84 protein-coding genes and 1 tRNA gene (1 of these 85 running past the window's edge) are annotated in these 115343 nt (G+C 59.3%); 29 read left to right on the top strand and 56 right to left on the bottom strand.

Annotated features, from left to right (window positions below):
* Positions 1-1095, top strand: partial view of a sigma-54-dependent transcriptional regulator gene (locus tag FGA82_RS20075; protein WP_141128434.1) — the 3' portion only. The gene continues 234 nt to the left of window position 1, outside the view; the window shows 1095 of its 1329 coding nt (coding positions 235-1329); its start codon lies off the left edge, out of view; the stop codon is at positions 1093-1095.
* Positions 1095-1433: a GlpM family protein gene (locus FGA82_RS20070; protein WP_141128433.1), complete on the top strand. Its 339-nt coding sequence runs from the start codon at positions 1095-1097 to the stop codon at positions 1431-1433. Before FGA82_RS20075 ends, FGA82_RS20070 begins: the two co-directional genes overlap by 1 nt.
* Before the next feature lie 196 nt (positions 1434-1629).
* Here the strand turns inward: FGA82_RS20070 and FGA82_RS20065 are convergent, their stop codons facing one another.
* Together FGA82_RS20065 and FGA82_RS20055 are read right to left on the bottom strand one after the other, a co-directional pair.
* Entirely contained in the window at positions 1630-2295 is a 666-nt protein-coding gene (locus FGA82_RS20065) for a DsbA family oxidoreductase (RefSeq protein WP_141128432.1), read from the bottom strand.
* 176 nt (positions 2296-2471) lie between these two features.
* The gene (locus FGA82_RS20055) at positions 2472-3506 is read right to left on the bottom strand and encodes an alpha/beta fold hydrolase (protein WP_141128430.1); all 1035 of its coding nucleotides are present in this window, start codon (positions 3504-3506) and stop codon (positions 2472-2474) included.
* A 217-nt stretch (positions 3507-3723) separates the two neighbouring features.
* On the opposite strand from FGA82_RS20055, the gene FGA82_RS20050 reads away from it, so the two are divergent.
* Both FGA82_RS20050 and metR read left to right on the top strand, forming a co-directional pair.
* Positions 3724-9279 (top strand): dermonecrotic toxin domain-containing protein, encoded by a 5556-nt coding sequence (locus tag FGA82_RS20050; protein WP_141128429.1) that lies wholly within the window; start codon positions 3724-3726, stop codon positions 9277-9279.
* Positions 9280-9428: 149 nt separating this feature from the next.
* Entirely contained in the window at positions 9429-10346 is a 918-nt protein-coding gene (gene metR, locus FGA82_RS20045) for a transcriptional regulator MetR (protein WP_007916739.1), read from the top strand.
* 108 nt (positions 10347-10454) lie between these two features.
* Here metR and FGA82_RS20035 read toward each other — a convergent pair whose 3' ends face one another.
* The 5 genes from FGA82_RS20035 to FGA82_RS20015 all read right to left on the bottom strand — a co-directional run bounded on the left by FGA82_RS20035 (position 10455) and on the right by FGA82_RS20015 (position 14434).
* Positions 10455-10952, bottom strand: a complete 498-nt coding sequence (locus FGA82_RS20035; RefSeq protein WP_141128481.1) for a GNAT family N-acetyltransferase — start codon at positions 10950-10952, stop codon at positions 10455-10457.
* A 2-nt stretch (positions 10953-10954) separates the two neighbouring features.
* Positions 10955-11593: a LysE family translocator gene (locus FGA82_RS20030; RefSeq protein WP_122598878.1), complete on the bottom strand. Its 639-nt coding sequence runs from the start codon at positions 11591-11593 to the stop codon at positions 10955-10957.
* A 23-nt stretch (positions 11594-11616) separates the two neighbouring features.
* Positions 11617-12036, bottom strand: coding sequence for an NUDIX hydrolase (locus FGA82_RS20025; protein ID WP_141128428.1), 420 nt, complete (start codon positions 12034-12036; stop codon positions 11617-11619).
* A 68-nt stretch (positions 12037-12104) separates the two neighbouring features.
* Positions 12105-13430 (bottom strand): APC family permease, encoded by a 1326-nt coding sequence (locus tag FGA82_RS20020; protein ID WP_141128427.1) that lies wholly within the window; start codon positions 13428-13430, stop codon positions 12105-12107.
* Between the two features lie 188 nt (positions 13431-13618).
* Complete coding sequence (locus tag FGA82_RS20015; RefSeq protein ID WP_141128426.1) at positions 13619-14434, bottom strand: carbon-nitrogen hydrolase family protein; 816 nt, start codon at positions 14432-14434, stop codon at positions 13619-13621.
* Positions 14435-14559: 125 nt separating this feature from the next.
* On the opposite strand from FGA82_RS20015, the gene FGA82_RS20010 reads away from it, so the two are divergent.
* Both FGA82_RS20010 and FGA82_RS20005 read left to right on the top strand, forming a co-directional pair.
* Positions 14560-15360 (top strand): helix-turn-helix transcriptional regulator, encoded by an 801-nt coding sequence (locus FGA82_RS20010; RefSeq protein WP_141128425.1) that lies wholly within the window; start codon positions 14560-14562, stop codon positions 15358-15360.
* A gap of 158 nt (positions 15361-15518) precedes the next feature.
* A complete protein-coding gene (locus tag FGA82_RS20005; protein WP_064118965.1) occupies positions 15519-17138 on the top strand; it encodes an FMN-binding glutamate synthase family protein in 1620 nt (539 codons plus the stop codon).
* A 36-nt stretch (positions 17139-17174) separates the two neighbouring features.
* On the opposite strand, the gene FGA82_RS20000 is transcribed toward FGA82_RS20005, so the two are convergent.
* The 3 genes from FGA82_RS20000 to FGA82_RS19990 all read right to left on the bottom strand — a co-directional run bounded on the left by FGA82_RS20000 (position 17175) and on the right by FGA82_RS19990 (position 22648).
* Complete coding sequence (locus FGA82_RS20000; protein ID WP_141128480.1) at positions 17175-17537, bottom strand: polysaccharide synthesis protein GtrA; 363 nt, start codon at positions 17535-17537, stop codon at positions 17175-17177.
* A gap of 211 nt (positions 17538-17748) precedes the next feature.
* Positions 17749-19170, bottom strand: coding sequence for an amino acid permease (locus FGA82_RS19995; RefSeq protein WP_141128424.1), 1422 nt, complete (start codon positions 19168-19170; stop codon positions 17749-17751).
* A 337-nt stretch (positions 19171-19507) separates the two neighbouring features.
* A complete protein-coding gene (locus FGA82_RS19990; protein WP_141128423.1) occupies positions 19508-22648 on the bottom strand; it encodes a dermonecrotic toxin domain-containing protein in 3141 nt (1046 codons plus the stop codon).
* A gap of 303 nt (positions 22649-22951) precedes the next feature.
* On the opposite strand from FGA82_RS19990, the gene FGA82_RS19985 reads away from it, so the two are divergent.
* Both FGA82_RS19985 and FGA82_RS19980 read left to right on the top strand, forming a co-directional pair.
* The gene (locus FGA82_RS19985; protein ID WP_141128422.1) at positions 22952-26095 is read left to right on the top strand and encodes a transglycosylase domain-containing protein; all 3144 of its coding nucleotides are present in this window, start codon (positions 22952-22954) and stop codon (positions 26093-26095) included.
* Positions 26096-26287: 192 nt separating this feature from the next.
* On the top strand, positions 26288-31402 hold the full coding sequence (locus tag FGA82_RS19980) for a dermonecrotic toxin domain-containing protein (protein ID WP_141128421.1): 5115 nt from the start codon (positions 26288-26290) through the stop codon (positions 31400-31402).
* A gap of 57 nt (positions 31403-31459) precedes the next feature.
* Here the strand turns inward: FGA82_RS19980 and FGA82_RS19975 are convergent, their stop codons facing one another.
* From FGA82_RS19975 to FGA82_RS19950, 6 genes are all read right to left on the bottom strand, one after another.
* Positions 31460-32683: a hypothetical protein gene (locus FGA82_RS19975; RefSeq protein ID WP_141128420.1), complete on the bottom strand. Its 1224-nt coding sequence runs from the start codon at positions 32681-32683 to the stop codon at positions 31460-31462.
* 39 nt (positions 32684-32722) lie between these two features.
* The gene (locus tag FGA82_RS19970; protein ID WP_249384266.1) at positions 32723-33226 is read right to left on the bottom strand and encodes a CS1 type fimbrial major subunit; all 504 of its coding nucleotides are present in this window, start codon (positions 33224-33226) and stop codon (positions 32723-32725) included.
* A gap of 33 nt (positions 33227-33259) precedes the next feature.
* Positions 33260-34003, bottom strand: a complete 744-nt coding sequence (locus FGA82_RS19965; RefSeq protein WP_141128418.1) for a molecular chaperone — start codon at positions 34001-34003, stop codon at positions 33260-33262.
* Positions 34004-34047: 44 nt separating this feature from the next.
* A complete protein-coding gene (locus FGA82_RS19960; RefSeq protein WP_141128417.1) occupies positions 34048-35262 on the bottom strand; it encodes a hypothetical protein in 1215 nt (404 codons plus the stop codon).
* 4 nt (positions 35263-35266) lie between these two features.
* Entirely contained in the window at positions 35267-37789 is a 2523-nt protein-coding gene (locus FGA82_RS19955; protein ID WP_141128416.1) for a TcfC E-set like domain-containing protein, read from the bottom strand.
* Positions 37790-37899: 110 nt separating this feature from the next.
* The gene (locus tag FGA82_RS19950) at positions 37900-38385 is read right to left on the bottom strand and encodes a CS1 type fimbrial major subunit (RefSeq protein WP_141128415.1); all 486 of its coding nucleotides are present in this window, start codon (positions 38383-38385) and stop codon (positions 37900-37902) included.
* A 509-nt stretch (positions 38386-38894) separates the two neighbouring features.
* Between FGA82_RS19950 and FGA82_RS19945 the strand changes: the two genes are divergently transcribed.
* Both FGA82_RS19945 and FGA82_RS19940 read left to right on the top strand, forming a co-directional pair.
* Positions 38895-39470, top strand: coding sequence for a PadR family transcriptional regulator (locus tag FGA82_RS19945; protein ID WP_141128414.1), 576 nt, complete (start codon positions 38895-38897; stop codon positions 39468-39470).
* The gene (locus FGA82_RS19940; protein WP_141128413.1) at positions 39467-40252 is read left to right on the top strand and encodes a siderophore-interacting protein; all 786 of its coding nucleotides are present in this window, start codon (positions 39467-39469) and stop codon (positions 40250-40252) included. The genes FGA82_RS19945 and FGA82_RS19940 overlap by 4 nt, the downstream gene beginning before the upstream one ends.
* Before the next feature lie 99 nt (positions 40253-40351).
* Here FGA82_RS19940 and FGA82_RS19935 read toward each other — a convergent pair whose 3' ends face one another.
* Together FGA82_RS19935 and FGA82_RS19930 are read right to left on the bottom strand one after the other, a co-directional pair.
* Positions 40352-40993: a Pr6Pr family membrane protein gene (locus FGA82_RS19935; RefSeq protein WP_141128412.1), complete on the bottom strand. Its 642-nt coding sequence runs from the start codon at positions 40991-40993 to the stop codon at positions 40352-40354.
* A 1-nt stretch (position 40994) separates the two neighbouring features.
* The gene (locus FGA82_RS19930) at positions 40995-41225 is read right to left on the bottom strand and encodes a VF530 family DNA-binding protein (protein ID WP_007916799.1); all 231 of its coding nucleotides are present in this window, start codon (positions 41223-41225) and stop codon (positions 40995-40997) included.
* Positions 41226-41558: 333 nt separating this feature from the next.
* Between FGA82_RS19930 and FGA82_RS19925 the strand changes: the two genes are divergently transcribed.
* The 9 genes from FGA82_RS19925 to cmoB all read left to right on the top strand — a co-directional run bounded on the left by FGA82_RS19925 (position 41559) and on the right by cmoB (position 59051).
* On the top strand, positions 41559-42920 hold the full coding sequence (locus tag FGA82_RS19925) for a carbohydrate porin (RefSeq protein ID WP_141128411.1): 1362 nt from the start codon (positions 41559-41561) through the stop codon (positions 42918-42920).
* Between the two features lie 218 nt (positions 42921-43138).
* Complete coding sequence (locus FGA82_RS19920; protein WP_141128410.1) at positions 43139-45550, top strand: glucose/quinate/shikimate family membrane-bound PQQ-dependent dehydrogenase; 2412 nt, start codon at positions 43139-43141, stop codon at positions 45548-45550.
* A 545-nt stretch (positions 45551-46095) separates the two neighbouring features.
* Complete coding sequence (locus tag FGA82_RS19910; RefSeq protein ID WP_141128408.1) at positions 46096-46470, top strand: DUF6124 family protein; 375 nt, start codon at positions 46096-46098, stop codon at positions 46468-46470.
* A 209-nt stretch (positions 46471-46679) separates the two neighbouring features.
* Entirely contained in the window at positions 46680-52406 is a 5727-nt protein-coding gene (locus FGA82_RS19905; protein ID WP_141128407.1) for a membrane-targeted effector domain-containing toxin, read from the top strand.
* A 1031-nt stretch (positions 52407-53437) separates the two neighbouring features.
* Positions 53438-55855, top strand: coding sequence for an endopeptidase La (gene lon, locus FGA82_RS19895; RefSeq protein WP_141128405.1), 2418 nt, complete (start codon positions 53438-53440; stop codon positions 55853-55855).
* Between the two features lie 264 nt (positions 55856-56119).
* Positions 56120-56512, top strand: a complete 393-nt coding sequence (locus FGA82_RS19890; protein WP_007916811.1) for a protease inhibitor I42 family protein — start codon at positions 56120-56122, stop codon at positions 56510-56512.
* 2 nt (positions 56513-56514) lie between these two features.
* Complete coding sequence (locus FGA82_RS19885) at positions 56515-57153, top strand: lysoplasmalogenase (protein ID WP_171057314.1); 639 nt, start codon at positions 56515-56517, stop codon at positions 57151-57153.
* 165 nt (positions 57154-57318) lie between these two features.
* Positions 57319-58098 carry a carboxy-S-adenosyl-L-methionine synthase CmoA gene (gene cmoA, locus FGA82_RS19880; protein WP_171057315.1) on the top strand — a complete coding sequence of 260 codons (780 nt, stop codon included), beginning with the start codon at positions 57319-57321 and terminating at the stop codon, positions 58096-58098.
* Positions 58095-59051, top strand: a complete 957-nt coding sequence (cmoB, locus tag FGA82_RS19875; protein WP_122599061.1) for a tRNA 5-methoxyuridine(34)/uridine 5-oxyacetic acid(34) synthase CmoB — start codon at positions 58095-58097, stop codon at positions 59049-59051. The genes cmoA and cmoB overlap by 4 nt, the downstream gene beginning before the upstream one ends.
* 181 nt (positions 59052-59232) lie before the next feature.
* On the opposite strand, the gene tadA is transcribed toward cmoB, so the two are convergent.
* From tadA to treP, 7 genes are all read right to left on the bottom strand, one after another.
* Positions 59233-59733 carry a tRNA adenosine(34) deaminase TadA gene (gene tadA / locus FGA82_RS19870; RefSeq protein ID WP_141128403.1) on the bottom strand — a complete coding sequence of 167 codons (501 nt, stop codon included), beginning with the start codon at positions 59731-59733 and terminating at the stop codon, positions 59233-59235.
* Positions 59733-61109, bottom strand: a complete 1377-nt coding sequence (locus FGA82_RS19865) for a multicopper oxidase family protein (RefSeq protein WP_141128402.1) — start codon at positions 61107-61109, stop codon at positions 59733-59735. The genes tadA and FGA82_RS19865 overlap by 1 nt, the downstream gene beginning before the upstream one ends.
* A gap of 116 nt (positions 61110-61225) precedes the next feature.
* The gene (locus tag FGA82_RS19860) at positions 61226-61516 is read right to left on the bottom strand and encodes a PTS transporter subunit EIIB (protein ID WP_141128401.1); all 291 of its coding nucleotides are present in this window, start codon (positions 61514-61516) and stop codon (positions 61226-61228) included.
* A 2-nt stretch (positions 61517-61518) separates the two neighbouring features.
* The gene (gene ptsP / locus FGA82_RS19855; protein WP_141128400.1) at positions 61519-64047 is read right to left on the bottom strand and encodes a phosphoenolpyruvate--protein phosphotransferase; all 2529 of its coding nucleotides are present in this window, start codon (positions 64045-64047) and stop codon (positions 61519-61521) included.
* Between the two features lie 62 nt (positions 64048-64109).
* A complete protein-coding gene (locus FGA82_RS19850) occupies positions 64110-65333 on the bottom strand; it encodes a maltoporin (protein WP_141128399.1) in 1224 nt (407 codons plus the stop codon).
* 107 nt (positions 65334-65440) lie between these two features.
* Positions 65441-67090 carry an alpha,alpha-phosphotrehalase gene (gene treC / locus FGA82_RS19845; RefSeq protein WP_141128398.1) on the bottom strand — a complete coding sequence of 550 codons (1650 nt, stop codon included), beginning with the start codon at positions 67088-67090 and terminating at the stop codon, positions 65441-65443.
* Between the two features lie 117 nt (positions 67091-67207).
* Positions 67208-68650 (bottom strand): PTS system trehalose-specific EIIBC component, encoded by a 1443-nt coding sequence (treP, locus tag FGA82_RS19840; protein ID WP_141128397.1) that lies wholly within the window; start codon positions 68648-68650, stop codon positions 67208-67210.
* A 235-nt stretch (positions 68651-68885) separates the two neighbouring features.
* Between treP and treR the strand changes: the two genes are divergently transcribed.
* From treR to FGA82_RS19820, 4 genes are all read left to right on the top strand, one after another.
* Positions 68886-69590 (top strand): trehalose operon repressor, encoded by a 705-nt coding sequence (treR, locus tag FGA82_RS19835; protein WP_034156275.1) that lies wholly within the window; start codon positions 68886-68888, stop codon positions 69588-69590.
* Positions 69591-69691: 101 nt separating this feature from the next.
* Positions 69692-72778 carry a membrane-targeted effector domain-containing toxin gene (locus tag FGA82_RS19830; RefSeq protein ID WP_141128396.1) on the top strand — a complete coding sequence of 1029 codons (3087 nt, stop codon included), beginning with the start codon at positions 69692-69694 and terminating at the stop codon, positions 72776-72778.
* 248 nt (positions 72779-73026) lie between these two features.
* Positions 73027-75099, top strand: a complete 2073-nt coding sequence (locus FGA82_RS19825; RefSeq protein WP_141128395.1) for a TerD family protein — start codon at positions 73027-73029, stop codon at positions 75097-75099.
* A 157-nt stretch (positions 75100-75256) separates the two neighbouring features.
* Positions 75257-78394, top strand: coding sequence for a membrane-targeted effector domain-containing toxin (locus FGA82_RS19820; protein ID WP_141128394.1), 3138 nt, complete (start codon positions 75257-75259; stop codon positions 78392-78394).
* Between the two features lie 75 nt (positions 78395-78469).
* On the opposite strand, the gene guaA is transcribed toward FGA82_RS19820, so the two are convergent.
* The 4 genes from guaA to FGA82_RS19800 all read right to left on the bottom strand — a co-directional run bounded on the left by guaA (position 78470) and on the right by FGA82_RS19800 (position 83239).
* Positions 78470-80047 (bottom strand): glutamine-hydrolyzing GMP synthase, encoded by a 1578-nt coding sequence (guaA, locus tag FGA82_RS19815; RefSeq protein WP_093430638.1) that lies wholly within the window; start codon positions 80045-80047, stop codon positions 78470-78472.
* A 125-nt stretch (positions 80048-80172) separates the two neighbouring features.
* A complete protein-coding gene (gene guaB, locus FGA82_RS19810; RefSeq protein ID WP_034156270.1) occupies positions 80173-81642 on the bottom strand; it encodes an IMP dehydrogenase in 1470 nt (489 codons plus the stop codon).
* A gap of 116 nt (positions 81643-81758) precedes the next feature.
* On the bottom strand, positions 81759-82307 hold the full coding sequence (locus tag FGA82_RS19805; protein ID WP_141128393.1) for a sugar ABC transporter ATPase: 549 nt from the start codon (positions 82305-82307) through the stop codon (positions 81759-81761).
* A 164-nt stretch (positions 82308-82471) separates the two neighbouring features.
* Positions 82472-83239: a sulfite exporter TauE/SafE family protein gene (locus FGA82_RS19800; protein WP_141128392.1), complete on the bottom strand. Its 768-nt coding sequence runs from the start codon at positions 83237-83239 to the stop codon at positions 82472-82474.
* Between the two features lie 100 nt (positions 83240-83339).
* Here FGA82_RS19800 and FGA82_RS19795 point away from each other — a divergent pair, with 100 nt between their 5' ends.
* From FGA82_RS19795 to leuA, 4 genes are all read left to right on the top strand, one after another.
* Positions 83340-84227, top strand: a complete 888-nt coding sequence (locus FGA82_RS19795) for a LysR family transcriptional regulator (protein ID WP_141128391.1) — start codon at positions 83340-83342, stop codon at positions 84225-84227.
* A gap of 132 nt (positions 84228-84359) precedes the next feature.
* The gene (gene xseA / locus FGA82_RS19790; RefSeq protein ID WP_141128390.1) at positions 84360-85739 is read left to right on the top strand and encodes an exodeoxyribonuclease VII large subunit; all 1380 of its coding nucleotides are present in this window, start codon (positions 84360-84362) and stop codon (positions 85737-85739) included.
* 3 nt (positions 85740-85742) lie between these two features.
* On the top strand, positions 85743-86564 hold the full coding sequence (locus FGA82_RS19785) for a peptidoglycan DD-metalloendopeptidase family protein (RefSeq protein ID WP_141128389.1): 822 nt from the start codon (positions 85743-85745) through the stop codon (positions 86562-86564).
* Positions 86565-87028: 464 nt separating this feature from the next.
* Positions 87029-88708, top strand: coding sequence for a 2-isopropylmalate synthase (gene leuA, locus FGA82_RS19775; protein ID WP_008082522.1), 1680 nt, complete (start codon positions 87029-87031; stop codon positions 88706-88708).
* 170 nt (positions 88709-88878) lie between these two features.
* On the opposite strand, the gene FGA82_RS19770 is transcribed toward leuA, so the two are convergent.
* From FGA82_RS19770 to trmJ, 21 genes are all read right to left on the bottom strand, one after another.
* On the bottom strand, positions 88879-89670 hold the full coding sequence (locus FGA82_RS19770) for an amidohydrolase (protein ID WP_141128388.1): 792 nt from the start codon (positions 89668-89670) through the stop codon (positions 88879-88881).
* The gene (locus tag FGA82_RS19765) at positions 89658-90806 is read right to left on the bottom strand and encodes a pyridoxal phosphate-dependent aminotransferase (RefSeq protein ID WP_141128387.1); all 1149 of its coding nucleotides are present in this window, start codon (positions 90804-90806) and stop codon (positions 89658-89660) included. The genes FGA82_RS19770 and FGA82_RS19765 overlap by 13 nt, the downstream gene beginning before the upstream one ends.
* A gap of 146 nt (positions 90807-90952) precedes the next feature.
* Positions 90953-92422, bottom strand: coding sequence for a ribosome biogenesis GTPase Der (gene der, locus FGA82_RS19760; RefSeq protein WP_064118932.1), 1470 nt, complete (start codon positions 92420-92422; stop codon positions 90953-90955).
* A gap of 136 nt (positions 92423-92558) precedes the next feature.
* On the bottom strand, positions 92559-93710 hold the full coding sequence (gene bamB / locus FGA82_RS19755; protein ID WP_141128386.1) for an outer membrane protein assembly factor BamB: 1152 nt from the start codon (positions 93708-93710) through the stop codon (positions 92559-92561).
* Positions 93703-94344, bottom strand: coding sequence for a YfgM family protein (locus FGA82_RS19750; protein WP_122599078.1), 642 nt, complete (start codon positions 94342-94344; stop codon positions 93703-93705). Before FGA82_RS19750 ends, bamB begins: the two co-directional genes overlap by 8 nt.
* A gap of 41 nt (positions 94345-94385) precedes the next feature.
* Positions 94386-95675 (bottom strand): histidine--tRNA ligase, encoded by a 1290-nt coding sequence (hisS, locus tag FGA82_RS19745; protein ID WP_141128385.1) that lies wholly within the window; start codon positions 95673-95675, stop codon positions 94386-94388.
* Positions 95676-95712: 37 nt separating this feature from the next.
* Positions 95713-96822, bottom strand: coding sequence for a flavodoxin-dependent (E)-4-hydroxy-3-methylbut-2-enyl-diphosphate synthase (gene ispG / locus FGA82_RS19740; protein ID WP_003227888.1), 1110 nt, complete (start codon positions 96820-96822; stop codon positions 95713-95715).
* Between the two features lie 3 nt (positions 96823-96825).
* The gene (locus tag FGA82_RS19735; RefSeq protein WP_141128384.1) at positions 96826-97869 is read right to left on the bottom strand and encodes a RodZ domain-containing protein; all 1044 of its coding nucleotides are present in this window, start codon (positions 97867-97869) and stop codon (positions 96826-96828) included.
* A complete protein-coding gene (pilW, locus tag FGA82_RS19730; protein WP_141128383.1) occupies positions 97869-98627 on the bottom strand; it encodes a type IV pilus biogenesis/stability protein PilW in 759 nt (252 codons plus the stop codon). Before pilW ends, FGA82_RS19735 begins: the two co-directional genes overlap by 1 nt.
* Before the next feature lie 12 nt (positions 98628-98639).
* A complete protein-coding gene (gene rlmN / locus FGA82_RS19725) occupies positions 98640-99788 on the bottom strand; it encodes a 23S rRNA (adenine(2503)-C(2))-methyltransferase RlmN (RefSeq protein WP_016984373.1) in 1149 nt (382 codons plus the stop codon).
* A 28-nt stretch (positions 99789-99816) separates the two neighbouring features.
* A complete protein-coding gene (gene ndk, locus FGA82_RS19720) occupies positions 99817-100242 on the bottom strand; it encodes a nucleoside-diphosphate kinase (RefSeq protein ID WP_007916882.1) in 426 nt (141 codons plus the stop codon).
* A gap of 88 nt (positions 100243-100330) precedes the next feature.
* Positions 100331-100531 (bottom strand): Fe-S cluster assembly protein IscX, encoded by a 201-nt coding sequence (gene iscX / locus FGA82_RS19715; RefSeq protein WP_038362961.1) that lies wholly within the window; start codon positions 100529-100531, stop codon positions 100331-100333.
* A 14-nt stretch (positions 100532-100545) separates the two neighbouring features.
* The gene (gene fdx, locus FGA82_RS19710) at positions 100546-100887 is read right to left on the bottom strand and encodes an ISC system 2Fe-2S type ferredoxin (RefSeq protein WP_007916885.1); all 342 of its coding nucleotides are present in this window, start codon (positions 100885-100887) and stop codon (positions 100546-100548) included.
* Complete coding sequence (gene hscA / locus FGA82_RS19705; protein WP_141128382.1) at positions 100887-102752, bottom strand: Fe-S protein assembly chaperone HscA; 1866 nt, start codon at positions 102750-102752, stop codon at positions 100887-100889. Before hscA ends, fdx begins: the two co-directional genes overlap by 1 nt.
* Positions 102753-102803: 51 nt before the next feature.
* A complete protein-coding gene (gene hscB, locus FGA82_RS19700) occupies positions 102804-103325 on the bottom strand; it encodes a co-chaperone HscB (RefSeq protein ID WP_007916889.1) in 522 nt (173 codons plus the stop codon).
* 8 nt (positions 103326-103333) lie between these two features.
* A complete protein-coding gene (iscA, locus tag FGA82_RS19695; RefSeq protein WP_003227904.1) occupies positions 103334-103657 on the bottom strand; it encodes an iron-sulfur cluster assembly protein IscA in 324 nt (107 codons plus the stop codon).
* Between the two features lie 34 nt (positions 103658-103691).
* Positions 103692-104078 carry a Fe-S cluster assembly scaffold IscU gene (gene iscU / locus FGA82_RS19690; RefSeq protein WP_007916892.1) on the bottom strand — a complete coding sequence of 129 codons (387 nt, stop codon included), beginning with the start codon at positions 104076-104078 and terminating at the stop codon, positions 103692-103694.
* Positions 104079-104180: 102 nt separating this feature from the next.
* Positions 104181-105395: an IscS subfamily cysteine desulfurase gene (locus FGA82_RS19685; RefSeq protein ID WP_141128381.1), complete on the bottom strand. Its 1215-nt coding sequence runs from the start codon at positions 105393-105395 to the stop codon at positions 104181-104183.
* A gap of 47 nt (positions 105396-105442) precedes the next feature.
* Entirely contained in the window at positions 105443-105934 is a 492-nt protein-coding gene (gene iscR, locus FGA82_RS19680; protein ID WP_003227911.1) for a Fe-S cluster assembly transcriptional regulator IscR, read from the bottom strand.
* A 247-nt stretch (positions 105935-106181) separates the two neighbouring features.
* Positions 106182-106958 carry a serine O-acetyltransferase gene (cysE, locus tag FGA82_RS19675; RefSeq protein ID WP_007916901.1) on the bottom strand — a complete coding sequence of 259 codons (777 nt, stop codon included), beginning with the start codon at positions 106956-106958 and terminating at the stop codon, positions 106182-106184.
* 3 nt (positions 106959-106961) lie between these two features.
* Entirely contained in the window at positions 106962-107732 is a 771-nt protein-coding gene (gene trmJ, locus FGA82_RS19670; protein WP_108226533.1) for a tRNA (cytosine(32)/uridine(32)-2'-O)-methyltransferase TrmJ, read from the bottom strand.
* Between the two features lie 145 nt (positions 107733-107877).
* Here trmJ and suhB point away from each other — a divergent pair, with 145 nt between their 5' ends.
* Positions 107878-108696 (top strand): type III secretion system regulator SuhB, encoded by an 819-nt coding sequence (gene suhB / locus FGA82_RS19665; RefSeq protein WP_034156254.1) that lies wholly within the window; start codon positions 107878-107880, stop codon positions 108694-108696.
* A 240-nt stretch (positions 108697-108936) separates the two neighbouring features.
* Here the strand turns inward: suhB and FGA82_RS19655 are convergent, their stop codons facing one another.
* From FGA82_RS19655 to queA, 6 genes are all read right to left on the bottom strand, one after another.
* A complete protein-coding gene (locus FGA82_RS19655) occupies positions 108937-109485 on the bottom strand; it encodes a glycine zipper 2TM domain-containing protein (protein WP_007956693.1) in 549 nt (182 codons plus the stop codon).
* A gap of 121 nt (positions 109486-109606) precedes the next feature.
* The gene (gene secF, locus FGA82_RS19650; protein ID WP_141128379.1) at positions 109607-110521 is read right to left on the bottom strand and encodes a protein translocase subunit SecF; all 915 of its coding nucleotides are present in this window, start codon (positions 110519-110521) and stop codon (positions 109607-109609) included.
* Positions 110522-110530: 9 nt separating this feature from the next.
* Positions 110531-112399 (bottom strand): protein translocase subunit SecD, encoded by a 1869-nt coding sequence (gene secD / locus FGA82_RS19645; protein ID WP_141128378.1) that lies wholly within the window; start codon positions 112397-112399, stop codon positions 110531-110533.
* A gap of 64 nt (positions 112400-112463) precedes the next feature.
* Positions 112464-112802 carry a preprotein translocase subunit YajC gene (gene yajC, locus FGA82_RS19640; RefSeq protein WP_003227923.1) on the bottom strand — a complete coding sequence of 113 codons (339 nt, stop codon included), beginning with the start codon at positions 112800-112802 and terminating at the stop codon, positions 112464-112466.
* A gap of 43 nt (positions 112803-112845) precedes the next feature.
* Positions 112846-113961, bottom strand: coding sequence for a tRNA guanosine(34) transglycosylase Tgt (gene tgt, locus FGA82_RS19635; RefSeq protein WP_162130185.1), 1116 nt, complete (start codon positions 113959-113961; stop codon positions 112846-112848).
* A gap of 14 nt (positions 113962-113975) precedes the next feature.
* Positions 113976-115040, bottom strand: a complete 1065-nt coding sequence (gene queA / locus FGA82_RS19630; RefSeq protein WP_007916915.1) for a tRNA preQ1(34) S-adenosylmethionine ribosyltransferase-isomerase QueA — start codon at positions 115038-115040, stop codon at positions 113976-113978.
* Between the two features lie 107 nt (positions 115041-115147).
* Between queA and FGA82_RS19625 the strand changes: the two genes are divergently transcribed.
* Positions 115148-115232 (top strand) — tRNA-Leu (locus tag FGA82_RS19625).
* Positions 115233-115343 lie beyond the last annotated feature (111 nt).

Below are 115343 nucleotides of genomic sequence, written 5' to 3'. Positions count from 1 at the left end.
GTGGTGTTGATCACCGGCCACGGCGACATTTCCATGGCCGTCGGCGCGATGCAGAAAGGCGCCTACGACTTCATGGAAAAACCGTTCTCGCCGGAACGTCTGGTGGATGTCGCACGACGAGCGCTGGAGCAACGCAGCCTCGCCCGCGAAGTGTCATCGCTGCGTCGGCAACTGGCCGAGCGCGATTCCCTCGAGGGGCGGATCATCGGCCGCTCGCCGGCCATGCAAAACCTGCGCGAATTGATCGCCAACGTCGCCGACACCTCGGCCAACGTGTTGATCGAGGGCGAGACCGGCACCGGTAAGGAGCTGGTCGCGCGTTGCCTGCACGACTTCAGTCGGCGCCACAGCAAGCAATTCGTCGCGCTGAACTGCGGTGGTCTGCCGGAAAACCTTTTCGAAAGTGAAATCTTCGGCCACGAGGCCAACGCGTTTACGGGCGCTGGCAAGCGTCGCATCGGCAAGATCGAACACGCCGACGGCGGCACATTGTTCCTCGACGAAGTGGAAAGCATGCCGCTGCCCTTGCAGATCAAACTGCTGCGCGTATTGCAGGAACGCACCCTCGAACGTCTCGGCTCGAACCAGAGCGTGGCGGTGGATTGCCGGGTGATCGCGGCGACCAAATCCGACCTCGACGAAGCGAGCAAGGCCGGCGAGTTCCGCAGCGACTTGTACTACCGCCTCAACGTGGTGACGCTGGAACTGCCGCCATTGCGCGAGCGCCGCGAAGACATCCTGCAACTGTTCGAACACTTCACCCAGCAGTCGGCCCTGCGCTTTGATCGCGCGCTGCCGGAGCTGGACAACCAGACCCTGTCGAACCTGATGAGTCACGACTGGCCGGGCAACGTGCGTGAACTGCGCAACGTCGCCGAACGCTTCGCCCTCGGTCTGCCGGCGTTCAAGAAGTCGGGGGCCAACAGTGGCGGACAAGGGCTGGCGTTTGCCGAAGCGGTGGAAGCGTTCGAGCGCAACCTGCTCAGCGATGCCCTGCAACGCAGCGGCGGCAACCTGACTCAGGCGAGTCTGGAATTGGGTATGGCCAAGACCACGCTGTTCGACAAAGTAAAGAAGTACGGGTTGAGCCACTGATGGATCTGTTTTTCAAAGCCCTGTTGGGCGCAGCGGTAGTACTGATCATCGCGGCGCTGTCGAAAACCAGAAACTATTACATTGCCGGGTTGGTGCCGCTGTTCCCGACGTTCGCGCTGATTGCGCATTACATCGTTGGCAAGGGGCGTTCGGTTGAGGATCTGAAGACCACGATCGTGTTTGGCATGTGGTCAATCATTCCGTACTTCATTTATCTGGCGACGTTGTACGTGATGGTGGATCGGCTGCGGCTGGAGGCTTCGCTGGCCGTGGCGGCGGTGGCGTGGTTGATGGCTGCTACGGTGTTGGTGACGGTTTGGGTGCGCCTGCACAGCTGACCCTCACCCCAGCCCTCTCCCAGAGGGAGAGGGGGCCGACCGAGGTGTCTTGCGTCTGACATTGACCTGAAAGATCCAGTTGATTATGGATTCGGTACAGCACGTTCAGGTCGGCGTACAACTCCAGCATCCCCCAATCAGTCCCCTCTCCCTCTGGGAGAGGGTTAGGGTGAGGGGCTTTTGGCTCCTACCGATATCAGCTGACCGTCCCGCCCTTGGACTCAGCCATAATCTGCCGAATCGCCCCGACAAACGTCTCCACCGGCTGCCCGCCAGTCACCGCGTACTGCCCGTTGAACACCACGGTCGGCACCGAACTCACCCCGCGTTGCAGCCACAGCTGTTCTTCTTCACGCACTTCATCGGCAAACTCGTCAGACGCCAGAACAGCCTCGGCCCGCTGGCGATCCAGCCCGACGCTTTCAGCAATCAGCACAAGCTGGCGATGATCCGACGGATTGCCGCCATCGCTGAAGTACGTCTTGAACAGCGCCTCTTTCAAAGCCAACTGCTCCCCTTCAAGCCCGGCCCAATACAACAAGCGGTGCGCATCGAAAGTGTTGTAGATACGGCTGTTGCCATCAGTGCGAAACGCGAACCCGAGTTCAGCGCCACGGGCACGGATGGCTTCACGATTTTTCTGCGATTGTTCGGGAGTAGAGCCGTATTTTTCGTGGATGTGCTCGGCAATGTTCTGCCCTTCGGCACTCATTTTCGGATTCAGCTCGAACGGCTGGAAACGGATCTCGGCCTGCACTTCGTTGCGCAGGATTTCCAGCGCTTCCAGCAAGCCATACAAACCGACAACGCACCATGGGCAGGAGACGTCGCTGACAAAATCGATTTTCAGAGCAGAACTCATCACACACCTCGCAGGGGAAAATCGTGCGGGAAAGTTTGCACGATACACCGGGGCTGGGTTTTGTAGTGACTGTAACGCCCCCTTCGCGAGCAAGCTCGCTCCCACAGGGGTACGCATTCCAAATGTGGGAGCGAGCTTGCTCGCGAAGGGGCCATAACAACACCGTCCACTTTTGGTTACAGCAGATTCCCGCCCACCACCGGCTCGATCTGCGCCCAGTGCGAGGTGTCTTCACGATGCGCCTGCAGATACGGCAGCACCGCCGCCAGCAACGGCTCCTTGAACGCCTCTTGAAAGCGATGCGCCAATCCCGGAATCAGCTTCAACTGACTGCCACGAATATGCGCCGCCAGATGCACGCCGTGCATCACCGGCAACAACGGGTCCGCCGTGCCATGCACCACCAGCGTCGGCACGCGCAATTGGTTGAGTAACGCCACCCGACTCGGCTCGGCGAGGATCGCCATGATCTGCCGCTTCACGCCTTCGGGGTTGAACGCCCGGTCATACGACAGCGCCGCCTGATGCAGCAAGGCCTGCCGATCATCCGTCACCGCCGGGCTGCCCAGCGCCGCCAACAGATCCGCCTGTTGCTCCAGCGCCACCTGACGATTCGGTGCGCCGCGACGCGACAACAACTGCACCAGCGCGGCACTCGGAGCCGGCAATCCTTCAGCGCCAGAGCTGGTCATGATCAACGTCAGACTTTCGACCCGCTGCGGCGCCATCGCAGCCATGTGCTGGGCGATCATCCCGCCCATGCTCGCGCCCAGCACGTGGAATTGCTCAACATGCAAAGCGTCCATCAAACCCAGCGCGTCGTCCGCCATGTCCGTCAGGCTGTACGGCGCCGCCACCGGCAGACCGAGCTTGTAGCGCAGCACTTCAAAGGTCAGATTGGCTTCAGCCGGCGCCTGACGCCAGGTCGACAGGCCGACATCGCGGTTGTCGTAGCGGATCACCCGAAAGCCCTGCTGGCACAGCGCAACGACCACTTCGTCCGGCCAGTGGATCAACTGTCCACCCAGGCCCATGACCAGCAACAACGCCGGATCCGATGCGCGACCAATGCTCTGGTAAGCCAGGCTCACCTGCGACAGATCGACGTGTTCGGTCGGCACATTCACATCGCAACGCGCCGCCGCCCATGACGACGATCCGAAAAAAATCGCGACCAACAAAGCCGCGACAGAAAGAAAACCCTTAGCCATGAAAAACACCGAAACGCAGAACCCCAGTAGAGCGCGAGTCTGATGAAGTTTGTACAAGCGCGCTGCCACAGTTCCATGACAGTTTGATGAAGAGTGCCGAGCGGTCATGGGCGTCTGTTGCAAACAATATCTATGTACCGCCATCGCCTTGCGCGATTTCTCTTCAATGACCCGCTCAGGGACGGATTTCCCGCCCCGCCATGCGAGTCATGCCCCCATGCCCGATCGCCTTGTTCTGGATGAACTCCCCGCCCCCTCACCATTGCCCGAGACCGTCGAGCACCTGCCGAAAACGATCGATGACAGCCTGTTGCAGCAGGCCAGCCATCGCTGGCGCGCCAGCCGTGAGGGTTTGCGCGAATTGTTTGCCGCCAGCCCTGCCCTGCGCGGCAGCGTCAATGAGCTGCTGCGACACCAGCTGCAACTGGATGGCGAAACAACCGGATTGCGCTTCGCCGCCACCGATGACGAGCCGGAACATATCGTCAGCCTTACCGATGCCTGTGCCTTCGTCGTTCAACAGCCGACGCTGGAAACCGATCTGGATCAGCGTTGTGAGCTCACAGGTATCGGCGCCGATCATCCGCTGTACGCACTGAAACCCCGGCAACTCCTTGAGAAGCTCAAATCGCTCGATCCACGCAAAAGCCACGAGGCTCGCTGGACAGCCTTTTGGCAAGCGCGCGCACCACGCACGCCTGTGTCACGGAGTAGCCGCGCCACGCAGCTCTATCGTGCGCACTTCGAAGCCACCGCGCATTCGGCCCACGCCAACCGCGTCATCAGCGCCGCACAACTCAAAACGCTACAACAAATTATCGATTCGGGTGCTAGTGCATTGACAGTCGAGGGTCAAGCCATCCACACGGAAAAACTGGCACTGGTGTTGAGCAACGACAGCAAAGTCAAACTCCCCGGTGCGTGGGTCGTCAGCGTCGGCGATCCGGCCACGGCGGCGCCATTGCTTTATCTGCCCTGCAACGCCGCGTCGATCCAGGCCTTCAACACACGCGCAGAGATGCAAATCTGGCTGACCCGTCAGGTACAGATACCCACGGGACTGCCCAAGGAAATCCGGCGCATCGACTACAGCGCGGCGCTCGACCCGATGGTCACCGGGGCGAGCGACCTGTTCGCCGACCGACACCACGCGCAGCTCGATGCCTTGAGCAACACCAATAAAGGCAAGCCCGGGATCCGCGAGCACGGTGCGCAATCGCTGGTCCATGTCGACCTGATCGATCATCAGCGCAGCAGCGCGATCATTGTGGCGGCCCCGCCAAAACCGCTCGCGCCCGGCAGCGATAGCCAGACGGATGAGAAACCGCTGTTCGGCAGCCTGTCGGCCGGCATTCCACTGGCGGTACGACAAGCGGCGCTCAAACGTGAACGCGATGCGCTCGAACGCTTGCAGGACAACGACGGTGACGGCTCTGGATATCGAGAGTGCAAGGACGCCCTCGAAGCGCTGGAGACAGCCGAACAAGCCGGCGAGACCGCCGCCACATTGCTGCTTTACCGCGACAGTGCCCTCGACGCGAGCGCTTTCAACACAGCGTTCACGGCCCTTCGTCAGGCGCACCAGGACGGCTTGTACGCCGAAGGCAGACTGCAAGCGGCGCTGGGCCAACTCGACAGTGCCGAACACGATCTGCTCAAGGCCGTCCTGGACAGCCCCGTCGCGGCTGAACGCGACGCTGATTTCACGGCGGCCAGCCTGACGCTGTCGCGGACCGAAACCAAGGAAGGGATCCGTACGACGCAGAGCGAACCACTCAAGGGCGCGCTGCTCATCGGACGGCAAGCTGCCCTCTCTGACAGGGCAGCGACTTCCAGCCTCATGCTCTACTGGCCGGGCACCGGCGGTGGCCTGCAACGCTTTGCCGATCGCCGGACACTGGAGCGCGAAGTATTCAGGATTCTGGACCACGACAGCGACGTGACCGTGCAACTGAGCCCGCTCACCACAGACCCACTGCATCATTGCCTCAATGAGCTGGTGACCGACTTCGAAGCAAAAGCCGCACCTCTGCGCGGCAAACCCGAACAGGCTGACGCGCTGGAAATTCTGCGTCAGGACTACCTCGCCCATGTGCAGGTTCCGGTTCACGCCGCCAGAAGCCTGACCTTTGCTCACCTGCAAGAGCAGGAACGCAGCGGTACTCTTGCCGGCCATCTGCCGGACTGGCTGATCAAGCTCAAGGAGCACGAGCGTAACGGGCTCAAACAGAACATCGAGGCGTACATCGCGGCAATGCGCGAAAGCCACGCGCTCATGACCCTCGCGCTGGAACCCCGTGACGACTTCACCCGCCGCCACCTGCACGCCCGACTGCGCAAGGACTTTTCCCTTGAAGGCCACTTCTCCATCCAGGTCGAACTGCCCGACTCGACCAAGACCGAACAGGTTCCCGAGTCGGGGCCTGGTGGCGTCAGGAAGACCACGACCATTGTGCCCAGCAAAGCCCGCAGCAAAATGTCGCTGGAAGACCTGGCCCAGCTCAATATCGACAACGTCCATTCAGTGCTCAATGACTCACTCTCGCAGCGTCTGATTTTCCTGAGGCTGGAGGTCACCGCGACGCTGAAAAAGGATCGCACTCGCCTGCTCAACGGCATCAACCTGACCTACCTGCGCAAAGTCCTGCCGGAACTCGACCTGCCCAAAGCCTATGAACAGAAAATCCACGATGCCTTCAGGGGCGCCACCAGCGAGTCGGAATTCGTCAAACAACACCGCCGGGAAAGCCTGATCGAGCCTTGGCGCCTGATGCTGAAAATCCAAAGCGAAAATGCGCGCCTGCAAAAACACCTCAGCCCTGATGAAGCCGCGCTGCTGAACATCGCCATCGATGCCAACACCACCGAGGCGTGGCAAGCCAACGGCAAGCGCCTGGTTCTGTTGCCGGTGTCGCTGAAAGTCGGCGGCAGGGACACCCCCGGCGAAGGCCCGGTGACCCTGTCCGGCGTCAGCCTGATCGAAGAGCAGATCAGCGGCGTCACTCTGTTGTACCTGCCAGACAGCCACGACGGGCAGTTTTTCCGCCGTTACGACACGCTCGAAGCGGCGCGCAAAGGGCTGTTCGCGTTGTGCGGGAGTGACAAGAGGATCGAGTACCTGGCGAACAGGGCTTTGCAGGGCAATGTCCGGGCCCATATCAACCGTATCGGTCAGGCCGTGGAAAAAAACTTCGATGCCATCATCGAAGTCGGGGTGAGCTGGCCCGCGACTACTTCGTTCGCCGCGCACCTGCTCGACGCACACATGGGACGCTTGATCGAAGCCCATCGCGGTACCTCGCGCTCCAACGATGAGCTGTTCTTCGAGCGCTACACCCTGAAAGGCCCGCGCGCCTTCAACTACATAAAAATGGCCTTGGGCATGGTGCCCTTCGTCGGCAGTGTGCTGGCGCTTTATCAGGCCTGGACGGCTGCGAATCAGGCCGTCGTCGCGTTCTTGCGTGGCGACGTGGCTGACGGTCTGGCGGAAATCGAGTCCATGCTGCTGTCGTTGATCGACGCCCTCATGGATCTGCTTCCGGGCGAAGCGGTGGCCTCGACGCTCTCGCGGACGACACGCGCATTGACACAGGCTCGGCAGCTCCACGCGGTGCTCGGCAATGTGGCGGCGCTGCACGGCAAGTCGCAGCGTCAAGCCAGGCATGTGCTGACGCGCTTCAAGGATTACGAATATGAAAAGCCTATTTCTCTGGCCAGCATCGAGCCTGCCAGCCACGGCCTCTATCGCGGGATTTACCGGCACGCCGACGGCGACTTCGTTGAACGTCAGGGTCGCCTCTACCAAGTGGAGCTGAGCCGGGATTCGCGCAGCTGGCGCCTGTCTGGCAACTCGCGAAAAACCTACAAGCAGCCGATCGCACTGGATGAAAGCGGACGATGGGACACTTGGTTCGGCGTCTATGGCACAGCCCTTGAAGGTGGCGTATCGGGGGGTGGCAATGTCGGCGGGCGGATGGTCGACACACTCGACCCTTACTGGCCGCCAGCGATTCGGCAGCGCCTGCCGCGCTGGCTGGTGGATCGGGAGTTTCGCCGCCACCATCGGCTGACCGCTGCGGCTGACGACCTGGCTGACCGACTACAGGTCAGAGGCGCCAAAAGCGACCGGGTGATCAACGCCTATCGCGAAGCCCCGGTCGCCGAACGCCCGCCCATGTGGCCGGCTGTCGAAGCCGCTTGCGTTGGCGATATTCAGTTGGCCAAACAGCGTTATCAGACCTTGAGCGAGCTGATTGAGCTGACCCATGGCAGAAAGCGCAGGGAGGCTGCTGACATGCAAAGCAAGACCGCATGGCTATTGAGTGATCGCTATCGGCGACGCGCTGTTCACACATCGCACAGTGTGCATGCCATGACATTGAAGGTCAGGGAACTGAAGCAGGCACACAACGCTCTGCCACCCGGCACAGTGACCCGGCGCCTGGAAATCATCGAAGAGATACGCGTGCTGCGCGTCGAGATCGTGAAAAAGCTCGACCATATGGAAGCGCTCAAGGAGCAGGTCAATCACTGGTATGAACGTATTCTCGCGAAAGACCGGCCGAAAATCTCCGCGCTCGTCGACAACCTCAATACCCATCAAAGCGATGCAATCTTGCTGTACCTGAGAACGTCCCAGCGCCTGGAAATCGTCAAGAAAGCCGGCAATCCGGACGATGCGTCGTGGCGCTATCTGCGAGAACTGGCAGAGCCCCTGCGCAATACCATCGATCGCGCCCTGTACCGTCAGTACGATCTGCCGAACATTCAGAGTACAAACGCACAACGTAACCGCATTCTTCAGGAAAGCGTCGACGCCTGCGTCGAGTTTCGCCGCGAGATGACTTTCTGGACCGCCAGTTACCCACAATTCTTTCATCTGGAGGTGGTCGAGCCATTGCTCGAAGGCGTTGACCGACTGGCGGATCGAGCCCGTGCCGGAATCAACAGACCAGCGGCGCCAACACTCGCAGGGCGACCGCTGCAGCGAATATTCCTCACGCAAGACAATCAACTGCGCCATGGCGTGGAGCAATGGGATAACGCCACTCAGACGCGTCGATATCGATGCACGGGGCCTGGAGGCCATGAGGAAATCTGGGAACAAGGCGCCGATGGCGTCATGCGCCTGACCAACCCGCCAATCAGAATAAACCGTCCGCCCGCCGGGCTGAGTCTGCCCACCCTGGTTACCGAGGCACAGCAGCGTCTGGATAACCTCGCCACTTACCGCGCCACGGTTCAGAGAAACGCCGACGCGGGCATGCTCCCGGTCAACCTGCAACACATGATGGACAGTCAGGCGGGGGAACTGAACACCCGCGCCGACGCGATCGCGGCCAAGTCTGCCGAGCATCCGATGATTCAGCAATTGCGTGATCGGGCGGGTGAACTGATCGTCGAAGGTCGTACCCTGCGCTCCCAACGTTCATTGACCAGTCAAAGGCCTACCGACGGCATGCTGGATGACCTCATCGCTCAGAATGCGGTGGAAATCCGCCGAATCAGTCCGATCCAGCGACTGGCCGACTATCAAGGCCGCCCCAACTACCTGCAGGAATATGAGATCTGGAACCTCACGCGCGAGCCTGCGCAATTGCTCTGGTATGTGCACTTCCATTACCGCTCGGCTAACCGGCCATTTCGCCAGTTCGAAAGGGCCCACCTGAAACTGCCAGAACATCGCTTGCTGACTCACGCTGACGAGCCGACCTTGCTCGATTCCAGAATCACCGGACAGTCGATTGTTCTCGGGCATTTCGAAGCACTCTGAGAATGAGCAGCGTCTGCCCCACGGAGAACTGCTGAGCCACAATCTGGCAGTTCTCCAGCAAAACCAGGCACCGCTGTCGACAGCCCGGCAAACATGAGACAAACTCACCGCTTTCGTGTTTATCACAAGTTTTCCTCATGGAGCCATCGGTGCTTGAAATCCGCCACCTGAAAACCCTGCACGCCTTGCGCGAAGCCGACAGCCTGGTCGATGCCGCCGACCGTTTGCACCTGACGCAGTCAGCACTGTCCCACCAGTTCAAGGAGCTTGAAGAACGGCTGGGCATGGCGCTTTTTGTGCGCAAGACCAAACCGGTGCGTTTCACCAGCGCCGGCTTGCGCCTGCTGCAACTGGCCGACGCGACCCTGCCGCTGCTGCGCGCGGCTGAACGGGACATCGGCCGTCTGGCCGGTGGCACCGCCGGGCGTTTGCATATGGCCATTGAGTGCCACAGTTGCTTTCAGTGGCTGATGCCGACCATCGACCAGTTCCGCGATGCCTGGCCAGAAGTCGAACTCGACCTCGCTTCGGGTTTCGCCTTCGCCCCGCTGCCGGCGCTGGCGCGTGGTGATCTGGATCTGGTGGTGACGTCTGATCCATTGGAAATCGCTGGCATCACCTATGTGCCGCTGTTCACTTATGAAGCCATGCTTGCCGTGGCCAATCAGCATGCATTGGCGAGCAAACCGTACATCGTCCCCGAAGACTTGCTGACGGAAACGCTGATCACCTACCCGGTGGAACGCGACCGCCTCGACATCTTCACGCGTTTCCTGGAACCGGCCGACATCGAGCCAGCACAGGTGCGCACTTCAGAGCTGACAGTGATGATGATGCAGCTGGTCGCCAGCGGCCGAGGCGTCTGCGGCATGCCGCACTGGGCGCTGCACGAGTACAGCTCGCGCGGATATGTGAAGGGTAAGCGGCTGGGGGAAAAGGGTTTGTTCGCGACGCTGTACGCGGCGATTCGCACCGACATGCTCGATGCCCCGTACATGCGTGATTTTCTGCTGACGGCCAAGGACACCTCGTTCTCGACGCTGGACGGCGTCAGCGCGGTGCGCTGAACCCTGTGGGAGCGAGCTTGCTCGCGAAGGCGTCGGGTCAGTCAATCTGGTTGTTGAATGTTCTACCGCATTCGCGAGCAAGCTCGCTCCCACAAGGGCGGGGTGATATCAGATCTCGCGCCACATGTGGATCTTGTCGAAGTAGTCTTCGCCCACCCGCACTGCCAGCGGTTCGAGGCCGAACTGGATGAAGCCGCAGCGCTGATAGAGATTGAACGCGGCGTCATTGCCGGCGGTGACGGTGAGCTGGATGACTTTCAGTTCGGGGTGGTTTTGCGTTTCGGCAATCGCTGCTTGCACCAGTTCATGACCCAAACCGTGCTGACGAAAATCCGCCGAAACATACATGCCGAACAGCGTGGCCTTATGCCGGGCCTTTTCGCGCGGCTCGAAGGCCAGCCCGACAATCCCGGCCAGCGTGCCGGCTTCAAACGCGCCAAGTACCACGTCGAGTTTGCTGGTCAGGCGTGCTTCCCACCAACTCAACGGCATCACCGCACGCTCACGTACGCTGGAAGTGAACGCCTGCGGATGACGATCGTAGGCTTCGAGCATCAGCTCTCGGTAAGCCAGAGCGTGGCTGGCGTCCAGCCGTTCGATCGACATGCTCATGCCGTCCTTCTTTGCTCAAGCATCAGCCGCACAGCGAGGCCGCCGAGGACGAACCCCATGAAATAACGCTGCAGCACCAGCCACGTCGGGTTACGCACGAACCACGACGCAATGCCCGCCGCGAACAACGCGATCAGCAAGTTGACGCAGAAACTGACACTGATCTGGGTCAGGCCGAGCACGATGCTTTGGGTGAACACCGAGCCATGCTCAGGGGTGATGAACTGCGGGAACACCGAAAGGTAGAACACCGCAATTTTCGGGTTCAGGGCGCTGGTGAGAAAGCCCATGGTGATCAGCTTGCGCGACGAATCCGCCGGCAATTGCTGCGCTTCGAACGGCGAGCGCGCACCGGGTTTCAGCGCTTGCCAGGCCAGCCACAGCAGGTACAGCGCACCGGCCCATTTCAGCACTTCGTAAGCCATCGGCACTGCAAGAAACACAGCGGTCAGACCGGCTGCCGCCGCGAACAGATGCACAAAGAACCCCGCCACCACGCCAAGCAACGACGTGACCCCGGCCTTGCGTCCCTGACAGATCGAACGCGAGATCAGGTAGATCATGTTCGGCCCCGGCGTCAGTACCATCAGCAACGCGGCGGCGGCGAAGATCAGCAGGTCTTGCAGCGGGATCATGGCAAAGTCCTTTGCGAGAATGATCAGGCGATGGCCGTCAATGATTGGCGATAAAACGGCAGGATCAGGTCGCGTGTCAATGGCGCCAGCTCGACTGCTGGATCAGTGGTCGGATCGACCCAGATCACCTCTTCGATTTCCGCCGCCGGAGTGACTTCACCATCGATCGTCAGTTGAAAGATTTCGGCCCGTACAACAAATCCCGGCTCGTTGGCCGCGGGGGCGGAAAACTGCCCCAGAAATGCAGCCTGCGTCAGGTCGATTTGCAAGCCCAACTCCTCTTCCAGCTCACGCGCCAGCGCGTGCACCGGCAACTCATGCGCTTCGATCTTGCCGCCCGGCTGCATGAACGCCGTGGTCCCGCGTTTGCGCACCAGCAAAGTCTGCCCTTGAGGGTTAAGCAACAGCGCAGCGGCAATATCAATAGTGGAAGAAGTCGACATACGAAAAATCCTTGGCGCAAAAGCGCCAAGGATCACATGTCGGTCAACGGTGTGCCAAGCCGCAAGGCTCAGGTCGCTTCCTGGAAATCCATCTCCGGCGGCTGCCGGCGGAAGCCACCGGTGAGCACCGCCAGATAAACCACACCCACCGCCAGCCAGCTCAGGCCCAGGTAAACCGCCAGGTGATCGAGGCTGACCATCAGCCACAAATCCGCGACCAGACCAATAAACGGGAAGAGCAAAAACAGCACCGCCTCACGCGGGCCTCTTTTCTCGCCGCCGATCCAGTAATGGAAAATCACCGAGAGGTTGACCAGGCTGAAAGCCAGGAACGCGCCGAAGTTGATGAACGACGTCGAGGTGGTCACATCGAGTTTCAGCGCCAGCAACGCCACCACGGCGCAGAGCAGGATGCTGTTGACCGGCGTGCCGAAGCGCGTGTGCAAGGTGCCGAAGAACGACTTGGGCAGGACGCCGTCGCGGCCCATGGCAAACAGCAAGCGCGAGCCGCTGGCCTGCGCCGACAGCCCCGAGGCGAACTGGCCGACAATCAAGCCAATCAGAAAGATCGACACAAACAGATCTCCGCCGATGTTGCGGGCGATTTCATAGGCCGCCGAATCGACGCTGTCGAACTGGTACGACGGGTGCGCGATCTGCACAAAGTATGAAACGCCGACGAAGATCAGCCCGCCGATCAAGGTAATCAACATGATCGCCCGCGGGATGGTGCGGCGTGGGTCGCGGGTCTCTTCGGTCAGGGTGCTGACCGCGTCGAAGCCGAGGAACGAATAGCAGGCAATTGCCGCGCCGCTCATGATCAGCGGCATGTGCATGTCGCCGTTGAAGAACGGTTTGATCGACCACAATGGCGTGCTCGCATCGCCACCGATGTAGTGCACGCACAGCGCGACGAAAGCGATCAGTACGAGGAATTGCACCAGCATCAGCAAAGCATTGATGCCGTTGGCCAGTTTCAGGCCAATGATATTGATTGCGCTGGTGATGCCGATGAACGCCAGCACCCAGATCCATTGCGGGATCGACGGGAACGCGGAAGCCAGATACGCCGCGCCGATCAGCCAGATCGCCATCGGCAAAAACAGGTAATCGAGCAGCACGGCCCAACCGGCGATGAAACCGAGTTTGGGGCTGATCGCCTTGCGCACGTAACTGTAAGCGGAACCGGCGACGGGGAACGCGGCGGCCATGCGCCCGTAGCTCATCGCGGTGAAGAACATCGCGATCAGTGCCGCCAGATAGGCGGCGGGGACCATGCCGGCGGTGGATTGAGCGAGGATGCCGAAGGTGCCGAGGACAATGATCGGCGTCATGTAGGCGATGCCGAACAGCACCACCGACCCTAATGAAAGGGTGCGTTGCAAACGAGCCATGGGCGACTTACTCCGAATTTTATTGGATTTATGGCAGAGCCGGATTCGGCGAATGTTTCGGGTGTGGCTGATCGTTCCCACGCTCTGCGTGGGAATGCCTCAATGGACGCTCTGCGTCCGCTCTTGGGACGCGGAGCGTCCCGGGCTGCATTCCCACGCAGAGCGTGGGAACGATCGGGTACAGCGGGTCAAGGAATCAGCAACTCTCGCAGTCCAGAAGCGTGCTCCAGCACCTCCCCCGGCAACTTCAAACGCTGATCATCCAGATAGCGGTAATCCCTGCGCGCAATCTCCAGTTGAGCGAAATCCAGCTCAACGCTGAACGTCCCTTCTTCGCGCCCGGCCTCGAACAACAGCGCACCCAGCGGATCGACGAGCGCACTGCCACCGGCAAACATCAAACCGTCGTCCCCCGCTTCCACGCGATTGACCATCAGCGCAAACGCCTGATTCTCCTGGGCCCGGGCCATGATCGCGGTGCGGTGGGTCGGCGCGTACGGATCCATGTTGCCGTTGGTCACGATGAGCAACTCGGCACCCAGTTGCGCCAAGGCACGGGCCGACTCCGGAAACTCGATGTCGTAGCAAATCAGCAAGCCAACGCGCACACCGTTCCACTCGCACGTGGCGTAGCGGTCGCCGGCCTCGAACACACCGCGATCCGACGCCCACAAATGCGTCTTGCGGTATTTCAGGGCGATACCTTCAGGGGTGATCAGCAGCGTGGTGTTGTAGAAACGACCGTTGTCGTTCTCGGCCATGCCGATCACCACGGCGATGTTGCGTTCGCGCACGGCGGCCAACACCGCACTGACGGTCGGGCCGTCCAGCGCCTCGGCGGTTTGCGCCACGGTCTCGGCCGTCGGGAAGCCCATCAGGTGGGTTTCCGGGAACACGATCAGTTGCGTGTCGGCAGCACACGCGGCGATCGCTGCAAGCGCGCGTTCGAGGTTGTATGCCGTGGCATTGTCACGGCCCGCCAGTTGGGCGAGTTCGACTTTCATGGGGATTCCTTGTTATGAGCGTCGGGCGCTGAAAGATTGCCCGGTGGCTGTCTGTGGGCCAGTATGCGCAGCATGCGAGCGGCCAGGGAATTACGCGGCCGGGGTAACCCGATAGGGGTAGATCGATGGCACTTTCGTTTGACGACATCACTTGGCACCGCGCCGTCGGGCAACTCATCGATGCGCTCGACAAGCCGAATTTCTGGGCACAACTGGTGCGACTGCTCGACCAGTACGTGCCGTTCGATAGCTGGGTGGCGCTGCTGTTCAGCGCCGATCAGCACCCGCAAGTTTTCGCCGAATGCCCGGGCGCAGACGGCAACCCTGACCCGTTGTTTCAGGACTATCTGCGCGGTCTGTACCTGCTTGACCCGTTCTACATCGCCTGCCGCGAGCAAACGCGCACCGGTCTGTATCGCTTGTCCGAGGTCGCGCCGGAGCATTTCGAACTGACCGAGTATTACCAGCGATACTTTCGTCTGAATGTCGTGGCGGACGAAATCCAGTTCAATTGTCAGCTCGAAGGCGATCGCACGTTGTGTCTGTCACTGGGCAGTGAAAAACGTTTCACTGGCGAACAGATCGCCTTGCTGTCATTGATCCAGCCTTGGGTGCTGGGCCTGCTGCGTCAACGACTGCCCTATGAGATCAACGAAACCGTGGCCCTCGCCGCCGCTCCTGTCCGGGCAGACTGGCGGGTGCAACTGGAGGCCTCGGTGCAGCAACTCAAGGGCGCGCAATTGACCGCCCGGGAACTGGATGTCGGGCGCTTGATGCTCAGCGGTTGCTCCAGTAAAGAAATCGCCCGTAAGCTGGAAATCTCCGTAGAAACCGTGAAAGTCCATAAGAAACACATGTACAGCAAGCTGGGGATCAAATCCCAGTCAGAGCTGTTTTCGATTTTTCTTCAGGCGCAAAACGCCTGAAACAGCGCGATTTACGCTTTTTTGTGGGAGCGAGCTTGCTCGCGAAGGGGCCATCACATCCAACATTCATGTTGGCTGACCCACCGTATTCGCGAGCAAGCTCGCTCCCACAAGGAACTGCGGCGCTGATTATTCCGAGTCCGAACCAAGGAAACCGTATGAGCCTGTCCCTCCTGAGCCGCTACGCCTTCTTTGCCGTCTGCGTGATTTTCACCCTCGCCAGCCTGCCTTTCCTCGAACATGACTGGCTGTGGCCGATCACTGCCGTTACCGGCGTACTGAGCCTGATCGGTCTGTTCGACCTGCTGCAAAGCCCGCACGCGGTGCGTCGCAATTACCCGATCCTCGGCAACATCCGCTATCTGGTCGAAGGCATCCGCCCGGAGATCCGCCAGTACCTGCTGGAGTCCGACAGCGACGCCCTGCCCTTCTCCCGTGCGCAACGTTCGCTGGTCTATTCGCGGGCGAAAAACGAAACCGCCGACAAACCGTTCGGCACGCTGATCGACGTTTATCAATCGGGTTTCGAATTCATCGGCCACTCGATGCGCCCGGCGCCGTTGAGCGACCCGAGCAGTTTCCGCGTCACCGTCGGCGGCCCGCAGTGCAGCCAGCCGTACTCGGCGTCGGTGTTCAACATCTCGGCGATGAGCTTCGGCTCGCTCAGCGCCAACGCCATTCGCGCGCTGAACCAAGGCGCGAAACTCGGCAACTTCGCCCACGACACCGGTGAAGGCAGCATCAGCCCGTATCACCGCGAACATGGCGGCGACCTGACCTGGGAACTGGGCAGCGGTTACTTCGGTTGCCGCACCAGCGACGGCCGCTTTGATCCGGAACGCTTCGCCACTCAAGCGCAGAATCCGCAAGTGCGGATGATCGAAATCAAGATGAGCCAGGGCGCCAAACCTGGCCACGGCGGGATCCTGCCCAAACACAAGGTCACCAAGGAAATCGCTGAGACTCGCGGCATCATGATGGGCGAGGACTGCGTGTCGCCATCACGCCACAGCGCGTTTTCCACGCCCATCGAAATGATGCAGTTCATCCAGCAACTGCGTGAACTGTCCGGCGGCAAACCGGTGGGCTTCAAGTTCTGTCTCGGCCATCCGTGGGAGTTCATGGGCATCGCCAAAGCCATGCTGGAAACCGGCATCCTCCCGGACTTCATCGTCGTCGATGGCAAGGAAGGCGGCACCGGCGCCGCACCGGTCGAGTTCACCGACCACATCGGCGTGCCGATGCGCGAAGGCCTGCTGTTCGTGCACAACACGTTGGTGGGTCTGAACCTGCGCGACAAGATCAAACTCGGCGCCAGCGGCAAGATCGTCAGCGCCTTCGACATCGCCAGCGTGCTGGCCATCGGCGCCGACTGGGCCAACTCCGCACGCGGCTTCATGTTCGCCATCGGCTGCATCCAGTCGCAAAGCTGCCACACCAACAAATGCCCGACCGGCGTCGCCACTCAGGATGCTCTGCGTCAGCGCGCACTGGTGGTGCCGGACAAGGCACAACGCGTCTTCAACTTCCACCGCAATACCTTGAAGGCTTTGGCGGAAATGCTCGCAGCGGCCGGCCTTGAACATCCATCACAGCTGTCGGCCAAGCATTTGGTGCGGCGTATGTCGGCGACCGAGATCAAACTGTTCTCGCAGTTGCATGTGTTCCTGAAACCGGGGGAATTGCTCACCGGCGAAGTGAACGGCGAGTTCTATTCGCGGATGTGGCAGATGGCGCGGGCGGACAGTTTTGAGCCGCAAGAAGTCGCGGCCGCGTAACGGCCAATGCGCCAGTCTGCGCAACGGACTGGCGCGTTACTGCTGATTTTGGCGCAACAAGACAACCCGGAAATACAGGTAGCCCGCCAATAGATTGAGCAGCGTGAAAGACGCCACGGTGACCAATCCATGCCAGTGCTGCGCATCGGCAAGCAAACCGATGGCAAAACTCACCCCGCCCATCCCGCCGATAAACAATAGATAACCAAGCACCGACGTATTGCGCTCGAAGGTATACAGCACATTCACGTAAAACGAGAACGCCGCGGCCACGCAAAACGCGGCGAAATTACTGGCAGCCTGCGTCAGCCCCGCGGCGGTGCACAGGACAAAAAATATTTGCCAGTGAATCAGTCCATCGGCGAGGCCGATCACAGTCAATGCAGAGAATCCTTTCATCTCGGTTCCTTGCCAAAGCCGTTTTTGGCGAACAGCCAACCTAGGTCATCACGCGCTGGCGGTCTACTGTCAGAAATTACAGGTCAAGGGTCAATTACGACGAATGGTCAGCACTTCACCCCATGGCGGTTATGTATCGCCGGGCTACGACAGTGCCAACAAAAAAGCCCCGATCTCGCGACCGGGGCTTTGCTTTTTCAGCTTATGTAACTTACGAAGCCGAACGCGCCGCCACTTGCGATACGTTGCGCGGTTGCAACTTGAACACGTAGAACAACACGGTCAGCAGCACCAGGAACGCCGGGCCCACATACAGCGCTACGCGGGTGTCGGGGAAGTACGCCATCAGGCCGACCACCAGCACCAGGAATGCCAGCGCAAAGTACGAGCTGACCGGGTACAGCCACATCTTGTACTTGAGGCCGGCACGTTCGCTGGCGCTCAGACCTTGGCGGAATTTCAGTTGCGCCAGCAGGATCATCACCCAAGTCCAGATCGCGCCGAAGGTGGCAATCGAGGTCACCCAGACGAAGACTTTCTCCGGCACCAGATAGTTGAGCATTACGCCCAAGAGCAACACCGCAATCGACAGCAACAGCGCACGACGCGGCACACCGTTATTCGAGGTCTTGGCAAAACCGGCCGGCGCCTGGCCATTCTGCGCCAGGCTGTAGAGCATGCGCCCGGTGCTGAAGATGCCACCGTTGCACGACGACAACGCTGCGGTGATTACCACGAAGTTGATGATGCCGGCGGCGGTCTTGATACCCAGACGTTCGAAGGTCATCACGAACGGGCTGCCTTGAGTGCCGATTTCGTTCCACGGGTAGATCGACAGAATCACGAACAGCGCGCCGACGTAGAACAGCAGAATCCGCCAGAACACCGAGCCGATCGCATCGGGAATGGTCTTCTGCGGGTTCTTCGCTTCACCGGCGGTCAGGCCGATCATCTCGACACCGAGGTAGGCGAACATGACCATTTGCAGGGACATCAGCACGCCGGTCACGCCGTTGGGCATGAAGCCGCCGTGGGCCCACAGGTTGGAAATGCCCAGTGCCACGCCGTCATTGCCGAAACCGAAAGCGATGATACCGACGCCGCCGATGACCATGGCGATGATCGTGACGATCTTGATCAGGGCAAACCAGAACTCGAATTCACCGAAGGCCTTTACCGCGATCAGGTTGATCGAACCCATGCTGATCAACGCCGCGAGGGCCCAGATCCAGCGCGGCACATCGGGAAACCAGATGCCCATGTACACGGCCACCGCGGTGATTTCCGCGACGCAGGTCACCAGCCACAGGAACCAGTAGTTCCAGCCAGTGAGGAAGCCTGCCAAAGGACCGAGATAGTCTTGTGCGTAGCGGCTGAACGATCCGGCGACCGGGTTGTGCACGGCCATCTCGCCGAGGGCGCGCATGATCACCAGGATCGCCAGACCACCGAGAATGTAGGACAGCATGATCGCCGGGCCGGCCATTTCGATGGCCTTGGCCGAACCTAAAAACAGACCGACGCCGATACAGGCACCGAGCGCCATCAGGCGAATATGCCTTTCGCCGAGTTCGCGTTTGAGCGGACCGCCCTGAGCGGTGTCGCCGTGAGGCAGGTGATTGCCAACGGGCATAGGGGTGCAACCTCGTCTTGTTATTGGATATGACCACCGAGTGTCGAAGCGTCGGCCGATAAGCCTTGGCGTGCATGAAACCGCGCCTGCTTCGTGGGCAGACGCGTCTTGCAGGGCAACCTGAAAGATCAGCGGGGCGTCAGTATAAAAACCTTGATGCAGGTCTTTTCACTCTATAAACCACAAGATTCAGCGGGAGTTGTCGCGAAACGCTCAGCAGACCCAGCGGATCAACTGGCCAGCGTAGGAAAACTCGCCACCGAAAATGGCGGCGAGTATTGCACAAGGAGGGTGCAGCGTCTTTTCTTCGTGCGCTTTTTACCGAAGGCGTCGGGCGTTACGCCGCGTTGCCTTGTCGCGTTAGGGAGGCCACCGCAGTCACGCTTTTGGACCCCGTTGCGATGACTTTCTCACCGGAATACACCTTGACCTGTCGGGTGCTTCCCTCGAACCAACCCGCCTCCTTTCGGGAATAGGAAGCCATCTCCGGTGCACCGCGCTGCGACTGATAATGAAGCACCCACTCCTGCGCAACCCGGTCGTATTTCATGTAGGCAAATGCCGTCAGGACCATGTAGGCATTGCCTTGGTCATCGTTCAGCAAACCGTATTCCGGAAACTCCATAGCGGTGCTCAGCCCCCACCCATGCTCATGGGCAGGCAAATCATTGTATTGAGCCGCTTCGCGGCCAGCCTCGACATGACGCACACGTAAAACAGTCTCACTCATTTGATCCACGACCCATGAGCATCCACCGAAGGTGGGTGTGAAAACATGATCGGGTTCGCCCCATCCCGGATGCACAGGAATATCCACGTAGCCTCCCTGAGGCGCCCAGTACCCGTGCACGGCATCGTTCTGGCCGGGCAACTCGCCTGCCGCCAGATCGATAAACTTGATGGCATTGAACTCCCCTTGCGACGTCGAGGCGTGGGTCAAACGCTCCATCGCAAACATCATTTTCCCGCCGCCTGGCTTGTAATTGATCTGCGAAGCAATATCGAACGGGTGTGTAGCCGTGGAATATTGCGCGGTTTGCGGATTGAACAGCCCGCCATTTATCGAAACATTGGCAAACTCCGGTGCCGACAGCGCCGCGTGGATATTGGTGGGTCTGACGGAAAACGGGACGAGCTTGAATTCCCCCCAATCGTAGGACAGATGCCGTACGTCCTTGAGCGTCACGACCTCAAGGCGCGGCTCCCACAGGCCATTGGGCAAAGGCTCGCGGTGGAAAGGCGGGCGCACCCAGACCGGCCTGCCCGAGGCGCCTGGCGGCGCTTCGCTGATGAGGTCCGGCGCAGTAAACTCATCGGTGACATTGCCGCCGAACAACGACTGCGGTTGCCACTGATCCGGCGCGACTTGCCGGTATCGGCGAGGCGCAAGTTCGTTGAAACCGGAATCGACGAGGATGACGTCGACGACCTGCGCATTGAGGGTGAAATCATTCTTGACGCGATACACCGCGACCTTGCCTCGCTCGTCAATGTTACGAATATAACGGCGTTGCCCGTCGGCGCTTTGCAAGATGCCTTTGCCTGCCGGGCTGAGGCGGGCCACTTCGACAGGCCTCACGGCAGAGCGCCGAAATGCCCTGTTACTGAAACCGGCCGGCGTCGGTGCGACCGATGTCGAAGGGCGCGCCAGTGCAGGCTGCCACTCGCCCGCGCCGTCCTGCTCAACGATCGGCTGGTAAGCCTGCGGCTTGCTCGGGTGAGCAATTCTTGATTGACCGGTGGCCGGTTCGATGACTTTCTCGAAGACGCCATCCTCGACCCTGACAAAGTGTTTGCCAGCTATCTCGAATTGATTTTGTGGATCCGGCTTCAAGTCCGCCAAGGACACTTCGCTTCGATAAGGTGCGAGGTCAGGCTTCCACAAACGCTTCTGCCCACCGGGCGTTTCAATCGGCGTGAACTCCGAATGTATGCCGGCCAACAACGGCAGCGTCGCGACACCCATGCCGATACTTTCCAGCACGTCGGTAATGTGCTCCCAGCCGGCTTCCTTATCCCCCTTGCTGAGTTCTTCAAGCCCTTCCAGCACTTCGTCCATCAACTGCACCGCCGAAACACCGAGCATGACCATTCCCAACGGCGGCACGGCAAAAGACAGCACATTCAGTGCGGCCAGGCCGACCTCAAGGGATATCGCGAGCAACGATTGTTCATCGCGTGCATCGGCATCGGCGTTGGAGACAGCGGCATCGCGAGCGTCGCGGAAAATCCGCTGGTTGAATTCCCGGTGCAATGTTGTCCAGATGTCATAGTGCTGGACCCAGGGATCGCCCGATGGGTCCAACACCCGCAGTTGCAGAAGAAAATCGGGGTCATGCTTTTGCCGACGGGCCTCATGATCCCAGAGCCGTGGTTTGCCTGACGCAGTCGGCACCTCTTCGGTAAAGCTGTAGAAGAACGTCGAACGATCCTTGTAGCGCATGAAACGGCTGAAAAATTGTTGATAGGTCGTTGGGGCCTTGGGCGACTCATCGTCAGCGCGACGCACGAATTGTTCGATCAATCGGGCCTTGAGCTCCGTCAGTGTCGCGTAGTGCTTTACGGGATGATCAGGATCGTCGGGAATGTACGCGATGAAATCGTTTTTGGCGTAACCGTCAACGGTCGGCAGCAAGTCGTCGAGAATGCTTTCATCGTCCGGATCGGCGATCTCGAAAATGATACAGCTGTGCACTGGCAACTCATTGAAGCTCAAACTGCGATACCACAGTGGCTTACCGTCAACATGGACAAGTTTCTCGCCACGAATATTCGACATCAACGCGTCGAAATGCGTTTGGCGAATATCACGCTTGCATAACGCGATGTAACTTGCGGCTTTCAATGCCGCTTTCTGATAATCCACGAACAGTCCATTCAGTGTTTCCCGTGCGTTGCCATCATCCCAGTCAAGTGCCCTATTCAAATGTGCCTGATATTGTTTCCCGAGGTCGAGCGCCCGGCATAACTCAACGAACTCGTGAACATCAAGCCCGACATTGTCGACCCTGCCTGGTGCTGTTATGTAGCAATCCGGTTTGAAAAAAAACATCGTCTTTTTTTCCGCCGAATGGTTATGCAGCGCAGCATCAAGCAGCGTAGAGGGTTGAACTTGTGACGTATGAAAGTCGCTTTTCCCAGACAGATCCACCCGTACCCGGGTAACGTCCAGATCCAGGCCAAACCTCGCCTTGATGGCTTTCGTCAGCACGGGGGCGGCAAACTCATGGGGTGTTTCTACTGCGGCCATGGCGTTATTCAGCACGGTGTGCGCGGTGACACTTTGTTCCATCAAGGACCGTGCTTTGTCACGTTGCTCCAGCGAGGCCTTTTTCAGCCACTGAGGAACATCGGCATCAAAACCCTTGAACATCTCCAGGTTTTCTTTTGACATATTCAACAGCGGCAAAGGCGTTGCAGCCTTAACAACATCTCTATGCTCGGCCATGCTGAAAAGCTGATTTCGAGACTCAATCATGACTTCATCCTTGATAATTAAAGTTGAGGCGCGAGTTAACCTCAAAGTATTCAACAGACAAAGCCCCTGAGTACTACCGAATTTTAGCAATTTCCACTTATACAAATAACCGACCGAATAAAACTGCACACTTAACGTATTTGAAATACGGGCTCTCAAAGAGCACTGTTACTCGAACGGCTCTTGACGGACCTCGTTCTGGCTTGGCGCCCCACGCGCGGCCGCACATTTTTTTCACCATCGCCAACCACCGTCTAAGCTTCAGACAAGTCCGATCAATCTGCGTGAATGGATCAATCGACTATGGGCGCTTTGTGGCAAACCGATTCGAGTAAAGCCGTGGTTCCGACTGAACGTGTGGATGAAGCGCCTGACCCTGGAAAACCACGCCGTCATCGGCATGGCTGGAAGGCTTTCTGGTTGTTGCTGGTGATTATCGCGATTGTGCTGGGGCTGGCCGCGTCCAAGGAAATGCGCACCTCGCGTTTTCAGTCGCGGGAGCTCAGCCAGTACGCTGCTTCGCTGACCTACACCCTCGAACCCGGCCCCAGTGAAGCGATACGGTATCCGGGCAATGGGCCGTTCGATCTGCGCCTGGGTTACAGCTCCCTCGATGAATTCCTGCCGCGCCTGCTCAAACGCAACTATGTCGTTACCGAGCAGACGCGTTTTTCGCCGGCGCTGCTCAGCTACACCGACAAAGGCCTGTTCGTGCCATATTCGGAGAAGATTCAAGCCGGCTTATCGATCACCGATTGCCGCGCCGCGCCGCTGTACAAGTACAACTATCCGCAACAACTGTACGCCGATTTCGCAGCCATTCCGCCGATGGTGGTCAGCAGCCTGTTGTTCATCGAAAACCGTTTCCTGCTCGACCCGAAACAACCCTTGGCCAACCCGGCGGTTGACTGGCCGCGCTTCGGCATGGCGGCATGGTCGCAAGTGGCGAAATTGCTGCACCTGCCCGGCCAGTCGGCGGGCGGCAGTACGCTGGCCACGCAATTGGAAAAGTACCGGCATTCACCGGATGGCCTGACGGTGTCCGGCGCCGAGAAGCTGCGGCAGATGATGTCCGCCAGCGTGCGCGCCTATCAGCCCGGACCGCAAACCCTGGGAGCACGGCAGAATATCGTGCGCGATTACCTCAACAGCGTGCCGCTCTCGGCAGTGCCGGGGCATGGTGAAGTGCATGGCATGGCGGAAGGGTTGCGCGTCTGGTACGGCAGCGACTTCAACAAGGCCAACGAACAACTGAACAGTCCGGCCACCGATCCGAAAACCATGGCCGACAAAGGCCTGGCCCTGCGCGAGATGCTCTCGTTGATGATCGCCCAGCGCCGCCCCTCGTATTATCTGACCAAGGGCCGCGAGGAACTCACTGATCTCACCGACAGCCATTTGCGCCTGCTCAAACAGAACGCTGTGATCGATAGCGCATTGGCCGATGCCGCCCTCGCGAGCAAAGTCAGCTACCGCGACTGGCAGACCCAGCCGACCCTCCAGCCCATCGAAACCAACAAGGGCATCAGCGCCGCCCGCAGTCGTCTGGCGAGCATGCTCAACCGGCCGCTGTACGACCTCGACCGCCTCGACCTCTCGGCCACCAGCACCCTGCAGGGCGACCTGCAAACCCAGGCCACCGCGTACCTGAAAAAACTCGCTGACCCGGCCTATGCCGCTGAAATCGGCCTGCTCGGCGAACGCTTGCTGACGCCCACCAGCACCACGCAAGTGCGCTACAGCTTCACCCTCTTCGAGCTGACCCCGGACGGTTCCCGCGTGCGCGTGCAGACCGACAGCACCGACCAGCCGTTCGACATCAACGAAGGCAGCAAGCTCGAACTCGGCTCAACCGCGAAAATGCGTGTGCTCACCACTTACCTGCAAATCATCGCCGAACTGCACGACAAGTACGGCGCCATGAGCGTGCCGGAACTGAAAAAAGTCGACGTCCCCGATCAGGATCGCTTGAGCCAATGGGTGATCGATTACCTGATCCAGAACAAGGATCACGACCTGTCGAAGATGCTCGGCGCAGCACTGGATCGCAAGTATTCGGCCAGCCCCGGCGAGGCATTTTTCACCGGTGGCGGTTTGCACGTGTTCCACAACTTCCGCAACGAAGACAACGGCCGCATGCCGACCCTGCGCGATGCCCTGCGCGAGTCGATCAACCTGCCGTTCATTCGGCTAATGCGCGATCTGGTGCGTTACACCACCTACTCCGGCCCCAACAACAGTGCCGAATTACTCAAGGATGATCGTGACCCACGCCGCCAGGAATACCTGGCCAACTTCGCCGACCGCGAAGGCACCTCGTTTCAGCTCAAGTTCTGGAAAAAGTACAAGAACAAAGACACTCAGGCGCGCCTAGACACCTTCCTCGACAGCATGCGCCCGACGCCGATCCGCATGGCCGCCGTGCATCGCTACCTGCTGCCCGATGCCAGTCAGGCAGACTTCAACACGTTCGTGCGCTCACACCTCAAAGGCGCCAAGCTCACGGAAAAACTCACCGATGATCGCCTGATCCGGCTTTACGATTCCTACGGTCCCGGCAGTTACGATTTGCCCGATCAAGGCTTCATCGCCAAGGTGCACCCGCTGGACTTGTGGATGATGGGCTATCTGTTGAACCACCCGGACGCGACCTTCAGCGAGATCGTCAAGGCCAGCCATTTCGAACGTCAGGAAGTCTACAGCTGGCTGTTCAAGAGCAAGCACAAGGGCGCCCGCGACAGTCGTATTCGCACCATGCTCGAGATCGAGGCGTTTCTCGATATTCACCAGCGCTGGCAGAAAGTCGGTTATCCGTTCGACCATCTGGTGCCGTCGCTGGCCACCGCGATTGGCAGCTCCGGGGATCGCCCCGCCGCACTCGCCGAATTGATCGGGACCATCCTCAATGACGGCGTGCGCATGCCGACACTGCGCATCGACAGCCTGCATTTCGCCGCCGGCACCCCGTACGAAACGCAACTGGTCAACGACCCGCATGTCGGCAAACGGGTGATGCCATCCGAAGTCGCCACGGCCATGCGCGAGGCATTGTCGCAAGTGGTCGACGCCGGTACGGCAAAACGTGTTTCCGGCAGTTTCAAACTGGCGGATGGCAGCCCACTGGCCATGGGTGGCAAAACCGGGACCGGCGACAACCGCATCGAGGCCATCGGTTCGGGGGGACGCATCCTCAGTTCGAAGTCGATCAACCGTACGGCGACCTTCGTGTTCTACATCGGCGATCACCATTTCGGCACCCTCACCGCGTTCGTGCCGGGGCGCTCGGCAGAGAACTTCAAGTTCACCTCGGCCCTGCCCGTGCAGGTGCTCAAGGGCATGGCGCCGATTCTCACGCCGTATCTGCAACCGGGCAGCGACTCGCAATGCAAGCCGATGCAGACTGCCAGCGTGGCGATGCTTGAAGCGCCCCTCCCTACAGCGAGGTAACAATTCGTGTCAGGCTTTTCTGCATCAGGGTGACGTTTTTTCGCTGTAGCGGGTGGTACTTATGTATTTTTCAGATTCGAATTTTCGTCGGGTTCGCCCGCCGCAGTGCCGTTTGCCTCCCGATCTTTGAACTTTTGTTTTGCCCCGCCGTGAGTAGGCTGATCATTCCTCAACAATCAAGGATGATTGGCCATGACACTCCCTTCCCTGCCCGTCGCAATCACGGAAAAAGGGCAGCATTACGACTTCATCAAGGCAAACGTCAACGACGCGTTCAAGGGCGCCACCGTCAACCGGGCCCAGGCGCTGGCAGCCACGCCACTGGAGATCCAGCCCTGGTTTACCACGGCTCCCGCCGCGTATCTGGACAAGCTCGCCGCCGTCAACCTCACGGCCTGGAACTCGCAGAATCAGGTTGATCATCTGCTGGCCAGAACCGATCTCTACGCTTTCGCCGAACCCTTGCTCAACGCGAAAATCAGAGAACGTCATGGCATCGAGCCTGACCTCAAAACCACTTACCTGCGTCTGTACATTCCCGCCGAACAACCCTGGTACAACATCAACGTTTACAAGGGCGCCGTTACGCGCACAGTGTCGTTGCTCGACGCCGCACTGCATAACTTCGCCAGCAGTGAAACGGTCGGGTACGGTTCGGACTACATCAGCAAACCCGACGAGCGCGGCCTGTTCGATGTGCTGGCGATCAAACAGCAAATGCCCATCAGCGAGTTCCAGGCGTTGTGCCGTGATCTGGACATCGGCGGGCAATACAAAAGGCATCTGGAACGCTATCTGCTGCCCGGCGAACCCGTCGCCGAAAGCGTTCTGCAGCACAAGGTCAACACCAGCCAGAAAGACGCCCTCGCCGTCGCCGCGCACCTGGCCCTGATCAAGGACGAGATCCCTTACGACGCCTACAAAATGGTGCTCAACCTGACCGAGGGCAAATCGCCGTTGCTGCTCAACGGCCACTCGATCCGTTGCAGCGATCTGAAACTGCTCGGCACCCGGCTGACCGGTGTGTTGCTGTTATTGCACGGCACCCGGGACAGTCGGGGCGTGCGCCGCCTGATCGTCTACATCCCGCATGATCCGGATCACCCGCTCAAGGAATACGACTCGCTCAAGGCGTTCAGGGATGAACTGACACGACAGCTGCGTGAGGACAAACTCTGCGCCTCGACCGGCCAGACCTACCGTCAGTTCTTCAGCCAGTTTGTCGACCAGCAGCAACGCGGGCACTTTTTTGCTGAACTCAGACAACGCCTGTTCATCGTCAGGTATACCCCCCGCGAGGACGGCACCGATCAGCGCCCACCCTGGAACGAGGTGGCCGTGGAGAACCCCAATCTGGAGTTCAAGAACCAGCCCTTGCAAGGCGATTACTGGCGCCATGCCTACCAGCAGAAACTCAACAAGATTCTCAACGATGCCCGGGAAATCGCCGTCTCCACCGCCGACACCGACAGCAAGGCGCGCTGGGCGTGGTGGGACAATTTCAAGAAGATCTTTTCGGATATTTTCAATGCGGCGCTGTTGATCGCCACACCGTTCGTGCCGGGCTTGGGCGAAGTGATGATGGCGTACACCGCCTATCAATTGACCACTGATGTCATCGAAGGCGTGGTCGATCTCGCCGAAGGCTTGTGGCAGGAAGCCGCCGGGCACGTGATCAGCGTGGTCAGCGACGCCATTCAACTGGCGACGTTCGCAGCGGGCGCGCAGATTGGCGAGGTCTTCAAGGTCAAGCTGTCGACGCTGGTCGACAACATGAAAGCGGTCAGGCTGCCGGATGGCCAAGCCAGTCTGTGGTATCCGGATCTGGCCCCCTATGCACGCCAGGAGCTGACCCTCTCCGCCGATTCGAAACCCGACTCGCAGGGTTTGCATGACTACGGCAAGGAAAAGATCCTGTCGCTGGAGGGTCAGTTGTACAGCGTCGAAAAAGCCTCATCCGCCGCGCACTCCAAAACCCACCACATCAAACACCCGAACCGCACCAACGCTTACCGCCCGAAGATCGAACACAACGGCCACGGCGCCTGGCTGCATGAAGCGGAAACCCCAAAAGACTGGACGGATGCCACATTGATGCGCCGACTGGGCCACCGTGCCGAACGGTTCTCCCCCACGGAGCTGGAGCAGATCCGCATCAGCAGCGGCACCGATCACGACATGCTGCGCCAGATGCATGTGCAAAACAGCCCGCCGCCACCGCTGCTGGCCGACACGCTCAAACGCGCCAGCGCTTACGACGATGTGCGTGTGGCCACCACCGACATCCGTGAAGGCCGGCCGATCGACCCGCAAGCGGTGTGGCTGGAACCGCTGCTGACCGGCTTGCCGGGCTGGCCTTCCAGCAAAGCGCTGGAGGTTTACGCCGATGCCAGCCTGACCGGCTATTCGCACAAGTATGGCAACCCGCAGGCCGCGCCCGCGGCGACCTTGAGCATCAGCCTCGCTGACCTCAACGCCGGCAGACTGCCGGAGCGCGTGCTGGATTTTCTCGCCGAGGACGATCTCAAGCAGTTGCTCGGCAGCGATGTCGCCCGTAACGAACGCGTCAGCGCACTGCGCAGTCGCCTCGCGGACGCTGTCGATGAGCGCCGCAGTGCCGTGGCCGACCGCATGTACCAGGCCACCGAACAATCCGGCAAAGTCGATTTGCGCGTGGTCAGGCGGACCTTCCCGGAACTGCCACTGCCGCTGGCGGAAAAACTTGTGGCGCAGGCCTCACCCGCTGAGCTGCAGCGTATCGCTGATGAAAACCGCCTGCCATTGCGCCTCAAGACCCAGGCCCGCGAGCTGAATTTCGAAGCCACTGCCGTGCGCGCCTACGACGGTTTTTACCGCGACGAATCGATGACCGCCGACACCGAACGGCTCGCGCTCAACACCTTGCGCGTGCAGACCGGCACCTTCGGCGATCTGCGTATCGAAGTCCGCGACGGCAGCTATGACGGGCCATTGCGTTGCAGCGCTGGCCCCGAGGACCCGACCAGCGTCAGGCGGCTGATCCGTGACGAGCATGGCCGCTACGAAGTGCTCGACGCCAACAACCGTTCGCTGCACGCCGCCAGCGACTTCTACGAAGCGATTCTGCAGGCCGTCCCGGCCGAAACGCTGTCGAGCGTTGGCTATCAGCGGGGTCAGGGGCGCGCGCTCAAACTGTGGATCATGGAGCAATCGGCCGAACCTGCCGAGCGTCGAGCCGTACTGGCCGAGCCGCCGATTCGAGTGGTGGCGAGTATCGAAACCGAAACGCTGGTGCGTGGCTGGCCACGGTTTCTTCGTGGGTCAACGCCGGAGGAGCGGATCAAGGATCTCTATCCAACAATGGAGCAGAGGGAAGTGACCGCATTCCTCGAAGCGTTGACACGCAAGGGCGAACCGGGGGAAGCCATCGAACGCCTTGAAGCAGAACGCGAGGAACTTCGTATTGAGCTGAGGCGCTGGACTGAGGACTATTCCTCCCATGATCCCGAGACAGGTGCCTCGCACCCGTCATACGACTACATGCACAACGGCGGACTATTCATCAGGCAGGCACTGTCCAGATGCTTTGATCGCGAGAGCGAAATTTTCGGCGCGCGCAGCGTCCATCCCGAACAAGGCTACACGCTGGACCTGTCTTCCGAACTCATGGGGTATGACGTCGAACGCTGGTGGATTGACCTGATCAAGCGTCCAAAAATGAAGAAATACTTTGATCGCATCACTGCCCTGAAACTTGACCGGGCGCGCCTGTCGCCAGACCCGAGCGCACTGCTCAGCAGCTTCTCTGACCTTCGCCAATTGAGCGCCCGCCAGTGCGGTTTAAAAGAAGTACCGTCGATCACTGGGCTGATGCGCCAACTCAAGGATCTGGATCTGGCTGATAACCGTATCGAATTGACCGCCGAGTCCCGCCAGCAACTCAGCGCCCTGGAACAATTGCGGACGCTGAATCTGAACGGCAATCCGCTGAGCCTGCCACCGGATGTCGGGCGAATGGATCACTTGACTGCACTGCACTTGGCCAAGACCCGGATCAACACCTGGCCCGAGGGTTTGTTCAATATCGGCGAGGTCGCCAAACAACGCTCACGAAGCTTTATGCTGGACATGCGCGAGGCGCCCATCAACAGCTTGCCCGAAGTGACTTCCGGCTCCAGTCAGGCATTTATTCTCAGCCGTGCTCGTTTGGATACATCACGATTATCCAATGAGGATCGGCTGCGATTGGGCAAGTACCGTGAATCCACAGGCTTGAGTCTGGTGCAGGACTATTTTCCGGCGGCCGAAAACGAAATCAGTCACTGGCAGTTGTTCCCCCGGGAATCCATCGACTTCAGCCCGTCAGGATCGCTCAGCAAGTACCGCAACGAGTCCTGGCATGACCTGATGGCCGAACCTGATTCAAGCGGGTTTTTCAGCGTGATTCGCAAGCAACGCGAGAGCGCCGACTACCAGACGGATCAGGGCCGCAGACGCCTGACCCAGCGGGTCTGGGAAATGGTCGACGCCGCCGCGATCGACTCGGCACTGCGCGAAAAGCTGTTCGAGCAGATTGTGTCACCACAAGACTGCGAGGATCTCGGTGCTCAACTGTTCAACTCACTGGGTATCAAAGTACTGGTATCCAAGGCCCACAACGAATCGACTTCCCCCAGCCAGTTGGAGGACAGCCTCGTACGCCTGGCACGCAGCGCATCGCGACTGAACCGGGTCACCGATGAAGCCCGAGTCGAGTACAAAAACCAGGAACTGCAAAACCTCATAGACCCGCGCAAACCCGCACCGGATGAAGTGGAAGTTCATTTGGCATACGAAACAGCACTGGCCGGGCGACTGGACCTGCCCTGGCAGTCCGAGGGCATGGTTTACCGGCCTCGTGCAGGGGTCGATGCGGACAAAATCGATATTGCCTACCGGATGATCGTCAAGCGTGAACAAGGCGACGGGATGATCAACGGGATGATCGACCTCTACTACGAAAACTTCTGGGAAGAGCATTTACGGAGTACCCACCCGGACGAATATCAAACCAATGATATTTTTTTCGCGGAGAAACCAGGGTTGCTCGAAGACTTGCGCAAGGCGCAGGCGCAATGGGCCAACGCCACACCCGAGACACCGCTGAAGGAGTTGCAGCGGAATCTGGAAAAGCTTGCCGATCAATTGGGCGCATCCCACAAGGACGTGTTCAGCGGCGACCCCATGAGCGAAAAAACGTATCAACGACTGAGCGATAAAATCGCTTACGAGCGCAACGACCTGTCCAGAAAACTGACCCGTGAAGCCCTGGCCAAGGCAGGCCTCTGACGGCGACTGTTGGCCACTCGATCAGCCCCGCCATCGGCTGACCGAGTGGCACCGCGCCTAACCCGCTTCAGAATCCCAGATCACCGTGATATTGCCGCGATAGGGTTTGTCCGTGGCATTTTTGATCAGCCAGTCGGTGTCCTGCTCGCCGATCTCGAAGTGCAAGGTGCCCGGCTTGCGGTCGATGTAATGACCGGGCTGGAAGGCGCCGGAAGATTCACGCCCCAACAGTTTGCGCCGTACCGGTTGGCCAGCGCTGTCGGTCAGGCCATTGGGCAGACTGACACTGACGGCCACCGGCCCGGCGACCCCCGACTCACGATCCATGATGGCGCAGCCCGAGCCCAAGCCTGGAGAGTGCTCGCATTCGAGCTTCATGGTGAATTTCGACGACGCCGAGATATGGAAGATCTGATCGCGAAAAAGCCGCACAGGCTTGCGTCCACTGTCGAGCCAGCGCTGCCAGCCACCTTGAGGTTGCAGCGCAATGTGATTGCCCCCGGGCGGAATATCCACTTTCAGGGTGTGCTGCACATCCAGCACGAAATCCAGGGTCAGGCTGCTGTCATCCGGTTCGAACAGTTTGCCCATATCGAAATCGGCGCCGGGTCCCAGGCTATATGCCATTGAGCCGGTATAGCGCCCCGATGACATGTTCAACGGGTCGGGGGTTCGCAGCTCGTAGGCAAAATCCAGTTTGTCGAAATACATCGACGGAATATGGAAGGCCGGCACCTTGACACAGTGAGTTTCTTCAGGAGTTTTCCAGAAAAACCGGAAATACTCCTCGCCATACTCACCGACGCCGCTGTAGCGACACGGGGCAGGAATTCCATGAACCCAGGTGTCTGTGGTCCATAGCCGCCGATGGCCTTCAAGGGCGTTGCTGCCGCCTGCCAACTGCTTGGCTGGAACGCTGAGGACATACCTGGAACCCATGCCGCTGATGCGCACTTCCAGCGTGTGCGTTTCCTGGGTCTGTTCGTTGGTCACCGTCAGGCGTCGCCAATTGGCCGGTGCCTTGACAGCCGCCCAGTCAAAGATCCCCACATAACGGGTGGAGTTGAAACGAATGGGCAACTCGATGCTGAACATCTGATAGCCGTTGCATTCCGCCGGATACGACGCGCAATAACCACTGTTCGGCGTTTTGTTGATGAAGGCATTCTTGTTTGGCTTGGAAGGGTCCGGTTGAAACAGCGCGCGGATTTCCTGATTGATCCCATGCGCCTCAGAAATGCTGAACGCTGCCAGCCATGCCAGCCAAATGTACCTTTTCATTATTCGTCCTGCCTCTGATGAGCCTGATCTGTGTTGTTTTCATTGCGCCCCCGGTGCCCGCGCGTTGAACAGCAACACCACGTTGCCGTTGTAATCCCCTGAGCGATAACCGCCGGCGGGTTCAATCGGTTCGATCTTCAACGCCACGCGTTTACCGGTGGCGGCCTCTTCCTGCGAGAGCACCTGACGCGGGATGATGTGCGAGCTCAATTCGACGCCATTGAAGGTGACCTGCAGCTCGATGATTTCGCCGGGGCGGCCATTTTCCAGGAACGGCTCGGCCCCCAGGCGAGCCTCGATTGCGCTGCTGTCATGACGCACATCGAAATTTTTCTCGAGACCGCCGAGGGTGGCGCGCGGGTAATCCCACGCCAGTCGTTGCGGGCGGTGGATCCAGTCCGGCTCGGCCGGGATGATGTAGAACGGGCGACTGGGAATGGTCAGGGACACTTCGAAGGTGTGTTCTTCGCGCGCGGCCCACGCCCCGGCGCCGACCAGCGCGGTAGCGGCCAGCAATGCGCCGGCGATGGATTGCTTGATCATGTGGGTTACCCGATGCGTCATTGGAAAACCGGCCTAGCGACTGGCGATCTTCATGGTTTTCTTCTCGCTGCCTTCGATCAGGAAGAAGCGGTATTCGCGACCTTTCTCTTTATCGAAAGCAAAGCTCTTGCCCGCCAGCACATGGTGCTTGGTGGTGGCGCCGCAATCGGTTTCCTTGGCCAGCGAACAGCTTTTGAATTCGTCGACGATGATCACCGTGTTGCCGTCGTTGCGTAGCTCGTAACGGCTGTCAGTGTCATTGACGACCGTGGCGAAGCGGGCATCCCTGGGCCGCACGAAAAAGATCGTGCCGAAGCCGGTCATCACGTTGACGCCGGCCGTCAGGGACTTCTTGTAGTCGTCGCGCTCTTCACTGCTGACGACAAAATCGTCTTCCTGTTCCGGCACCACGGGTACGAAACGCACACGGAAATAGCGTTCACGATCACGCACGCCCATGTACAACAACCGCGTGCCCTGCATGCCCTGAGCCGGCACGATCAGCCGTGCGGGGCTGGCCATCAGGCCATTGCGCGAGGCGCCGTCGGCGGCATTTTCGACGGGAATTTCCTGCGGAGCGCCATCAGCGCCGTAGACAATTTCCAGCACATTGATCTTGACGAACGCGGTGGCGTCGCCGCTGTTGAATACCCGTTTGAGGTAGGTACTTTTGTCGGCATCGAGATAGTCGTACACGGTGCCGACATTGATCTGCGGGCCGGCCTGCGCCGTCAGGCAAAACACGCTGAGCAGGCTCAGCAGAAAACCACGGTTCATTGTCTTCAACTCCCTGAAATGTGCAGAAGGCCAGACACGGACGGTCATGCTTCCGAGTCCCAGATAATGGTGATGTTGCCGCGCAGCCGGTCGTTCAAGCCGGGGCGCAGGAGAAAGTCGATGGCAAACGGAGTCATGTTGAAGTGCAGCGTGCCGGGTTTGCGATCCACGTACAGGCTGGGCTGAAACGGCCCTTCCCATTCGTCGTGGCGCAAGGGCAGACGGGCGACATTGCCACCGCCGGCGCCGGTAATGCCCGGCGGCAGCGACAGGCCGACCTCAACCTCGGTGGTATTGCCCTGCGCACTGCCAAGCTTGCAGGCCGTGCCGCCGGTGGAGTTGCACAGCATCTTGACCTTGAAGCGCGACGACGCTGACAAGTAGAACAACTGATCGCGGAAAATCCGCGTCGGCTTGCGCCCGCTGTCGATCCAGCGCGACCACCCACCTTCCGGCTCCAGTGACACCTGGCTGCCACCCGGTGGCAGATCGACCTTGAGGGTGTGCTGCACGTCGAGTACGAAGTCCAGGGTCAGGTTGGCGTCGTCCGGTTGCATCAACGGCCCCAGATCGAAATCGCCGCCATTGCCAAGGCTGTAAGCCATGGAACCGGTGTAGAGACCAGAGGACATGCCCAGTGGATTAGGCGTACGCAATTCGTAAGCGAAGTCGAGCGTGTCGAAATAAATGGACGGAATGGGGTATGCGTTTCTCTTGGTACAGAATGCCTCCACGGGGGTTTTCCAGAAAAACCGGTAACTGGCAGGGCCGAATGCCCCCACGCCGCTGTACTGACAGGGAGCAGGCGCATAGACCCAACTGCTGGTGGTCCAGAGTTTCTGATGGCCTTCAAGAAGGTCACTTACACCAACCAACTCGTTGGCGGGGTGGCTCAGAACGAAATTCGAACCGATACCGGTGATGCGCACTTCTACACTCTCCGTTTCCTGCGTATCCGCATTGGTCACTGTCAATCGTCGCCAATTGGCGGGCACCTTTATCGGCACGACCTCACCTTGATAGAGCGCGCGCGTGGAACTGAAACGAACCGGCAACTGAATGCTGAACATCGCGTTATCCGCACATTGGTCTGGATAATTAGCGCAATACCCACTGTTCGGGGTCTTGTTGACGAACACGTTCTTGCTCGGCTGCGAAGGGTCCGGCTGGAACATCGCGCGAATTTCATGACTGGCCGCCTGCGCCGTGGCAACACCCAGCGTCAGCGCCAATCCCAAGCTTCCTGCTAGCAATTTCATCCCTTCAACCCGCCTTCTGTTCTGTGGTCGTCACATCGGCCAGCGTGTCCGGCGTGCACCGCAGGTCGCCGATCATCAACACGTTGTTTTCACTGCGATGGCTGCCGGCATCGAGACGGAACTGACACAGCAACTGATTGCCCTGTCGTACTTCCAGGGTCGGCGAGCCGGCATTCATTTCCATCGAGAAGAAGCCATCGACTTCGGTGACGCCACGGCTGGCGTGGTTGATCACGTGATGGCCCTTGAGCGGGCGTCCTTGCTCATCGATCAGCCGGCCGAGCACGGTCAGGGTTCTCATCACCCGCACCTTGCGGTATTCCACGCCGCCCTTGTTCAGGTGATAACGACTGCGTGCCGGTTCGATGGTCGCCGCCGGGACGTTGTTGCCTTCGAAGTCGAAACTCACCGAGCTGTTCTGGTAGGCGGTGATCGGGATGAAATTGCGCCCCGGTTTCAAGGCCGCCCCGCCGCCGCTGTAATCGTCGGCGCGCAGGACGATGTCCTCGATGTCCGACTCAACGTCGACAATCAGCCCGGCGCCGCGCACCTCGCTCTGGCTGGTCATGAGCATTTGCTGGCCGCCGACCACCAGCGTGCTGTCGACGTTGAGGCCGCCGGTGAAATTGCCGTTGTAGGACGAACGCTGGACAAACGCATCGCCATTGACCGCATCGGTGCGGAAATTGGTCAGGCTCGACATGCCCAGGCCATAGGTGTCGGTGAGTGCGGTGACCGATACGCTTTGCAGCACGTGATCCTTGAAATCCTTGCGCCAGCCGAGCGAGGCATTGTTGTCACGCGCGCCGTCGCGGGCCGTACGTGAACCGATGCTGCCGGTGATTTGCTGGCCGGGCGCGCCAAGTGCCAGGTTGACACTCAAGTCGACCCCGCGATTGCGCGCATCGCCACTGCTGTAACTGCCCGGCCGGTCGAACAGCGACAGGCGCCAACTGGCATCGCTGCCAAACAGTTCGGTGCGCTGGGTCCAGCCCAGATCCACGCCCATGCCTTCGACGTTGCCTTCGCTGTGGGCGATCCGCGCATTGACCGAACTTTTGCTGGTGAGCCGATGGTTGAGCGCCAGCGACGAGTTGCTGGTCTGGCCGACAAATACATTGCGCGGGCGAACGCGGGTGCCGTCCGGCAAGGTGTCGTAGGTGTAAGTGGTGTCGAGCCAGCTGCGGGTGTGGCTGACGACCACGCTGCCCGAGCCATAGTTATAGAGGCTTTGCAGATCGAGACCGGTGCCGTAATCCTCGGTTTTATAGACGTTGGCGTACAGACTGATGTGATTGGCCAGGGTCCAGTCGATCGAGGTGCCGTACTGCAGTTTTTCGCGAATCTGCCGCGCCGCCAGGCCGAGAATCACCCGTGGGTGCAACAAGTAGTTCACTGAAGCGCCGGCCGTGGGGCTGCCGCTGGACTGGGTGTCCCAGTTGCTCAGCAGTTTCTTTTCTTCACCGGCGAAGACGTTATAGCGCCAGCGTTCGTCGAGGTTGCGCCAGTTGTTGGGCTTGTACACCAACTCCTGGGTGGTGGAGGTGATCTGGCCGTCTTCGATCAGGCGCACTTCCACTTCATAGATGCCGCCGGGCAATGGCCGGGTGTCGAGGGTCTGCAAACCGGCGGGCACTGATTGCGTGTTGATCAGCAACCCATCGCGCCAGATTTCCACCGAGCCCTGGCGGTTGGCGGTGACATAGATCGGATAAACGCTGGGCATCGGACTGTTGATGGCCAGGCTGTCGGAGCTGCCATACATGACGCCGACGGCGGTGTCGGGGCTGGTGCCGAATGTGCGCGGCTGGCGGGTCAGCCCTTCGGAATTGGGGGTGAAATAGCCCAGACGGAAAAAACTGCCTTGCAGTTCGCGCTGGGTGTGTAACTCGTGGATTGCGTGATAAAGCTTGTCGTCCGGGCCGCCGAGGCGGGCCATTTGCAGGTTGAGCGTCTGGCTCCAGTTGCCCAGGCTTGAGCTGGCCTCAAGGCCGAAGCGTCCGCCAAGGTCCTGATCCTGACCGCCATTGAGATTGAGCTGGTTACGCACCATCAAGCCACTGCTGCCGCCGTCAGGTTGTTCGTAATAGCGCTTGGCGGCCACGTCGCGTTCAGCGTTTTCGGTAACGATCGATACCAGCGAGCTTTCCAGATTGTAGTGCACCGCCAGAAACTGATCCGGGCACGAACCACTGCACGCTCCCAGCGGCACGCCGGGCTTGAGATAACTCGCCCACTTTTCCCGTTCGGCGGCGCCGAAGCGGTTTTCGCTGGTGTCGGTGAATTCGAGCAGGGTGATGCGATCATCGCGGGACAACACCACCATGGCCTCGCCCAGCGGTTGTTGGTCGACTTCGACCCGCACCGCCAGAGGCACATCAAAGAAATGCTCCTCGAAATCCGCCGGCAAACCTTTGGCCTGCGCCAACAGACTGCGAGGTGTCGTACCGGCGTTGCTGGAAGCCACGGCTGCGCTGGCACAAAACAACAGCGCAAGCGCAGCCGCGATGGGTGTCATCGGGAACATGAACTCGTACTCTGATTACAAACAATGGAAGTCCGACGGGGCAAACACTTGTGCCTGCCCCGTCGGTTAACGCCGCTGTAGGGTCGGGCGCTTAATGCGTGTTCACGCGATCAGTTGACCGGTGGCACTGCATCAAAAATCATCGCCACGGAACCGGTGTAATCACCCGGCTGGAAGTTGCTGCCTCGGGCGGTGATTTTCAGCGGGGCGCGATAGTTGACGTCCGACTCGGACTCACCTACGACCATTTGCGGGGTCAGGGTCAGTTCCTTGTTGTTGAGCAAAACTTGCAAGTCGATGGTGGTGTTGCCGGCCACCAGTTTCGGCTGACTCTCAAGGCTGGCGTGTACCGAGCCGTTGTTGTTGCGCACATCGAAGAAGCCGTTGACGTCGCGCATCTTGCCGGTGGTCGGCTGATAGCTCATGTCCTGGTCCTTGTTGACCAGATCCGGATCGGTCGGCACAACATAGAAACCGTTGGTCGGCACATGCGCGACTAGGCTGATCGAGTGCGACGCTTCACCAGCGGCGAATGCGCCAGTGGAACCCAGTGCCAGAAGAGCCAGTGGAGCGGCGATTGCGAGTTTCTTGAACATCGTTATGTACCTGTTTTCTTGATAGGGGGATGAGCATTAAAAGCTCAAGAAGTTGAGTGCCCGAATCTCTGCCCGAGTTGCGTCAGATCAACTTGAACTTTCAATGCAGGGGCATCATCGGCTGTTGTCTCTGGAATGTAAGCAGGCAACTTCCGACAGCCTCGTAGTTAATCGACCCCATGACCCGCAAGAAAAAAGAACAAAATAACGACATTTGAAACAGTGACTGTAAGTTCCACCCTACAGACAGTTTTAGTTAAAAAACCATACAGCAACTTCGCCCTTCCAGCACGGCAACTTATTGCCATTTAGAATATATACTCTACGCGAAATAGAGTGATGACTTTAACTTTCAAGTTATCGTTTCCGACAACCGGCGAAAAAATCATCGCTTGCGTTTGAGTCGATCTGCCGCTCGTCAGCCAGCACCGCGCTCCGGGAAAAAACCTCTTGCGCGGGGCTTAAGATATATCTTAAGTTGTATCTAAACACGACGAGAGAAGACTGAAATGAGAGACCATCATTCCCCCCACCGCGAACATGGCGACGGCCGTGACGGCTTCGAAAAGCGCCCCGGACGCGAGCGCGGCGGCCGTGGTCCCCGGGTGTTCGCCCCCGGTGACCTGAAATTGCTGCTGCTGGCGCTGGTCGCCGAACAGCCGTGCCACGGCTACGACCTGATCCGCCAGATCGAAGGCATGTTCGACGGCGCCTACAGCCCGAGTCCCGGGGTGATCTACCCGACCCTGACCTTTCTCGAAGAGAGCGAGCTGATCACCGGCGACGCCGAGGGCGGCAAAAAACGTTACAGCGTCACCGAGGCCGGGCGTTTGTCTTTAAGCGAACAAGCCGTTGCCCTCGACGGCGTGCGCATGCGCATCGATGTGAGCAAACGTTCACTGCGCGGCCATGATCGTCCGCCGGAAATCCACGAGGCGGTACACAACCTGCGTCATGCCCTGCAAATGCACCACGGCCGCTGGAGCCCGGCAGAAATCCTGCGCGTGCGTGACCTGCTCAACGACACCGCCAAAGCCATCGTCGACGGCCCTGCCGTTCAACCTGTTTCGGAGAAAAGCCAATGACTGCAGTCGATAGCCAAACCATTCACCGCGTGATGCACGAAATCAAACGCCGCAAGCTTGAGGTGTTGCGCGTGGTCGACCTGACCCCGCGCATGCGCCGCATCACCCTCGGCGGGCCGGAATTGGCCGGGTTCATCAGCCTTGGCACTGACGATCACGTCAAGCTGTTGTTCCCGCAGAACGCCGAACAGGCTGCCGCACTCGAAACGATGGTGCTCGGCGCCGGCAAGGACGACGGGCCGAAGCCGGAAATGCGCGACTACACCCCGCGTCGCTATGACCTCGACGCACTCGAACTCGATATCGATTTCGTCCTGCACGGCGACGGCCCTGCTTCGACTTGGGCTGAGCAAGCCAAACCAGGACAATTCCTGCACATCGGCGGCCCCCGTGGCTCGATGATCGTCCCGGACATTTTCGACAGCTACCTGCTGATCGGTGACGAAACCGCCCTGCCCGCCATCGCCCGCCGCCTCGAAGGCCTGGCGGCCAATCGCAAGGCGCTGGTGGTGATCGAAGTGGAAAACGGTGCAGAACAACAGGTGTTGGAAAGCCCGGCGCAGGTCAACGTGATCTGGGTGCTGCGCGAAGGCAGCAAGGACAATTTGCTGGCGACGGTGAAACAATTGCAGGTGCCCAAGGGCAATGTGTATGCGTGGGTCGCGACCGAGACCAAGGTTTCACGGCAGATTCGCCGGGTGCTGATCGATGAGCATGGACTGGATGAGCAACTGATCAAAGCGGTCGGTTACTGGCGCGCTGAAGGATCCGAAGAAGAGTGATATCCCTTGTAGGAGCTGCCGCAGGCTGCGATCTTTTGATCTTGTTTTTGAAAAAGCAAAGTCAAAAGATCGCAGCCTGCGGCAGCTCCTACAGGTGCTTTAACTTCGTGCAAATCTCCAGCGATCCAAGCCGATGACCAACAACCCAATCCCCACAAACCCCACCAAAATCCCCCCGGCATTGACCAGTACCTGTGGATAACCCAACAGCGCCACATCAATGAACGGGTACGCATAGGCGCCGAGCCAATGCCCGCGCAGCAACGCGTAAATGAAATACACCAGCGGATAAATCAGCCACACCGGCAGATGCCACAACCGCAAGGTGCCCTTCGGAACGCACACCCACCAATAGCCAAGAAACAGCAGCGGCATCACGTCGTGCAGCAACTCGTCAGCAATAAATTGCCAACCTTGCGGGTGCCACAAATGCCGCAGCAAAATACTGTAGGCGAGACCGACCACGACGATACTCACCGCAATCGCGCTACTCACCCACGGCTGCAAAAACCAGCGGCGCGCGGCGGATTCACGCTCGGTCACGGCACAGGTCAGCACCGTCGCCACCAGCGTATTGGTCAGGATCGTGAAGTAGCTGAAAAAACTCACCAACCCACCCAGCAGGCTGGCGCCGATGCTCAAGCGCGCGAAAAAAATCAGGTACAGCTGAATGCCCAACCCCGCCCAGCCCAGTACGGCTGCGCAGGTGATCAGGCGACGACGCCAACAACCGGCGTCCATCTCAGAGCGGTCGCTTGGTGCGCATCAACTTCACGTACAAACGCTCGACCTTCTCCCGCGCCCACGGCGTTTTACGCAGAAACGTCAGGCTCGACTTGATGCTCGGGTCGCTCTTGAAGCAGCGAATATCGATGCGCTCGGCCAGCCCCGACCATTCGTAATGGCTCACCAGTGCGTTGAGGATCTGTTCAAGGGTCACGCCGTGCAGCGGATCGGGGGTTTGTTCGTTCATGCCAGGCCTTTGGGCGAAGTGAAAATGCAGAAGCCGCGCACCTTAGCCGAGGGGGTGGTTCGGTGGAAGGGCTTCCTTCAAATGTAGGTCAAGGTCAAAAGATCGCAGCGTTCCGCAGCTCCTACAGGTGTATGCATTTCAACGTAGGAGCTGCCGAAGGCTGCGATCTTTTCGCACTGTTACCAAATCCGAAAGGATGCATGTTTATAAAAGGCCTTTGTCTTTTTGTAACAGATCATTATCCTGCCGCCCTTCCGCTGAATCGCTTCACTGCCTGCGACTTATTGAAGCACTCAGCTCGCACCCCCGAAAACACCAAAAAAAGACTTAGCCATGCCCGATTTCTCCTTCTCCCGAGACAGCGCTATCTCAGCCCTGCGCACCCTTGGCGGCTGCACCGCCCTCGGCCTCGCCACCAGCGTCCAAGCGGCGCCCGCGTTCGACAGCGAATCACCGTACATGCTCGGTGACTGGAACGGCACGCGCACCGAACTCTCGGAAAAAGGCTACGACTTCAAGCTCGATTACACCGGCGAAATGGGCAGCAACCTGCACGGCGGTTACGACCATGACCGCACCGCGCGTTACAGCGATCAGTTCGGTCTGGGCACGCATCTGGACCTGCAGAAGATCCTTGGCTGGGACGACGCCGAGTTTCAACTGACCATCACCAAACGCAGCGGCAACAACATCAGCAACGATCGCATCAACGATCCACGCGTTGGCGGCTTCACCTCGGCCCAGGAAGTCTGGGGCCGTGGCCAGACCACACGCCTGACGCAGATGTGGTATCAGCAGAAATTCTTCGATCAGAAACTCGACATCAAGGTCGGTCGTTTCGGCGAAGGCGAAGACTTCAACAGCTTCCCGTGCGACTTCCAAAACCTCGCGTTCTGCGGCTCGCAGGTCGGCAACTGGGTCGGCGGCATCTGGTACAACTGGCCGGTCAGCCAATGGGCGCTGCGCGTCAAATATCACCTGACCCCTGAGTTGTACGCGCAGGTCGGCGCCTATGAGCAAAACCCGTCGAACCTCGATCGCGGCAACGGCTTCAAAGTCAGCGGCAGCGGCACCCAGGGCGCAATCCTGCCGATCGAACTGGTGTGGACGCCGAAGCTCAACGGCTTGCCGGGCGAATACCGTGCCGGTTACTACTACAGCAACGCCAAGGCCAGCGACGTCTATAAAGACAGCCACGGCCAACCGGCAGCGCTGAGCGGTGAAGCCTATCGCAGTGCGTCGAGCAAACACGGCGTGTGGCTCGGTGTGCAGCAGCAAATCACCAGCATGGCCAGCGATAACTCGCGCGGCTTGAGCGTATTCGCCAACGGCACCATGCACGACAAGAAAACCAACGCGATCGACAACTACGTGCAGGCCGGCATCACCTACAAAGGCCCGTTCGATGCGCGCGCCAAGGATGACATCGGCTTCGCCCTCGCCCGCGTGCACGTCAACCCGGCCTACCGCAAAAACGCCGAAGCGACGAATCAGGCCAACGCCGTATACGACTACGACGATCCGTCGTTCCTGCCGCCGCAAGACACCGAATACAGCGCCGAACTGTATTACGGCGTGCATGTCACGAACTGGCTGACCGTACGCCCGAACCTGCAATACATCCGCCACCCCGGTGGCGTGAACAACGTCGACGACGCCCTGATCGGCGGGATCAAGATCCAGTCCTCGTTCTAAAGATTTACGTAAATCCATTGTAGGAGTGAGCCTGCTCGCGATTGCGGTGTTTCAGGCGACATCTCCAGTGACTGAAACAGCGCTATCGCGAGCAGGCTCACTCCTACAGATGAAATTCGTTAGCCAGACAAGTTTTTATCTGAACCATGCCCACGCCAAATCGTCATCTACAGTGACTACAGCGCGGGACTACATAAAACGTCACGGAGAATCACACTATGAGCACCGAAAGTGCTTCGAGTCGGGGCCGTTTGCTACCGAGCCTGCTCGGCATTCTGCTTCTACTGATGGGCCTGGCCATGTTGGCCGGTGGGGTCAAGCTGAGCATGCTCGGCGGCTCGCTGTACTACCTGCTGGCCGGTATCGGCATTGCGCTGAGCGGCATCCTGCTGCTAATGCGTCGTCGCGCCGCGTTGGGCCTGTACGCCATCGTTCTGTTCGCCAGCACCGTTTGGGCGCTGTGGGAAGTCGGTCTGGACTGGTGGCAACTGGTGCCACGTCTAGCCCTGTGGTTTGTCCTCGGCTTCGTGATGTTGCTGCCGTGGTTCCGTCGTCCGCTGCTGCTGAACGGCCCGGCACCGATGGGCACTGGCGGTCTGACCGTCGCTGTGGTGCTGGCCGGCGTCACCGCTCTGGCCAGCCTGTTCACCCATCCGGGCGAAACCTTCGGCGAGCTGGGCCGCGACACCGCAGACACCACCAGCACCGCGCCAGCCATGCCCGATGGCGACTGGCAGGCCTATGGCCGCACCGAGTTCGGTGACCGTTATTCGCCGCTGAAGCAGATCACCCCGGCCAACGTCGGCAAGCTGCAAGAAGCCTGGCGCATCCAGACCGGCGACCTGCCGACGGCGGATGACCCGGTTGAGCTGACCAACGAAAACACCCCGCTCAAAGCCAACGGCATGATCTATGCCTGCACCGCGCACAGCAAAGTGTTGGCCCTGGACCCGGACACCGGCAAAGAACTGTGGCGCTTCGACCCGCAGATCAAGAGCCCGGTCGGCTTCAAAGGTTTCGCCCACATGACCTGCCGTGGCGTGTCGTACTACGACGAAGCCGCTTACGCGAAAACTGAAAACGCAGCTTCCGCGGTGATTTCCGAAGCCGGCAAAGCCGTTGCTCAGGCTTGCCCGCGTCGTCTGTACCTGCCAACCGCTGATGCCCGTCTGATCGCACTGAACGCCGACACCGGCAAAATCTGCGAAGGCTTCGGCAAAAACGGTGTGGTTGACCTGACCCAAGGCATCGGCCCGTTCACCGCTGGTGGTTACTACTCCACCTCGCCAGCGGCGATTACCCGTGATCTGGTGATCATGGGCGGTCACGTGACCGACAACGAATCGACCAACGAGCCATCGGGCGTGATTCGCGCCTTCGACGTGCGCGACGGCCACCTCGTATGGAACTGGGACAGCGACAAGCCAGACGCCACCGAGCCTTTGGCACCGGGTGAAACCTACAGCCGCAACTCGGCCAACATGTGGTCGCTGGCCAGCGTCGACGAAAAACTCGGCATGGTGTACCTGCCACTGGGCAACCAGACTCCAGACCAATGGGGCGCAGACCGCACCCCGGGCGCCGAGAAATTCAGCGCCGGCGTTGTAGCCTTGGACCTGGCCACCGGTAAAGTGCGCTGGAACTACCAGTTCACCCACCACGACCTGTGGGACATGGACGTTGGCAGCCAGCCAACCCTGCTCGACATGAAAACCGCCGACGGCGTGAAACCTGCGCTGATCGCCCCGACCAAACAGGGCAGCCTGTACGTCCTCGACCGTCGTGACGGCACGCCGATCATTCCGATCAAGGAAATCCCGGTTCCGCAAGGCGCCGTCAAAGGCGACCACACCGCACCGACCCAGGCCCGTTCGGACCTCAACCTGCTGGCTCCGGAACTGACCGAAAAAGCCATGTGGGGCGCGAGCCCGTTCGACCAGATGCTGTGCCGCATCCAGTTCAAAGAACTGCGTTATGAAGGCCAGTACACCCCGCCGTCGGAACAGGGCAGCCTGATCTACCCGGGTAACGTTGGCGTGTTCAACTGGGGCGGCGTTTCGGTCGATCCGGTTCGCCAAATGCTGTTCACCAGCCCGAACTACATGGCCTTCGTGTCGAAAATGGTGCCACGCGAGCAAGTCGCCGCCGGCAGCAAACGCGAAAGCGAAACCGCTGGCGTGCAACCGAACACCGGCGCGCCATACGCGGTGATCATGCATCCGTTCATGTCGCCATTCGGCGTACCGTGCCAGGCCCCGGCCTGGGGTTATGTCGCCGGTATCGACCTGACCACCAGCAAAGTCGTGTGGAAACGCAAAAACGGCACCAGCCGCGACAGCTCGCCAATCCCGATCGGCTTCACCCTCGGCGTCCCAAGCATGGGCGGCTCGATGGTCACGGCTGGCGGCGTCGGCTTCCTCAGCGGCACCCTCGACCAATACCTGCGCGCTTATGACGTGAACAGCGGTAAAGAGCTGTGGAAATCGCGTCTGCCGGCGGGTGGTCAAGCGACTCCGATGACTTACACCGGCAAGGACGGCAAGCAATACGTGTTGCTGGTTGTCGGCGGTCACGGCTCGCTGGGCACCAAGATGGGCGATTACATCATTGCCTACAAACTGCCGGAATAAGGTTTAACGGCGGTAAAAATGAAGGCGATGTCTCGTGAGGGACATCGCCTTTTTTTGTGCACGCCAATTTTGAACCCACCGCAGAACCCTGTGGGAGCGAGCTTGCTCGCGAAGGCGTCAGCACATTCAACATCTACGGTGCCTGACACACCGCTTTCGCGAGCAAGCTCGCTCCCACAGGTTGAAAAGTGTTTATCTGTGGGAAATGTGCTCGTCCTACAGACGTTGAAAATTGCGCGGAGTTTTCCGACAAGTCGCGTCGGTTGTGCCTCGGAAATTGGCTGGATAGGCTCGGGGGGTCGCTGCAAATTCAGCGAACGGGCGTCGCGGCCCGAGCAGTTCATTCGATTTGATGCATAATCGCCGGCCCAAACCGTAGCGCTCAGGTGCTTGTTGTTTGGTTTGATGGTGGCTGTGCGCGGGATACCTTCGGGTATGCCGAGATTGCCGAATGGCTCGGTCCGCGAACCCGCGTACAGCTGCCACCCTCTGTCGCGTCGCGGCGATTGAGAGTGACAGCCCCACTTATCATTCGGAGCTTCACTATGAAAAAGCCAACACCCAATCCACCTGAAACCGAAGACACCACCCCCTACGAATTCCCCGGTTCGAAGCGATTCCACGAAGCCGCCGACCGCGCCCTCGACCACTACCTCAAACCCAACGCACTCACCCTGCGCTTCCACAAACCCAGCACCATGTTCCAGGTCGCCCCCGAACAGGACAGCGAAAGCCTGCTGGTCCACGCCTGCGAATCCCTGGCCCAGGCCAGCCTCATGACCAGCGACATCGCCGCCTACATCGACCTGCCGCAAAGGCGCACGATTCTGGCGATCCAGCAAATCATCATGCTCGCCGAACTGGCGGTGAACCGCGTGTTGGACAACCACGAAATCCCGCAATCCCCAACACACAACTAAACCCCCTGTGGGAGCGAGCCTGCTCGCGAAGGCGTCAGCGCATTCAGCCGTTTGAGTGACTGACAAAGCGCTTTCGCGAGCAGGTCTGAGGGCTGTTCGACGCACTCGAACACATCGACAGATCATTACCCTCCTATACATAGATACCACCCGCCCCCCGCTGCCCCTCGCCATGCTGGCCCCTCACCCTCAGCATGGAAAAAGCGCCCATGAACCCCGCCACAGCCCCCACGCCCGAAGAGATCAAAAACGATCTCAACGCGATCGGCCATCACCTGTTCAATACACAAACCCCACTGCTTCCCGAACAGCAACCGACCACCGAAGAGGCCTTTGTGAAACGCCTCGACCAGCAATTGGACACCTACCGGACAAGCTACCTGCAACGCAGCCGCGCGTTGTATCAGGCGTTGGAAAACAGCGATCTGCAAAGCGATGAAGGCAAACAGCTGATCGCCAGGCTGAAAGTCAGACTGGCCAGCCAACTGATCAACATGGACCAGAGCGACCGGATCGACGACAAACCGGCGAAAACCTTCCTCAAATATGACGCAGGCTTCACCGCCATCGGCCACGAAGCCAGACAGGCTGTCGACGACCGCCTGTTGCACCCGCTAGCCGGCGAACTGCTGCACAAGCTCGATTTGGCCCCGATGCTGCGTCCGGCCATGTACGCGCTGCAGTTCAACTATCAAGACAGCACCGTTGAGCTGGCCGGCGCCTTTGTTGTCACGGAAAAGGACATTCGCCGAGTCAAGGACTTGCAGACCGACCAGAGCATGGGTTTCGCTCTGCTGTTCACCCCCGCAAGAGGCATCGAATACTTCAATTCCCTTGCTGAGCTCGACAGCCAACTGCGTACATCGCTGAACCAGGCCAGCGGTCGCGAGGCGTTCATGTCCATGCTGCCGACGCGTTATCACGCGGTGGGCGCAGCAGGGATCTGGCCGCTGCTGCTCGCACCCATCGACAGCAAATCCTTGTTCGAACACACCTACGATGCGCTGATCGAAAAACGTACGCAGGATATCGAACGCGCCTTGAGCTTCGCCGATAACCCGCAGCAAGACCCCAGGCAATTGCGCACTGCGCTGGACCGCGCAATTGCTGCCGCCCTGCCGAATCTCACGTCGCGTCTGCAATTACGTGCGCAAACCTTGTTCGAACGCCACCTGCGCTACAGCGCACCGGACTGGTTTCGCAGCGCCAGCACCGCGCAGAAAGACGTACTGGCTGAGCATCTGCGTAACTACCAGCAGGCGCGGCAATACTTGCTCGACCTGATGGAGCCGGTAGGCAGCCTGGCGGCACTGGCTCGCCAGCAATGGCTGGAACGTTTGAGCGAAGACCTGGAGATCGACGATCTCGAGCCGGAAAAGTTAAGCCTTTCGACCGAACGTCGAGTGCCGGGCTACGGCGTTTATGAGCTTCAATCCAATCTGCTCGAGCTGTCCTTGCGCGGCCCGCACACCGGCGATGAATTACCGGGCTCAGCGTTTTTGAAGCACACCACCCTCACCTACGATGACGCGCCTCTGCCGCCAGACTACGCGGACGTGACGCCGGCGTGGCTGATCAAACAAGCCCTGGAGCTGCAGCCTCGGATTGACTTCAATCACTTGCAAAAAGCGCTACAGGCCAAGCCTGCGATCAAACCCGCCATCACGCAGATGCTCGATCAACGTATCGTCGCCCTCGCTCACACAGCAGTGCTGCAAGGGCACCTGCTCGACAGTGACCTGCAACTGATCGAGCGCCTGCGTGACGGCAGCGATCCGCGCCTGCGCGCCGCCACCCTGTCGCTGCACGGTGCACAGTTGCAAGACTTGTGGGTACTGCGCCAGAACGATGACAGCGGCACGCTCAAACGGCTGTTGCTGTGCACGCCACAGGCGCCGCGAGACCAACAATTCCAGGCCTTCGACAGTGAGCGCGAATGCCAGAGCCACCTGCTCGGCTGGGCCAGGCACAGTGATGTCGCCGAGAGCATGGCCGGCTACCTGATCAGCCGCGCGCCCATGCGTTTTCGCGCGAAGGTGCGCCACGTGTTGGCCGGTCTGAGTTTCAAACCTGAGGCGCTGGAGCATCACAAGGTCACGTTCGATCACACCGGCAGCCATCTCGATTGCCTGCGCGCGATGGCTGACCATGTGCTGGCCACACGGATCGACGACTATGACTTCGGTACACCTGCGTGGTATCGCTCGACCAGCGCCGCCAACCGCCGAAAGCTGACGACCCTGAGCGAAGACGCCGAAGGCGCTTTGCGTGCGTTCAACAGCCACGCCTTGTCGGGCAGTCGCTTTCCGGCGTTTGATGACTACGTGCACGAACAGGCAAAAATCAGCCTGAATCGCTTGCTCAAGCGTGCGGCCAACGACGTTGACCCGGATACGGTCTGGGCGTTCGCGCCGACCTCTATCGTGCGCTCGTGGACGCCAAAACCGTTGACCTACACAGCGCTTTATCGCGACGGCTACGCCGACGGCATCGGTTTTCTCGATGAGAAATTTTCCCGCTCGGCGCGCTTCAGAGGCCCGCAGGGCATCGATATTAGCAACCTGACCGCACAGAATGTCGCGCGCTCGGTCACCGGTGTGTGGATCGGCCAGCGCTACATCAACAAGGTCAAGGCTGAACTGCAAAGTTCGACGAGCGAAGGCTACGACTTCAGGCGCAACGCAACCCTGGCCATTACCCAGCGCCAGATGAAAAGCGCCGCGCTGGAATGCCAACTGCAAGGTCATATCGCCAGTCATGATCTGCAATGGCTGGAGCAAAGTATCGACAGCATGGCCGAGACGTCCGGGGCCCTGCGCACGACCTATCCGATCCACCGCTTGATGATCGACGGCGAATGGGTGCTCGATGCGTGGCTCTTCAGCCATGGCGACAACCCGGTCCTGCTCTACACGCCCGAGGCGCCCGACGGCGTCGCTTTGCGCGAAGCGCGGCTGTTCAATTACCTGCTTCAGCAGCAGTCCGGCATGCTCGAATACCTGACGTCGCGCGTCGGCGTCAGCGCCCGCACGCGGGTTCGCAGGCACCTTGAAAACATCAGGAAAGGGCTGCCCAAAGACCTCAATAAAACCACACCCAGCCCTGCACGTTACGACTCGACCCGCGCGGTCGCGGCGGTCAGTAATCTGCGCACTGCCCTGTACGACATGAAACTGCAACGGCGCATCGACGACGTCAACGCGACCACCACCAGCCGTTCAGAGATGATCGCCAGTCTGGTCTGGACCAGTGTCGAATGGATCACCGCCATTGCCACTGCCCCATTCCCGCTGCTGAGCCTGAGCACCGGCCTGCTGCTGGCGTTCAAGGACGCCATGTTCGCCCTGCACGCGTACCGTCAGGGTGACCACGGCGAAGCCTTCCAGCATCTGCTCGGTTATCTGTTCAACAGCGCCGGCGCGGTGCTGACCGACCTGCGTCCGGCGTTGCGTTCACTCAAACCCGTGCGCCGGCCTTTGCGGCAGAGCCTCGCCAGTGCCAGCAGCGAACAACAGAATGTCATGACCGTGATTGATCAAGTGGCGCCCCAACCCGATTGGGATGACATGCGCGTGGTGGTTTTCAGAGGCCAGATGTACTACGCCGGGAATAATCCTGACGCACTCGGTCGTTATTTACTCTATAGCCGTAAGCCGAACTCTCCCGACATCGTCTCTACCGGCATCCTGACCGTGCGCAACGCCGACGGGATGATGGTACGCAGCGGCATGACCGGCGGTGCGCCGAAGTACGAGGCCGTGCCAGAGACACCCGGTCCGCACAAGGTCTATGGTGTGGAGCCCAAATACCGGCAGCGCATCGAAACGGTGATGAATCCGCGAAGCCGGGAGGACATCCTCATCAGCAGTCAAGACTTCATGGGCACCGATCCCCGTTTGATCCTTATCGGGTTCGTGGAAAATCTCGCCTCGACACGCACCGCCTACCTGAAGCAGGTCGAAAAGCTCAGTGCAGACGCCACCATGCATTTCGCCGAACTTGCCCCGCTGCCAGCCCGCGCCAAAGTCCCGCCAGTCGCCGACGACCTGTCGTTTGCCCGGTTACTGGCCAGCGACGCCATTAAAGGAAAAAACCTCGTGATCGGCGCCCAGCCCGGTTCGATCGCCAGCAAACAATTGCTGATCGATGCTGTGGACGAACTCGTGAGCAACGGCTTCAAGCGGCTTTACGTGGAATACCTGGCGGGGGATATTTTCAATATCAAGCTGGAAAAAATGAACAAGGGCGGCACCTGGAGACACATCAAAAAACATCTTAAAGCCGTCGACCGTGCGTTGGGACATGAGGAAAACGCGCCATTCTCTTATCTGGCACTGGTGCGTGCAGCGCACGAAAAGGGTCTGAAAATCCATGCGCTGGATGCTTCGACCAGCTACCAACTGGAAGGAGCGATGGTAATGAACGATGTCTCGCCATTGACCCCTCGCAGCAACAGCCTCAGGAATTTCTATTCGCACAAGACGCTGGCCGCCGACATCGCCGATGCGCCTGAGGAGCGCTGGGTGGTGCTCACCGAGCAATCGCGCATGAGCACCTTCGACACGACTCCCGGCCTGGCCGACCTGCACACGGCTGTCGCCGTGCGCGTGGAAGATGTCGCACTCGATCAGCCGGCACGCATCGCCGTCGATTCAGCCGGTGCAATTGCCGGGGATACGGCAGCCAAGGGCGATTATCGGGTGCAATGGCCATCGGCGTACAAGGCGCCTCAGCCCGTCTCCCGACCAGCACCGCTTGCCCCTGCTGTCGAGCATTTCAGCGAATACGATATTGCGCCCTCCATGCGTGACGATATCGCACAAATGTTGCATCAGCCCTACGCCATGGATTCACGCTACACCCCGACCGTACCGAGTGAAAAACAGGCGTTCGACGCGTTCATCGCCAGCCGCGAGCGTCTCGAGAAAAAGGCCAGGGACACTTTTGCTCACTACACGCCTCCCGAAGCGGCCACACTCCCGACGCTCACCTCAGACACCCCGTTCGAGGAGTTTTTGCGGCTGCTGGCCGACGGACGCTTGAACCTGCTGATCGGCGAGGCCCATTCCCACACAGCGAGCAAAGCGCTGCTGAAAAAGCACATGAAAGCGCTTAAGCAAGCCGGCTATGACACGTTATATGTGGAACACCTGTTCACCGATTTGCATCAGGCCGATCTGGATATCTTTTATCGCACACAGCGCATGCCGGACAGACTGAAGGCTTATCTAAGCGTTCAGGACCGTGGCCACATGCCCAGCTACGACGGTAACGATACGTACACAGAAGTCTGTCAGGCGGCGGCCAAATACAATATCCGTATCAGGGCACTCGATTGCACTGCGTCTTATCACCTCAAGGGTGTGTTTGACGAAGATATCTCGCGAAACGAGATGTTCAGCTATTTCGCCAGCCAAGTGATCGAAGCCGACCAACTGGCACACGGACCGCACAAATGGGTAGCCCTTATCGGCAATGCCCACACTAATTACAACCTGGGTGTGCCGGGTCTGGCGGATACCCTCTCGGCGGTCAGTCTCGGTGTGCGCGACACCGCTCCGGAACTGGCCAGAGATATCCACCGCGGGACGTGGGAAGTGGTGTCCAACAAGCGCGGCACCAATAGCCGGGCCTTGCGCAGCGACTTCCTGATGGAAGTGGCCGTCGCCGGAACGAAGCAGCCGGACCCGACGCCGTCTGTCAGTCGCAGCAAACTGACCCACTCCGGGATGTTCATGATCGAAAATACAGGCACGGAAGGGCCCCGTCTGGTGCATAAATCCACGACCGGCGACATCGAGGTGACACCGATCCAGGTCAATGACCATGGTTTGTTTTTCATTGATCGCTGGGGGAAGAAAGATGAGGGTTTCAAATACCTGCGGAGCTTGATCGATATGCTGGTCGATGATGTGAAATTGACCGAAGTGAAATAAACATCCGAGGTGATCAGCGCATTGCCAACAACCACCGGGCTTGATGGCCTGGTGGTTGTTTATGGACGGATGCCACAGCTTGGCGCTGTACCGAGTAATGCAGCCCATTGGGCGCGAACGTGTAGCGGGAAAAAGCCAACACCCAATCCACCCGAAATCGACGACACCACACCCTACGAATTCCCGGGCTCGAAGAGATTCTACAAAGCCGCCGAACACGCCCACTCCCGGAGGGAGAGGGGACTGACCGAGGTGTTTGGCAGAAGTACGCCGACGTGGCATACCGAGCCGAGCTCAGATTCCGAATCAGATCAAAAGCCCCTCACCCTAGCCCTCCCGAAACGTCGGACCGCCCGTAGGGAGAGGGGACTGACCGAGGTGTTTGGACGAGTTACGCCGACGTGCGATACCGCGTTGAACTCAGATTCTGAAATGCCTACAAATCGGCTCCCTCTCCCTCGGGAGAGGGCTGGGCGGGCGGCGTTCCGATGAGGGGCAAGAGCACCACAAAAACCAAAGCCGTGCGCGCCGTGCTCTTCACCACTCAATAGGCCGAGTGTCAGCTCGCCTGCTCTTGATCTTGATCCACGGGCGACGTCGGAAGGCTGAGTGGAGGGATTGATCCGGGCGTGGGAGCGCAGCGACCGTTTGGCGAAGCCAAACACAGAGAGAGGAGGTGCAGCGAAGCAAACCGGAGACGCTGCGCCCGGATCGATCCCGGAGCGAAGGAACCCCGAGCCCCAGCGAGCGGGCCGCACGTAGGAGCAAGCCTTTTTGGTTACTTTTTTCTGGGCCGGCACTCCGGGCGCCTGGAAAAAGTGACCCGCCGTAAGGGCGGAACCCTAAGCCGCCACTACCAAAAAAACGGATATACACACCAAACACCCCCAACATGGTCGGCCCAAAGGCCGCCAAGTCCAAAGCGTGAACCCTGTCAAAACCCTGAACACACAATCAGAAACACCGCCCCCCATTGAAACCACCCAGCCCCTGCCCCATCTAAGACCCATACCCCATTGCGCAGGTGCCCCATGAGCGACCAGCAAGAATTCCCGGAAAACCCCGACGACTACACCGAAGCCGAACACATCGAACACACCTCCAGCGGCAAAGGCCTCGCCCTGCCCGGCCAGAACCTGCCGGACAAGGTCTACATCATCCCGATCCACAACCGCCCGTTCTTCCCGGCCCAAGTCCTGCCGGTCATCGTCAACGAAGAACCCTGGGCCGAAACCCTCGAACTGGTCAGCAAATCCGAACACCACTCCCTGGCCTTGTTCTTCATGGACACGCCCCAGGAAGACCCGCGCCACTTCGACACCGGCGCCCTGCCGCAATACGGCACCCTGGTCAAAGTCCACCACGCCAGCCGCGAAAACGGCAAACTGCAATTCGTCGCTCAAGGCCTCAGCCGCGTACGCATCAAAACCTGGCTGAAACATCACCGCCCACCGTACCTGGTCGAAGTCGAATACCCGCATCAGCCCACCGAGCCGACCGACGAGGTCAAGGCCTACGGCATGGCGCTGATCAACGCGATCAAGGAACTGCTACCGCTCAACCCGCTGTACAGCGAAGAGCTGAAAAACTACCTCAACCGCTTCAGCCCCAACGATCCATCGCCGCTGACCGACTTCGCCGCCGCCCTGACCTCCGCCACCGGCCCCGAGCTGCAAGGCGTGCTCGACTGCGTGCCGATGCTCAAGCGCATGGAAAAAGTCCTGCCGATGCTGCGCAAGGAAGTCGAAGTCGCGCGCCTGCAAAAAGAGATTTCGGCGGAAGTTAACCGCAAGATCGGCGAGCATCAGCGCGAGTTCTTCCTCAAGGAACAACTCAAGGTCATCCAGCAGGAACTCGGCCTGACCAAGGACGACCGCAGCGCCGACCTCGAACAGTTCGAACAACGCCTCGAAGGCAAAGTCTTACCGGCGCAGGTGCAGAAGCGCCTCGAAGAGGAAATGAACAAGCTGTCGATCCTCGAGACCGGTTCGCCGGAATACGCGGTTACCCGCAATTATCTCGACTGGGCGACCTCGGTGCCGTGGGGCGTCTACGGCGACGACAAACTCGACCTCAAGCACGCGCGCAAAGTCCTCGACAAACACCATGCCGGCCTCGACGACATCAAGGATCGCATCCTCGAATTCCTCGCCGTCGGTGCTTATAAAGGTGAGATCAGCGGCTCCATCGTGCTGCTGGTCGGTCCGCCGGGTGTGGGTAAAACCAGCGTCGGCAAATCCATCGCCGAATCCCTCGGCCGGCCGTTCTACCGCTTCAGCCTCGGCGGCATGCGCGACGAAGCCGAGATCAAGGGCCACCGCCGCACCTACATCGGCGCGCAGCCGGGCAAATTGGTGCAGGCGTTGAAAGACGTCGAAGTGATGAACCCGGTGATCATGCTCGACGAGATCGACAAGATGGGCCAGAGCTACCAGGGCGACCCGGCCTCGGCGCTGCTGGAAACCCTCGACCCGGAGCAGAACGTCGAATTCCTCGACCACTACCTCGACCTGCGCATGGACCTGTCGAAAGTCCTCTTCGTGTGCACCGCCAACACCCTCGATTCGATCCCCGGCCCGTTGCTCGACCGCATGGAAGTGATTCGCCTGTCGGGCTATATCACTGAAGAAAAAGTCGCCATCGCCAAGCGTCACCTGTGGCCAAAACTGCTGGAAAAGGCCGGCGTGTCCAAGGGCAGCCTGAGCATCAGCGACAGCGCGCTCAAAGCCTTGATCGACGGTTACGCCCGTGAAGCCGGCGTGCGTCAGCTTGAGAAGCAAATGGGCAAACTGGTGCGCAAAGCGGTGATGAAGCTGATCGACGAGCCGAAAGCAGTGATCAAGCTCGGCCCGAAAGATCTGGAAGCCTCGCTGGGTCATCCGGTGTTCCGCAACGAACAAGTGCTGTCCGGCACCGGCGTTATCACTGGCCTGGCCTGGACCAGCATGGGCGGCGCCACATTGCCGATCGAAGCAACACGGATCCACACGCTCAACCGTGGCTTCAAACTCACCGGGCAACTGGGCGATGTGATGAAGGAATCGGCGGAGATCGCCTACAGCTACGTCAGCTCGCACCTGAAACAGTTCGGCGGCGACGCGAAGTTCTTCGACGAAGCCTTTGTCCACCTGCACGTACCGGAAGGCGCGACACCGAAGGACGGCCCGAGCGCCGGCGTGACCATGGCCAGTGCGCTGCTCTCGCTCGCACGTAATCAGCCGCCGAAAAAAGGCGTAGCCATGACCGGCGAACTGACGTTGACCGGGCATGTACTGCCGATTGGTGGGGTGCGCGAGAAGGTGATTGCGGCGCGGCGGCAGAAGATTTTTGAGCTGATTTTGCCGGAGCCTAATCGCGGCAATTTTGAGGAGTTGCCGGATTATCTGAAGGAAGGGATTACCGTGCATTTCGCCAAGCGGTTTGCCGATGTGGCGAAGGTACTGTTCTGACCGGTAGCCCGTAGCCCCTCACCCCAGCCCTCTCCCCCAGGAGAGGGAGCCAACCGAGCGGTCTTGCGCAATGCGCCGACCTGAAACACCGGGTCGATTATGGATTCGCTGACGCACGCTCAGGTCGGCGTACCTCGCCAATATCCCCCGGTCAGTCCCCTCTCCCTCTGGGAGAGGGCTAGGGTGAGGGCTTGGCACTGTCACACTTTGTCTCATCTTCAGTTATGCTCGCCGTTCGTCGACAACGCCGGAGCCGCTGACCTTATGTCCCCCACTCGCCTGTTTCTCCCTCTCGCCCTCTCGCTGCTGGCCGCGTGCGCCACGCAACCGAAACACAACGTGACCGTGGAAAAACAAAGCGAATGCCCGGTGCGGCTCACCAACGGGCAAAACCTTATCATCATGCTGCCAAGCAACCCGACCACCGGTTATCGCTGGGCTATTCAGGATTCCGCCGGCGGTGTGCTGCGTGCACTCAGCCCGGAGGTCTACAGCAATCCGGAAGACGCCGGCGTGGTCGGTGCAGCAGGTCTGTCGACCTGGCGCTTTCAGGCCTTTGCCCCCGGCACCGGGCGTCTGCGCCTGACCTCGCAACAGCCGTGGGCGCCGGAAGTGCTGCCGGTGGAAACTTTTGACTGCGCCATTTCGGTGAACTGATCGTGGGTTGGCTGATTCTGGCGCTGATGGGCGCGGTGACCTTTCTCTACGGCGTCAGCACGCACGCGGCGTTGCTGTGCTTGCTGGTGAAACCGCTGCCGGTGCTGGCGCTGCTCGGCTGGCTACATGATGCGCCGCCCAGCGACTATCGCCGCTGGATCAGTCTGGGTCTGATTTTCTCGTTGCTCGGTGATGTGTTGCTGGCATGGCCGGGGGACCTGTTTGTATTCGGCCTCGGCGCGTTTCTGGTCGCGCATCTGGCTTATCTGAAGGCTTATCTGAGTGACTGCAAGCGTCTGGCGGTGCTGCCACTGGTGCTTGCTCTCGCGGTTGGTGCGGTGCTGCTGGGTCTTCTGATTTCCAGCGGTCTGGGGCCGTTGCTGGTGCCGGTGGTTGTCTATGCCACGGCGATCAGCGCGATGCTCTGGCGCGCCTTGGCACGACTCGGCACCGATGTACCCAAGCGTTCGGCGCTGTTGGCGGCGGGTGGTGCGCTGGCGTTTGTGTTCTCGGACAGCGTGATCGGTATCGACCGTTTCGTCGCCCCTTTCCACGCCGCACCTTACGTCATCATCCTCAGCTACTGGCTGGGCCAATGGGGCATCGCCGCCTCCGCTTTCTCCCAGACTAAACGGATCTGATCGTTCCCACGCTCCGCGTGGGAATGCATCCTGTGACGCTCTGCGTCACTTACGCAGGGACGCAGAGCGTCCGGGGCGGCGTTCCCACGCAGAGCGTGGGAACGATCACTGGCAAAAAAGCGCTTTATCAGACAACCCAAGCATCCCCGCGCCCTTTTGGCTAAAATGCCGGCCTTTTCCACCGACACCGCCGGAACCGCCGTGAGCAAAGAACCCGATCGCATTTTCGCCAAGCCCTTGGCCCAGGTACCCGACTTCGCCTTCAACGAAGACGTGGTGCGGGTGTTCCCGGACATGATCAAGCGCTCGGTGCCGGGTTATCCGACCATCGTCGAGAACCTCGGCGTGCTCGCCGCGCAGTTCGCCCAGCCGAACAGCGTGCTCTACGACCTCGGTTCATCGCTGGGTGCGGTCACTCAAGCCCTGCGCCGCCACGTGCGCACGGACGGTTGCCGGGTGATTGCTGTGGATAACTCCGCCGCCATGGTCGAGCGCTGCCGCGAATACCTCAACGGTCAGGATTCGATGTTCCAGGAGTTGCTGCCGGTGGACGTGATCGAAGGCGACATTCTCGCCCTCGATTTTCAACCCGCCTCGGTGGTGGCGCTGAACTTCACCCTGCAATTCATCGCCCCGGATCAGCGCACCGCGTTGCTCTCACGCATCCGCCAATCGCTGCTGCCGGGCGGCGCGCTGATTCTCTCTGAGAAGCTGCGTTTCAACGATGCCGAAGAACACGCACTGCTCACCGATCTGCACGTCGCGTTCAAACGCGCCAACGGCTACAGCGAACTGGAAATTGCCCAGAAGCGCAGCGCCATCGAAAACGTCATGAAGCCCGACAGCCTCGAAGAACACCGCGAACGCCTGCTGGCCGCCGGGTTCTCGAAAGTCGTGCCGTGGTTCCAGTGTCTTAACTTTGCCTCGTTGATTGCCTTGCCATGATTGATCTGTCCCCCCTCGCCCGCCGTCTGGCCGGCACACCGCTGGCCGAATGGGCCAACACCCTGCAGGCGCAACTCGACAAGAAAATGGAGAAAGGTCACGGCGATCTGGAGCGCTGGCAAAGTGCGCTGGATGCCTTGCCGAAAATTCAGCCGAGCGAAATCGATCTGCTCAATGGCCTGAAACTCGACACCGATTGCGACGACGAAACCCGTGCGCAGATGCGTACTGCATTGATGGGTTTGTCGCCTTGGCGCAAAGGGCCGTTTGATCTGTTTGGTGTTCACGTCGACACCGAATGGCGTTCGGACTGGAAATGGTCGCGCGTCGCCCCGCATCTGGATCTGAAAGGCAAACGCATCCTCGATGTCGGCTGCGGCAACGGTTACTACATGTGGCGCATGCTCGGTGCCGGCGCGAACAGCGTGATTGGCGTTGATCCAAACTGGCTGTTTTTCTGCCAGTTCCAGGCGGTGCAGCGTTATCTGTCTGAGCCGAATGCCTGGCACCTGCCCTTCCCGTTCGAAGATTTGCCGCCGAATCTGGAAGGCTTCGACACCGTGTTTTCGATGGGCGTGTTCTACCACCGACGCTCGCCGATCGAGCACTTGCTGGCGCTGAAGGATTGCCTGGTCAAGGGCGGCGAACTGGTACTGGAAACGCTGGTGGTGGAAGGCGACAAGCATCAGGTGCTGGTGCCGGAAGATCGTTATGCGCAAATGCGTAACGTGTGGTTCCTGCCGTCGGTGCCGGCGCTGGAGTTGTGGTTGCGTCGGGCCGGGTTCAGCGATATTCGTTGTGTGGATGTGAGCACCACGACAGTCGAGGAACAGCGCGGCACTGAGTGGATGAAGTATCAGTCGCTGAGTGATTTCCTTGATCCGGAAGATCACAGCAAAACCATCGAAGGATTGCCGGCGCCGATGCGCGCGGTGATTGTCGCGAAGAAGTAATCCAACCTCTCAAACACCGCGGTGAGCCCACCCCTCACCCCAGCCCTCTCCCCTGGGAGAGGGCGCCGATCGTGGGGCTTTTCAAAACTTGAGTTCGACTCGGTATCTCAGGTCGACGGACTTAACCCATCCAGCTCGGTCAGTCCCCTCTCCCTACGGGCGGTCCGACGTTTCGGGAGGGTTAGGGTGAGGGGCTTTTGGCTCTCCGGGCGCGGAAGAATTCGGTCAGCACCGCGCTACACTCCTCCGCCAACACCCCGCCTTCATACAACACCCGGTGATTCAAAAAGCCCTGGGTGAAAAACTGCCCCTGACTCTGCACAATCCCCGCCTTCGGCTCCAGCGCGCCATACACCACCCGCGCCACCCGCGAATGCACGATCAGCCCGGCGCACATGCTGCACGGTTCCAGCGTCACATACAGCGTGCTGCCCGGCAGACGATAGTTATCCAGCGCCTGCGCGGCCGCGCGAATGGCGACCATTTCCGCGTGAGCACTCGGGTCGCTGGTGCTGATCGGGCAATTGAAGCCACGCCCGATGATCTCGCCGTCCTGCACCAGCACCGCGCCCACCGGCACTTCACCCAGCACCGCGCCTTGCGCGGCGAGTTCCAGGGCTGCGCGCATGAAGTCGCGGTCACGGCTGCGGTCGATGATCGCCGCAGGACGAATCTGGCGCATCACTTCACCTCGATGGCGGCCATCAGGCCGGTTTCCATATGGTCGATCACGTGGCAATGGAACATCCACACCCCCGGATTATCAGCCACCAGCGCCACTTGCGCGCGCTCGTTCTTGCCCAACAAATAAGTATCGGTGAAGTACGGAATGATCTTGTGCCGGTTCGATGCGATCACCTTGAAACTCATCCCGTGCAGGTGGATCGGGTGCTGATACTGGGTCATGTTCTTCAATTCGAAGATGTAGCTCTGCCCTAGTTTCAGGCTGGCAATCGGTCGGTCGGCACAGGTTTTGTCGGTGATGTCCCAAGCCTTGCCGTTGATCTGCCACAGACTCGGCGGCCTGCCGTTGTCGACGTTGACCGACACCGAGCCGACCCATTCGAAATTGAAGTTGAGTTTCTCGGCATTGGCCAGGTCCGGTTCCGCGACCGGATTGGCTGGCAGCGCTTTCGGCCAGTCGGTCGGTGCATCGTTATTGGCCACTGAACGCAGCGTGCCCAGACGTACCGGTCCGTTGCGCAGCGACAATTCTTCGCCCGCCGCCGGCGCCTTGATCGCCAGGCAAATGCGCATGCCCGGACCCAGCCAGTATTCCTTGCCCAATGGCCGCGGCTCGACCGGGTTGCCGTCCAGCGCATAGATCTGCGCTTCAACACCGGGAATGTTGATGCGATAAGTCAGGGTGTTATCGAGATTGAGCAAACGCACTCGAGTGATTTGCCCCGCAGGCAGTTCGATGACCGGGGTCGGCATGCCGTTGATGGTCGACAACCGCCCCGCCGTGCCGCCACGTGCCGCTTCACGGGGAATGCTGAATTCGACGAAATTGCCTTCATCATCGATGTGCCAGTTTTTCAGGCTCAAGGTCTTTTCGTACTTGAAGCCGGTCGGCTCACGCTCTTCGATAATCAGTGGCCCGACCAGTCCGCGCCCGAGTTCTTCGCTGCTGCTGACGTGCGGGTGATACCAGTAGCTGCCGGCGTCCGGCACGCGGAATTTGTAGTCGAAGTACTCGCCCGGCAACACCGGCAGCTGCGACACGTACGGCACGCCGTCCATCTCCAGCGGCAAACGAATGCCGTGCCAGTGAATAGTGGTCGCCACCGGCAAGTGGTTGATGAAGCGCACCCGCAGCCACTCACCCTGGCGCACACGCAACTCGGTGCCCGGCGCCGACGGACCGAATGCCCAGGCCTCGGTCTTGTGCCCCGGCACCAGTTCGACGTCCAGCGGCGCAGCGATCAGTTCATAGTCGTGGCCCGCCTCGGCGTCGGCCATTTTGCCGAGCCAATAACGCGACGCGCCTCCCGCACCAACGCCAACGACAACAAGACCGGCCAGGCCACCGAGGATTTGGCGACGGGTAAAGGACATGAACTCAACTACCTCACGTATCAGCGACAGGCCCTGAGGCCTGCAAAAGGCGAATACGATACACCTGCGGTTGAGAAACAGTAAGGGCGACCTGAGGCCGCACATCACCTGCCGACTTAAGATCGCAGCCCGGTAATAAGGTGCACCACGCCGTCCGCCAAGGGCATCACACCCGAGACACCGGCGGCGCTTAACGCGTGTTGGTCCATGTGCGAAACATCACGCAACACCACCCGCACCCGCGTCAACGCCAGCGGTTGCTGCGACTTCAGGTTATCCACACCGCCCAGCGCCGCGACGATATCGACGCTCAATCCGTCGGTCGGCTCGGCCGCTGCTATCGGTGTGTCCGCGACCAGATCCGGGGTCAAGGCTTTCCAGAATGCCTTCTGCAATTGATCGAACATCTTCAGTTCTCCAGAACCCGTAAAGTATCGACGGTTGCCTCGTGAAAGAGCTGCAACGCCTCGCGCACCTGCCCGGCACTTTCCAGACCGAGCACCTGTTGGGCGATGACCTGACAGTCCGCCAGCGCAAGCTCACGCACCGTTGCCTTGACCGGGGCAATCATCGGCACGCTCACCGACAGTTCGTCCACACCCAACCCCAGCAACAGCGGTACCGCCAGACGTTCAGAGGCCATCGCCCCGCACACACCGACCCACTTCCCATGGTCATGCGCGGCCTTCACGGTCATGGCGATCAGGCGCAATACCGAGGGATGAAAACTGTCCGCCTGACTGGCCAGGCGCGGATGATCGCGATCCATGGCCAAGGTGTATTGCGTCAGGTCATTGGTGCCGATCGAGAAGAAATCCACCAGCGGCGCAAACAGATCCGCCATCAGCGCCGCCGCCGGTACTTCGATCATGATCCCCAGCTTCGGCCGTTGCGTTAGCCCAAGCGCCGCTATTTCCTCGTCGAGCATCTGCCGCGCCAGACGCAGCTCCGACAATTGCGTGACCATCGGCAACATGATGTGCAAACGAGTCAGATCGCAGCAGCCGAGCATGGCGCGGAACTGTTCACGCAATAATTGCGGGCGCTCCAGGCACAAACGAATGCCGCGCACGCCGAGGAACGGGTTGGTTTCGCTGTCCATCGGCACATAGGCCAGCGGTTTGTCGCCGCCGACATCGAGGGTGCGCACCACCAGATTGTGCGCAGGTCCCACGCAGCGGGCGATGGCGCCGTAGGTGGCAACCTGCTCGTCATGGCTCGGCGCGTGATTGCGCCCCAGATAGAGAAATTCCGAACGCAGCAGGCCGACGCCCGCGCCTCCCAAAGCCATGGCCTGCTCGGTTTCAGACAATGAGGCGACGTTGGCCGACACCTCGACGTGATGGCCGTCACGGGTTCGCGCGGCGAGCGTTGCGTTGGCCAGTTCATGCTCGTGGCGTTGGCGCTGTTGCGCGTGGCGCGCCTGCCATTGTTTGATCGCCGCTGAGTCCGGATGCACATGCAGCTCGCCCTTGTCGGCCTCAAGCAATACTTGAGTGCCATTGCTCAGCGCGAGCATTTGCACTGGCACCCCACAGATCGATGGCAGGCCACAGGCGCGGGCGAGAATCGCCACGTGACTGGTCGCGCCGCCCCCCACCGTAGCGAAACCCAGTACCTTGCCGGTATCGATAGCGGCGGTCTGCGACGGCGTCAGCTGATCGGCAATCAGAATGCACCCTTGCGGCAGCTCCAGCGTCTGATCGCCAATCCCAAGAAGCAGCTTGAGCACGCGGCGCCCGACATCGGTCAGATCCGCCGCCCGTTCGGCCAGCAGTGCACTGCCGAGTTGGCGAAACATGATCGCGGTTTCTTCAGTGGCGGCGCGCCAGGCGAAGGCCGCGCTTTTGCCCTCGTCGATCAACGCTTGCGCCTGATCGAGCAGACCCGGATCTTCGAGCAGTTCCTGATGAGCTTTGAATATCTCGGCTTCGGCTTCACCACCAGCGGTATCACGCAAATGCTGCAAGGCCAGATCGGCTTCGATCAGGGCATTGGCAAGGGCTTCGCGCTCGACGTCCGCTCCGCCGCCGAATTCGCTGACGTCGAAGACCGGTTCGCTGATCTGCACCACTTGGCCTAATGCCGAACCGGGTGACGCACAGATGCCCCGCAGAAGCGTCAGCGCCTCCGTGACGACGACCTCGGCGGGCGCCACTGCCGTTACCGTTTCACCGCAGCCCTCGGCCAGGAGCCGGGTCAACGCTTCGATCGCAGCGTCAGCGTCTTCGCCCACTGCACTGAGCCGCACGCTGTCGCCAAAAGCAGTTTGCAACGCCATGATCGCCACCAGGGATTTGGCGTTGGCTTGAGCCTGCTGCTTATGCAGGTAAATCTTTGCCGTGAAGTCCTTCGCCGCTTGCGCGAACACTGCCGCCGGGCGCGCGTGCAGACCATTGGGGTTGGGCAGTTTCAATGGTTGCGAGAAAACAGCCTGCCCCTCTGACGCCACTGCTTCCTCACTGAGTGCCGGCGTGCTGGCTATTTCAAGCAACGGCTGACCGCTTTCGACCCGTCCGCTCGAAGCGACCAGCCAGGTAAACGGCTCAGCGCTGACCACCAACATCAACGTCATCAGGCTGCGCGCATGTCGGGCAATGTAATCGGCATCGAACTCGATCAGCGCCTGTCCAGGCACAACCCGCTGTCCCTCTTCGACCAGGCGAGTGAAGCCTTGGCCGCCGAGGTTCACCGTGTCCAGGCCGATGTGCATCAACACCTGAACGCCGTTGTCATCGGTGATGCTCACGGCATGCCCGCTGGCCTGCACGTTGCTGATGACCCCGGCCAAAGGCGCGCAAAGGGTCGAAGAGGTCGGGTCGATACACAGACCGTCGCCGATCACGCGCCCGGAAAACACCGGATCGGGAACTTGCTCAAGCGCGATCAGGACACCGGACAAGGGCGCCAGCAGTTGCAATTGTTGGGGTGTGGCCATGACGTCACCTGCAGTTTTATGCTTTGAAGTGCCGATGGAGCGCGATGCTCCATCAGCATCGCTTATTTCCACCAGTATTCGACCTGCAATCCGACATTCGCACCGTGGCGAGCCGTGCCGAAAGCGCCGGTGTCAGACAGTGCCGAGCCTTTCGCCAGTTCATTGGCCGCACGTTTGGCTGCCTCGTTCCAGGTGGCGTACGTGTAATACAGACGCACCTCGGGACGCGCCCAGAACTCCGGGCCTTTGGGCGACCAGGTCGGGGCAAACGTGAACTTGCTCAGCTTGCGCGTGCCGCCCGGCGCTTCGACTTGATCGTGACCCAGTTCGGTGACCAGTTTGAACTGTTCACTGAGCGCGTAGGCAGGCCGGACACCCAAGGAAATCCAGTTCTGATCCGCCCCGTCCGGACGAATGTCTTTCTGATACACCGCCTCGATCTGACCGCCAAAACGCGGGGTCACCTGCCAGTCGAAAAACTCGACGATCCGGTAACTTTTATTGCTGTCGTCCAGTTTGACGTTGCCGGTGTAGCCCAGCCCGGTGCCTGGCCCCTCACCGTATTGCAGCGCCAGTTTGTTCTTGCCGCCGAAAAAATCCGTTTGCACATGTTGCGTGGTGATCGCCCAGCCTCGGTGGGCATCGCGGCTGTCGGGTTTGTCGATATAACTCAAACCGAACTCCAGCTCACCGCCCGGGTTGGTCTTGAAACCGGCGACGTTGAAGTCATGCCGATTGATGTAGTCCTTCTGGTACAGGTTGTCCTTGCGCGAGAAGGCGTAGCTGTATTTAAGGTCGCCGATCAATACGTCTTCGACCCCGCCCCCGGTGGCGCTCTGGTTCCAGTAATAGAAATCAGAGATGTGGATGTCATTACGTTTGTAGTAACGGCGCCCGGCCCAGAGTGAACCGCCATTGAGCGCGGGCATTGCCGACCACTGTGCATAGGCTTGCGGCAAGCGTATCGAACCATTGTCGTCTTTGAACGTGGGGCTGCGGTCGTAGCGGTTATACAGCGAGGCCATGCCGTCGACACTCAGGACCGAACCGTCGTCGAGGGTGTACAGATCCTGGCGCAACTCCAGCTCACCGTACTGCTCGCACTCGTTCCCCAGACGATATTTGGTCTGCGCACCGGGTAACTGGAAGCACGACTGACCGCTGCTGTTGACCGACGTGCCGACACCGCTGCGCAAATAGCCGCCAAACTCCAGCGCTTGTGAAGTCGGCGGTAAGGCCAGGCAAAAACCTGCGACTGCAAGGCTGCGATTTATTGTTGTTTTCATAAGCCACCCCATTGTTTTTATTGTCTGGTTGCATGAATTCGGCGCGCAGAAATCCCCCGCGCAGTGCTCTGCGTGTTTTTTTGCAAGCTGGTTTTTCTAGTTAAAGGTCAGGGATCGATCAGGTGCAGAACGAATGACTCGTAAGGCCGCAACGTCATCTGGCGCTTGTGCAATGGCCCGTCCGGATAATTGCTGATCAATAGACGCTGACTCATCGACTCGCTGATGACCGTCGATGGCAACTGCACTTCACAGGTTGTTCCGTAGAAGTTGTTCACCACCAGCAAACGTTCGGCGTCACCTTCACGCACATACGCCCAGACCTGCGGATGTTCAGGCAGTAATTGTTGGTACAGCCCGTCGGTGATCAACGATTCGCTGCGGCGCAGCGCGATAAGACGGCGGTAGTGATGCAACACCGAGTCCGGGTCGTCGAGTTGATGGGCGACGTTGATCTGCGCAGCATTGGCCGGCACACCGATCCACGGCTCGACGCTGCTGAAACCGGCGTTCGGCCCAGCGTCCCAGTGCATCGGCGTGCGACCGTTATCGCGGGACTTCTGCATGATCGCCGCCATGTTGTCGGCATCGCTGCTGCCGGCCTCGCGCTTAAGGCGAAAGATGTTCAGCGTCTCGACATCGCGATAATGCTCGATCGATTCGAACCCCGGATTGGTCATGCCCAACTCTTCGCCCTGATACACGAACGGCGTGCCCTGGAGAAAATGCAGCGCAGTGCCGAGCATCTTCGCCGAGAGTTCGCGGTATTCGCCGTCATGGCCGAAGCGCGAGACCACTCGCGGTTGATCGTGGTTACACCAGAACAGCGCGTTCCAGCCACCACCGGCCTGCATGCCGGTCTGCCAGTCAGACAGAATTTTCTTCAGCTGAAGGAAATCGAAATCGGCGCGCACCCACTTCTGCAAGTTCGGATAATCGACTTTCAAGTGGTGAAAGTTGAAGGTCATCGACAGTTCTTTCGACTGCGGATTCGAATAACGAATGCAGTGTTCGAGGCTGGTCGATGACATCTCGCCGACATTGATCAGGTCGTGCCCTTCGAAGACCTCGCGGTGCATCTGCTGCAAGTACGCGTGGACATTCGGCCCATCGGTATAAAAGCGTCGGCCATCGCTGCTGTCCTCGGGAAAGTCCTCCGGCTTGGAGATCAGATTGATCACGTCCAGACGAAAACCACCCACACCCTTGTCCCGCCAGAACTGCATCATCCGGAACACTTCGGCGCGCACCTGGGGGTTGTCCCAATTCAGGTCGGCCTGGGTGTGGTCGAACAGGTGCAGGTAATACTGACCGGTCTGGGCTTCGTACTCCCAGGCGGAACCGCCGAATTTGGATTCCCAGTTGTTTGGCTGATCGCGCCAGATGTAGAAATCACGGTAAGGGTTGTCGAGGCTGCTGCGCGCCTGCTGGAACCAGACGTGTTCGATCGAGGTGTGATTGACCACGATGTCGAGCATCAGCTTGATCCCGCGCTTACCCGCTTCGGCGATCAGCAATTCACAATCGGCCATGCTGCCGTAGCTCGGATCGATGGCGTAGTAATCGCTGATGTCGTAGCCGTTATCGCGTTGCGGCGAACGCAGGAATGGCGTGATCCACAAGCAGTCGACACCCAGCCAGTGCAGGTAGTCGAGCTTGGCGACGATACCGAGCAGATCACCTGTCGGGTTGCCGGCGTGGCTATGAAAGCTCTTCGGATAAATCTGGTAGATCACCGAACGTTGCCAGTCTTGCATGGCGCATTTCCCTCTTGAATTTTACGAGCTCTGTAGGAGCTGCCGAAGGCTGCGATCTTTTGACTTTGAGAGGCAAGATCAAAAGATCGCAGCCTTCGGCAGCTCCTACAGATCGATTCAGGCAACGCGATAACCGGGCCGGACAATCTTCATGCTCAATGCACAGGTCAGAACAAACGGCACGAGCATGGCAATCAGCATCCCCAGCACAAACATCGGGATGTACTGCGGAATGATCGAGATGAATCCTGGCAGGCCGCCGACGCCGATGGCCGAGGCCTGAACCTTGTTCAACGACAGAAACACACAGCCCAGCGCCGAGCCCGTCAACGCGGCGTAAAACGGAAACTTGTAGCGCAGATTGACGCCGAACATCGCTGGCTCGGTGATACCGAAGTAGGCGGAAATCGCCGAGGTCGACGCCATGCTCTTGTCCCGCGCATTACGGGTCATCCAGAACACCGCCAATGCAGCACTGCCCTGAGCGAGGTTGGACATGACGATCATCGGCCAGATAAAGGTACCGCCTTGGGTCGAGATCAATTGCAGGTCGACCGCGAGAAACATGTGGTGCATGCCGGTGATCACCAGCGGCGCATACAGAAGACCGAAAATCGCTCCACCCACCATCGGCGCCAGGTCAAACAACATGACCAGGCCTTCGGTGATGAAGATGCCGATGTGGCGAGTCACCGGGCCGATCACCGCCAGCGCCAGCACGCCCGTAACGACGATGGTGGTGATCGGCACCACAAGCAATTGAATGGCGTTGGGCACGCGCGCGCGCAGCCATTTTTCGATGACGCTCATCACATAGGCGGCCAGCAGAATCGGCAGGATCTGCCCCTGATAACCGACTTTTTCCACCTGGAACAACCCGAGAATGTCGAAGTACGGCAACTGCTGCCCGTCCAGCCCGGCCACGGCCTTGCCGTAGTTCCAGGCGTTGAGCAGATCGGGGTGCACCAGCATCAGGCCGAGCACAATGCCGAGGATCTCGCTGCCGCCAAAGCGTTTGGCCGCTGACCAGCCCACCAGCGCCGGCAAAAACACGAACGAGGTGTTGGCCATCAGGTTGATCAGGCTCCACAGCCCGTCGAGTTTCGGATAGGCATCGAGCAGGGTTTGCCCTTCGATGAACATGCCTTTGGCGCCGAGCAGATTGTTGATGCCCATCAACAGGCCGGCAATGATCAGCGCCGGCAGGATCGGCATGAACACGTCGGAAAACACTCGCACCAGCCGCTGCATGGCGTTGATCTTTTCGGCGCTTTTCTGCTTGACGTCAGCAATGGTCGACGCCGCGAGACCGGTCTGGCGACGCAATTCGGCATAGACCTTTTCCACTTCGCCCGGACCGATTACCACCTGATACAGGCCGCCGGTGAAGAACGAGCCTTTGACCAGATCGATCTGATTGAGCGTGGCAGTGTCGACCAGGCTCGGGTCCTTCAGGGCCAGCCGCAACCGCGTGACGCAATGGGCGGCCTGTTCGAGGTTTTCGCTGCCACCGAGGCTGTGCAGCAATTGCCTGGCAATGTTCGGATAGTCGTGGCTCATGCTTGTTCTTCCGCTGTGGATTGTTGTTATTGGCAGCACGCCGAAGCGAAAAATACTCGTCTGTACGAGTTAATGCAACAACTCGTACAGACGAGTTTGTTTATGTATATTCCCGCCAGACCGAAGACGAATTTTCCTACTCAGCCCTAAGGTGATTTCCATCGTCCACATGGACAAAGCCCTACCCTGGCCTTAAGGTTCGTGGCTTTGAGCACTGTCGGCACCGAGCCTACCCATGAGCAAATACAACCAGATCTATAGCGATCTGCTGGCCAGCATCACGACTGAGCGTCTGGAGCGCGGCGCCCGTCTGCCTTCAGAAACCGAACTGATGGACAGCTATCAGGCCAGCCGTGGCACGGTGCGCAAGGCTATCGAACTGCTTCAGGAACGCGGCTTTGCGCAGAAAATCCACGGCAAGGGCACCTTTGTGCTTTCGACCAATCCGATCGAGTTTCAGCTGGGCGGCATCGTCAGTTTTCAGGAGACCTACCCGCGTCTGGGCAACGACGTCAGCACTGAAGTGGTCGAACTGAGCCAGATCCCGCTCGAAGGCGCCCTGCTCGAACACATCCATGCCGAACCCGGCAGCCTCATCACGCGGATCAAGCGCGTACGGCGGATCGACGGTAAACGGGTCATCCTCGACATCAACCACTTCGTCAGCGAAGTGATTCCCGGGCTGTCCCTCGATATCGCCGAGCAATCGATCTATGCGCATATCGAACAGACCCTGCAGTTACAAATTGCCTATGCCCAACGCACCATCGAAGCGGTGCCGCGCAGCAAGGACGATCAACTGCACCTGGACCTCGACGGTCAGAGCCATGTGATCGTGGTCAGCAACCAGACCTTCCTCCAGGACGGTCGTCAGTTCGAGTACACCGAATCGCGGCACACCCTCGACAAGTTCTACTTTTCCGACGTGGCCCGGCGCTGACCCCGACACATTTCCAACGATCATGTGCGGTACATATGTAGTGCACTCCCCTTGAGCGAATCGGCCATGCTCGGCCTTCATTTCTCAAGGATGGAGAAAGCATGTACGCCACCCAGCAAAGTCCTCTGCCAAACGCGGCAGACAAAGCGGCTCTGAAGCGAATCGCGTATACCGTCGTGCAGAACTGCCCCGGCCTGCAGGACGCCGCCCATGAAGCGGCCCGTGATCTGCTGGAAGCCAAAGACCTGTCCAGCCTTGATCCGGATCAGGTTTATTTCCATCGTTTCAAGACGGCCCAGAGCAGCACCCGATCGTTTACCGGCTGGGAGCACATCCGCGAAAAACCCTACGAATCGATGACCCTGACGCAGTTGGTGATTCATCGTTTTCGCGCCACCGACCAGGACAACGCCGATCTTCTCGATCTGTACGGTGGCTTCTACACGGAAGGTCCACAGGGCGAGAATTTCGACGAAAAGAACCAGGTGCGCCTGCATGGCAATGAGGTTTTGAAGGCGTTCTGGAACCTCGATTTCAGTGGGCACTACACTGCCATTTTGACGGACTTCTGGAACAGTCACGGCGAAGATTTCCGCACCCTGGCCAAGTGCAATTTCCTTAGCCGTGCGGTACAGGCTCTGGATCTTGGGCAACTCACCGGCAGTGACTTCCAATGGGTGGTGGACTCGGTGGTGGGGCCTGTCAGCTGGCCGATAACCCTGAGCATGCTGCAAGCGAGTCACACACCAACGGGAGATGTTTGCGCCTTCGACGTTGACGGGCATGTCGCCACGCAACTGCTGCGCATCGTCGACCCCGCCGGCCGGCAGATTATCTATTTGCCCAATGAAACCGAGGCATTTGTGGTCAAGGAAACGGTTGCCGACCTGCATTGGTGGGTGCTGGATCAGTTGAACGACGCAAAACGCCGCGCGACCTTCCTGAATCATTTTGCCCTCGCTGATCGTCAGCACATGAGCGAGAACATTAGCGATCTGATGAATCGGCTGGTGGGCACCTGGGGCCGGGCCGACCATCACCTGATCAACCGTACAAACCTGGTGCTGACCGTTGATGCATTCAGTTGGCTGCGCGACTCGACCCGCCAGGCAATGTTCGCAGAAGCCCACCTGTCCCTGACATCGAATGGTGATCTGCGCAAAAAGCTGTGGATCGGTTATCTGAGTGCGGGACTCAAGGTGTTTGGACCGATGGCCACTGTCGGTTGGCCGCTGGCGTTGCCGGTGATTGGTGCCACCGTCGCGAGCATGGGGCTGAATATCGATCAGGCACAAAACGGCAAGACTAACGCCGAACGCAAGGCCGGCGTGCTGGGTGCGGTATTGAGTGGCATCAACCTGTTATTCAACCTTCCATTGCTGATCGGCACCGGGCCGATGCTGGAGATTGGCGCCGAGGTCGAGGCGGCAGAGGCCGCAGAAATGGCCGAGTACAGCGAAGCCTTGAATCCTGACGCCGAGGCCGGCACCCCACCGCAGATCATGGTGCCGGACGATATCGACATCACCGTGCCGAATCTTGATGAAACAGTGCTGGTCCCGGCGCAGAACGCCCCACCGCCACCGGTGCCCGAACGCTATCAATGCAACGAGCTGCTCGATGGCACAGCACTCGGCGAGGAGTCCGGGAAATTCCACGGTATCTACCGTCTCGACTCTGATCCTCCCTATGCCATTCTGATGAATGACGCGCCGTACTACGTGCGCTACTTCGCCAACTCTCGCGGCAGTGGCGACTGGGCAATCGTCGACCCGGAGCGTCCCAACCAGCTCGTCCACGCCTTGCCGATCCGCCTCAATGGCGAAGGTGAATGGGAGCGCATGTCAGCACTGGGGCTCAGAGGTGGAGGCCAATGCATGGGCAAGCCATGCGCCCCTGATATCGAACTCGATACCTTCGAACCTGCATCACCGGAGACGCCCGTGCAACCAGCGGCAGAACCGCAACCCCCGACATCACGGCCCCCGCGTCCGGTGACCAGTGCCTACGACATCGACCCGCTTGTGCGCCGTTCGCTTAAAGCCTGGGCGTTGAACCTCAACGAAACCCATGCCCAGTTGCAGCCCGATGGGGCCGGCGGTTTTGGCATGGATGACCCGTTCGAGTTGTACGCCGCCGGTAAGCGCCAGCTCTTGCAGAGTTCAGCCCGAGGCTTTTTCAGGAACCTGCCGTGGATTATTCAGCCTGCGCGACCGGCAATACCCGGGATCAACCGCCTGATGCCACTGACCGAACTTGTCGATGAAATTTTTGAAAGTGCTTCAGGGCTGGTGGTGGGAGAAACCCTTGATCGCATCGCCAGCCTGCGTTTTCTGATTGAAAGCATGCCGGCGCTGGCCCGCCACGCGAAAACCCTCTACATGCGCGGGTTGCTCAGTGACTTCGCTCAGGTTGAACTGAACCGCTACTTCACCAGCGGCCAGATTACCGTGGATTTACGCAATTACCTGAACAGCCTCGGCACCGATCCTGGCGGTCGATTCAACCCACTGGAACTGGTCCAGGTTGCGCGAGCGAACGGGGTTCGGGTCCAGGCGATCGACTGCGCCGCGAGCTACAAAATGAAAACCCCGCTGCCTTCCGTCGACGAACAAATGATGAGCACCTACCTGACCAATGACATCATGACCGGCGACGTTTACCTCAACAGCCCGAAGAAGTGGATCGTGGTGACGGATGCTCACAACACCAACAGCTTCAGAGGACTGCTTGGCATCAGCGAATTGAAGGGAGGAATCGGCCTGCGAATCGATGAAGTCGGCGCCGGTGAAGAGCTGGGTGTGGATGTCGATCCGGGTATTGAAGTCCCACGCGGCAGCTCGCCCGGTGGCACTGTCAGGCAAGGAAATCCGGACCTTCTGCGCGCCGACTTGCGCTTGAAAGTTCAGGCACCCGAGGCGAACTGGAGTGAAGTGACGCTGGAAAATCTGCTGTATCGGCGCGGTATGTATCTGGTCAAGAAAACCGGAGATGCCTACACCCTGATTCATCGCAGCAAGCAAGGCATGCTTCAGCGCACTGCGATCACTCGCTTGAGCGACGGCAAGTTCTCCCTCCACCGACCTGCGTGGCAGCGTGTGAATGACATCGAGTTCACCAACCTGCAGGACATGTCTCAACGGTTGTCCGATACCGGACTGATATTGCGTAGCCGAATCCCTGATTGAGGCTAATCGGTATTACCCATTCTTCTGGTGAAGCAGCTTGTTACCGTTGAGACAGGCGACCACCTGACAAACAGAGACAACCTTACGTAGAATGCCGCCGTGGCTATGGAACACCTTCCTTCTAAACCTCCTATGACCTAGGGGTTTCGCTCTCCACACTGCGCCTGCTTCTTGCAGGCGTTTTTACATCTGCTGTAGACACGCTGCTGCGTATCGTCCATGACGGCGATCAAAGGAGAAATTCAAGCATGAATCAGGAGCTGTTCCTGCGTCGCCGCAGCAAAGTTCACGTCCCGATGGGCTCTGGCGGTGCTACGCGCGCCCAGGTCGCGTCGGCTGTCCAGGAAATCGCGGCGTTCCGATGTGTACTGTCAGAGTCTCTGATTGAGAAAATCGGCACATTGTCAGCCACAGAACTCAAGTACTGGCTACGCGAAATTATCAGAGTCTTGCGACGGAGAACCGGCGCTCATGTGCACCACAGGCCGTTTTATCCAGACTTTCCCGAGCAGGTTCTGAAAGCCCCAGAGGCGGAGCTGTACCTTAACGCCGTCATGCACTACCTCACGCTTCGGCGTTTGCCACCAACGGAAAACGCTCGTCCTCCGATGCTTGAAGGCAACTTCATATCCTGGGTGATTGAATCGGGTAGCGTCTCTGAGTTTGAGTCACTGCTCGAGCCGCTGGTTTCATCGCGCACCTCGCTCTCCGAAGAGGAAACGGCCGATGTTGTCTGGTTTATCCGAAACTACAAAAGCGATGTGTTCCGCCTGCTGCCCGAGACCATCCCGTTCCGGGAGGTCCGTGCACAGGTTGGCGGCGCACTGATCCTGCATGTCGCTGGCGACAAACGGGTAGACACTTTCCTGGAGCGAAATGTCGAAACAGCGACTGACGTCCTACGACTGGCAGTCGCCTTGAGCGGAGGAGACGTGTCGCTGGCAACCGCTTCGACACGTTTCAAACCGATGAAACGCTCGATGCGCCGTCTGTTTTTGCGCCTGCTCGATAAGATATCCAACGCTGCCGAAGACGTAATGCGTCATGCGGAGCGCTGGAAACGCCTGGCTGAAGTACTGCATCCGGGCGACTACGCCGATAAATATCCACACGCTCTGGCCGCTATCACGGCAGCGCGTCGAAACGAACCGCCCGCCACATTTAATTCACGAGTCGAAACATTGCTGGTCCAGCGTGACATCGCCACGCTTGTGCCAATACTACAAAGCCGACCTGGTGAGTTCGCACGACGGCTTGACGTGACCCTGCGCCGCGCGACGGAAGCCGACTCTGTACTGGACGCGTTCGAGGCCGTTGCGGCACAAGTGTCCTCACCTGTCCTGCTGCAGGTGCTGGCCCAGGTTCGTGCACCGCGCCCCCTGCCCCTGCGCGCCTTCACTCCGAAAGGTTCATTCGCCAAAGTCTATGCCATCAACGATCACCGAGAGCCTCCTGCACCTGAAGTGTTGGCGCATGCAGCCCGAATCTGCGAGGACGCTCTCGTACAGCGATTTGCGTCACTGCCGCCGCTAGGGCGCTGCTTCATCGATCCGGCATTACGCGAATACAGGGTGCCGCTAGCGCAGCGCGCCTCTTCGAAGTCGCTACGTACGCTGGTGCGAGGCAGCCGGTTGCCTATCCCTGACACACGTTTTATTCGCCTGTTCCTGTGGTGGAAGAATGGCAGGGGCCGTACGGATATCGACTTGTCCGCCGCATTTTTTGATGCCAACTTCGTGTTCAGAGAAACGGTTGCGTACTACAACTTGAAAGGGTACGGCGGATACCACAGCGGCGACATCGTCGATGCGCCCGACGGGGCTTCGGAGTTCATCGACCTCGACCTTGATGTTCTGGTCGAAAAGGGAATCCGCTACGTCGTCACGTCTATCAACTCATTCACCGAGCAGCCTTACTGCGATCTTCCAGAATGCTTCGCTGGCTGGATGGCCCGCGCGGACACGGCGTCGGGTGAAATATTCGAGCCGCGATCCGTGTTCGACCGCATCGATATTGCATCCGACACAGTTATTTGCCTGCCATTCGTGATGGACTTGCAGGAACGACGCATGATCTGGGCCGATCTGGGGCTTACTTCATCTCCCCGGTGGAACAACGTCGACAAAAACCTCAGCGGTGTATCGTTGATGTTGCGGGCCTTGGTGCATACACCATGGCCGGATCTCGAAACACTTTTTGAATTACATGTGCGAGCCCGGGGCGAACGAGTGGCCTCTGCGCAGCAGTCGCAAACGGTATTTGCGCCAGATCAAGGGCTGACGCCGTTCGATACGGATCTGATTCGATCCCAATATCTTTGATACCGGCGACAGGTGCCTGAAGGACGCCGGACAAGCCGTCCTCCTCCATCACCCCCACTCAATTATCAATAGTGGGCAATTAGCGGTAGCCCGGTAGTGCACTCCCCTTGATCGAATCGGTCATGCTCAATCTTTGTTTCTCAAGGATGAAGAACGCATGACCTCTCCCGAACGACGTCTCCTGCCAAACGCTACGGACAAAACTGCCCTCAAAGCCATTGCCGCGACTATCGTGCGGACCTGCCCGAGTCTGCACGACGCAGCCCGTCAAGTTGCCAACGAAATCCTCGCGGACAAAGGACTGTCCGGCCTCGACTCCGACCGGATTTACTTTCACCGTTTCAAAACGGCGCAAAGCAGCGCATTGACCTTCACGGGTTGGGAACATGTGCTGGAAAAGCCTTACGAAACCCTCACCCTCACGCAGTTGGTGATCCATCGCTTTCGTGCGACCGATCAAGACAACGCAGATCTGCTTGGCCTCTACTGCGGTTTCTACTCGGATGGCCCGGAGGCGGAAAACTTCAATCAGAGCAATGAAGTGCGGTTGCTGGGCAGCGAGGTGCTGAACGCGTTCTGGGACGTCGACTTCAGCGCGCGCTACACAGGTCAGCTGACAGCATTCTGGCAAACCTCGTCGGATAACTTCCGCGCCCTGGCAAAGTGCAATTTTCTCAGTCTGGCTGTGCAGGCGCTGCAACAGGGTGACCTTGATGGCACCGATTTTCAGCGCATCGTCGGCTCGGTCATCGGGCCCGTCACCTGGCCCGTTACCTTGCCAATGCTGCAAGCGTTACACCCGGTCGGTGCACAAGTGCAGACACTGGACCTCGATGGCCACGTAGCCTCCAATGTGCTGCGTCTGGTGCAAGACAGTGGCCGCCAGACCCTTTACTTGCCAGGCGAAGCCCGCGCATTTCTCTTGATGGACAATGAGGCGGATCTGCATTGGTGGATGCTTGAGCAGATGAACTCAGAGGATAAGCGCACGGCGTTTCTCCAGCATTTCCCCCTGGCTGACCGCAATCACATGAGCGAAAACCTCACCGATCTGATGAACCGTCTGGTGAACAGCTGGGGTCACAGCGATCACCGCATGATCAATCGCAGCAACGTCGCGATCAGCGGTGACGCATTCACTTGGTTGAGCGAGTCGACACGCACGGCCATGGTTGCCGAGGCGCACCTTGCGCTCACGTCCAACAGCGACCTGCGCAAAAAACTCTGGATCGGTTATCTGAGTGCCGGTCTGAAAGTATTCGGTCCGATGGCAGCGGTGGGCTGGCCTGTGGCGTTGCCTTTGATTGGCGCCAGCATCGCGAACATGGGATTGAACATCGATCAGGCCATCAACGGTATCACACCAACCGAACGCAAGACCGGTGTTACCGGCGCAGTGCTCAATGCGATCGACATAGTGTTCAATATTCCGTTTCTGATCAGCACTGGCGCACATCTTGAAGTGGGCCCCCAGGTGGAGTTTGCCGAAGCTGAAGAAATGCGCGGTTTGATCGAGTTCACATCGCCTGACGCCCCCTTCTTGCCGCCTCTGGACCAACCGCCAGTCACAGCGGTTAGTCCACAGGCGACCGTTGAGATGACAAACGAAATCCGCACCGAGACTACCATCGCATCCACCCGGCAGTTGGCCCCGGCTGCTGCGCGCCAAGGTTCGTCTTTTCCAAAGATTCCTGGCAAGTATCGATGCAACGAGTTACTTGCAAACCGTTCTGTAGAGGCAGCGCCAGGCAAATATGAGGGCATTTACCGCTTGGACAACGAGCCGGGCTATGCCATCGAAATGGATGGCACCGCGTACTACGTGCGCTACTTTGCCGACTCCGAGGGCGCTGGCGACTGGGCCATCGTCAATCCCGAGCGACCCAATCAGTTCGCTTACTCGTTGCCGGTACGCTTCGCCAGCAGCGGCAAGTGGGAACGCATACCCGCATTGCGTCTCAGGGGAGGTGGCCAATGCGTGGGCAAGGCCTGTTTACTGCTCAGTGACCTTTCCTCGTCCTCGGACCCGGCGTCATCAACCCCATCAGCGGAGCTTCCCCTCGTCGAACCGGTGTCACCGGTTGCGCGGCCGCTGCGTCTGGTGAACCCCCTCAACGACATCGTGGGAATGGACATGGCGAAAATGAAAAGATGGGCAATGAACTTGCCCGAGACTTTCGCCGAACTCTCCAGTGCTAACCGCGGTAATCCATCAACTGCCGATACCTATGCAACCTATTTCCGCGACAGACGCACGTCCCTGCTAAACGAGGCCAAAGAGTATTACTCAGAGCTGAACTGGACCAACCTGCCCCCACGGCCGGTCATCCCGCAAATCGATGCCGAGATGCAGACGGCTGAGATGATTGATCGCATCTTTGCCAATACCGACGGACTGGTCGTCGGCGAAACCCTTGATCGCATCGCCAGTACGCGTTTCATGATCGAAAACATGCCGACGTTCGCACGGCATATCAACACACTGTACGTACGGGGTTTGCTGAGTGATTTTGCCCAGGCAGATCTCAACGACTTTTACCTGTCGGGAGAGATGTCAGAGGATCTTCGAGGCTACTTGTCCAGCCTGGGCACCGACCCTGATGACCGATACAACATCCTCGAACTGATCAAGGCAGCCCAGGCCAATGGCATCCGGACTCAAGGTCTTGAAGTTGCTCACAGTTACAAGTTGAAGGTACCGCTTACTTCGATCGAAGAGCAGATGATCCATGCCCGACTCGCCTCGCAAATCATGTGGGGTGACGAACTCCTCAACAGGCCAGGCAAGTGGGTTGCCCTGGTCGAGGCAACGAACACCAATATTTTCAGAAATCTGCCAGGCATCAGCGAACTCAGAGGCGGCATCGGTTTACGCATTGAAGAAGCGGCGTCCACCGAAGTGCCCGGCATCAGAATCGACCCGGGACTGGAAGTCGCTCGGGGCCCGTTTGATAACGGGGCATCGACGCGCAACTCATCCGACTTTCTATTCGCTGATTTGCGCTTGCAGATCGAAACACCTGTACCGCGTTGGACTGAGGCAACAGTGAATACCCTGCTGAATCGCAACGGCATGTTCATGCTCGAAAAAACGCAGAATGCATACACGCTTGTGCGTCGCAACAGCGACGGCAATATTGTTCGAACAATGGTGAATCGCCGAGGGGATGGTCAGGTTTACATCTGGGCACAGTCGATGCCGCGGATCAGCGGCATCATGTTCCGTGACATCGGCGCGTTATCCCAGCGCCTGATAGAGATCGGCTTGACCCTGCAAAGTCGCCTGCCAAGCTAACTGTTTTCAGGGCATGAAACGAAAAAACCCTTGGCTTCAGGCCAAGGGTTTTTCGTTAATCAACTTGCAGCGGGATCACTCCCACTCAATGGTCGCTGGCGGCTTGCTCGATACGTCGTAAGTGACGCGAGAAATGCCTTCGATTTCATTGATGATGCGGCCGGAGACGGTTTCCAGCAGTTCGTAAGGCAGGTGAGCCCAACGCGCGGTCATGAAGTCGATGGTTTCTACGGCACGCAGGGCAACCACCCAAGCGTAACGACGGCCATCGCCGACCACGCCAACCGATTTCACTGGCTGGAACACCACGAAAGCCTGGCTGACTTTGTGGTACCAATCGGCTTTGCGCAGTTCTTCGATGAAGATGTGGTCAGCGCGACGCAGCAGGTCGGCGTATTCCTTCTTCACTTCACCGAGGATGCGCACGCCCAGACCCGGGCCCGGGAACGGGTGACGGTAGACCATGTCGTACGGCAGACCCAGTTCCAGGCCCAGACGACGGACTTCGTCCTTGAACAGTTCGCGCAGTGGCTCGACCAGTTTCAGGTTCATCTCTTCCGGCAGGCCGCCCACGTTGTGGTGCGACTTGATCACGTGGGCCTTGCCGCTTTTCGCGCCAGCCGACTCGATCACGTCCGGGTAAATGGTGCCCTGAGCGAGGTACTTGATGTTTTCCAGTTTGTTCGACTGGGCATCGAATACGTCGATGAAGGTGCGACCGATGATTTTGCGCTTCTTCTCCGGGTCGGCTTCGCCGGCCAGGTTGTTCAGGAACTGCTCTTCAGCGTTGGCGCGGATCACTTTGACGCCCATGTTCTCGGCGAACATGGCCATCACTTGCTCGCCTTCGTGCAGACGCAACAGACCGTTGTCGACGAAGACGCAGGTCAGTTGGTCGCCAATGGCTTTGTGCAGCAGCGCGGCAACGACCGAGGAGTCAACGCCGCCGGACAGACCCAGCAGCACGTTGTCGGTGCCGACCTGAGCGCGGATGTTGGCGATGGCGTCTTCAGCGATCTTCGACGGCGTCCACAGGGCTTCACAGCCGCAGATGTCGAGAACGAAGCGCGACAGGATGCGACCGCCCTGTTTGGTGTGGGTCACTTCCGGGTGGAACTGCACGCCGTAGTAGCCACGGTCGTCGTTGAACATACCGGCGATCGGGCAGCTTGGGGTGCTGGCCAGGATGTGGAAGTCTTCCGGCATCTTGGTGACTTTGTCACCGTGGCTCATCCACACGTCGAGGCCGAACAGGCCGTCAGCGTCGATGTGGTCTTCGATGCCGTCGAGCAGACGGCTCTTGCCGACCACGTCAACGCGGGCGTAACCGAACTCACGCAGTTCGGAACCTTCAACCTTGCCGCCCAGTTGCTCGGCCATGGTCTGCATGCCGTAGCAGATACCGAAAACCGGTACGCCCAGATCGAACACTGCCTGTGGGCAGCGCGGGCTGTCGGCGACGTGCACGGACTCGGGGCCGCCGGCGAGGATGACGCCTTTAGGAGCGAATTCGCGGATCGCATCTTCGTCCATGTCGAACGGGTGCAGTTCGCAGTACACACCGATTTCGCGCACGCGGCGGGCGATCAGTTGGGTGTATTGCGAACCGAAGTCGAGGATCAGGATGCGGTGAGCGTGAATATCGAGGGCCATGGTAGAGCTCTGAAAAGCAGTTGCAAGCTTCAAGCTGCAAGCTGCAAGTTATCGGAAGCTGTGCGGTAGCTGCATGAATGCAGTACCGCTTGCAGCTTATAGCTTGTGGCTTATAGCTGTCGGCGTTAGCCGACCCGGTAGTTTGGCGCTTCTTTGGTGATCTGCACGTCGTGAACGTGGGATTCGGCCATACCAGCGCCGGTGATCCGCACAAATTCAGGCTTGGTGCGCATTTCTTCGATGTTGGCGCTGCCGGTGTAACCCATCGAGGAACGCAGACCGCCCATCAACTGGTGAATGATCGCGCTCAGGGTGCCTTTGTAAGGCACACGGCCTTCGATGCCTTCCGGAACGAGTTTCTCGGCGCCTGCCGAGGAGTCCTGGAAGTAACGGTCGGAAGAACCTTGAGCCTGGGACATGGCGCCCAGCGAACCCATACCGCGATACGCCTTGTACGAACGGCCCTGGAACAGTTCGATTTCGCCCGGCGCTTCTTCAGTACCGGCGAACATCGAGCCCATCATCACGCAGGAAGCACCGGCTACGATGGCCTTGGACAGGTCACCGGAGAAACGGATGCCGCCGTCGGCGATCAACGGAACACCAGTGCCTTCAAGGGCAGCGGCAACGTTGGCGATAGCACTGATTTGCGGGACGCCGACACCGGCGACGATACGGGTGGTGCAGATCGAGCCAGGGCCGATACCGACCTTGACTGCGTCAGCGCCTGCTTCGGCCAGCGCCTTGGCAGCGGCGCCGGTGGCGATGTTGCCGCCGATCACCTGCACTTCAGGGAAATTCTCTTTGACCCAGCGAACGCGGTCGATCACGCCTTTGGAGTGACCGTGAGCGGTGTCGACCACCACCACGTCCACACCAGCGTTGACCAGAGCAGCTACGCGATCACCGGTGTCTTTACCGGTACCGACAGCAGCGCCCACGCGCAGACGACCTTGATCGTCCTTGCTGGCCAGCGGGTAGGCTTTGGCTTTTTCGATGTCTTTGACGGTCATCATGCCTTTGAGGGCAAATTTGTCATCGACGATCAGAACTTTTTCCAGACGGTGCTTGTGCAGCAGCTCGCGGACTTCGTTCTTGTCGGCGCCTTCACGCACGGTGACCAGACGCTCTTTAGGCGTCATCACTTCACGTACGGTGGCTTCCAGACGGGTTTCGAAACGCACGTCACGGGAAGTGACGATGCCGACCAGGTCGCCATCGTGCAGAACCGGAACGCCGGAAATGTTGTGCATGCGGGTCAATTCGAACAGATCACGCACCGTGGCATCTGCCTCGATGGTGATCGGATCCTTGACGACGCCGGCTTCGAACTTCTTGACCTTACGCACTTCGGCAGCTTGCTGCTCGATGGTCATGTTCTTGTGGATAATGCCGATGCCACCTTCCTGAGCCATGGCGATTGCCAGACGGGCTTCAGTGACGGTGTCCATTGCGGCAGAAACCAGAGGAATATTCAGCTCGATGCCACGGGTTAGGCGGGTCTTGAGACTGACTTCGTTAGGAAGTACCTCGGAATAACCAGGCACTAAGAGAATGTCGTCGAATGTCAGAGCTTCTTGGCTGATACGCAGCATCGCGGGGGCTCCCGAGCGGGAAAATGGAAGCGCGCCATTATAGTCAGACACCCCCTGCTGTTCAATGTAAAACTCAGCTTAATATCAATGTTGCTGATATACGGAGATCCCCGGCCCTACAGCTCCACCTTGACCCAAGAGACAGGTTGATCGAGCCAATCGGCAAACTCATCGATAAAGCTTTGCTTGAAGCCCGCCTCCAGCCAGTTATTGAAGATGAAACCGAGGTTGGAAAACGCGCATTCCTGCAAAAACAGAAAACCGTTGATGTCGTCTTCATGCCCGCATTCGGGGCAGGTGAAGTTGTCGGTGCGGCCAGGAAACCAGTCTTCAAGGCTTTCGAACAGTGCTTCGCCGACTTCACGACGGCACTCGGCGCAACCGGCTTCTTCGAGAAAGCCTTTGGCCGGGGTGTAAATGCAGCGTTTGGTGACGATTTCCAAGCCGTTGATCGGCTCACCAAACGGCAACGCTTGCGGGTGCAGCACCACGGCACGGGCGCCATCGGCGATGGCGTAAGCCATGCGGTTACCGGTGCGGCCACAGGTGGTCAGCTCTTCCTTGACGATATTCTTGCGCACCAGCCAGCGCACGATCGCCCGGGCCCGGGGTTCGTGGACCGGCAGGGTGGAGATTTTCGGGACGATGATGCTTTGCGAATTCATGGTGCAGCCTGCTGCAGATACCGAGGTTTACCCCTGTAGGAGTGAGCCTGCTCGCGATAGCGGTGGGTCAGACACATCAAGATCAACTGATACACCGCTATCGCGAGCAGGCTCACTCCTACAAAGGAATTGCGGCCGGCAGCTTAATCCCTGACGAAATCCGGTCAAGTGCTGAGGTAGCGCCCGATCAACGCAAGCCCGCTCGCCAGCACCAACCATGTCACCAAACGCACAAACGCCTCGCGTGACAGCCGCATGGTCAACCGCCGCCCGATCCACAACCCCAACGCCATGGCCGGCAACAGACACAGCGCCAACATCAATAAGGGTAGCTCGGCATACACACCGGCGATGGCAAACAGACTCAAACGCACCACCGTGCTGCAACTGATCAGTGCACTTTGCGTGGCCCGGGCCGCGTCTTTGGGCAAGCGGCTGTTGAGATAGATCGCATAGAGAAAGCCACCACTGCCAAACAAAGCCCCAAACAAACCGCCGACCGTGCCCATCGGCAGCGCCCACGCTGCAGACAATTGCGTCGGCCGCGCTTTCACCCACAGGCTGTAAATCGCGTAAGCGCTGATAAACAGCCCCATCAACAACAGCAACACGTCCGATTTAAGGTTGAGCAGAAAAATCACCCCCAGCGTACAACCGATCGCCATGCACGGCAGCAACCGCAACAACTCGGGCTTCGCCACATCCCGCCGCGACGGCAGCAGATTGCCAAACGCAGCGACGAAATCCAGCAGCACCAGCAGCGGCACAATCTTCGACAACGGCATGAACAGAATCAGAATCGGCCCCGCCACCAACGCCGTGCCAAACCCGGCGATACCGAAGACGATATACGCCAGCACGATGCCCAACCCAATGACCACCCAGCCTTCGGCGCCCCACGACCACTCACTCAACAGCCCCGCCACACTCATGGATCTACTTCCTTAATAAGTCTGAGATGACTTTAGCCAGCGTCGAGGGTTGCGACTAATATCTTCGAAGTCGATCACTCATCTCGAAAAGGCATGGCTTGTGCTCTCCACCCGTCAATTGCGTTACTTCGTCGAAATCGCCGACTGCGGCAGCTTCAGTGCGGCGGCTGAACGGCTGTTTATTGCGCAATCGGCGCTGAGCCGGCAGATCAAGGACATGGAGACGCGCCTGCAAACACCTTTGTTCGAACGCACGGCGCGCCAGCCCCGACTGACAGCGGCGGGCGAAGCGTTTCTGCCGCGGGCAAGAAATCTGCTCAATGAGTTGAGCAAGGCCAGCGCGATGGCCACTGAAGTCGGCAATGGTCAGCTCGGCACCTTGCGCCTCAGCCATTCCAGCACCGTGTCGATCAGCGGGCGCTTGCTCGCTGATATCGGCGCCTATCTGCGGCAACACCCCGGCGTATCGCTGGATATCGGCAAACTGTCTTCGGAAGCGCAACTTGAAGAGTTGGCCGAGGGTCGACTCGATATTGGCTTGCTGCGCTTGCCCGTGTTGCGCCAGCGCGAAGGGATTCGGATTGTGCCGCTGTTCACTGAGCAATTGCTGCTGACAGTTCCCATGGATCATCGGTTGGCCGCAGCTGAGCGTATCGACCTGGCCCAACTGAAGGACGAAGCGTTCATCTCGATTCCGCATCCACAGCGCGGTGGCCTGAGCTATTTGTGTGCTGACCTGTGCATGCGTCAGGGTTTCTTCCCGAAAGCCGCGCGGGTGATGTCGCGCAAGACCACACAGTTACAGCTGATTCAGGCCGGGTTCGGCATTGCTCTGCTGCCAGAATCGATGCAGGACATCGCCCCGAGCGGCGTACGCTTTCTGCCGCTGGCCGATGCCGACTGCCAAAGCACCGTCGCCCTCGCCTATCGTCAGAATCCAACACCGTTGATCCAACACTTCCTCCAGACCTTCACCAATCCCCTGTAGGAGCTGACGAGTGAAACGAGGCTGCGATCTTTTGATCCTGACCGCCAAAAGAAAGATCAAAAGATCGCAGCCTTCGGCAGCTCCTACAGGGGAGCGTGTATTGCATTGGAAATTAGCTTTAAACTGCGCCCCATGATTAAAGATCCCTTTGCAAGACTTGGCCTGGACCGTGAAGTCCTGACCGTCAGCCAGCTCAACGGCCGCGCGCGGGTGTTGCTCGAAGACGTGTTCAGCAACATCTGGGTCGAAGGCGAAATCTCCAACCTCGCCCGCCCGGCGTCCGGCCACATCTATTTCACCCTCAAGGACAGCGGCGCACAGGTGCGTTGCGCGTTGTTCCGGCAGAACGCGGCGCGCGTGCGTCAGGCGCTGAAGGACGGTCTGGCGGTGAAGGTGCGCGGCAAGGTCTCGTTGTTCGAGGGGCGCGGCGACTATCAGTTGATCCTCGACACCGTGGAGCCTGCCGGTGACGGCGCGCTGCGCCTGGCTTTCGATGCGCTGAAAGAAAAGCTCAGCGCTGAAGGCCTCTTCAGTGCCGAACGCAAAGTGCCGCTGCCGGCGCATCCGCAGCGCATCGGCATCATCAGCTCGCCAACCGGCGCGGTGATTCGCGACATCATCAGCGTGTTCCGCCGCCGTGCGCCGCAAGTGCAACTGACGTTGATTCCGACAGCCGTGCAGGGCCGCGAAGCCACCGCGCAAATCGTCCGCGCGCTGAAAATGGCCGATGCCCGTGGTTTCGACGCACTGATCCTCGCCCGTGGCGGCGGCTCGCTGGAAGACCTCTGGTGCTTCAACGAAGAAGCCGTGGCCCGCGCCGTCGATGCCTGCGTGACGCCGATTGTCAGCGCCGTCGGCCATGAAACCGATGTGTCGATCAGTGACTTTGTCGCTGACGTTCGCGCGCCAACGCCGTCCGCTGCCGCTGAATTACTCGCTCCGGATTCCAGCCATTTGATCCGTCAGGTCGAAAGCCTGCATCGCCGATTGGTAATGCGCATACGCGACCGCCTGATGCGTGATCGCCTGCGTCTGGAAGGCATGGCCCGTCGCTTGCGCCATCCCGGCGAACGTCTGCGCCAGCAGGCGCAGCGTCTGGATGATCTGGACATGCGCATGCGCCGGGCTTTCGAGCGCCATCTCAATACCCGCCGCGAACGCCTGATCCGCCTGGAAACCCGCCTCGCCGGGCAACATCCGGGACGGCAACTGGCGATGTTGCGTCAGCGTCTCGACAGCCTCGCCGAACGCTTGCCCCGGGCCATGCGCGAAGGCCTGAAGAACCGTCGTCTGCAATTGCACAGCCAGATGCAGACGCTGCACGTGGTCAGCCCGTTGGCAACGCTCGGTCGTGGCTACAGCATTCTGCTCGATGAGCGTGGCCACGCAATCCGCAACGCAGCGCAGACCCACACCGGCCAGCGCCTGAAAGCCAAACTCGGCGAAGGCGAACTGCAAGTGCGCGTCGAAGACAATCACCTGACGCCTGTCACCCTTTCTTTACTGGACTGATCCATGCCGCGTTTTCTGGCTCCACTGTTTCTGCTGTGCCTGACCTTCAATGCCCACGCCGACAGTTACATCACCCGGCTGCTGAACAAACCGGTGCCGGGAGGCGTGGCAGTGGTTGATCTCGGCTCAGCCGCGCAGGCACCGAAAGCCACCTATCAAGGCAAACCGGTGCTGGTGGTGAAAGAGCAGAACAACTGGCTGGCGATTGTCGGCGTGCCGTTGACCGTAAAGCCGGGTGCGGAGCAGATCAGCAGTGGCGGACGCAATCTGCCGTTTACCGTGGGCAGCAAGAAGTACCCGGAACAGCGCATCACTCTGAAGAACAAACAGCAAGTAAACCCGGACCAGTCGAACCTCAAGCGCATCCAGGGCGAACTGGCCGAGCAGATCAAGGCTTACCGCAGCTTCAGCCCGAACACGCCAAGCAATCTGCTGTTGGACAAACCGGTGAACGGGCCGTTGTCGAGCAAGTTTGGCGTGCGCCGCTTCTTTAATGGTGAAGAGCGCAATCCCCACGCAGGCCTCGACTTCGCGGTGCCGGCGGGCACGCCGATCAAGACCCCGGCGGCGGGCAAGGTGATCCTTACCGGCAACTACTTTTTCAATGGCAACACGGTGTTTGTCGACCATGGCCAGGGCTTTATCAGCATGTTCTGCCATATGTCGAAGATTGATGTGAAGGTTGGCGATCAACTGGCGCGTGGCGCAGTGGTCGGCAAGGTAGGCGCGACGGGGCGGGCGACCGGGCCGCACATGCACTGGAATGTCAGCCTGAATGATGCGCGGGTGGATCCGGCGATTTTTATTGGTGCGTTCCAACCTTAAGACAGTCGATGGGCTGATGGCCCCTTCGCGAGCAAGCTCGCTCCCACATTAGATTGCGTTCAAAAACACAAATCCCTGTGGGAGCGAGCTTGCTCGCGAAGGCGGCCTATAAAGCACATCAACACTTACTGAATTGCTATAAACCTCAATTGCGCCCCAATCAAACCTCGCGCAAATATCACAACGATCAGCGATACCCAGCACAATTAAATCGCGCAAAACCACGCTTTCCGAGTATTCCTCTCAATTTTTTCCGACTGCTTGCCATCCTCTCCCCTCGCGGTTAGGGTTGAAGGCATGAAAACCTCTCACACCCTCATTCAGCTTCGCCAGCACCGCAGCCTGTGCCTTGTCAGCGCACGACTGCCAGGCTGAATCGCGGCACCTCGTCCCACGCTTTTCCAAGAACATTCGTTCCACCGGCAGGCCGCCTCTTTTCGGCCCAGACAATAAGGAATTTCCCGATGAGCATGCTCAAAGATCCGTCTTCGAAATACCGCGCGTTTCCCGTCATCAACCTGCCGGATCGCACCTGGCCGTCGAAAACCATCGACACCGCGCCGATCTGGTGCAGCTCCGACCTGCGTGACGGCAACCAGTCGCTGATCGAGCCGATGGACGCGGTAAAGAAGCTGCGCTTCTGGAAAACCCTTGTTCAGGTCGGTGTGAAGGAAATCGAAGCGTCGTTTCCGGCCGCTTCGCAAACCGACTTTGACTTCGTGCGCACGCTGATCGAAGAAGGCCACATACCGGACGACACCACCATTCAGGTGCTGACCCAGGGCCGTGAAGACCTGATCGAGCGCACCTTCGAATCCCTGCGTGGGGCGAAGAAAGCCATCGTTCACCTGTACAACGCTACTTCGCCTTCCTTCCGTCGCATCGTCTTCAACCAGGACAAGGACGGCATCAAGGCCATCGCGGTCAATGCGGCCAAGCTGTTCGTCAAATACGCGGCGATGCAGCCGGACACCGAGTGGACCTTCGAATACTCGCCGGAAACCTTCAGCGCCACCGAGCTGGAATTCGCCAAGGAAGTCTGTGATGCAGTGATCGAGGTCTGGAACCCGACGCCTGAGCACAAGATGATCCTCAACCTGCCGGCCACCGTTGAATGCGCGACCCCGAACATCTACGCCGACCAGATCGAGTGGTTCGGCCGCAACATCAACCGTCGTGACAGCGTGATCATCAGCCTGCACACCCACAACGACCGTGGCACTGGCGTCGCGGCCACCGAGCTGGGCCTGATGGCTGGCGCCGATCGCGTCGAAGGCTGCCTGTTCGGCAACGGCGAGCGCACCGGTAACGTCGACCTCGTCACCGTTGCACTGAACATGTACACCCAGGGTCTCGACCCGCAGCTGGACTTCTCCGACATCGACGGCGTGCGCAAAGTCGTCGAAGAGTGCAACCAGATTCAGGTTCACCCACGTCACCCGTACGTTGGCGACTTGGTGCACACCGCGTTCTCCGGCTCGCACCAGGATGCAATCCGCAAGGGCTTCTCCCAGCAGAAACCCGATGCACTTTGGGAAGTGCCGTACTTGCCGATCGACCCGGCCGACATCGGTCGCAGCTACGAAGCGGTGATCCGCGTCAACAGCCAGTCGGGCAAGGGCGGCATCGCTTACTTGCTGGAGCAGGAATACGGCATCAGCCTGCCACGTCGCATGCAGATTGAATTCAGCCAGGTGGTGCAGCGTGAAACCGATCGTCTCGGTCTGGAGATGACCGCCAAGCAGATTCACTCGCTGTTGATCAGCGAATACCTGCAAGCCAACACCCCGTACGCGCTGGTCAGCCATCGTCTGCAGGAAGAAAACGGTAACAGCAATGTTGAAGTGGAAGTGGCGAGCAAAGGTCAGGGCGAAACCAACCTGCACTGGCGCGGCAAGGGCAACGGTGCGCTGGAAGCACTGGTCGCCGGCCTGCCAGTTCCGGTGGAGATCATGGACTACAACGAACACGCGATCGGCGCGGGCACCAACGCCAAGGCAGCGGCGTACATCGAGCTGCGGGTGAACGGCGAACGTGCGGTGCACGGCGTGGGTATCGATGAAAACATCACCACGGCCAGCTTCAAGGCCCTGTTCAGCGCGCTGAACCGCTCGCTGAGCCAGCCTGAGGCGAAAGCGGCGTAATCGACCGCTGAAATGCAAAAGGCCCCGCAGTGAAAACTTCGGGGCCTTTTTTTGCCTGATGCGCTCGTCCCATGCTCCGCGTGGGAGTGCCTCAAGGGACGCTCCGCGTCCAGTGACGCGGAGCGTCACGGGCTGCATTCCCACGCAGAGCGTGGGAACGATCGGCTGCCTCAGGTGAACTCGAAGGTGTCGGCATCCAGATTCGCCGGAAAGCGTTCGCGATACGCCGCCAGTGAAGCCGCTTCCAAAACCACCTTGAACACGCCATCGGCCTCCCCCGCCGCCAGCAAGGTTTCACCCTGAAAATCCAGCACCTGACTGTCGCCGGTGTAGGCAAAGCCCTTGCCGTCGGTGCCGACGCGATTCACCGCCGCCACATAACAAAGGTTTTCGATAGCTCGCGCTGGCAACAGGCGATTCCAGTGCAGACGCCGCGCGCCCGGCCAGTTGGCGGTGTACAGCAGCAGATCAGTGTCCTGCGCATCGCGGCTCCACACCGGGAAACGCAGGTCGTAACAAATCAGCGGGCGGATCCGCCAGCCCTTGAGTTCGAACTGCACCTGCCGTTCACCCGGCGTGTAGTGGTTGTGCTCACCGGCCATGCGGAACAGATGACGCTTGTCGTAATGCAGCACTTCGCCATCCGGCCGCGCCCACAGCAGGCGATTGCGATGGCTGCCGTCAGCGGCTTGAATGATCACACTGCCGGTGATCACTGCATCGAGCTTCGCCGCCTGAACCCGCAGCCATTTGCTGGTCGGGCCATTCTCGGCTTCGGCAAGGGTTTCCGACTCCATGGAAAATCCGGTGGTGAACATTTCCGGCAGGATGATCAGATCCGCCCCCCGCGCCTGCTCCAGCAACACCTCGAAATGCTCAAGGTTGGCTTGGCGGTCATGCCAGGCCAGGCTGGTCTGAACCAGCGCCAGATTGAGATCGGGCAATGCACTCAGATCACGCATAGTTTCGCCGCCGCTTCACGCAGCGTCTCCTCGCGTTTGGCAAAGCACAGACGCACCAGGCGCTGGCCTTGCGGTGGATTCTGGTAAAACACCGATACCGGGATACTCGCCACGCCGTGTTCGCGGGTCATCCACATGGCCATCTCGACGTCATTCAGGTCAGGACGGATCTGTGAGTAATCGACCAGTTGGAAATAGGTGCCGGTGACACGTTTGAAGGTGAAGCGCGACGGCGCCAGCAGATCACAGAACAGATCGCGCTTGGCCTGATAGAAACCCGGCAGCTCTTCAACGTGCTCCGGGTGCTCGGCCATGTAATCGGCCAGCGCATATTGCAGTGGGGTCACGCCGCAGAAACTGACGTACTGATGCACCTTGCGCAACTCGGCGGTCAGCGCTGGCGGTGCAACGACGTAACCGGTTTTCCAGCCGGTAACGTGGTAAGTCTTGCCGAACGAGCTGACCACGAAGGCGCGCTGATAGAGCTCTTCATGGGCGAGCACGCTGACGTGCGGCACGCCATCGAAGACCAGGTGTTCATAGACTTCGTCGCTGATCAGGTAGATGTCGCGACCACGGATCAATTCTGCCAGTTGATCGAGCTCGGCACGACTGATCAGGGCACCGCTGGGGTTGTGCGGGGTGTTGATGACGATCATTTTCGTGCGCGGACTCAGGGCCGCGGCGAGTTGGTCGAAATCGATGGAGAAATCGTTCGGGTTCAACTGCACATGCACGCAACGACCGCCTGCCAGCTCAGTCGCCGGTTCGTAGCTGTCGTAGCACGGATCGAACACGATGACTTCATCGCCGCTGTGGATAACCGCCTGAATCGCACAGAAGATTGCCTGGGTCGCGCCCGGCGTGACCGTCACTTCGACGTCGGCATTGACCTGCACGCCATAGCTGCGAGCAATTTTCGCCGCAATCTGCTCGCGCAGGGCCGGCAGCCCGGTCATCGGCGAATACTGGTTATGGCCACTGGCGATGTGTCGACCAACTGCATCACGCAACGACTGCGGGCCGTCGAAATCAGGGAAACCCTGGGACAGGTTGATCGCGCCGGTCTGCGCCGCGAGCTGAGACATCTGCGTGAAAATAGTGATGCCGACATTCGGCAGCTTACTGGTGATCATCGGTAGCCCCTTGCAGGTGAGCTGCAAGTTTCAAGCTGTAAGCTGCAAGTTTCAAGCATCAAACTGTCGGACACAAAAAAGGGCTCTGAAAAGAGCCCTTTTTGCTTTTACTTGAAGCTCGCAGCTAAAAACTGGCAGCAGCTTCTTTATTTCTTGTCGCGGCGCTTCTTGTCAGCTTTCTTGTGGTGCGACATCAAACGACGCTTCTTGTTGACCTGGCGGTCGGTCAGCGTGGTTTTATTGCCTTCGTACGGGTTCTCGCCGCCCTTGAACTCGATGCGGATCGGCGTGCCGACCAGCTTCAGCACACGGCGGTAAGTGTTCTCCAGATAGCGCACGTACGACTTCGGCACTTTCTCGATCTGGTTACCGTGGATCACGATGATCGGCGGGTTCGCACCACCCAAGTGAGCGTAACGCAGCTTGATCCGGCGGTTGTTGACCATCGGTGGCGCGTGCTCGCCAACCGCGTCTTCGAGAATCTGGGTCAGACGGTTGGTCGGCCAGCGGGTGACCGCCGACTTGAACGAGTTCTGTACGGATGCGTAGAGGTTACCCACGCCAGTGCCGTGCAGGGCCGAGATGAAGTGGATGTCGGCGTAATCAACGAAGAACAGACGACGCTGCAGCTCAACCTTCACATAGTCGCGCTCGCTCGGCGTCATGCCGTCCCACTTGTTGATCGCGATGACCAGCGCACGACCCGACTCGATGGCAAAGCCGAGCAGGTTGAGGTCGTGATCGACCACGCCTTCGCGGGCATCCATCACGAAGATCACCACGTTGGCGTCTTTGATCGCTTGCAGGGTTTTGACCACGGAGAACTTTTCAACTTCTTCGTGGATCTTGCCGCGCTTGCGCACACCGGCGGTGTCGATCAGCGTGTACTTCTCTTCATTACGCTCGAACGGAATGTAGATACTGTCACGCGTGGTGCCGGGCTGGTCATAAACGATAACCCGGTCTTCACCGAGCATACGGTTGACCAGAGTCGATTTGCCGACGTTCGGACGACCGATGATGGCGATCTTGATGCCGTCTTTTTCGCTTGGGCCAGGAATGCGCTTGGCTTCCTCACCTTCGGCAACGATCTCTTCTTCGCCGTCTTCCGGCTCTTCTTCGTCTTTCGGGAAATCACCCAGGGCGATTTCCAGCATCTGCGTAATGCCACGGCCGTGAGCACCAGCGATTGGAATCGCGTGGCCCATGCCCAGTGGTGCGAATTCAGCGCGGGCCATTTCCGGGTCGATGTTGTCGACCTTGTTGGCAACCACGTAGGAACGCTTGTTACGTTTGCGCAGGTGTTCGGCGATCATCTGGTCGGCGGCGGTGAAACCGGCCTTGGCATCTACCAGGAACAGCACAACGTCCGCTTCTTCAATGGCCAGCAGCGACTGCTCGGCCATTTTTTCGTCCATACCGTGCTCGTCACCGGAGATACCACCGGTGTCGACCAGAATGTAGGAACGCCCTTGCCACTTGGCCTCACCGTACTGGCGATCACGGGTCAGACCGGACAAGTCGCCGACGATGGCGTCGCGAGTCCTGGTCAGGCGGTTGAACAAGGTGGACTTGCCGACGTTCGGTCGGCCCACCAGGGCGATTACGGGAACCATGCGGCTCTCCACTTCGTTATTTCAGAAAATACAAAAGCCGCTGCGAGGCAGCGGCTGGTGCTCGGGGCAACGCCTGTTAGCGCTGCAAGCCCCATGAATCCGGGACCGCCTGGGGGTTTAACCCCAAGCATAGTTGTTACTTGATGGTCAGGGCTTCCAGTTTGCCGCTGTTGCCATAAACATAAATCGTGTCACCCACCACCAGCGGACGGGCACGCAGGCCGTCGCTGTCGATGCGCTCACGGCCGACGAAACGACCGTCAACCTGACTCAGCAGGTGCAGATAACCTTCCAGGTCACCCACTGCAACATAGCTGGAGAACACTTCCGGAGCTGACAGTTGACGGCGAGCCAGCGAGTCGTTGCTCCACAATGCTGTGGTCGAACGCTCGTCGACGCCTTCAACGGTGCCCGAGGACAGGCTCACGTAAACGCTGCCGAAACCCTGAGCGATACCGGCGTAGCTCGACGCATCGCGCTGCCAGAGTTGACGACCGCTTTCCAGGTCCAGTGCCGCCACGCGCCCCTGGTAGCTGGCAACGTACAGCGTACCGCCGGACAGCAGCAGACCGCCGTCGATGTCGACTACGCGCTCCAGCTCCGAACGACCTTGTGGAATCGCGATCCGTTGTTCCCACACCGGCACGCCGTTGGAAATGTCCAGAGCGACCACTTTACCGGTCGACAGGCCAGCCACCGCGAGGCGGTTGGTCACCAGCGGAGCACTGGTGCCACGCAGGGTCAGTACGGCCGGAGTGCTGTCATACACCCAGCGCTGAGTACCGGTGGAGGCATCCAGACCGATCAGACGATCGTCCTGAGTCTGCACTACCACCACGTCACCATTGTTGGCCGGCGGCGCGAGAACTTCACTGGTCACACGAGCACGCCACTTCTCTTCACCATTGCTGGTGTCCAGAGCGACGACTTCGCCACGCAACGTACCAATCAGCACCAGACCATAACCAACGCCGACAGCGCCGGAGACAGGCAGATCAAGATCCTGCTTCCACTTCACGTCGCCGTTGCTGCGATCCATGGCCATCACCACACCGGTTACGTCAGCGGCGTAGATGGTGTCACCGTCGATCGCCGGCACCAGCATGTTGTAGGTTTCGCCCTGACCGTCACCGATCGAACGACTCCACTGCTTGTGCAGAACCACTTCTTCTTTGAAGTCGGTCAGTTCGGCCGGTGGCAATTCTTTCTTGCTGTTGCTGCTGCAACCCGCGGCCAGAAGGGCCAGAGCCAGCAATGCTGCATGCTTCCAACGGATCACGTCACGCATCCCCTTTGGCCAGGTCGTCGAGCTTGATTTGAAGGCCACCGACCGCCGCTTCATCCGACAGTGCCGCCTTGGCTTTTTGATACGCCTTGTTCGCGTCATCGGTACGGCCTAGCTGTACCAGCAGGTCGCCCTTGAGTTCTTCGCGAGTGGCCAGGAACGCTTTGTCGGCATCGCCGTCGAGCAGTTTCAGGGCGTCGTCGGCCTTGTTCTGCGCGCCGAGCACCTGCGCCAGACGCTGACGGGCGATTTCGCCCAGCGCCGGGTTGGCCGGTTTGTCGACGATGGCTTTGAGCTCGGTCGCAGCGTCATCCAGCTTGCCGCTGTCGACTGCCACTTTGGCCACGAACAGGCTGCCGTACTGCGCGTAAGCAGAACCGCCGAATTCGCTGTTGAGCTTGCCGGCCAGATCCGCGACGCGGGCCGCATCAGGCTTGCCGTCAGGCGTCAGCGTGGTTTCCAGCAATTGCTGATAGAGCACCGAGGCGCCTTGCGACTGGTTGCTCTGGTATTTGTGATATGCCTGCCAGCCGAACACGATGACCAGCGCCAACAGGCCGCCGGTGACCAGAGGTTTGCCGTTGCGTGTCCACCAGTCCTTCAAATCCGCCAACTGTTCGTCTTCGGTACTCGACACCCCAATACTCCTTAATCGCTAAATCGGCTGTTTGGACAGCTTCAACCCTGCACGACGCAGGTGGCCAGGTGAGCGGCGAGCGCATCCCAGGCAATGCTTTGTTGTTCGCCCTGGCCACGCAGGGGTTTGAAACCTACCAATTGCTGGGCCATTTCGTCGTCACCGAGAATCAGTGCGTACAGCGCACCGCTCTTGTCGGCTTTCTTGAACTGGCTTTTGAAGCTGCCGGCGCCGGCATTGACTTGCAGGCGCAGGTTTGGAAGTTGATCACGAACACGTTCTGCCAGGGCCAGACCGGCCAGCTCGGCTTCTTCACCGAAGGCGCACAGATAGACATCGACCTGACGGGAGATTTCTTCCGGAATCTGCTCCAGGGTTTCGAGCATCAGCACCAGACGCTCGATGCCCATGGCGAAACCAACGCCAGTGGTCGGCTTGCCGCCCATCTGCTCGACCAGACCGTCGTAACGACCGCCCGCGCAAACAGTGCCCTGGGCGCCGAGCTTGTCGGTGACCCATTCGAATACGGTTTTGCTGTAGTAATCGAGGCCGCGTACCAGTTTCGGGTTGAGCACGTACGGAATGCCAACGGCATCCAGGCGCGCTTTCAAACCTTCGAAGTGTGCACGCGACTCGTCATCGAGGTAGTCGGCCATCTTCGGCGCATCAACCAGCACCGCTTGAGTGTCGGCATTTTTCGTGTCGAGCACGCGCAGCGGGTTGGTTTTCAGACGACGCTGGCTGTCTTCGTCGAGCTTGTCGTGGTGCGCCGAGAGGTACTCGACCAGCGCTTCACGATAGCGACCACGGGACTCGCTGGTGCCAAGGCTGTTGAGTTCGAGTTTGACCGCATCACGAATGCCCAGCTCGCCCCACAGGCGCCAGGTCATGGTAATCAGCTCGGCGTCGATGTCCGGACCGTCGAGGTTGAACACCTCCAGACCGATCTGGTGAAACTGACGATAACGGCCCTTTTGCGGACGCTCGTGACGGAACATCGGGCCGATGTACCAGAGTTTCTGCACCTGGCCACCGCCGGTGATGCCGTGTTCGAGTACAGCACGCACGCACGCCGCAGTGCCTTCCGGACGCAGGGTCAGGGAGTCGCCGTTGCGGTCTTCGAAGGTGTACATCTCTTTTTCGACGATGTCGGTCACTTCACCGATAGAGCGTTTGAACAGCTCGGTGAATTCAACGATCGGCATGCGAATCTGCTTGTAACCGTAGTTATCCAGCAGACGCGCAACGGTGCCCTCGAAATAACGCCACAGCGGGGTCTGTTCGGGCAGGATGTCGTTCATGCCACGAATGGCTTGCAATGACTTGCTCACTTTAAATCCTTAAATTCGTTCGGCTCTTCAGTCAGGGTCAGCCGCGCGCAATTACGGCAGCGTCAGCTTCGACCTTTTCGGCCGCTTTCTGGCGGATCAGCTTTTCCAGCTCGTCCACCAGATTGTCATTCGTCAGTTTCTGCGACGGCTTGCCGTCGATGTAAATCAGGTTTGGCGTACCGCCGGTCAAGCCGATATGGGCTTCCTTGGCTTCGCCGGGGCCGTTGACCACGCAACCGATCACCGCGACATCCAGCGGCACCAGCAGGTCTTCAAGGCGCCCTTCCAGCTCGTTCATGGTTTTCACCACATCGAAGTTCTGCCGCGAGCAGCTCGGGCAGGCGATGAAGTTGATGCCACGGGAACGAAGATGCAAAGACTTGAGAATGTCGTAACCGACCTTCACTTCCTCGACCGGGTCGGCCGCCAGCGAGATGCGGATAGTATCGCCAATCCCTTCGGCGAGCAGCATACCTAGGCCCACGGCGGATTTCACTGTGCCCGAACGTAATCCACCGGCTTCGGTGATGCCCAGGTGCAGCGGCTGGACGATTTCTTTCGCCAGCAAGCGGTAGGCTTCGACGGCCATGAACACGTCGGAGGCCTTCACGCTGACCTTGAAGTCCTGAAAATTCAGGCGCTCGAGGTGTTCAACGTGGCGCAGGGCGGACTCAACCAGCGCGGCTGGCGTCGGCTCGCCGTATTTCTTCTGCAGGTCTTTTTCCAGGGAGCCGGCGTTAACGCCGATGCGGATCGGAATCCCGCGATCACGCGCGGCATCGACCACGGCGCGCACGCGGTCTTCACGACCGATGTTGCCTGGGTTGATACGCAGGCAATCGACACCCAGTTCGGCGACGCGCAAGGCGATCTTGTAGTCGAAGTGGATGTCGGCAACCAGCGGCACCTTGACCAGTTGTTTGATCTTGCCGAACGCCTCGGCGGCGTCCATGTCCGGCACCGAGACGCGGACGATGTCGACGCCGGCGGCTTCCAGACGATTGATTTGCGCAACAGTGGCGGCCACGTCATTGGTGTCGCTGTTGGTCATGCTCTGCACCGCGATCGGCGCATCGCCGCCCACCGGTACGTTGCCGACCCAGATCTTGCGCGAGACGCGACGTTTGATTGGAGATTCGCCGTGCATGACTTATTGACCCAACTTCAGGCGAGCAGTCTCGCCACTGGTGAACGGAGCGATATCGACCGGCTGGCCGTTGTAGCTGACCTGTGCGGCACGGGCAACGCCCAGACGCACGGCAAGCGGCGGCTTGCCGCTGACGGTTACATTATCGCCTTTATGCTTCAGACCACTGAACAGCACTTTGCCACGGCCATCGGTAACCTGCGCCCAGCAATCGGCGCTGAACTGCAGTTGAACCTGGCCGTCGCCTGCAACCGGCGCGGCCGCTTCTGCGGTGGCTGCCGGTGCAGCAGGAACAACCGGAGCGGTAACGGTCGGCGCTGGAGTAGCAGGAACGTTTGGCGCCGGAGTGGCCGGATTGGCGACAACCGGGGCTGGCGTGTGAACCGGGGCGGCTGGCGTGGTGGCCGGAGCAACCGGTGCTGCTGGAGCAGTCGCTGGCGCAGCGGCTTCGGCACCGGTCGATTCAGCGGTAGTTTCAGACTGAGGCAATGCCAAGGCAGTCGAACTGTCGGCCTGATTTTCCTCGACAGCCTGGTCTTCTGGCTCATCGATCGGGTGAATCTGGGTGGTGCCGTCGGCGCCTTCGACTTCAACGTGCTCTGGTGCCAGCGAAGTCAGGTCCTTGGTGCGCAGCGAGGTCTGATCCTGCCACCAGACGAAACCACCGCCGATGACCGCGATCAGCAACAGCAGGCTGACAATACGCAAAATGGTGTGGGAAACCCGCACCGGCTCTTCGATACGACCAAGGGCATGAACGTTGCTGCCTTGGGAATCGGTGCCAGTGGACTGGTCGAATTGCTGGACCAGAACGGTCTGGTCCATGCCGAGCAATTTGGCATAGGCGCGAATGTAACCGCGAGCGAAGGTATGCCCCGGCAGCTTGTCGAAAGCGCCGGCTTCAAGATTGCTCAGGGAAGTCACGGTGAGGTTGAGCTTGAGGGCCACTTCGGCCAGCGACCAGCCATTGCTTTCGCGGGCCTGGCGCAGGGTCTCACCGGGGTTAACGCGATTCGCTGCTACAACTTCGGGATGCGCCGCTTTCATCATTGCTCCGACAGGTATTGCTGATATTCCGGCGTACCGGGATAGAGTCGTTTTAATTGCAGGCCATAACTGGCGGCCTTGTCGCGATCTTCAAACACTTTTGCCAGCCGAACGCCGAGCAATAGACTACGTGCATTTTGTTCGGTCAGCAGGCTGAATCGGTCGTAATAGTCACGCGCGGGCACATAATGCCTGTCTTCGAAGGACAACTCAGCCATTTCCAGCAATGCACGCGGTTGTTGGCGGTTCAAACGCAGCGCCTTTTCCAGCTGTTGCTGCGCCAGATCACGCTGACCAAGCTTTGCTGCCGTCATGCCGAGGTTTTCGAACACACGCGAGCGCTCAGGATACAGGGTATCGGCCGCAGCCTGTTCAAAACGCTCGTAGGCTTCTTTATAACGCTGTTCTTCGTAGAGAAAACTGCCGTAGTTGTTGAGGATGCGCGCATCGGCAGGACGGGAGGACAAAGCCTTGCGGAAGTGTTCGTCGGCCAGTTCAGGCTCCATTTCGGACTGAAACACCAGGCCGAGGGCAGCGTTGGCGTCAGGATCGGAACCGTCGATTTCCAGCGCCTTCTTCAGCGGCACCTTGGCCCGCTCGGTCATGCCTTGCTGCAAATATCCCAGCCCCAACTGCACATAGGCAGCCCGCGCTTCATCGCGGCCCTTGCTGGTCTTCATCGGGTTGTAGTCACCCGACAGGACACAACCAGCACACAGGCTGGTCAACAGCAACAGCAGCGCAAAGCGCAGGGACATAGAGATCCTCTCTTAATTTGTGTTCGCGGCGTTCTGTGCCAGATCGCTGTCGGCGCTCAACTCACGCACGGCGATATAACGTTCGCTGCGACGGGTGCGATCCAGCACCTGCCCTACCAATTGACCACATGCGGCGTCGATGTCTTCACCACGGGTGGTGCGGACAGTGACGTTGAAACCGGCCTGATGCAACTGATCCTGGAAACGACGGATCGCGTTGTTGCTCGGACGCTCGTACCCGGAGTGCGGGAACGGGTTGAACGGAATCAGGTTGATCTTGCACGGAATGTTCTTCAGCAGCTCGATCATCTCAACGGCGTGTTCGACCTTGTCGTTGATGTCCTTGAGCAAGGTGTACTCGATGGTCAGCACACGTTTCTCGCCGAGGGCGGACATGTAGCGCTGGCACGACTCGAGCAGCATCTTAAGCGGATACTTCTTGTTGATCGGCACCAATTGGTTACGCAATGCGTCATTCGGTGCGTGCAGGGACAACGCCAGGGAGACGTCGATGTGCTTGGCCAGCTCATCGATCATCGGCACCACACCCGAGGTGGACAGGGTCACGCGGCGCTTGGAGATCCCGTAGCCGAGGTCATCCATCATCAGATGCATGGCGGCGACGACGTTGTCGAAGTTCAGCAGTGGCTCACCCATGCCCATCATCACCACGTTGGTGATGGCACGGTCGACGGTTGCCGGGACACTGCCGAAAGATTTGTTGGCAATCCACACCTGACCGATGACTTCGGCGGCGGTGAGGTTGCTATTGAAGCCTTGCTTGCCGGTGGAGCAGAAACTGCAATCCAGGGCACAGCCTGCCTGGGACGAAACGCACAATGTGCCGCGTTTGCCCTGGGGAATGTAAACGGTCTCGACGCAGCTGCCGGACGCCACGCGCACCACCCACTTACGGGTGCCGTCGCTGGAGATGTCCTCGCTGACCACTTCCGGACCACGGACCTCAGCAATGGCCTTGAGCTTGTCGCGCAAAGCCTTGCTGACGTTCGTCATGGCGTCGAAATCATCGACGCCAAAGTGGTGAATCCATTTCATTACCTGACCGGCACGGAAACGCTTCTCCCCGATTGAGTCGAAGAATTTTTCCATTTCCTGTTGAGTCAGACCCAGCAGGTTGGTTTTTACAGTCGATGTAGTCATGGATTCACCTTCACTCTTAAGCCAATGCTTAGCGAGTGGTTACTTCAGTAGCTGCGAAGAAGTACGAGATTTCACGAGCAGCTGCGGCTTCGGAGTCCGAACCGTGAACAGCGTTGGCGTCGATGGAATCAGCGAAGTCAGCGCGGATGGTGCCGGCAGCAGCTTCTTTAGGGTTGGTAGCGCCCATCAGCTCACGGTTCAGAGCGATAGCGTTTTCGCCTTCCAGAACCTGAACAACAACAGGACCGGAGATCATGAAAGCAACCAGGTCGCCGAAGAAACCACGAGCACTGTGCTCAGCGTAGAAGCCTTCAGCTTCAGCTTTGGACAGTTGCTTCAGTTTCGAAGCTACAACGCGCAGGCCGGCTTTTTCGAAACGAGTGGTGATTTCGCCGATGACGTTTTTTGCAACAGCGTCAGGCTTGATGATGGAGAAAGTGCGTTGAACAGCCATGGTGTAACTCCAGAAACGGTAATTTGCGAAAAATTAAACCCGCGAATTATACGCGGGTTCTTGGGTATTGCCTAACCTGCGAGGACGATCAGTCCAATTCATCATTCCAGAGCTGCTGAACCGCTTCCAACACCTTCTCGCCGACCCGGCCAGAGTTAGCGTCGAAGTCAGGCAGCTCTTTGATCCACTGCTGCAACTCGACGAAATTGACAGAATACGGATCTACACCCGGCTTGGCCTCGGCCAGTTCTTCTGCAATACGTTGAACATCATTCCAACCGTAGCTCATGACAGTCTTACCAGTCAGTGCGGCGCTTCAGCCGCATGGTTAAGCGAATATTTCGGAATTTCGACGGTGATATCTTCTTCACCGACGATAGCCTGACAGGCCAGGCGCGATTGCGCTTCCAGACCCCAGGCGCGATCGAGGAAGTCTTCTTCCAGCTCGTCAGCCTCTTCCATCGAGTCGAAACCCTCACGGATGATGCAGTGACAGGTGGTGCAAGCGCAGACGCCGCCGCAGGCGCTTTCCATCTCGATGTGGTGTTCGTGGGCCAGTTCGAGAATCGACGTGCCGGGCGCAGCCTCGACCACCATGCCTTCAGGGCAGAACTTCTCGTGTGGCAGAAAAATGACCTGCGGCATCAGATATCCTCGATTTCATTCAGATTGCGCCCCGACAGAGCGGCTTTCACCGTCAGATCCATGCGGCGGGCAGCAAAAGCATCGGTTACTTGCGACAGACGCTTGGTCTGCTGCTCGATGGCGTAACCATCGGTACCTTTCATCAGTTCAGCCAGTTCCTGCAGCTGCAGGTCGATAACCATGCGCTCTTCGGCGTCGAGCAAACGCTCGCCATCAACCTCAAGAGCGCCCTGCACCGCTTCGATCAGGCGCTGGGCATCAACTTGCTGCTCGCGCAGGACGCGAGCGACTTTGTCGTCATTGGCGTGCTGGAACGAATCTTTCAGCATTTTGGCGATTTCGCCGTCGGTCAGACCGTAGGACGGTTTGACCTGAATGCTCGCCTCAACGCCCGAACCCAGTTCACGCGCGGAAACACTGAGCAGACCGTCGGCATCGACCTGAAAGGTCACGCGAATCTTCGCCGCACCAGCGACCATCGCTGGAATGCCGCGCAATTCGAAGCGCGCCAGCGAACGGCAGTCACTGATCAGCTCGCGCTCACCCTGCAGGACGTGGATCGCCATGGCCGACTGGCCATCTTTGTACGTAGTGAAATCTTGTGCGCGAGCGACAGGGATGGTGGTGTTGCGCGGAATCACCTTCTCCATCAAGCCGCCCATGGTTTCCAGCCCCAGGGACAGTGGAATCACGTCGAGCAGCAGCAGTTCGCCGCCATCGCGCTTGTTGCCAGCCAGCGTATCGGCCTGGATCGCAGCACCAATGGCCACCACTTGATCCGGATCGATTTCAGTCAGAGGTTGACGACCAAAGGCTTCGGCAACGGCTTCACGAACGCGCGGAACACGGGTCGAACCGCCGACCATGACCACGGCGTGCACATCTTCCAGCTCGATGCCGGAGTCGCGAACAGCGCGACGGCAAGCTTTCAGGCTGCGCGCGACCATCGGTTCGATCAGCGCATCGAAGGCCTCGCGCGTCAGCGGCGCTTTCCAGTCGCCATAGGCCACTTCAACACTGGCCGCGTCGGTCAGGGCTTCTTTGGCCGCGCAAGCGGTTTGCAGCAGATTGCGTTGTGCGCCCGGATCGAGATCGGCGGACAGGCCGGCGCTCTCGATGATCCAGCCGGCAATCGCGTGATCGAAGTCATCGCCGCCCAGCGCGCTGTCGCCGCCGGTGGCCAGAACTTCGAAAACACCGCCAGTCAGACGCAGAATCGAAATATCGAAGGTGCCGCCGCCCAGGTCATAAATCGCAACCAGGCCTTCAGCGTGTTGATCCAGACCGTACGCCACAGCGGCTGCGGTCGGCTCATTGAGCAGGCGCAGCACGTTCAGACCGGCGAGTTTCGCCGCATCCTTGGTGGCTTGACGCTGAGCATCATCGAAATACGCCGGAACGGTGATCACCGCACCCACCAGCTCACCACCCAAAGTCGCTTCAGCTCGCTGACGCAGGACCTTGAGGATATCGGCGGAGACTTCGACCGGGCTTTTCGGGCCTTGCACGGTGTCGATGAACGGCATGTGCGACTCGCCACCGACAAAGCGGTATGGCAGTTGCTCGCCCAATTGCTTGACGTCGGACAGACCACGACCCATCAAGCGCTTGACCGACAGCACAGTGTTCAAAGGATCGGAGGCGGCGGCCAGCTTGGCCGACTCGCCGACTTCGACGCGATCGGCGTGGTAGCGCACAGCGGACGGCAGGATGACCTGCCCGTTGGCGTCGGCCAGCGGCTCGGAAAGACCACTGCGCAACGCAGCGACCAGCGAATTGGTAGTGCCCAAGTCGATCCCCACAGCCAGACGACGCTGGTGCGGTTGAGGACTTTGGCCGGGTTCGGCGATCTGCAGTAGGGCCATCGTGATCAGGACTTATCTGTATATCAGGCGTGCGACCGGAGCGGCACTGGGTTAATCGTCGAGGCGCTCTTCTAACTGGCGCACTTCGTAGGTGAGCTTGTCGAGGAACTGCATGCGCCGCATCAGGCGTTCGGCCTGTTCGCGTTGCGCCGCATCATCCCAACAGGCTGCGAAGCTTTCATTGAGTTCTTCCTGGGCCACTTTCAAGCGCCGCTTAAACACCGCGACACCGTCGAGGTCGGCACTGTCCTGGAGGTCTTCGAGCTCTTCGCGCCATTGCATCTGCTGCAGAAGAAACTCGGGATCATGGACAGTGACTTCCATCGGCACTTCATGCCCGCTGATGGTCAGCAGGTAGCGTGCGCGCTGGGCCGGACTCTTGAGCGTCTGATAGGCGTCGTTGAGACGCGCAGACTGCTCGAGTGCCGACCGCTGCTCACGCTCGGAAGCGTCGGCAAAGCGATCAGGATGAACGCCGCGCGCCAACTCACGATAGCGCGTGGCCAACTGCTCGAGATCCAGACGGAAACCCGGTTGCAGCTCGAATAAAGCGAAATGACAAGGAATACCCACGACAAGCCTCAGATGTTGAAGCTTTCGCCGCAGCCACATTCACCGCGTACGTTGGGGTTGTTGAACTTGAAGCCTTCGTTCAACCCTTCCTTGACGAAATCGAGCTCGGTGCCGTCCAGGTAGGCGAGGCTTTTCGGGTCGATGATCACTTTTTCGCCGTGACTCTCGAACACCTGATCCTCTGCAACCACCTCGTCGACAAACTCCAGCACGTAGGCTAGGCCGGAACAGCCTGTGGTGCGAACCCCCAGACGAATCCCTTCACCTTTGCCGCGCCCGTCGAGGGAGCGCCGCACGTGTCGAGCAGCCGCTTCTGTCATGCTGATAGCCATCGGTGACTCCTTACTCGTCGCCAAATCCAGAAAGTCAGATCAAGCCTTTCTTCTGCTTGTAATCGCGAACAGCCGCTTTGATAGCGTCTTCAGCCAGTACCGAGCAGTGAATCTTCACTGGCGGCAGGGCCAGTTCTTCGGCCAGCTGAGTGTTCTTGATGGTTTCTGCTTCGTCCAGGGTCTTGCCCTTCATCCACTCGGTGGCGAGGGAGCTGGAAGCGATAGCCGAACCGCAGCCGTAGGTCTTGAACTTGGCATCTTCGATGATGCCAGCGTCGTTGACCTTGATTTGCAGACGCATCACGTCGCCGCACGCCGGAGCGCCGACCATGCCGGTGCCGACATCAGGATCTTCCGCGTTCATCTTGCCGACGTTGCGCGGGTTTTCGTAGTGGTCGATGACCTTTTCGCTGTAAGCCATGATTCTCAATCCTCACTCATCAGGGCCGCTCTTGAAGACCCTGCAACTGCGCTGCGTAAACCGCCGCGTCGCTACAGGATCTGTATCTGGCGGCTTCTATATTTAGTGTGCCGCCCACTCGATTTTCGAGATATCGACGCCGTCTTTGTACATGTCCCACAGCGGCGACAGAGCGCGCAGCTTGGTAACGGCCTCGCAGACTTTCTGCGCGGCGTAGTCGATTTCTTCTTCGGTGGTGAAACGGCCGAAGGTGAAGCGGATCGAGCTATGTGCCAGTTCGTCGTTGCGGCCCAGGGCGCGCAGTACGTACGAAGGCTCCAGCGACGCCGAGGTGCACGCCGAACCGGACGATACCGCGAGATCCTTGAGCGCCATGATCAGCGACTCGCCTTCAACGTAGTTGAAGCTCAGGTTCAGGTTGTGCGGAACGCGGGCGGTCAGGCTGCCGTTGACGTACAGCTCTTCGAGATGCTCGACCTGCTTGTAGAAACGGTCGCTCAACGCTTTGATACGGACGTTTTCGGCCGCCATGTCTTCTTTGGCCACACGGAACGCTTCGCCCATGCCGACGATCTGGTGAGTCGCCAGGGTGCCGGAACGCATGCCACGCTCGTGACCGCCGCCGTGCATGGTCGCTTCGATGCGCACACGCGGCTTGCGGCTGACGTACAACGCGCCGATGCCTTTAGGGCCGTAGGTTTTGTGAGCGGAGAACGACATCATGTCGACTTTCAGTTTCTGCAGGTCGATGTCGACCTTGCCAGTGGACTGAGCGGCGTCGACGTGGAACAGAACGCCCTTGGCGCGGAGCAGTTCGCCAATCGCAGCGATGTCGTTGACGGTGCCGATTTCGTTGTTCACGTGCATCACGGAGACCAGGATGGTGTCGTCGCGCAGTGCAGCTTCAATCATCGCCGGAGTGATCAGACCGTCTTCGGTCGGCTCAAGGTAGGTGACCTCAAAACCTTCACGCTCCAGTTGGCGCATGGTGTCGAGGACAGCCTTGTGCTCGATCTTGGAGGTGATCAGGTGCTTGCCCTTGGAGCCGTAGAAATGCGCCGCACCCTTGATTGCCAGGTTGTCGGATTCAGTGGCACCGGAGGTCCAGACGATTTCGCGCGGGTCGGCATTGACCAGATCGGCCACCTGACGACGGGCGTTTTCGACGGACTCTTCAGCCTTCCAGCCAAACACGTGGGAACGGGACGCCGGGTTACCGAAGTTTCCGTCGACCAACAGGCATTCACTCATTTTTTGCGCAACACGCGGATCAACCGGGGTGGTCGCAGAGTAATCAAGGTAAATCGGCAATTTCATGGACTATCTCCTAAATCAGGGCTGGCGTGCCGCTAGCTCTTTGGCTGTCATTCGACGGCGGACGCTTCAATCTTGTCCAGGCGTGGCGCCTTGCTGTTGCAACGGCGCTGGTCCTGACGCTGGGCTACTTCTTGCACCTCACGGCGAGTCACAAGATCAGCCAAGCTGATACCACTTAGAAATTCGTGAATCTGCAGGCTCAAATCGCACCACAGATGATGGGTCAGGCACGTGTCGCCGGAATGGCAATCGCCCTGGCCCTGGCATTTGGTGGCATCGACCGATTCGTTTACCGCATCGATCACCTGGGCGACCTGGATACCCTGCATGTCGCGGGACAACTGGTAGCCACCACCCGGGCCGCGAACACTGGAAACCAGGTTGCTGCGACGCAGCTTGGCGAACAGCTGTTCGAGGTAGGACAGGGAGATGCCTTGGCGCTCGGAGATATCGGCCAGGGACACGGGCCCGTGCTGCGCGTGCAACGCCAGGTCAAGCATGGCGGTCACGGCGTATCGGCCTTTTGTAGTCAGTCGCATGGACAGTTACCACGGAGTTCAGAATGGGGCGAGTATGCAATTCCCGAGTATTTAAGTCAACTTTAAGACCTAGTACTTTAGTCAGGATTACCCGCAAAAGAGCGCGCGAATGATAGCAGGGTCTGCGGCTTAATGGCACACCGGCTGGCGCAAGCCTGTGTAGGAGCTGCCGAAGGCTGCGATCTTTTGATCTTATGAAAGGCAAGATCAAAAGATCGCAGCCTTCGGCAGCTCCTACAGGGGAAGGTCAGCTGGCCTTGGACTCGTCTTTGCCTTTGACGCAGGCGAAGTCTTCTTCACGCAGTTCAGGCAGATCTTTCGCACAGTAATTGCTGCCAAGATCCTTCAGCGCACCACACATCCCTTCCAGCCGCCCGTCCACCGCTTGCAGGTGATCGAGCAACTGACCGATGGCGCGCGCCACTGGGTCAGGCATGTCTTCGCTGACACCATAGGCATCGAAACCGATCTTCTCGGCCATGGCCTTGCGCTTGGCGTCCTGCTCCTCATCGGACTTGACGATGATCCGCCCCGGAATACCGACAACAGTGGCGCCCGGCGGCACTTCTTTGGTCACGACGGCATTGGAACCGACTTTAGCACCGGCACCGACCGTGAACGGACCGAGCACCTTGGCGCCCGCACCCACGACCACACCATCTCCCAGCGTCGGGTGACGCTTGCCCTTGTTCCAGCTGGTACCACCCAGAGTCACGCCCTGATAGATGGTCACATCATCGCCAATCTCGGCGGTTTCGCCGATGACAATGCCCATGCCGTGGTCGATAAAGAAGCGTCGACCGACTTTGGCGCCCGGATGAATCTCGATCCCGGTCAGCCAGCGACCGAAGTTCGACACCAGCCGCGCCAGCCATTTCAGTTCATTGCGCCACAACATGCCAGCCAGTCGATGGATCCAGATCGCATGCATGCCGGGGTAGCAGGTCAGGACTTCAAAAGCGTTACGCGCCGCCGGGTCTCGATGGAATACGCTCTGGATATCTTCACGCAAACGCTCAAACATCATTTAGTCCTTCCGCTTAAGAAGCTCACCACGGGCCGCTTTCTGGGTTTCCGTGAGGATGCCACGCAAAATATTCATTTCCGCTCGGCTGACCGAGCTGCGTCCGTACAACCGGCGCAGGCGCGCCATCAAGTGTCGCGGTTTTTCCGGATCGAGGAATTCGATAGCGACCAGCGTCTGCTCCAGATGCTCATAAAAGCGCTCCAGCTCATCCATGGTCGCCAGCTCGGCGCTTTTCACCGAAGCCACTTCTTCTTTCTCGATCTTGCTCGGCTGCCCTTGGGCGGCCAGCCAGGCCATGCGCACTTCGTAGCTCAACACCTGCACCGCCGCGCCGAGGTTCAGCGAACTGAACTCAGGGTCGGAGGGGATGTGCACGTGAAAGTGACATCGCTGCAGCTCTTCATTGGTCAGGCCGGAATCCTCACGACCGAACACCAGAGCAATTTCGGCGCCCTGCCCGGCTTCCTCGACCACTTTGGTGCCGCATTCGCGCGGATCCAGCAGTGGCCAAGGAATACGGCGATCTCGGGCGCTGGTGCCAAGCACCAGATTGCAGCCGACCAAGGCATCTTCCAGGGTGGCGACGACTTGTGCGTTTTCCAGGATGTCACCGGCACCAGAGGCGCGAGCATCGGCCTCGTGGTGCGGAAACAGGCGCGGTTCGACCAGCACCAATCGCGACAGACCCATGTTTTTCATGGCGCGCGCGGCCCCGCCGATGTTGCCGGGGTGGCTGGTATTGACCAGGACGACACGAATGTTCTGCAGCAAGGGAGGCGCTCTCGGACACAGGAAAGGGGTGCAAATCTTACAGAACAGCCTACCGTTAAGCTATGAAAGCGAACAGCGTCCTTCACCTGAAGAAAAGTTCTGATAGAATGCGCGGCTTTCTTTAACAACCTTAGGTGACACATCCATGCAGCCCATGCTGAATATCGCGCTGCGCGCCGCCCGCAGCGCCAGTGAACTGATCTTCCGCTCCATCGAGCGCCTGGATACCATCAAGGTCGACGAAAAAGACGCCAAGGATTATGTATCCGAGGTCGATCGCGCCGCTGAACAGAAAATCATCGACGCGCTACGCAAGGCTTACCCGAACCACTCGATCCGCGGTGAAGAGACCGGCCTGCACGCCGGTACCGGCATCGAAGGCGAAGAGTACCTGTGGATCATCGATCCGCTGGACGGCACCACCAACTTCCTGCGTGGCATTCCTCACTTCGCTGTCAGCATCGCCTGCAAATACCGCGGTCGCCTGGAACACGCTGTTGTTCTGGATCCGGTTCGCCAGGAAGAATTCACCGCCAGCCGTGGTCGCGGCGCTCAACTGAACGGTCGCCGTCTGCGCGTCAGCGGTCGTACCAGCCTCGACGGCGCCCTGCTGGGTACCGGCTTCCCGTTCCGTGACGATCAAATGGACAACCTGGAAAACTACCTGGGCATGTTCCGCGCTCTGGTTGGCCAGACTGCCGGCATCCGCCGCGCCGGTTCGGCGAGCCTGGATCTGGCTTACGTGGCTGCCGGTCGTTTCGATGCGTTCTGGGAGTCGGGTCTGTCCGAGTGGGACATGGCTGCAGGCGCCCTGCTGATTCAAGAAGCTGGCGGCCTGGTGAGCGACTTCACCGGCGGTCACGACTTCCTTGAAAAAGGCCACATCGTTGCCGGCAACACCAAATGCTTCAAGGCAGTTCTGACGGCGATCCAGCCGCACCTGCCGGCTTCGCTGAAGCGCTAAGCTTTACGCGAAACGAAAAAAGCACCCTTCGGGGTGCTTTTTTTATGCTTGCATTCAGACCAACACAAATCCTTGTGGGAGCGAGCCTGCTCGCGAAAGCGGTGGATCAGGCTGCATAGATGTTGAATGCCAGACCGCATTCGCGAGCAAGCTCGCTTCCACAGGAGATCCGGGGTTAGCCGAAAATTCCGGGCACAAAAAAGCACCCCGCAGGGTGCTTCTTGTTAAAACAGTCGGTATTTACTGACCCGGCTCATTCTGCGACAGAATCAGCTTGCCTTCCTTGTCGACCGGAATCTGGTTGCCCGGATCGCGATCCATCCGCACTTTGCCTTCCTTGCCATCGAGCGAGTAACGCACGTCGTAACCGACGACCTTGTCGCTGATGTCATTGACCGTGTTGCAGCGGGTTTGCGTGGTGGTGTAGGTGTCACGCTCTTGCATGCCTTCCTGCACCTTGTTACCCGCATAACCGCCACCGACCGCACCGGCCACCGTGGCAATTTTCTTGCCGGTGCCGCCGCCAATCTGGTTACCCAGCAAACCACCTGCCAGTGCACCGACGACGGTGCCGGCAATCTGGTGTTGATCTTTTACCGGTGCCTGACGAGTCACTGTCACGTCCTTGCACACTTCACGTGGAGTCTTGATCTGTGTTTTAACCGGTTCAACGGCCAATACTTGCGCATACTCAGGGCCGCTTTTAACCAGGCTGTAGGTGGCAACAGCACCCCCGGCAGTCACACCGACAGCACCCAATACCGCACCAACCAGCAACGACTTGTTCACATGAACCTCCTGACCATCACATGCGGGACGCGCCCGCGCTTCTCCCAGCCTTGGAGCATAAAAAAAGGCGCGAGTTCAACTCGCGCCTTTCTTGGGCTGACAGCCGGGAAAACGATGGCCGTTATGGACGGTCGTCGACTTCCTTCTCGGTGTTGGCCGGAGGAATCAGATCCTCGGTGCTCAGGTTCAGCCAGATCAGCACCACGTTAGCGATGTAGATCGACGAGTAAGTACCCGCCAGAACACCGATGAACAGGGCAATCGAGAAGCCGAACAGGTTGTCGCCACCGAAGAACAGCAGTGCCGCGATCGCCAACAGGGTGGAGATCGACGTCGCCATGGTCCGCAGCAGGGTCTGGGTGGTCGAGATGTTGATGTTCTCGATCAGCGAAGCCTTGCGCAGCACACGGAAGTTCTCACGAACCCGGTCGAATACCACGATGGTGTCGTTCAGCGAGTAACCGATGATCGCCAATACCGCCGCCAGCACCGTCAGGTCGAAAGTGATCTGGAAGAACGACAGGATACCAACGGTCACGATCACGTCGTGAATCAGCGAAACGATGGCGCCGACCGCGAATTTCCACTGAAAGCGGAAAGCCAGGTAGATCAGGATGCCACCGAGCGCCAGCAGCATGCCGAGGCCGCCCTGGTCGCGCAGTTCTTCACCGACCTGCGGGCCGACGAACTCGACACGCTTGACCGTTGCCGGGTTGTCGCCGCCGAGCTTCTGCAGTGCTTCCGCGACCTGATGACCCAACTGCGGGTCTTCACCCGGCATGCGCACCAGCAGATCGGTGGTTGCACCGAAGCTTTGCACGATGGCTTCGTGGTAACCCGAAGTCACCAGTTCCTCACGCACCTTGGTGACATCTGCTGGACGCTCGTAGGTCAGCTCAATGAGCGTACCGCCGGTGAAGTCCAGACCCCAGTTCATGCCCTTGGTAGCGACACTGAACAAGGCCAGCAAGGTGAGGAATACTGTGACGCCGAACGCGAAGTTGCGAACGCCCATGAAGTTGATTGTACGTAACATGGCAGCCCCTTAAATCCACAACTTCTTGAAGTCACGTCCGCCAAAGATCAGGTTGACCATTGCGCGGGTCACCATGATGGCCGTGAACATCGAGGTAAAGATCCCGAGGGACATGGTCACTGCGAAACCTTTGACCGGACCTGTGCCCATGGCAAAGAGAATCCCGCCGACCAACAGAGTGGTCAGGTTGGCGTCGAGAATCGCGGTGAATGCCCGGCCGAAGCCTTCGTTGATTGCACGCTGCACGGTCATGCCGGCGGCGATCTCTTCACGGATCCGCGAGAAGATCAGCACGTTGGCGTCGACCGCCATACCCATGGTCAGCACGATACCGGCGATACCTGGCAGGGTCAGCGTTGCACCCAGCAGCGACATCAGGGCCAGCAGCAGCACCATGTTCACCGCCAGCGCGACGGTGGCGATGATGCCGAAGAAGCGGTAGATGGCGATGATGAACAACGACACGAACAGCATGCCCCACAGCGAGGCATCGATACCTTTGGTGATGTTGTCAGCACCCAGGCTCGGGCCGATGGTGCGCTCTTCAGCGAAGTACATCGGTGCGGCCAGACCACCGGCACGCAGCAGCAGCGCCAGTTCGGACGATTCGCCCTGACCGTTCAGGCCAGTAATGCGGAACTGAGCACCCAGCGGCGACTGAATGGTCGCCAGGCTGATGATCTTCTTCTCTTCTTTGAACGTTTGAACGGCAACGTCTTTCTCAACGCCATCGACCACTTGCTTTGTGTAAGTGGTGATCGGACGCTGCTCGATGAAGATCACCGCCATGCTGCGACCAACGTTCGAACGAGTAGCGCGGCTCATCAGCTCACCACCGTGACCATCCAGACGGATGTTCACTTCAGGCGTGCCGTGCTCGCCGAAACCGGCCTTGGCGTCGGTAACCTGGTCACCAGTGATGATCAGACCACGTTCGATCTGTGCTGGCGGCCGCTTGCCTTCACGGAACTCGAAGGTTTCGGAAGTGGCTTTCGAAGCACCCGGCTCGGCAGCCAGACGGAACTCAAGGTTGGCCGTCTTGCCGAGAATACGCTTGGCTTCGGCAGTGTCCTGCACGCCCGGCAGCTCAACCACGATGCGGTTGGCGCCCTGACGCTGAACGATCGGTTCGGCAACACCCAGCTCGTTGACGCGGTTACGTACCGTGGTCAAGTTCTGCTTGATGGAGTATTCACGGATTTCCGCCAGCTTGGCCGGGGTCATCGCCAGACGCAGCACCGGTTGACCGTTGAGGTCGGCCGGAACAATGTCGAAATCGTTGAAGTTCTTGCGGATCAGTGCACGGGCCTGTTCGCGGGAGTCTTCATCGCTGAAGCCCAACTGAATGGCACCGCCCAGTTGCGGCAGACTGCGATAGCGCAGCTTCTCTTTACGCAGCAGGCTCTTGACGTCGCCTTCGTAGACTTTCAGGCGTGCATCGAGGGCTTTGTCCATGTCCACTTCCAGCAGGAAGTGCACACCACCGGACAAGTCCAGACCCAGCTTCATCGGGTGCGCGCCCAGATTGCGCAGCCATTGCGGGGTGGTCTGTGCCAGGTTCAGCGCGACGACGTAGTCATCACCCAACGCCTTGCGCACAACGTCTTTGGCCGGCAGCTGATCTTCAGCCTTGCTCAGACGGATCAGACCGCCCTTGCCGTTGGCGGCCAGCGTGGCTGCCTTGACGTTGATCCCGGACTCTTTGAGCGCGGTGCTTACGCGATCCAGATCGGCCTGATTGACCTGCAGGGCCGTGCTGGCGCCGCTGATCTGAATGGCCGGGTCATCGGGGTATAGATTCGGAGCGGAATAAATCAGACCGATCGCCAGCACCGCCAGGATCAGAATGTATTTCCACAGAGGATATTTGTTCAGCATCACGCCGCCCGTTATGAACGCGGGGCGCCTTGCGCGCCCCGTCGATTGAGTAGAAGTTGTTGCTTCAGATCGCTTTCAGCGTGCCTTTTGGCAGCGTGGCGGCGATGGCGCCTTTCTGGAACTTCATTTCCACGGTGTCGGAAACTTCCAGAACCACGAAGTCGTCGGCCACTTTGGTGATCTTGCCGGCGATGCCGCCAGTGGTCACAACTTCGTCACCTTTCGCAAGGCTGCTCAGCAGGTTCTTCTGCTCTTTGGCGCGCTTGGCCTGTGGACGCCAGATCATCAGGTAGAAGATGACCAGGAAGCCGACCAGGAAAATCCACTCGAAACCGCCGCCCATTGGGCCGGCAGCAGCCGGTGCAGCTGCGTCAGCCATGGCGTTAGAGATAAAAAAGCTCATTTAGCACTCCAGTTGCAAATGTTGAATCTTGGGGTCAGAAAACTCAGTCCAAAGGCGGAACGGGGAGCCCGCGTTTGGCGTAGAAGGCATCGACAAAGGCGGCCAATGTACCCTGTTGAATAGCCTCGCGCAAACCAGCCATCAGCACCTGATAATGGCGCAAGTTATGGATGGTATTGAGCATGCTTCCCAGCATTTCGCCGCACTTGTCCAGGTGATGCAGATAAGCGCGGGAGAAGTTCTGGCAGGTATAGCAATCGCAGGTCGGATCCAGCGGCGATTCATCATGGCGATGGAACGCGTTACGGATCTTCAGCACGCCGGTATCAATGAACAGATGCCCATTGCGGGCATTACGGGTTGGCATCACGCAATCGAACATGTCCACACCGCGGCGCACACCCTCAACCAGATCTTCCGGTTTGCCAACGCCCATAAGGTAACGAGGTTTGTCAGCCGGCATCATGCCCGGCAGATAATCCAATACTTTGATCATCTCGTGCTTCGGCTCGCCCACCGACAAACCGCCGATAGCGAGGCCATCGAAGCCGATCTTGTCGAGGCCTTCGAGCGAACGCATGCGCAGATCCTGGTGCATGCCACCCTGAACGATGCCGAACAGCGCCGCAGTGTTGTCACCGTGGGCATTTTTCGAGCGCTGAGCCCAGCGCAGCGACAACTCCATCGATACGCGCGCGACGTCTTCGTCAGCCGGGTACGGCGTGCATTCGTCGAAGATCATCACGATGTCGGAGCCGAGATCGCGCTGCACCTGCATCGATTCTTCCGGGCCCATGAACACTTTGGCGCCGTCGACCGGAGAGGCGAAGGTCACGCCCTCCTCCTTGATCTTGCGCATCGCGCCAAGGCTGAACACCTGGAAACCACCGGAGTCGGTGAGGATCGGGCCTTTCCACTGCATGAAATCGTGCAGGTCGCCGTGTTCCTTGATCACTTGAGTACCAGGACGCAGCCACAGGTGGAAGGTGTTGCCGAGAATGATTTCTGCGCCGGTGGCAACGATGTCACGCGGCAACATGCCCTTGACCGTGCCGTAAGTGCCCACCGGCATGAACGCCGGGGTCTCGACGGTGCCACGCGGGAAGGTCAGGCGACCACGCCGGGCCTTGCCATCGGTGGCCAGAAGTTCAAAGGACATGCGACATTCGCGACTCATTCTGTTTCCTCTGGGCCGGTTTCTTTAGGGGCAGTAGGTGCGGGATTACGGGTGATGAACATCGCATCACCGTAGCTGAAAAAGCGGTAACCGTTGTCGACGGCGGCCTTGTAGGCAGCCATGGTCTCGGGATAACCGGCAAATGCCGAAACCAGCATCAACAGCGTCGATTCCGGCAAATGGAAATTGGTCACCAGGGCGTCGACCACGTGGAACGGCCGGCCCGGGAAGATAAAGATATCGGTGTCGCCACTGAACGGTTTGAGCACGCCATCGCGCGCGGCACTTTCCAACGAACGCACGCTGGTGGTGCCGACGGCAATCACCCGACCACCGCGCGCACGGCACGCCGCGACCGCATCGACCACATCCTGGCCGACTTCCAGCCATTCGGTGTGCATGTGGTGATCTTCAAGCTTCTCGACGCGCACTGGCTGGAACGTCCCCGCGCCCACGTGCAACGTAACGAAAGTGGTCTCGACGCCCTTGGCCGCAATTGCTTCCATCAGCGACTGATCGAAATGCAGCCCCGCCGTCGGCGCCGCCACCGCTCCGAGTTTCTCGGCGTACACGGTCTGATAACGCTCGCGATCCGAGCCTTCGTCCGGGCGGTCTATATAAGGAGGCAACGGCATGTGCCCGACGCGATCGAGCAACGGCAACACTTCTTCAGCGAAGCCGAGCTCGAACAACGCATCGTGACGCGCGAGCATTTCTGCCTCGCCACCGCCGTCGATAAGAATCTTCGAACCCGGCTTCGGCGACTTGCTGGAACGCACATGGGCCAGCACGCGGTGCGTATCGAGCACCCGCTCAACGAGGATTTCCAGCTTGCCGCCCGAGGCTTTCTGCCCGAACAGCCGCGCCGGAATCACCCGGGTATTGTTGAACACCATCAAATCGCCCGGGCGCAAATGCTCAAGCAAATCAGTAAATTGACGGTGTGCGAGGGCGCCGCTCGGCCCGTCAAGGGTCAGCAGGCGACTACCGCGACGCTCGGCCAAAGGGTGGCGGGCGATCAGCGAATCAGGGAGCTCGAAAGTAAAGTCAGCAACGCGCATGATGGGGTTCGTCTAGCAGGGCCGGAAAGTCTAGCGGAAATATCGAAAATTCTCTATGTACCTGATTGACCAACGGTAATCTCATCTCTATACTTCGCCGCCATTGAGCCCTGATGGCGGAATTGGTAGACGCGGCGGATTCAAAATCCGTTTTCGAAAGGAGTGGGAGTTCGAGTCTCCCTCGGGGCACCAAGACAATGAAGAAAGGCCTTGATTATCAAGGCCTTTTTTTATGCGTGGCGTAAAAGTGGCGTAACGGCGTTGATTACGCCATGCGGTGGGCGTGCTGCCCCGGGCGCCGGG

Source organism: Pseudomonas fluorescens, from assembly GCF_005938625.1.
Taxonomy (GTDB): domain Bacteria; phylum Pseudomonadota; class Gammaproteobacteria; order Pseudomonadales; family Pseudomonadaceae; genus Aquipseudomonas; species Aquipseudomonas fluorescens_BD.
The sequence above is the reverse complement of the archived record's forward strand: the minus strand, read 5'-3'. Positions and strand labels throughout refer to the sequence as shown.

Excerpts from the sequence above, each read along its gene's own strand:
- FGA82_RS20070 (WP_141128433.1), top strand. The coding sequence starts at position 1,095 with ATGGATCTGTTTTTCAAAGCCCTGTTGGGCGCAGCGGTAGTACTGATC.
- FGA82_RS20065 (WP_141128432.1), bottom strand. The coding sequence starts at position 2,295 with ATGAGTTCTGCTCTGAAAATCGATTTTGTCAGCGACGTCTCCTGCCCA.
- FGA82_RS20055 (WP_141128430.1), bottom strand. The coding sequence starts at position 3,506 with ATGGCTAAGGGTTTTCTTTCTGTCGCGGCTTTGTTGGTCGCGATTTTT.
- FGA82_RS20050 (WP_141128429.1), top strand. The coding sequence starts at position 3,724 with ATGCCCGATCGCCTTGTTCTGGATGAACTCCCCGCCCCCTCACCATTG.
- FGA82_RS20035 (WP_141128481.1), bottom strand. The coding sequence starts at position 10,952 with ATGTCGATCGAACGGCTGGACGCCAGCCACGCTCTGGCTTACCGAGAG.
- FGA82_RS20030 (WP_122598878.1), bottom strand. The coding sequence starts at position 11,593 with ATGATCCCGCTGCAAGACCTGCTGATCTTCGCCGCCGCCGCGTTGCTG.
- FGA82_RS20025 (WP_141128428.1), bottom strand. The coding sequence starts at position 12,036 with ATGTCGACTTCTTCCACTATTGATATTGCCGCTGCGCTGTTGCTTAAC.
- FGA82_RS20020 (WP_141128427.1), bottom strand. The coding sequence starts at position 13,430 with ATGGCTCGTTTGCAACGCACCCTTTCATTAGGGTCGGTGGTGCTGTTC.
- FGA82_RS20015 (WP_141128426.1), bottom strand. The coding sequence starts at position 14,434 with ATGAAAGTCGAACTCGCCCAACTGGCGGGCCGTGACAATGCCACGGCA.
- FGA82_RS20010 (WP_141128425.1), top strand. The coding sequence starts at position 14,560 with ATGGCACTTTCGTTTGACGACATCACTTGGCACCGCGCCGTCGGGCAA.
- FGA82_RS20005 (WP_064118965.1), top strand. The coding sequence starts at position 15,519 with ATGAGCCTGTCCCTCCTGAGCCGCTACGCCTTCTTTGCCGTCTGCGTG.
- FGA82_RS20000 (WP_141128480.1), bottom strand. The coding sequence starts at position 17,537 with ATGAAAGGATTCTCTGCATTGACTGTGATCGGCCTCGCCGATGGACTG.
- FGA82_RS19995 (WP_141128424.1), bottom strand. The coding sequence starts at position 19,170 with ATGCCCGTTGGCAATCACCTGCCTCACGGCGACACCGCTCAGGGCGGT.
- FGA82_RS19990 (WP_141128423.1), bottom strand. The coding sequence starts at position 22,648 with ATGATTGAGTCTCGAAATCAGCTTTTCAGCATGGCCGAGCATAGAGAT.
- FGA82_RS19985 (WP_141128422.1), top strand. The coding sequence starts at position 22,952 with ATGGGCGCTTTGTGGCAAACCGATTCGAGTAAAGCCGTGGTTCCGACT.
- FGA82_RS19980 (WP_141128421.1), top strand. The coding sequence starts at position 26,288 with ATGACACTCCCTTCCCTGCCCGTCGCAATCACGGAAAAAGGGCAGCAT.
- FGA82_RS19975 (WP_141128420.1), bottom strand. The coding sequence starts at position 32,683 with ATGAAAAGGTACATTTGGCTGGCATGGCTGGCAGCGTTCAGCATTTCT.
- FGA82_RS19970 (WP_249384266.1), bottom strand. The coding sequence starts at position 33,226 with ATGATCAAGCAATCCATCGCCGGCGCATTGCTGGCCGCTACCGCGCTG.
- FGA82_RS19965 (WP_141128418.1), bottom strand. The coding sequence starts at position 34,003 with ATGAACCGTGGTTTTCTGCTGAGCCTGCTCAGCGTGTTTTGCCTGACG.
- FGA82_RS19960 (WP_141128417.1), bottom strand. The coding sequence starts at position 35,262 with ATGAAATTGCTAGCAGGAAGCTTGGGATTGGCGCTGACGCTGGGTGTT.
- FGA82_RS19955 (WP_141128416.1), bottom strand. The coding sequence starts at position 37,789 with ATGTTCCCGATGACACCCATCGCGGCTGCGCTTGCGCTGTTGTTTTGT.
- FGA82_RS19950 (WP_141128415.1), bottom strand. The coding sequence starts at position 38,385 with ATGTTCAAGAAACTCGCAATCGCCGCTCCACTGGCTCTTCTGGCACTG.
- FGA82_RS19945 (WP_141128414.1), top strand. The coding sequence starts at position 38,895 with ATGAGAGACCATCATTCCCCCCACCGCGAACATGGCGACGGCCGTGAC.
- FGA82_RS19940 (WP_141128413.1), top strand. The coding sequence starts at position 39,467 with ATGACTGCAGTCGATAGCCAAACCATTCACCGCGTGATGCACGAAATC.
- FGA82_RS19935 (WP_141128412.1), bottom strand. The coding sequence starts at position 40,993 with ATGGACGCCGGTTGTTGGCGTCGTCGCCTGATCACCTGCGCAGCCGTA.
- FGA82_RS19930 (WP_007916799.1), bottom strand. The coding sequence starts at position 41,225 with ATGAACGAACAAACCCCCGATCCGCTGCACGGCGTGACCCTTGAACAG.
- FGA82_RS19925 (WP_141128411.1), top strand. The coding sequence starts at position 41,559 with ATGCCCGATTTCTCCTTCTCCCGAGACAGCGCTATCTCAGCCCTGCGC.
- FGA82_RS19920 (WP_141128410.1), top strand. The coding sequence starts at position 43,139 with ATGAGCACCGAAAGTGCTTCGAGTCGGGGCCGTTTGCTACCGAGCCTG.
- FGA82_RS19910 (WP_141128408.1), top strand. The coding sequence starts at position 46,096 with ATGAAAAAGCCAACACCCAATCCACCTGAAACCGAAGACACCACCCCC.
- FGA82_RS19905 (WP_141128407.1), top strand. The coding sequence starts at position 46,680 with ATGAACCCCGCCACAGCCCCCACGCCCGAAGAGATCAAAAACGATCTC.
- lon (WP_141128405.1), top strand. The coding sequence starts at position 53,438 with ATGAGCGACCAGCAAGAATTCCCGGAAAACCCCGACGACTACACCGAA.
- FGA82_RS19890 (WP_007916811.1), top strand. The coding sequence starts at position 56,120 with ATGTCCCCCACTCGCCTGTTTCTCCCTCTCGCCCTCTCGCTGCTGGCC.
- cmoA (WP_171057315.1), top strand. The coding sequence starts at position 57,319 with ATGCCGGCCTTTTCCACCGACACCGCCGGAACCGCCGTGAGCAAAGAA.
- cmoB (WP_122599061.1), top strand. The coding sequence starts at position 58,095 with ATGATTGATCTGTCCCCCCTCGCCCGCCGTCTGGCCGGCACACCGCTG.
- tadA (WP_141128403.1), bottom strand. The coding sequence starts at position 59,733 with ATGCGCCAGATTCGTCCTGCGGCGATCATCGACCGCAGCCGTGACCGC.
- FGA82_RS19865 (WP_141128402.1), bottom strand. The coding sequence starts at position 61,109 with ATGTCCTTTACCCGTCGCCAAATCCTCGGTGGCCTGGCCGGTCTTGTT.
- FGA82_RS19860 (WP_141128401.1), bottom strand. The coding sequence starts at position 61,516 with ATGTTCGATCAATTGCAGAAGGCATTCTGGAAAGCCTTGACCCCGGAT.
- ptsP (WP_141128400.1), bottom strand. The coding sequence starts at position 64,047 with ATGGCCACACCCCAACAATTGCAACTGCTGGCGCCCTTGTCCGGTGTC.
- FGA82_RS19850 (WP_141128399.1), bottom strand. The coding sequence starts at position 65,333 with ATGAAAACAACAATAAATCGCAGCCTTGCAGTCGCAGGTTTTTGCCTG.
- treC (WP_141128398.1), bottom strand. The coding sequence starts at position 67,090 with ATGCAAGACTGGCAACGTTCGGTGATCTACCAGATTTATCCGAAGAGC.
- treP (WP_141128397.1), bottom strand. The coding sequence starts at position 68,650 with ATGAGCCACGACTATCCGAACATTGCCAGGCAATTGCTGCACAGCCTC.
- treR (WP_034156275.1), top strand. The coding sequence starts at position 68,886 with ATGAGCAAATACAACCAGATCTATAGCGATCTGCTGGCCAGCATCACG.
- FGA82_RS19830 (WP_141128396.1), top strand. The coding sequence starts at position 69,692 with ATGTACGCCACCCAGCAAAGTCCTCTGCCAAACGCGGCAGACAAAGCG.
- FGA82_RS19825 (WP_141128395.1), top strand. The coding sequence starts at position 73,027 with ATGAATCAGGAGCTGTTCCTGCGTCGCCGCAGCAAAGTTCACGTCCCG.
- FGA82_RS19820 (WP_141128394.1), top strand. The coding sequence starts at position 75,257 with ATGACCTCTCCCGAACGACGTCTCCTGCCAAACGCTACGGACAAAACT.
- guaA (WP_093430638.1), bottom strand. The coding sequence starts at position 80,047 with ATGGCCCTCGATATTCACGCTCACCGCATCCTGATCCTCGACTTCGGT.
- guaB (WP_034156270.1), bottom strand. The coding sequence starts at position 81,642 with ATGCTGCGTATCAGCCAAGAAGCTCTGACATTCGACGACATTCTCTTA.
- FGA82_RS19805 (WP_141128393.1), bottom strand. The coding sequence starts at position 82,307 with ATGAATTCGCAAAGCATCATCGTCCCGAAAATCTCCACCCTGCCGGTC.
- FGA82_RS19800 (WP_141128392.1), bottom strand. The coding sequence starts at position 83,239 with ATGAGTGTGGCGGGGCTGTTGAGTGAGTGGTCGTGGGGCGCCGAAGGC.
- xseA (WP_141128390.1), top strand. The coding sequence starts at position 84,360 with ATGATTAAAGATCCCTTTGCAAGACTTGGCCTGGACCGTGAAGTCCTG.
- FGA82_RS19785 (WP_141128389.1), top strand. The coding sequence starts at position 85,743 with ATGCCGCGTTTTCTGGCTCCACTGTTTCTGCTGTGCCTGACCTTCAAT.
- leuA (WP_008082522.1), top strand. The coding sequence starts at position 87,029 with ATGAGCATGCTCAAAGATCCGTCTTCGAAATACCGCGCGTTTCCCGTC.
- FGA82_RS19770 (WP_141128388.1), bottom strand. The coding sequence starts at position 89,670 with ATGCGTGATCTGAGTGCATTGCCCGATCTCAATCTGGCGCTGGTTCAG.
- FGA82_RS19765 (WP_141128387.1), bottom strand. The coding sequence starts at position 90,806 with ATGATCACCAGTAAGCTGCCGAATGTCGGCATCACTATTTTCACGCAG.
- der (WP_064118932.1), bottom strand. The coding sequence starts at position 92,422 with ATGGTTCCCGTAATCGCCCTGGTGGGCCGACCGAACGTCGGCAAGTCC.
- bamB (WP_141128386.1), bottom strand. The coding sequence starts at position 93,710 with ATGCGTGACGTGATCCGTTGGAAGCATGCAGCATTGCTGGCTCTGGCC.
- ispG (WP_003227888.1), bottom strand. The coding sequence starts at position 96,822 with ATGCACGGCGAATCTCCAATCAAACGTCGCGTCTCGCGCAAGATCTGG.
- FGA82_RS19735 (WP_141128384.1), bottom strand. The coding sequence starts at position 97,869 with ATGAAAGCGGCGCATCCCGAAGTTGTAGCAGCGAATCGCGTTAACCCC.
- pilW (WP_141128383.1), bottom strand. The coding sequence starts at position 98,627 with ATGTCCCTGCGCTTTGCGCTGCTGTTGCTGTTGACCAGCCTGTGTGCT.
- rlmN (WP_016984373.1), bottom strand. The coding sequence starts at position 99,788 with ATGACTACATCGACTGTAAAAACCAACCTGCTGGGTCTGACTCAACAG.
- ndk (WP_007916882.1), bottom strand. The coding sequence starts at position 100,242 with ATGGCTGTTCAACGCACTTTCTCCATCATCAAGCCTGACGCTGTTGCA.
- iscX (WP_038362961.1), bottom strand. The coding sequence starts at position 100,531 with ATGAGCTACGGTTGGAATGATGTTCAACGTATTGCAGAAGAACTGGCC.
- fdx (WP_007916885.1), bottom strand. The coding sequence starts at position 100,887 with ATGCCGCAGGTCATTTTTCTGCCACACGAGAAGTTCTGCCCTGAAGGC.
- hscA (WP_141128382.1), bottom strand. The coding sequence starts at position 102,752 with ATGGCCCTACTGCAGATCGCCGAACCCGGCCAAAGTCCTCAACCGCAC.
- iscA (WP_003227904.1), bottom strand. The coding sequence starts at position 103,657 with ATGGCTATCAGCATGACAGAAGCGGCTGCTCGACACGTGCGGCGCTCC.
- iscU (WP_007916892.1), bottom strand. The coding sequence starts at position 104,078 with ATGGCTTACAGCGAAAAGGTCATCGACCACTACGAAAACCCGCGCAAC.
- FGA82_RS19685 (WP_141128381.1), bottom strand. The coding sequence starts at position 105,395 with ATGAAATTGCCGATTTACCTTGATTACTCTGCGACCACCCCGGTTGAT.
- iscR (WP_003227911.1), bottom strand. The coding sequence starts at position 105,934 with ATGCGACTGACTACAAAAGGCCGATACGCCGTGACCGCCATGCTTGAC.
- cysE (WP_007916901.1), bottom strand. The coding sequence starts at position 106,958 with ATGTTTGAGCGTTTGCGTGAAGATATCCAGAGCGTATTCCATCGAGAC.
- suhB (WP_034156254.1), top strand. The coding sequence starts at position 107,878 with ATGCAGCCCATGCTGAATATCGCGCTGCGCGCCGCCCGCAGCGCCAGT.
- secF (WP_141128379.1), bottom strand. The coding sequence starts at position 110,521 with ATGTTACGTACAATCAACTTCATGGGCGTTCGCAACTTCGCGTTCGGC.
- secD (WP_141128378.1), bottom strand. The coding sequence starts at position 112,399 with ATGCTGAACAAATATCCTCTGTGGAAATACATTCTGATCCTGGCGGTG.
- yajC (WP_003227923.1), bottom strand. The coding sequence starts at position 112,802 with ATGAGCTTTTTTATCTCTAACGCCATGGCTGACGCAGCTGCACCGGCT.
- tgt (WP_162130185.1), bottom strand. The coding sequence starts at position 113,961 with ATGTCCTTTGAACTTCTGGCCACCGATGGCAAGGCCCGGCGTGGTCGC.
- queA (WP_007916915.1), bottom strand. The coding sequence starts at position 115,040 with ATGCGCGTTGCTGACTTTACTTTCGAGCTCCCTGATTCGCTGATCGCC.